The organism is Actinomycetota bacterium (assembly GCA_035765775.1).
GTDB lineage: Bacteria > Actinomycetota > CADDZG01 > JAHWKV01 > JAOPZY01 > DASTWV01.
The window spans coordinates 395711-508730 of sequence record DASTWV010000059.1 but is presented as its reverse complement, the minus strand read 5'-3'; the positions used below and the strand labels follow the sequence as shown (position 1 = coordinate 508730).

Sequence of the window (113020 nt, the reverse complement as noted above, 5' to 3'; positions counted from 1 at the left end):
GTCCACCACGCAAACACCGTGGGCCCGGTGACCGAGAGCCCTTCGGATCAGCGGCGGCAGCAGGGCGCGTTCGGTGGCTCCGTCGCCCAGGATGACTGCCGATGCGAAAAGGAGTTCCCCAAAAGGACGCTCGATCAGCCGACGGATCCTCTCCATCTCCTCCAGGTGCATGGAGGGTCTTCGGGCGCGATCAGGTGACTGCTCGTCCGTTGGGCGAAGGTCGACCAGCGTAGTCTCAGAACCTGACCTTTGAACAACCCTGACCGACCGTGGCTCGACAACCGAGACCAGGTGGGTGGAGTGCGTGGTGACGATGACCTGACCACGAATTTCGCCGAGTAGGGTTGGCAACTCGAATTGCGCCTGGGGGTGCAGGTGAGCCTCGGGTTCCTCGATGAGACTTACGGGGTGCGGCCGGAGTGCCGGGCCGTCGCGCCCAAGGCGCCGGTCATAGAGAACGCTCTGCACCTGGAGTGACGCCATGCTTCGGGCACCGGCCCCGTGAAGCCTCATGGGGAGGCCCCCCTCACCGGCATCCAGTTCGATGGATACCGACCGGGCCAGCTCCTCAAGGCGAACGGGAAGGGGGCGCAGGTTTGCCACCCCCATCGTGTCGATTGCCGCCGCCAACGCCAAAAGGGCCCCCCTTACGGCCCCCAGGGACTCGCTCGAATCAACGATCTGTTGCCCCAAGCCGGCCAAGCTGTCCTCCAACTCCTGGCGCCTCTCGCCAGCAATTTCCAGATCGTCCAGAATTCGACGGATGGGGGACCCTCGCCGGGTCAACTCCTCGACAAGATCCCGCCGGGTCTCGACAAGGTCAGCCGCGACAAGATTCCGCTGGTCAGACCCCAAGGAAGTCGGCTGACTAGGCTGGACCCATCCCCGGGAGGTCGGGTCCCACATCAGAACCGAGGTCTCACCCCGAACGCCAAACCCCTCACTTGAAGCTTTGATGCTGGTTCTCCAGGCAAACCGCTCCTGCACGGGGCTTTCCGCTATTGGCTGAACCGAACCCAGCCGGCGGGCGACGCGATCGTCAAAGGCATCTTCTGCCCCTTGAGCGGCGGTCGGAGCCAGCACGATATCCACGGCGGCGGCAACGGGGCCGAGCACCGTCAGATCGTCACGATCCGGAGTAGCCGCCCCCAGTCCTACCGCGAGTGCCCGCAGAACACGCGACTTACCGGAATTGTTGCGCCCAACCAGGACTGTCAAGTCCCTCTCGAAGTCGACCGTGCAATCCGTCAACCCTCGGAAATTGCGGATGCGGACACTCTCAACGTAGAGGCCCGCGAATCCTTGAGGATCCCCTAGACCGGTTTCCAGCACCACATCGCCTTCGGCAGTCATCGTCGAGCCCCCAGGCCGGCATGATTGAAGGCGAACCGCCCCTGCGCGGCGCGGCGATGCGGGGCGCCTCGAATGGCTTTGACTTGAACGTGAAGAAAGGACACGTGGACCGCCCTCCACTCCGCAGACTCGATAGCTACTACATCATCTCCTGGACATGCGCGAAGCGCTCGCTCCGGCTGGGGGCGTCCGAAACTCCGACAAGTGAGAGTTCAACTCCAGCCAAATCGAGAATGGGCCGACCACGGACCCTTCCACCAGAGGCTTGCAGCCCGGATGAGGGTAGCGTCCTTTCAAGGGATGCTCGTGGAGCCGCACCCCTAGAGCGAAAAGATCCCTCGGCGGGGCCCATTAAGTGAGGTCAACTCCCGCATAAAGGTAGGGCCGGGTCGAGCGGCACAGAATCCGACAAATGTTGCGAGCTGTTCCGGGCTGGTTCGCAGCCGCTCGTTCCCGAAGACCATGCGCACCTACCTAAACGCCCCGCTGGTCGAGTTAGAAGCCGCGTGTTGCTGCACAGGCACGATGGCTGCGGGGCCCGTCGAGCTGCCGTTGACTTGGGATATCCCGTTCTGCACGACCGCCTCACGGATCAGCATGGGGCGCCGGTGGTGGAGTCGGCCAACTCTTCCCTGAGGGCTCGTTCACCAGTCTCGGTCGGGGCTTCCTGAGGGTGCTCGGCCTGGTGAAGGCCACCGTCCTCCTCGGGTTCACCCTGGCCGCCCATAACCTGGACCCGCTCCGCTCGTTCAAGGCCAAGCGCTGCCTGGACGACGACGGCGCCGTCATCGATAAGTCAAAGTGGCCCCCCACCCGCCGCCGCAGCGGCACCCGGGCCGAGAACATCGAGGGCTCGTCTAAGGCCCCGCCGCCGACGTGGTGCAGGCTTCGAACTGACAGCACACAAAAGCCGACCCTACCTAAGATCGGTTTTGTCGTGCCCGAGACCAGCGAAGGGTAGGGTCACGCCTGCGAAGGAGGGGAGCAGCCCGCCGCGGAAGCAAACAGGCGTTCGACCCGGAAGCCGGCTCCCAAGGACGGGCGCGGCCCGGCGCAGAAGAAAAACGGGGCGCCCAGAAAACCCGAACACCCCTTAGTGGGCGAGAGAGGAGTTGAACCTCCACGGGCTTGCACCCACTGGCACCTGAAGCCAGCGCGTCTACCATTCCGCCACTCGCCCAGTGGCCTGCGCAAGGGAGCAAGTGTAGCCAAGACGGCCCCGGCCCGCGCCCAGCAATCATCCACGGCCGGTCCCGGCCCGCTGAGCGCATATTAGTGCATGGATGAGCAGGATTATCATGTTCAGCCATGCACAAATGCCCTCCGGCGGGCTGCGGCCGCCCCAGGCGGGGATGGGCCGACCCGATCGATATAATCAATCGCGGGTCGAGACCCTCTCTGTGTCGGCTCTGGAGGACCTCTGGGGCTCTTCGACGAATTCGAGCGACGGCTGGAGCGAGTCGTCGACGGCTTTTTCTCCAAAGCGTTTCGCTCCCCGATCCAGCCGGCCGAAATCGGCAGGCGTCTGCTGCGCGAGATGGAGGGCGCCAAGACCGTGAGCGTGGGGGCCGTGTACGTGCCGAACAGCTACCGGATCCATCTGAGCCAGACCGATCAGGAGCGTTTCGGCGGGCTCATCCCCACGCTGCGCCATGAGTTCGCCGCCCTCCTGCGCAAGAACGCCGCCGAACGCCACTGGCAGTTCCCCGGCCCCCTGGTGGTGGACTTCCTGGGCGACCCGGCCGTTGAGTCGGGCCGCTTCGAGGTCTTCGCCGCACACGACGCCGACGCCGTGGCGCCCGCCGACCTGGGTCCCCGGGAAGTGGTGCGGCTGCTCGGTGACCAGCCCGGATCCCCGGCGGGGAAGGCGACGAAGGCGACGAAGGAGTGGGTACTGTCCTCGGGGCGCCTCGTCATCGGGCGCCTGCCCTCCTGCGACCTCAGCCTCAACGACCAGAACGCCTCCCGCCAGCACGCCGAGTTCGTCGAGCGTGAGGACGGGTGGTGGATCGTGGACCTCGACTCGACCAATGGGACCTTCGTCAACGGTAGCCTGGTGAAGGAGCGCCGCCTGAACTACGGTGACCGCATCCAGATCGGCTCCAGCAGGCTGGAGTTCGCCCAGGCGGAACCGGCACCCGAGGGGTCGAGAGCACCGGGCGACCGGCCCGGTGTAGCCTCGCCGACCGAGTCGGTGTCAAAACCTCCGAACGCCGACTAGACCAACAGACGGGAGGCGGGCGTGCCGCAGCTTGCCCTCACGATCCTCAAATACCTGTTCCTCGCCCTCATCTTCCTGTTCCTCGCGCGGGCGGTGCGGGCGATGTACCTCGAGGTCATGGGCCCCCGGTCGCCCCGGTCGGCATCTGCCCCGGCGCCCGCCACCAGCCGTTCCGGCAAGCCGCCCGACAAGGTGGCACTGATCGCCGCGGCGGGGGCCAAGCCGACGATCTACCCCCTGGGGGACGAGCTGATCGTGGGCCGCAGTGACAAATGCCACATCCCCTTGGGGGATACCTATGTCAGCCAGGTGCACGCCCGGGTGTTCCGGCGCAACGGCCAGTTCTTCATCGAGGACATGGGATCGACCAATGGCACGTACTTGAACAGTCGCAAGGTGACGGCCCCCACCTCGGTCAACCGGGGCGACCGGGTCCGCATCGGGCGCACCGAGCTGGAGTTCCGCCGGTGACCGCCGCACCGGGCGGCCCCGCGCCGGGCGGCCCCGGGGCTCCGGCAGCCCCCGGCCCCGCCGCGCCGGGCGGCCCCGACGGTGGCCCCCGCTACGCCGCCGCCACCGACCGCGGCCTGGTGCGGGCCAACAACGAGGACGCCTACCTGCTGGCGCCGCCGCTGTATGCCGTGGCCGACGGCATGGGGGGCCACCGGGCGGGCGAGGTGGCCTCGGCCGAGGCCCTCCAGACCCTGTCCAAGCAGGCCGGCCACGACAGCGACTCGCTGGTCGCCGCGGTGGACGCCGCCAACGCCGCGGTCTACGCACGGGCCTCGACCAGCCCCGACCTGGCCGGCATGGGCACAACCATCACGGCGATGCTCACCACCCACGACGGGGTGCAGATCGTCCACGTGGGCGACTCCCGGGCCTACCGGCTGCGGGACGGGCGCCTCCGCCGTCTCACCCAGGACCACACCGTGGTGGACCGCCTCGCCCGGGAGGGCAAGATCACCCAGGACGAGATCGAGCACCACCCGCAGCGCTCGGTCCTGGAGCGTGCGCTGGGGGTCAGCCCCGAGGTGGATGTCGACGTCCAGCTCATCGATGTCCACCCGGGCGACCGCCTCCTGCTCTGCACCGACGGCCTCACCGCCATGCTGCACGACGACGACATCCGGCGGGTCCTCCACGCCGAGCGCGACCCGCAGGCAGCCACCCAGCGCCTGATCCGGGAGGCTCTCAACGCCGGCGGGAAGGACAACGTGACCGCGATCGTCGTGGACTTCCCGCGCGCCGGGGGGCCGGATCCCGACGCCACCGCAGAGCAGCCCGTCGTCCCCCTCGAGCCGGCACCCACGCTGCCCCCGACGCCCCGGCGACTCGCCCGTCCGACCCAGGCGCTCAGCCAGCCAATGCCAGGTACCAGCGCCGAACCGGCCGCCTCCCACCGGTGGTCCAAGGCCGCCGCCGTCCCGCCGGCGGCGCTCTCCACCCGGCCCTCCGATACCGGGCGGGGTGCCGCCAGCTGGTCACCCACCTCCACCAACCAGCCACCTCCCTACCTCCCACCCACCTCCCGGCGCCCGGCGGGCGTGCGCCTGCTGATCGGGGCGGCGGTGGTCATCCCGCTGCTGGTCATCGCCCTGATCGCCGGGTGGGTGGCGGTCAACCACTCCTGGTACGTCGGCCGCAACGGCGCCACGGTGGGGGTGTTCAAGGGCGTGCCGGGGTCCTTCGCCGGCATCCGGATCAGCTCGCTGCAGGCCTCCACCACCGTGACCGTGGCCTCGCTGCCCACCGACTACCAGCAGCGGGTCAACCAGGGGATGTCGGCGTCGGGCAAGGCCGACGCCCAGCGCATCGTCGACAACCTACGCAAGCTGCAGGCCCCCCCGACGGGCACCCCGGCCGCCGTCACCGGGACCGTCACCGGCACCGCCGCACCCCCCACCGGGACCCTCACGCCGGCCGTCCCCAGCCCCTCCCCGAAGGCCAGCCCGTGATCCTGCGCTCGGTGCGGCGCAACACGGAGGCATCGCTGCTGGTCCTCGCCAGCGTCGTGGCCGTCGGCGGCTACTGGCTGACGTCGCTGGCCAAGTCGTCCGGGGTGCCGCACCGCCTGGCTTTGTACGCCGGGACCTACATCGGCGTCTACCTGGTCTGCCACCTGGCGGTACGCCGCTTCACCCCGGCAGCCGACCCCCTCTTCCTCCCGATCGCCGCCCTCCTCAACGCCGTCGGCCTGGTGCTGATCGCCCGGCTGGACGTCGCTCGCCACCAGGACCTCGCCGGGGCGCAGCTGCGTTGGCTGGTGATCTCGGGGGCGGCGTTCGTGGCCACCCTGGTGTTCGTCAAGGACGTCCGGGCCCTGGCCCGCTACCGGTACTCGTGGGCGGCGGCCGCCATCGTGCTGATCCTGCTGCCCATCACCCCCCACCTGGGCGAGACCATCAACGGCGCCCGGCTCTGGGTGCGGGTGGGCTCACTGACCTTCCAGCCGGGCGAGTTCGGCAAGATCTGCCTGGTGCTGTTCTTCGCCGGCTACCTGGCCGAGCGCCGGGAGCTGCTCGCCGTGGCGGTCCGGCGGATCGGGCCGCTGGGCGTGCCCGAGCTCCGCCACTTCGGCCCGGTGATGGTGGCCTGGGCGGTCTCGGTGGTCGTGCTGGTGCAGGAGCGTGAGCTGGGGGCCTCCCTGCTGTTCTTCGCCATCTTCGTGGTGATGCTGTGGGTGGCCACCGCCCGGCCGATCTACCCGCTCAGCGGCCTGGTGCTCTTCTTCGCCGGGTCGCTGGTCTCCTACCACCTCTTCGGCTACGTGCGGGCCCGCATCGAGGTCTGGCTGCACCCCTTCGCCACCATCCACACCTCGGGCTACCAGGTCGTCCAGTCGCTCTTCGCCCTGGCCACCGGCGGCGTCTGGGGCACCGGGCTCGGCCTCGGCCGCCCGGACCTCATCCCAGAGGTGGCCACCGACTTCATCTTCTCGGCGGTGGGGGAGGAGCTGGGCCTGGTGGGCACCACGGCCCTGCTGTGCGCCTACGCCATCTTCGGCGCCCGCGCCTTCGGGCTGGCCACCCGCTGCCGGGACGACTTCTCCAAGCTCCTGGTCACCGGGCTCGCCACGGTGTTCACGCTGCAGACGATCCTCATCGTGGGGGGCGTCACCCGCCTGATCCCGCTGACCGGCGTCACGCTGCCGTTCATGAGCTACGGCGGCTCCAGCCTTCTGGCCAACTTCATCGTGGTTGCCCTGCTGCTGCGGGTGTCGCACGACGTGGTCGCCGATGAGGCCACCAGCCCGGCGGGCTGGACGCCGGGGGGATACGGCGAGCCGCTGGTTGAGGTGGGGCCCGCCGGAGGGGGCAGGTGAACCGCCAGATCCGCATCATCGCCCTGATCTTCCTCGCGCTGTTCGGGGCGGTGTTCATCAACCTCAACTGGGTGCAGCTGGTCAATGCCGGCAAGCTCGCCAACAACCGGGCCAACATCCGGGTGACCCTGCGGGCCTACGCCACCGAGCGTGGCCCCATCCTCACCGCCGACAACGCCGAGGTGGCCGTCAGCAGCCCCACGCCCAACGACCAGTACAAGTGGCTGCGCACCTACCCCCTCGGCCCGAGCTACGCGCAGGTCACCGGGTACTTCTCCCTGGTGTACGGCAACAGCGAGCTGGAATCGACCGAGAACGACAAGCTCACCGGGTCCGGGGGGAAGCTGACCATGCAGTCGCTCAGCGACCAGCTCCTCGGCAACAAGACGGTGGGGGACACGGTGGTCCTGAACATCAACAACAAGCTGCAGCAGGTGGCCACCCAGGCCCTCGGGGCCAAGAAGGGGGCGGTGGTGGCCCTGGATCCCAACACCGGGGCGATCCTGGCCATGGTGTCGTCGCCCTCGTATGACCCCACGCTCCTCTCCAGCCACGACACCACCAGCATCGAGAACACCTGGAAGGTGCTGCAGGGCAATGCGGACAAGCCCATGTTGAACCGGGCGACGAACCAGGCCTACCCGCCCGGCTCCACCTTCAAGGTCATCACCGCGGTGGCGGCTCTGCAGAACGGCCTCGGGACCAACACCACCTACGCCCCGGTCAACCAATTCCTGCCCGCCCAGACCTCCAACCCGATCAAGAACTTCGGCGGCGAGACGTGCGGGGGCGACATGACGGCGGCCTTCACCGTGTCGTGCAACGCCTACTTCGCCAAGCTCGGTGACGCCCTGCCGGCCGGGGCGCTGGCCAGCACCGCCAAGGCATTCGGCTTCGACTCCAACCCGCCGCTGGAGATCCCGGCGGACGCCAGCCGCATCGCCTCCGACGCCGACCTCTCGTCGCCCGCCTTCACCGCCCAGTCGGCGATCGGCCAGTACAACGACGCCGCCACGCCGCTCCAGATGGCATTGGTGGCCGCCGCGGTGGCCAACAAGGGCACGATCATGACCCCCCGGCTGGTCAAGGAGGTCCTCGACCACCAGGGCAACGTGATCGACCAGCCCAAGCCCGCACCCTGGAAGACCAACGTGATGTCGCAGCAGACCGCCGCCACCATGACGCAGATGATGGAGAACGTGGTCAACAGCCCGCAGGGCACCGGCACGGCGGCCAAGATCCCCAACGTGACGGTGGCCGGCAAGACCGGCACTGCCCAGAACGCCACCGGCGCCGCCCCGCACGCCTGGTTCATCGCCTTCGCCCCGGCCGAGGCCCCCCAGATCGCGGTGGCGGTCCTGGTGGAGAACGGCGGCAACCTCGGCAGCGACGCCACCGGCGGCCTGGTCTCGGCGCCGATCGCCAAGACCATCATCCAGACCGACCAGCAGATCGCGGGGTGGTAGGGCCTATGCCGGACAGTGAGGCCGCCAGCCGGCTCGGCCGCTACCGCCTGGGTGAGGTCATCGGTGCCGGCGGGATGGGCATGGTCATGAGCGCCACCGACGAGGTCCTGGGCCGCTCGGTCGCGGTCAAGCTGCTCCGGGACGACCTGACCAGTGACGAGCGGGCGCTGCGCCGCTTCCGCCAGGAGGCCCGGATCGCCGCCTCGCTCTCCCACCCGGGCATCGCCGCGGTCTACGACTTCGTCGAGGAGTCGGCGGGCGGCAAAACCCGCCACGCCATCGTGATGGAGCTGCTGGACGGCCACGACCTGCACACGATTCTGGAGCGCGACGGGGCTCTCGACCCGGCTGCGGCCGCCGGCATCCTGGCCGAGGCGGCCGAGGCCCTGGCCTACGCCCACGAGCGGGGGGCTGTGCACCGGGACGTGAAGCCCGCCAACATCTTCCTCACCCGGGGCGGGGTGGTGAAGGTCACCGACTTCGGGGTTGCCGACGCCGGGGGGGCGGGCCAGCTCACCACGACCGGGGCGCTGGTGGGAACCCCCGACTTCCTCTCGCCCGAGCAGGTCCGCGGCCACCGGGCCACCGCGGCGAGCGACGTCTACTCGCTAGGCTGCGTGGCCTACGAGCTGGTGACCGGCCAAGCCCCGTTCCACGGGGACAACCCGATCGCGGTGGCCACCGCCCGCCTGGACAACGACGCCCCGAGCGTCCGGGCGGTGAACCCGCAGGTGAGCCCCGAGCTGGACGCCGTCATCCGCCGCGCCCTCGCCCAGCAGCCCGAGGACCGCTTCCCCACGGCCGGGGCAATGGCGACGAGCCTCAGGGCGGCGGTGGGGCCCCCGCCCAGCACCGGCTCGGCCGCCCGCGGAGCGATCTCCGGAGTGGTGCCCGTTGCCGTGCCCGGGCACGGCCCCGCGGCTGCCGAGTTGCCCGGCATGCCGCCCCCGGACCCGTCCTCGGCGGTCACGTCCGTCGGGGTGCCCGTGGTGACCCCCGGGGCCGGCCCGGCCGACCCCCACGATCCCGCCTCCGGTGGCGCCACCGTCCGCATCGCCCGGGAGCGGATCGGCGCACCCCCCACCGTGGTCGATCTCCCCGGGCGAGCCACGCCCCAGTGGGGCACGCCGGGGGCGGCCGCCCCGCCCGCCGGGCCGGCCGCCCCGGGCCGGGAGCGCCGCCCCCGCCGGTGGGCGTGGCTCTGGCTGCCCGTCATGGTGATCCTGATCGGGGGGATCACCTACGACATCGCCAAGACGTACCAGCAGGCCACCGCCCGGGTCACCCTGCCCTCCTACACCTCCACCTCCTACACCGCGGCCAGCGCCGCCGCCCGCCACCTGGGGCTCAAGGTCAACGAGTCGGTGACCGATTCTGCGGTCCCCGCGGGCACCGTCGTCGGCTCCCAGCCGGCGCCCGGCGCCCGGCTCCGCAAAGGCGCAACGGTTACCCTCACGGTTTCGCGGGGAAACCTCTTCCACCTCCAGGACGTCACACAAGAGAATGAGAACGACGCCATCAACGCGCTGAAGGTCCAGCACTTGAACGCTGTGGTCAGCCCGAACACGGTGCCCGGGTCGGTCGACAACCAGGTCGCCTCCCAGGACCCGCCTCCCGGCACGCTCATGAAGGCGGGGGACACCGTGACGCTGACCCTGACCGCCGTGCCCGCCCCACCGCCCGACAACGGCAACGGGAATGGGAATGGCGACAACGGCGACCAGTCAGGAGGCTTTCTCTCGCCCCTGCTGAACCAGCTCTTCGGCGGCTCGACGCCCAGCCCGGCCCCGACGCCGCCGGGCAAGCACCACGGGGGGAACGGATGAGCGAGCCGGGGCGCCTGTTCGGGGGGCGCTACGAGGTGACCGGCCCCCTGGCCTCCGGAGGCATGGCCGAGGTCTTCATCGCGCACGACCAGCTCCTCGGCCGGACGGTGGCTCTCAAGATCCTGCACCCCGAGTACGCCCGGGACCGGGCCTTCATCGAGCGCTTCCGCCGGGAGGCGCAGTCCGCCGCCAGCCTCAACGACCCCCGGGTGGTGTCGATCTACGACTGGGGCTCGGACGGCGGGACCTACTTCCTGGTCATGGAGTACGTCAACGGCAAGTCCCTGAAGGAGCTGATCGCCAGCGAGGGACCGTTCACCCCCGAGCGGGCGGAGGAGATCGCCGCCGAGGTGTGCTCCGCCCTCCACTACGCCCACACCCACGGCCTGGTCCACCGGGACGTCAAGCCCGCCAACATCATGGTCACCCCCGAGGGCAAGACCAAGGTGATGGACTTCGGCATCGCCCGGGCGGTCACCGATGCCGGGGCCACCGTCACCCAGACCGGGACGGTGCTGGGGACCGCCAACTACCTCTCGCCCGAGCAGGCCCAGGCGCTCCCGGTGGACGCCCGCAGCGACGTCTACTCCCTGGGGGTCGTCCTGTACGAGATGCTGACCGGCGAGGTCCCGTTCAAAGCCGACACCGCCGTGGCCATCGCCTACAAGCACGTGCGGGAGACGCCGAAGGCACCCAGCGAGCTGAACCCCGACGTGTCCCGGGAGCTGGACGCCGTGGTGCTGAAGGCGCTGGCCAAGAACCCGGAGAACCGCTACCGCTCCGCCGACGAGATGCGCCAGGACCTGCAACGGCTCATGGCGGGCAAGGCGCCGCAGGCGACGCCCCTGCTCCCGGCCGACGAGACGGTGGCCATCGCGCCCGTGCGCGCCACCCGGGAGGTCAGCGAGACCACCGCCATCCCGGCGCTGCCCCTGGAGCCCCCCCCGGAGGGACGGCGGAGCACGGCCTACATCCTGATCCTGGTGCTGATCGCCGCCCTGGTGGTGCTCGGGGGGGCGCTGGCCTACGGGGTGCTGAGCAACAACACGGCCCAGGTGGGGGTGCCCGACGTGACCAAGCAACCCCTCGACCAGGCGAAGCTGACCTTGACCAACAATGGGTTGAGCGCGGTGACCTCCAGCTCCGTGCCCGACCCCACCATCGCGGCGGGCTCCGTGGTGTCCCAGAACCCTCCTGGCGGCACCAAGGCGAAGAAGGGATCGAAGGTGTTCCTGACCGTGTCCAGCGGGCCGTCGTCCGTGCAGGTGCCCGACGTGTCGACCAGCTCGCTGGCCACCGCCATCCAGGAGATCAAGAACCACAACCTCACCGTGGGCACGACCACCACGGAGACCTCGCCGACCGTCCCGGCGGGCGAGGTCACGCGCACCGACCCGTCCGCGGGCACGGCGGTCTCGCCCGGCAGGGCGATCAACATCTACATCAGTGGGGGCAAGGGCGGCAACAACCTGCCTTCCGTCTACGGCGAGGACGCCGCCACCGCGACCAAGGACCTGCAGGCCGCCCAGTTCAACGTCATCCAACAGGCCAGCTGTGACCACACCCAGCCGGCCAACACGGTGATCGGCCAGAACCCGAGCGGGAACCAGCAGGAACAGGTCGGCAGCACGGTGACCATCCAGATCAACTCGGCAAAGCCGATCCCCAACGTGGTGGGCCAGTCCCAGGGGGCGGCTTTCGCCACCCTGCAGCAGGCGAACTTCTCGCCCGCCCTCGCCAACCAGGCCGGACTGCTGGGGTCGAACACGGTGGTCTCGCAGGTCCCTGCAGCGAACGCCTTGGGCTGCGCCGGCGACACCGTGACCCTGACACTCAACAACGGGTTCACGGGCGGGACACCGACCCCCACGCCCAGCGGCACCCCGACCGCCAGCCCGACGCCGAGCCCGACCCCGACGCCGTAGGCCGGGTCTTACGGGTCTGGGACCTGCCGCCTACCCGCGCAGGAATTGCTCAATCATCCCGATGCCGTCCGGGGTAAGGGCCGACTCCGGGTGGAACTGCACCCCCTCCACGCCCAGCTCCCGGTGGCGCACCCCCATGATCACGCCGTCGGTGGTCTCGGCGGTGATGGCCAGCTCCGCGGGCAGCGACGAGCGCTCGATCACCAGCGAGTGGTACCGGGTGGCCACCAGGGGGTTGGGAAGCCCGACGAACAGGCCCGCCCCGTCGTGGAACACCTCCGAGGTCTTCCCGTGCATCACCCGGCCCGCCCGCACCACGACGCCCCCGTAGGCGGTCCCGATGGCCTGATGGCCCAGGCACACGCCCAGGACGGGGATCCGCCCGGCGAAGTGGCGCACGGCGGCCACCGAGCACCCGGCATCCTCGGGCCGGCCCGGGCCGGGGGAGATCACCAGGGCGTCGGGGCCGGTGGCGTCCAGGTCCTCCAGCGTGGCGTTGGCGCGCACCACCACCGGCTCGGCCCCGGCGTCGCCCAGGTACTGGGCGATGTTGTAGGTGAACGAGTCGAAGTTGTCGAGCAGCAGCACCCGGGCACCCATCGGTGCGCCTCAGTATGACGTCGGCAGGATGCTCGGGATCACGTACTCGAACAGGATGAAGAGCACGATGAGCGCCACGATGATCCCGACGGCCCAGGCGGCGACTTTCAGGGGCCCGGTCACGTCACGCTCGCCGGCTCGCCCTGCAGGCTGGCGATCACGATCAGGCGGTGCGACGCCGAGAACGGCGGGGTGCACGTGGTGAGGGTGAGCTGGTTGGTCGGGGTGTCGTCCACCACGGCCACATCGGTGGGCAGCACCGCCTCCTCCTTGGTCACCAAGTAGGTGTACTTCTTGCCGTCGGGCGTCGTGAGGTAGATGGGGTCACCGGCCGACAGCCTGTCCACGTTGCGGAACGGGTGCAGGTACGTCGTGCGGTGGCCGGAGATCACCACGTTGCCCGGCTGGCCCGGCAGGGGGGTGCCCGGGTAGTGCCCGGGCCCCAGCTTCAGATCGGCCACCGACACGCCCTGGACGACGATGATGCTGAGGCCGATCTTGGGGATCTCCAGGAGGGCGACGGCCTGGCTGGCCGGGATCGGGCCCTGCTTGAGCTCGGCGGGCGGCGCGGTGGTCGCGGTGGACGTGGCCGCTGCGGCCGAGGGGCTGGGCGCCGTGGAGACCGTCGGGGTGGGCGTGGCGGGTGCGTGCTGGGCCTGGGCCACCTTGGCCAAGAAGTCGTGCTTGAGCTGGGCCTGATGGTGGGCGGTGATGAACCCGGTGCCGTAGAGCTCGTAGATGATGAAGAGGATGATCAGGCTGCCTGCGGCAATCAACCCACGACCGAACCACCGCAAGACCATACGTCCACAGTAACAGCCGCTTTTTGTCCTTCAGCGGTTTTCAGGCGGCCCAAGCTGCGGCTCAAGCTGCGGCTCAAGTCGTGGGCGACACCCGGCCGATAGAATGCGCAACATGCCCGTCTCGAAGTCCAAGCGGCGCAAGTACCAGCCGCCACCCAAGAAGAACCCGCCGCCGTCGCCCCCGTGGGTGGGAGCCGTGTTCTTCACGTTGCTCGGCCTGGGCTTCGCCGTGATCCTCTCCCGCTACGTGCTGTCGGGGGCGTTCCACTTCCTGGACAAGGACTACCTGATCTGGGTTGGCCTCGGCCTCATCGCCGGCGCCTTCACGGTCGCCACCCAGTGGCGGTAGCTCGCCGTTAGTCGGTGGGCCGCTCGGCTGCGGGGCGGCGCACCAGCAGCATCGCCTCGCCGCAGTGCTTGGGCGCCCGGTCCTTGGCCACCTTCAGCACCGCCAACTCCAACCCGCACATCTCGCACACGTATGCGAGGCGCAGGTTGGGATGGACATCGGTGGGCAGCGGGTCGGGCGGCGGTGGGTTGCCCACCTGGCGGAAGTACGAGACGCCGATCGAGGCAACGACGCTGGCCAGCACCAGCCCGATGACCACCCGGGGGATCGCCGAGCCCACCGACCCCGAGATCAGCCAGATGATCGTGACGACGACCGCGGCGATGAGAACGAACAGCAGCAACTTCACCACCCGGCGGGCGACGTCGGCAACCTGCAGCGGCGGTGGCGCCTCGGTGCCGCCCCCCGGCACGGGATCGAGCGGTCTCTGGCTCATGCCCAAGGATCAGCCGTCGAGCCGCTCGATGATGGTGGCATTGGCCATGCCGCCGCCCTCGCACATCGTCTGCAACCCGTAGCGTCCGCCCCGGCGCTCCAGCTCGTGCAGCAGCGTGGTCAGCAGCCGGGCGCCCGAGGCTCCCAGCGGGTGACCGAGCGAGATGGCCCCCCCGTTGGGGTTCACGTGCTCCTCGAACCATTCGTCATCCACGCCGAGGGCCTTCTTCCATCCCAGCACCACCGATGCGAAGGCCTCGTTGATCTCGACGACGTCGATGTCGCTGAGGGCCAGCCCCGCCCGCTCCAGGACCCGCTTCGTGGCCGGGATGGGGCCGGTCAGCATGCGGATCGGGTCGCTCCCGGCGACGGCGAAGGACACGAACCGGGCGCGGGGCCTGAGCCCCAGCGCGGCGGCTTTCTCCGGGGTGGCAATGAGCACCGCGGACGCCCCATCGCTGATCTGCGAGGAGTTCCCGGCGGTGACCACCCAGCGGATCTCGGGGAACTGCTTGGCGGTGTCATCGGAGAAGAAGGGTGTGGGCAGCGACGCGATCTTGGCCGGGTCGGCGGTGTACCGGATGCCCTCGTCGGTCTCGAAGACCTCACTGCCGTTCGCTCCGTCCACCTTGAGCGGGAAGATCTCAGGGCGGAACCGGCCCTCAAGCGTGGCGGCTGCCGCCTTGGCGTGGGACCGCATCCCGTAGGTGTCGAGGTCCTCACGGGAGAGTTCGAAGTCGGCAGCCAGGAGCTCCGCCGAGACCCCTTGGGGCACCAGGCCGCCCTCGTAGCGCCCCAGCAGGGCGGGCGTGAAGGGGACGCCCATGGCCATCGAGGTGCCGAGCGGGACCCGGGTCATGTGCTCGACGCCGCACGCCACCGCCAGGTCGTAGGCGCCGGCGAGCACGCCCTGGGCGGCGAAGTGGGCGGCCTGCTGCGACGAGCCGCACTGCCGGTCCACCGTGGTGGCGGGGACCGACTCGGGCAGGCCGGCGGCCAGCCAGCCGTCCCGGGCGATGTTCAGGGCCTGCTCGCCCACCTGGGAGACGCACCCGCAGATGACATCGTCCACCATGGCCGGGTCGATGCCGGTCCGGTTCACCAGCTCGTTGAGGGTGGCGGCCAGCAGGTCGGTGGGGTGCCAACCGGTGAGTTTCCCGCCGCGACGCCCAATGGCGGTGCGGACGGCGCCGACGATGACGGCTTCTGGCATGGCGACTGGCCTCCTCTTGAGCGCATTCCCGGGTACGATCCACCATACCGCCCAATGTTGAAGCGCCCAATGAAAGCGCGGGGTAAGCCGAAAGGAGACCGGGGTATGGCTGTCAAGTACCTGTCCGAGCAATGGGCGCAGGAGGTCACGGGCCTTCTCCAGTCCACCGAGGCCGTGACCAACACCATCAAGGGCCAGAGCTTTGCCATCCAGCAGGTGATCACCGATGTCCCCGAACGCGGTGAGGTCAAGTTCTTCGCCAAGGCCACCGACGGGGTACCCGAGGTCGGGATCGGCGAGGCCGAGAACCCCGACGCCACCATCACCGCCACCTACCCGATCTCGGTGTCGATGGACAAGATGGAGCTGAACCCGCAGGTCGCCTTCATGCAGGGCAAGATCAAGATCCAGGGCAATCTCATGAAGCTGATGGGCCTGCAGGGATTCGTGTCCAGTCTCGGCCCCGCCGTGGCCGGCCTCGAGCGCGAATACTGAGCGCTTCTCTCTAACCCACGCACTCTAAGGAAGAGGTCCGGGAGCGGGTCTGGGCCGCACTCCAGGACGCGCGCGCGGCCCGGTTCCCCGGGGTCCGCGGACGGATCCCCAACTTCATCGGCGCCGAGGCTGCCGCGCGGGCCCTGGCCGCCGCGCCGGAATGGGCCGCGGCCGGGGTGCTCAAGGCCAACCCGGACTCGCCGCAGCACCCGGTGCGCATCCAGGCGCTGACCGAGGGCAAGCTCCTCTACATGGCCGTGCCCCGGTTGGCCTCCGGCCGCCCCTTCCTGGCCCTCGACCCGGACCGGCTGGGGCTGGCTGGCCGGGCCGCCATCCGGGCGGCAGCCTCGATCAAGGGCTCCTCGGCGGCAGGTGCGCCGGTCGGCCTGGGCGAGATGTCCCGGATCGACCTCGTGGTCTGCGGTTCGGTGGCGGTCAATCCGGCAGGGGTGCGCATCGGCAAGGGCGGCGGCTACTCCGACCTGGAGTTTGCGCTCGCGCGGGAGGCGGGGCTGGTGGGCGAATGGACAACCATCGCCACCACCGTCCACCCCGTCCAGGTGCTGGACGAGGAGCTGCCGGAGACCGGCCATGACTTCCGGGTGCACCTCATCGTCACCCCCGACGGTGTCCACCGCACCCCGCTCCGGGGCCTCCGGGGCCCTCCCGGCATCCTGTGGGACCACCTGGACGAGGCCAAGGTCGCGGCCATCCCGGTGCTCGCCGCCCTCGCCGCCCGGGCTCACGAGGTGTCGAAAGCCGTCCCAGGCCCCTCCGGGCAGGTCCCAAGGGGCAACGTTTCCTGACGATTTCTGAACACTCTCGGTGAGCGCTGGTCACGCAGAAGAGCGGAAAGGAGCGAAGACTGGCTAGATGCGCCCTCTCCTGCCGTCTTGTGCAGTATCGGGTCCTGGGAGCCGACCCAGCCCGGTCCCGATTGTCGATTTGTGCTCGCCACCCCCGACCCGTTAAATATTGGGGTGCGCTGAGGCTGATGATTTCTGCGTAGCGCGCGTGTGCGGCTCCACGACGAGGTGCACTGGGTGACGGTAAACGATGACTGAGCGGACCCTGGTCGAGGCGGCGCAAGCCGGCCGGTCCGAGGCCACGGTGGAGCTCATAGAGCGCTACTACTCGCGCGTCTACTCGTTTGTCGCCACGCTGCACTGCGGCGATGCCGAGGACCTGACCCAGGAGGTCTTCGCCCGGGCGCTCGGTGCCCTGCCCAGGTTCAACGGCGAGTACCAGTTCGGCGCCTGGCTGATCCAGATCGCCCGCAACGTGTGCATCGACGAGGCTCGCCGCCAGTCCCACCGCCCGCAGCCCACCGATCCGGTCGACCTTGTCGAGCTGGAACCCGCCAACGACCAGCCGGACGACGTCTGGGAGTCCGTGAGCTCGCAGCTGGCTGTCGCCACCGTGCACCGGGGGCTCGCCCGTCTCCCGCAGCGGCAGCGCACGGTACTGGTGCTGCGGGAGCTGGAGGGCATGTCCTACGCCGACATCGCCATCGCCCTGCGGATCAGCACCCGGGCGGTCGAGATCTCCCTGTCCCGGGCCCGCAAGCGCATGCGCCTGGAGCTCAAGCGCCTGGAGCACGCCGAGGGCGAGATGGCCGCCTGCCGCCGCACCGCCACGCTGCTCGCCTCCGACCCGAACGCCCTCGGCCGGGAGGAAGTGGCCGAGCACCTGCGGGAATGCAGCATCTGCCAGTCGCTCGCCCGCCGCCGGCGCCCCGGCCAGGCCTTCCACGCCGCTTGGGTCAGCATGCTCGGTGCCTCCGGGATGGGCATCGAGTTCCTCCGCCGGCAGCTGGAGGCAGGACAGCGTGTGGTGTCCGGTTTCGTGAACACGCCTGGCGCCGGCTCGCTCTCGCCCTTCGCACGCCTGGCCGAGGTGGGTGCCACGATGGTGGCGGCCACGGCGGTCGCCGCGGGCACGCTGGGCGCCGCGGCGCCGGCCCCCGCACGGGCCGTCCCTGCGGCTGCTCCCATCGTCGCCCCGCCCCTGGCCCAGCCGGTGCAGCCCCCGGCCTCCGCGCTGCCGGCGGTGCCGGCGGTGCCGCCGTCCAGGCCGGCTGCGGCCCCGGTCACGCCGGCCACCACGGGCTCCAGTGTCGGGCAGACCCTTTCCTGCGTCAGCACCGGGCTTTCCAAGGTCGGTTCCTCGCTTCCGGCTGTGCCCGCCGCCTTGGCCGCCCCCGGGGCAGGTCAGGTGCTCTCCGAGTTGCTGAGCCCGGTCAACGCCCTGTCGCCCGTGCTCGCCTGCGACCCGGCCCTCGCCGGGGTGGGCCAGGCGGTCACCGGCGTCACCGGAGGGGTCCAGGACCTCGTCAACGGGGTGGAGGGCACGGGGCAGGGTTCGCCCGCCCCTCCCGCCGGCGGCGGCCTGCTGAGCCAGCTTCTCGGAAGCTCGTCCGCCGGGCACTAGTACCACCCGGGCACCGCTCCGCAGACTGCGTCGCGGGCCGGGCATCCCGCCGCCTGGCCCGCCGCCGGGAATGGGTCACATTGCCCCTTTTGCGGGCAAATCGACCGCGATGCCCCCCGCCGCCCATATCATTCGGGGGACATTTGTCCCGCTACCCGGGACGAAAGTCCCCCACCTCAGCGGACGCGGACCGCCGCCCTTCCGGTTGCCGTGCGGCGCCCCCCTCCGGCCGGCATGCCGGCCGGGCGCCGCCCCGGCGGGAAGTAGGATCAGCCGATGCGGCGCGTTCCTGACCGGTGGGGCCTGCTGGCCGTGCTGCTGCTCCTGCTCGGGAGCGCCTGCACCTCGGGCAAGCCCTCCGGCACGCCCGGCACGCCCGGTTCCTCGGCCGCCGTCCCGCAGAGCTTCACGGTCGACGTCGATGCGCAGTCGCCCCAGATCCCCCTGGTGGCCGACGCCTACTTCCCGAGCTCCCTCGAGGTGCACCCGGGAGACATGGTCAGTTTCGTCGAGCGGTATTCCGGCGAGCCGCACACCGTCACGCTCGGGAGCCTCGTCAACCAGTCGATCGGCCAGGTGAGCGGCACCAGCCTGGTGGGCCTGCCGCCCTTCTTCCCAGCGGCGGGCGACCCGGTCCCCTCGGCCGCCCAGCCCTGTTTCCTGGACACCGGCGTGCCCCCGGTCACCCGGGCGTGTCAATCGGGGCCCCAGCCCAGCTTCACCGGGTTCCAGTCGTTCTACAACAGCGGCTGGCTGGCGCAGGGGGCGACGTTCTCGGTGACGGTGTCGGCCAACGCCGCCAGCGGGACCTACCACTTCGTCGACCTCGCCCACCCCACCACCATGAGCGGGCAGCTCCAGGTGGTGCCCCTGTCCCAGCACATCCCGAGCCCGTCCCAGGTGAGCCAGGCGGGCGCAGCTCAGCTGGCCCAGGCGGTCCAGGCGCAGGCGCCCGCCGCCCAGGAGGCCGCCACCGTCACCACCACGCTGGTGGCCGGCATCACCGAATCCAGGGTGACGAACACCTTCGTCGCCGCGCTCGGCCCGGCGAGCGTGACCGCCAGCGTGCGCCAGGTCCTCTCCTGGACGCTGTACGGGGAGCACGCCCTGGCCCTCAACCCGCCCGCCGGGGCCGTCGGCCTTCTGATGGAGGGCGGCAACGGCACCATCCACCTCAATCCCCAGGTGACCACCCGGGTGGGCGGGGTCGCACCCCCGCCCGGGCTCGGCGCCAAGCCGATCACCATGAGCGGCGGGTCGTACTCCGGCAACGCCTTCCACAACTCGGGGCTGCTGGAGTCCACGCCACCCAATTTCATCACCTATACGCTGGCCTTCAGCGCGGCGGGGACGTACAGCCTGCGCTGCCTCATACACCCCTCGATGCAGGAGACGATCACTGTTGGCTGACTTGCCCTATGGTTCCTGGCCCTCGCCGATCACCGCCGAGATGGTGGCCACCGGGGGCGTCCGCCTCGACAAAGTCTCCTGGTCGGGCAACGACCTGTACTGGCTGGAGGGCCGCTCCTGGGAGGGGGGCCGCTACGTCATCGTGCGCCGGGACGCTGCCGGGACCGTCGCCGATGTCTTCCCAGCCGGCTTCAATGCCCGCACGCTGGCCCACGAGTACGGCGGGGGCAGCTACTGGGTGCACGGCGAGTCGGTGTTCTTCGCCAACTTCGAGGACCAGCGGCTCTACCGGGTGGAGCCGGGGCTGGCGCCCACCCCCATCACCGCGGCACCCGAGCTCCTCCGGGGTGACCGCTACGCCGACGGTGTGGTGACGCCCGATGGCCGCTGGATCGTGTGCGTCCGGGAGCGCCACGGGGCGGGCGCCGAGGCGGTCAACGAGCTGGTGATCCTGCCCACCGACGGCTCCGCCGCCCCCCGGGCGGTGGCGGGTGGCCACGATTTCTTCGCCTTCCCCCGCCTCAGCCCGGACGGCAGGTGGCTGGCGTGGACGTGCTGGGACCACCCGAACATGCCCTGGGACGGCACGGTGCTGATGGTCGCCTCGCTGGCCGGGGACGGGACCGTGGGCGAGGCCCGCCCCGTGGCCGGCGGACCCGAGGAGTCGATCTTCCAGCCCCAGTTCAGCCCGGCGGGCATCCTGTATTTCATCTCCGACCGGACCGGGTGGTGGAACCTGTACGCCGACGCCGTGCCCGGCCAGGAGGCGCGTCCCGTGGCGCCGATCGAGGCCGAGCTGGGCGTGCCGCAGTGGGTGTTCGGCCTGTCCACCTATGCGTTCCTGGCGAGCGGCGCCCTGCTCTGCCTGGTCGGGGGTTCGGGCGGGACCCGCCTGTGCCGGGTGGCTGAGACCGCGGAGCCGGAGGCGGAGCGCCGGACGACCACCTACGAGGACCTCGGCCTCCCGTTCCGGTCCTTCAGCCCGGCGCAGCTGGTGGGCGGCGGCGGTGGCCTGGCCTTTCTCGGCGGGAGCCCCGAGCGGGGCGTCGCCGTCGTGGCCTACGAGCCGGTGTCGGGGGCGACGGAGATCGTGCGGGAGAGCCTCTCGGTGGAGGTGGACCCGAGCTACATCTCGGTGGCCGAACCCATCGCCTTCCCCTCGACCTACCCGTCCGAGGGGGCCGTCGGCCATGCGCTCTACTACCCGCCGGTGAACCCGCACGTCTCTGCGCCTGCCGAGGAGCGACCCCCGCTGGTGGTGATGAGCCACGGCGGGCCGACCTCGGCCACCTCGTCCCAACTCCGCCTGGAGACCCAGTACTTCACGTCCCGGGGATTCGCCGTGGTGGACGTGAACTACGGGGGGAGCACCGGCTACGGCCGGGCCTACCGGGACCGGCTCAAGGGGCGCTGGGGCGTGCTGGACGTGGACGACTGCATCGGGGCGGCGCAGTACCTGGTGGAGCGGGGCGACGTCGACGGGAAGCGCCTCGCCATCCGGGGGGGCAGCGCCGGCGGGTACACGACCCTGTGCGCCCTCACCTTCCGCGACGTCTTCTCGGCGGGGGCGAGCTACTACGGCGTGGCCGACGCCGAGACCCTGGCCCAGGACACGCACAAGTTCGAGTCCCGCTACCTGGACTCGCTGATCGGCCCCTACCCGGAGGCGGCCGAGCTCTACCGGGAGCGCTCGCCGATCCATTTCACCGACCGGCTCTCGTGCCCGCTCATCATCCTGCAGGGTCTGGAGGACAAGGTCGTCCCGCCCGCCCAGGCGCAGGAGATGGTGGCCGCCCTCCAGGCGAAGGGCCTGCCGTTCGCCTACCTGCCCTTCGAGGGCGAGCAGCACGGCTTCCGCCGGGCGGAGACCATCCAGCGGGCGCTGGAGGCGGAGGCCTACTTCTACGCCAAGGTATTCGGCTTCTCGCTGGCCGACGACGTTGACCCGGTGGCGATCGAGAACCTGCCCGAGTAGGCGTTCTGACCACGGGCATGGAGTTCCGGGGACTATTTTCCGCCAAAAAGACGGCAAAAAGTCCCCAGAACCGGAGCTGAAACGTTCCAATCCCCCACCGCTCCCACCGCCCCAACTTCCGGCAGCGCGTGGATGTCGACCGCCAAGCGCCCGACCGTAGCCCGGGCAATCCTCCAGCCCAGAGCGCGTTGTGCCGATATTCCTGGGTAGGAGACCCTTGGGATGGACGCGTTTGGCATCGTGAGCATTGCGGGACTGGCAGCGGTCTCCCTGGTTGCCGCTGGGGCGGTTTCGGACTTCCGTCGCCACGTCGCCCGCCCGAAGGAACCCCCCCACCACCACCGCCTGCGCCGCCGCCGTTAGGAGTTAGGGCCCCGGGGGCACCGTGCCTCCTCAGAGCTTCTTGTAGAGGATCGCCCGCTTCACTTCCTGGATCGCCTCGGTCACCTTGATGTGGCGGGGGCAGGCGTCGGTGCAGTTGAACGTCGTCCGGCACCGGAACGCCCCCCGCCGGGCGCTCAGGATGTCCAGGCGCTCGGCGGCGGCGCCGTCCCGGGAGTCGAAGATGAACCGGTGGGCATTCACGATCGCCGCCGGGCCGACGTAGGTCTTGTCGCCCCAGAAAATCGGGCACGACGTGGTGCACGCCGCGCACAGGATGCACTTGGTGGTGTCGTCGAAACGGGCCCGCTCAGCCGGCGACTGCAGGCGCTCCCGGTCCCCGTCGCCCTCGTCGGCAGGGATCAGCCAGGGCATGACCGCCCGGTAGCCGGCGAAGAAGGGCTCCATGTCCACGATGAGGTCCTTCTCCACCGGCAGCCCCCGGATCGGCTCCACCGAGATCGGCTGGGCCAGGTCCCGGCACAGCACCTGGCAGGCCAGGCGGTTGTGGCCGTTGATGAGCATGGCGTCCGAGCCGCACACCCCGTGCCCGCACGAGCGGCGCAGCGCCAGGGTGCCGTCCACGTACCACTTGACGTAGTGCAGCGCGTCGAGGACCCGTGCCCTGTCTTCGACCTCAGCCCGGTAGTCGGCCCAGTGCGGCCGCTTATCGACCGACGGGTCGAAGCGGGCGATCCGCAGGTCGACCAGCACTGATCTCTCGCTCCGCTCCGCCCCCGCCGCCTAGCTCATGGCCTCGAAGCTGTCCAGCATGCCCCACCAGGCGTCGAGGGCCAGGGCGGCCGCCTCCCGGGCCTGCTCACTCTCCACCAGGCCGCTGCGCAGGCTGGCGGCGTGCTCGTGGTCCAGGGTGGAGTGGACGTCGAAGAACTCAAGCGCGGCCGGGTCGGTGATGCCGTAAAAGCGCCGCAGGCCTTCGCCCTTCGAAGCCGCCACCGCCGGGAACTGCGCTTCGTAGGCGTACAGGGCGGCGAGGGCCTCCTCGGCCCCCCGGTCGCACAGCGATTCGTAGGTGTAGACGAGGTTGGCGGTGCGGGGCATGAGCTCAGCGCCCTCCACGTCCTCCCGGCGAAGGCCGAGGGACTCGGCGAAGCGCAGCCACAGCTCGGGGTGGGGGTGCGCGCCCCCGGCCTCGTCCTGCAGGTTGTCGGCGAGGGATGCCTTCACCGGCCCGTCGGGGAAGTGGGCCATGGCCTTCTGGAGGAACGACGGCAGTGCCGACTCGTAGGCGTAGTACTGGACCGCATAACTGCGGAGCACGTCCAGGCTCACCTTGCCCTTCTGCCACCGCTGGTAGAAGGGGTGCGTCAGCAGGTGCTGCTCGTCGATCATCCGGTCGATGCCCACTCCGGCTCCTTTCTGTTCGCCGTCCTTCCTGCCCTTCCTATACAGCTCAGTACTTCCGTTCCATCGGCTGGTAGTGCGTGACGGTCACCGGCTTGTACTGCAGCCCGATGCTACCGTCTGGCCCCCGCACGGCCAGGGAGTGCCGCATCCAGGCGGCGTCGTCCCGGCGGGGGAAGTCCTCCCGGAAGTGCCCGCCCCGGCTCTCGGTGCGGGCGCGGGCGGCCACGACGGTCACCTCGGCGAGGTCGAGGAGGAAGCCGAACTCGACCGCCTCCAGGAGGTCGGTGTTGTACACCGACCCGTGATCGTCGATGCCCGCCTTGGCGTAGCGGGCCTTGAGCTCCTGGATGATGCCCTCCGCCTCGGCCAGCGAGGCCTCCGACCGCACCACCCCGCAGCACCGCGTCATCTCCTCCTGCAGGCGCTCCCGCAGGGGGGCGATGCGCTCGGCCCCTTCGCCCGGGGTCCGCTCCGTCAGGGCCTGGATGAGGGCCGTGGCCCGGGCAGCCGGGTCGGGTGGGAGGTCGGGGAGGGGCCGGGTGGCGGCGTGCTCCGCCATCTGGATGCCTCCCCGCCGGCCGAACACGATGATGTCCAGCAGCGAGTTCGTGCCCAGCCGGTTGGCCCCGTGGACCGAGACGCAGGCGCACTCGCCGGCGGCGTACAGGCCGGGGACCGGGAGGCCGTCCCCGCCGAGTGCCTGGGCGTGGACGTCGGTGGGGATGCCGCCCATGGCGTAATGGGCGGTGGGCTGGATCGGCACCAATTCCGTGGTGGGCTCGACGCCCAGGTAGCGCCGGGCGAACTCGGTGATGTCGGGCAGCTTGGCCTCGATCACCTCGGGGGCCAGGTGGCGGATGTCGAGGTGGACGTAGTCCTTGCCGTCCACGCCCCGCCCCTCGGCGATCTCCTGCACGATCGCCCGGGAGACCATGTCCCGGGGGGCGAGATCCTTGATGGTCGGGGCGTAGCGCTCCATGAAGCGCTCGCCCTGGCCGTTGCGCAGGATCGCCCCCTCGCCCCGGGCGGCCTCGGACAGGAGGATCCCCATCCCGTAGATGCCGGTGGGGTGGAACTGGAAGAACTCCATGTCCTCCAACGGGATGCCCCGCCGGAGGCACACAGCCGGCCCGTCGCCGGTCAGGGTGTGGGCGTTGGAGGTGATCTTGAAGACCTTGCCGAAGCCCCCGGTGGCGAACAGGACCGACGCTGCCCGCACGATGTGCAGCCGGCCGGTCTTCAGCTCGTAGGCGATCACCCCCCCGCAGGCGCCCGCCTCGGTGACGATGAGGTCGAGCACGAAGAACTCGTTGAAGAACCGCACCTGGTTGCGGGAGCACTGCTGGAAGAGGGTCTGCAGGATCATGTGGCCGGTGCGGTCCGCCGCGTAGCACGCCCGCCGGACCGGGGCCTCGCCGTGGTTGCGGGTGTGGCCCCCGAACCGGCGCTGGTCGATGCGCCCCTCGGCTGTGCGGTTGAACGGCAGGCCCATGCGCTCCAGATCGATGACCGCGTCAATCGCCTCCCGGCACATGATTTCGGCGGCGTCCTGGTCCACCAGGTAGTCGCCGCCCTTGATGGTGTCGAAGGTGTGCCATTCGGCCGAGTCCTCCTCGACGTTGCCGAGGGCGGCGCACATCCCGCCCTGGGCGGCGCCGGTGTGCGAGCGGGTGGGATACAGCTTGCTGACCACGGCGGTCGAGGCCCGCTTCGAGGCCTCGAGGGCCGCCCGGAGGCCGGCGCCGCCCGCTCCCACGATCACGCAGTCGAAATGGTGCTCCTCGACAGCGGAGCCGCGGGCGGAGCGCCTGGCTGACGACACCGGGGCGCTACTTCCCGGCCATCGTGGCGGCGTTGAAGGTCACGATGGTCAGCGTCCCGACCGAGAGGAACACGAAGGTGGCGGTGTACAGCACCGCCTTTAGGAGGACCCGCCACCCGTCCCGGTGGACGTAGTCGTGGATGACGGTGCGGGCCCCGTTGGCGCCGTGCAGCAAAGCGAGGGCGAGCAGCAGCCAGTCGTAGCTGCGCCAGAAGATGCCGTGCCAACGGGCGGCGACGAAGTCGAAGTCCACCCGCTGGATCCCCCCGCCGAAGACGTGCATGATCGCCAGGTGGCCCAGCACCAGGAACACCAGCAGCACGCCGGAGATGCGCATGAAGAACCAGGACCACACCTCCCAGCTGGACGGGGAGATGCCCGAGGGGAAGTGGCGCTCGTAGACGTCCTGGACGGTGGCCATCGCTACACGTAGGGCTTCAGCATGATGATCGCCGAGGGGATGAACAGGGCCGCCGAGACGAGGTTGGTAGCCAGGGCAAGCTGGCGCTCGTGAGCAGCGCCCCGGTCCCAGAAGTCGATGAGGATCACCCGCAGCCCGTTGAGCGAGTGGTAGATCACCGCGCCCACCAGGATCACTTCGAGCGGTTGGAACCAGACCTTCTTGTAGATGTTGATGATGGAGTCGTAGTGGTGCTTGCCGAAGCCGATGAGGGCGGTGTCGAGGATGTGCAGGAAGAGGAAGCCCAGGACGAACAGCCCGCTGCCCCGGTGCAGGATCCAGGACCACATGCCCTCGCCGCCCTGGTAGCGGCGGCGCCGGTAGGGCTTGGTGTCCCTACGCCGTTCCCGGGTCCCGCCTGCGGTCGGGGTCATCAGGGGGAATATAACGCCGTGCCCCATCCCAATGAGGATCTCCTGCGGTCGCTGTACGAGCGGCTCCACCGCGGCGACGTGACCGGCTTCCTCTCCGGGTGCGCCGACGACGTGGTCTTTTCCGTTCCCGGCCACGCCGCGGTGAGCGGGACCTTCACGAAGGCGACGTTCGCCGGCATGGCCCGGGCCGCCGCCGTGGCCGAGCCGGGGAGCTTCCGGGAGGACATCGTCGATGTCATCGCCAACGACGAGCACGGCATCGTGCTGCTGAACCACCGCCTCCGCCGGGCGGGGGTGGCGTTCGCGTACCGCACCGCCCACGTCATGACCTTCTCCGGCGGGCTCATCAGCTCGTGGTGGGAGCACCCGGGGAGCGTGGCGGAACTGGAGGCTGCCTGGGGGCCGGCGCCTCGCGAGCCCTGAGGGGCCTTCCGCACGGCAACGGCCCGAGCTCTCGCCGTTCCCAGCACCCGCCGAAATTCGGGCGCCGTCAGCTCACGCGTATCGTCTCCCTGAGAAAAGGTCGTGACCACGCCCCCGCTTGGCAAGTAGCGCAGGCACTAGCTCGTGCGCCAGGTGACAACGATGCCCGGCCTTCGCATTGGAGCAGTCAAGTCGAGACGTATTGCCTCTCTGTCGATGCCGCGGGCCGTGATCTCATCGATCAGGTCAGCAGCTTTCCGCATAGCTCCCGCAGTGGTTTCGGCTTCGAGCACCACCCGCTCCCAGGGTCGCTTCGCGCTGTGCACTGTCTCCTCCTATCCCCAGACAATGCCCGAAGCGTACGTAGGAGGTGTGACAAAAAAGGCTGCGCAAGACCAAGCTACGTGCCGAGCAACCCCAGGACTTCTGTCACCCTGCCGTGGATCGCGGCGGCGAAGGCGTTGAAACTCATCGTGGGCTCCGGGTATTCGACAGACGCCGTCGCTGGATCCGAGAAGAGCAGACAGACCGCATTCATATCGCCTTCGAGTCTTAGTCGTGCGAAAGCGATCTGGTAGCGATCCAGGTAGTTTGTGTCCTGAAAGATCGGGTCGGTCGGCAAGATCGGGGCACCTCTACCGCTGGGGCACCGGCGACTGTCCTGGTGGTCTTCCAGCAACATCAGGTAGCCAAACCAGGGACGGATATCGCCAAGCAAGTTCTCGCGGGCCGCCCGCCAGATATCTAGGCTCTGACCGACCATTTCCTCAATACGGTTGTTCTGGTTGTTGCCAAACGAACCAACATGCGATTTGAGTTCGATGATCGCGACGACCCGGTGCTTGTAGGTGATGACCACGTCCCAGTTCTTGGCAATCCTGTAGTAGCCGGGCAGGACGCTGCTTGCAACCGGCGTGTCCATTCCCGCATCGGCGAAGACCTGCCGGATGAGGGCGGCGAGCGCGTTGAGATGCTGGCCGCCGGTGACGGCGCCCCGCGTTCCGGCATCGGTGACGCCTCTGGCTCTCTGCTCTGTCGCCTGGCGATTTCGGGTCGCCCAGAAGAACTCGATCGCCTCAGCGAAACGTGGCTCGTAGTCGGGAAGCGCAGCCGTCATAGCACCTCCGAGAGCGTCGAAACCGAGACGCCGTAAAGCTTGAGCGCGATTCCGGTCGCTCGCTCAACGTCGCGATCTTCGAATGCGTCGGCGAGAGCTTTTCGATCCACCTCCCCGATGCCATCGAACGGCGGAACGCAGATCCGGCGCAAGTATTGCGCCTGGAATCGCTGAGTGCCTCCGCGCATCTTGACCGCATAGGTCTTGATGAATAGATCTGCGATCTGCGATAACAGTAGGCCCCCCAAGACCTCCAGCGGCCACACGTCGGAGACGACGTAATAGAGATTGTGGTGCGGGTAGTAGCCGCCTCCCTCGTACACCGGTCTGCTAGTCATCTTCATATCTGGGAAGAGCAGCTTTGGACGAACGGTTATCGAATGGTCGACCCGGTCGATGGTCTGATACCAGGTGCTGAAGTGGCGCTTCCTTCCCCTGAGGGCTTCGGCCTTCGCCTCGAAGTACGACTTCAGCCGGGGATAAGCGCCGAGGTCCACCAAGCCGCCTAGAGGGTGAGTGCGGGTCGGAGGGTCATCGCTTACCCATGGATCGACCAGGTAGTGACCCGACCATTCGAACCGGTCCTGCTGCGTATCTCGCACCATGGAGAGTGGAAGTAGTCGTTCGGCTTCGACCAGCTCGGGATCCTTCGTAACGAAAAGACTGTCGGCCCCGGTGGCCACGCCGATCCGCACGCGGGTCCGCCTGTCCGAACCTTCGAGGGGAGGAAAACGCTGGGCAAGATCGGTGACCAGAGCCAGGCGCTCTGGACGGCCGCCGGGCCACCCTTCAGTCCCGGTGAACCAGTGCGGGAGTTGGGCGACTTCAAAGGCGTCTGTCCGCTTCGGCTTCGAGCGGGCTCCCTTAACCCACCGGACAAGTGCACCAGCGTCCTCAGCGCCGAACGTTGCCGTCGTGTCGGCAATGATCGACGAGCCCTGGGGAAGACGTCGGATCATAGTGACGGCTGGGTATGCGCTCACTTCTTCCTCGAAGGCGTCCACGTTGTGCATCACGATGGTCGTATCAACCGAGAAGTGGTCCCCGATCATCGCTCGCAGCTTCCCGCCGTAGTGGTTGTGCATCCAGCGGTCGGCGCAGATGAACCCGAGCGTGCCGCCCTCTTTGAGGGCCCGCAGACCAGTCTCGAAGAACGCAATGAACAGGTCCGCACGACCCCCCATCGCCGGACACGCCTGCCTGTAGGCCTGAAGGCGGGAGGGTGCCATCTCCTCGGATCGGACATAGGGCGGATTGCCGAGCACAAAGTCAGCCGTTCCCCCTAGGTCCTTGCCCAGGATGAAATCACCTTCCTGAACCCATCTATTGGTGAGAGAGGCTGCCTGTGCAGCGCTCCAGTCATCACCGATTAATACCTTGGCCATTCCAGCTCGCGCCTGCTCGACGTGCCCAGGCATCAGGTCGGTGGCGTGGATGGCACCCGCCGCTTCCTTGATCGAACGACCGTGAAGGCGGCACGATTCGCTGAGTCGGCGGACCATCGGGAGGAGGAATGCGCCAGTTCCGCATGCTGGTTCAACAGCTCGAAGTAGAGCGAGGTCCGCATCGGCTGTGTAGCCAGCTAGGTCGAGGATGAGCTCAACGACCCATGGCCGTGTAAAGACCTCGCCGTGGCTGATCGTTACGTCGGCCTTCGGCTCGTGGTCCCCGGCCACAAAGTCTGACCAAGCTTCCGGAAGCAGCGACGGCTGGTAGAGGAGGTCCGCCATGGGGCCGAGCGTACCAATCGCCTGCGACAACGAGACGGATTTGAAGCGCGATGGGCTCCGCATTGTCGAGCTTCCTTGATGGATCTGACCACACTCTTGCGCTTTGTTTCGGTCTGCCCTATCTCCCAGATGGCGATCTTGCGCAAAAATCTCCTCTCTGTGAAGCCAGCGCGGGTCAATCCGGCACCTCTGCCCGGGAGGCTGCCCTGGGGACAGGCGCCTACGGAGCCCTGAAGGGCTTTCCCCCGCGGCAAACGGCCGGCGAGCGCACGGGGTCCGGCCGGTGAGTCACAAAGACAGTGCGCGCAGCGCTGACACCCGTGCCAAGTTGGTGTAATCCCGGTCGTGGTGGGCGACGGTGAGGTCGTGGCGGAGCGCGCAGGCGGCGATGAGGCAATCCACTCCCGAACGGACGGTCACGCCCGCCCGGCGCGCGGTCCGGAATAGGTCGGCCGCCTCGAGATAGAGGTCGCCGGGCATCGGGGACCCGACCGTGGGTAGTGCCAGCATCGCCTCCCGGGCGATGCGGTACGCCGGTTGGTCGAGGAAGCCCTGGAGCACTTCCTGTACGACGGGCAGGCAGGTGACGACCTCGTCGATCCCACCGATGTCATCCAGCGAAAGGGTCGGTGGCCTGCGGAAGACCTCCACCCACACGGAGGTATCAACGAGGAGCATGCGGAGTCGCCGCCGTGTCGGCCCGCATCTCCTCCAGCGACCCGGCCCATGCGCCGGTGCCGGCGAGACGCAGGATCTGGCGTGCGTGAGCCCGCCGGACGAAGTCTTGGAGCGCGACCGCCACCGCGCCCGAGTAGGTGCGCTCGCCGCTGATCCGCACAGCTTCCTCGAGGAGCGCCTCATCAAGCACAAGATTTGTACGTTTCATACACACAGTATGTCACGGTGGCTCGATCCCCCCGGACCGCGGATCAGTAAGCTTTCCGCCCATGCCGGTCCTGACCGAGGAAGCCCGAACGGCGCTGACCGCCGGCCATCTCGCCCACCTGACCACCCTCGGCCCGGATGGCGCGCCCCACGTCACCATCGTGTGGGTGGGCCTCGACGGCGACGAGATCGTCTCGGCCCACCTCGGCCGCTACCAGAAGATCCGCAACGTCGAGCGGGACCCCCGGGTGGTGATCTCGATGCTCACCGGGGGCCGCAACCCCATGGGCCTCGACTTCCACCTCGTGGTCTACGGCCGCGCCCGGGTCACCGAGGGCGGCGCCCCGGAGCTGCTGCAGCGGCTGGCCCGCACCTACCTCGGCCCCGACGTGGTGTTCCCGCCGATGCCCGACCCGCCTCCGGGCTTCATCCTGCGCACGGCCCCCAGGCGCCTGGGCGGCATCGGGCCGTGGGCGCCACCCAGGGGTTGACCCCACCTCCCGGGACCCCCATACTTAGCGACCGTAAGTTAACGTCGTTAAGTTGGCGCCCGAAGTCGGGAAGGGAGACCCCTATGGCCGTTCGATCGTCCGACCGCAGCGCTGACGCCGACGCAGCCGCCTCCCCGCAGGCGCCCGGCCCGAAGGGGGCCCCGGTGCTGGGCTCTGCACTCGCCCTCAAGGCCGACATCCTGGGCTTCACCCTCCGGGTCATGGAGACCTATGGCGACGTCGTTCGGGTCACCGTCGGCCCGCCCCCGGTCCGCCAGGTGGCGCACTTCGTGTTCCATCCCGACGGGGCGCAGCATGTGCTGGCCGGCTCGGCGGACAAGTACTACAAGGGGACGCCGGTCTACCGGGAGATCGAGGACCTGCTGGGCAGCGGCCTGCTGACCAGCGAGGGCGAGGTCTGGAAGCGCCAGAAACGCATGGTCCAGCCGCTGTTCACCCGCACGCGGGTGGCGGGCTACGTCCCGATGATGGTGGGGCACGCCCGCCGACTGGTGGCCGACTGGACCGAGGCCGCCCGTGCGGGCCGCCCGGTGGACCTGCACGAGGACATGACCGCGGTCACGCTCCGGGTGGTGGGCACCGCGGTGTTCGGCGCCGAGGTCGACCACATGATCCCCGTCCTGCGGGACACCGTGCCCTACCTGAGCAACCGTGCGCTGCAGCGGGGGCTGTCACCCGTGAAGCTCCCCGCCACCTGGCCCACGCCCGGCAACCGGAAGGCCGCCCGGGACAAGGCCGCCATCTACGGGATGGTGGACGACCTCATCGCCTCCCGGCGGCGCCAGCGCACCGAGGGCGAGGATCTTGTCAACCTCCTCCTGGACGCCCAGGACCCCGAGGGCGGGCAGCGCCTCCGCGACGACGAGGTGCGCGACCAGGCGCTGATCTTCCTGCTGGCGGGCCACGAGACCACGGCGACCGCCCTCACCTTTGCCCTCCACCTCCTCGGGCACCACCCGGCGGCGCAGGAACGGGTGGCCGCCGAGGCGGCGGCGGTGCTCGCGGGCGGCGAGCTGGGCCTCGAGCAGGTCCAGGCGCTGAGCTACACCACCATGGTGGTGAAGGAGGCCATGCGCCTCTACCCCTCGGCCTCGGCCACCGGGCGCACGAGCTATGTCGACGACGTCATCGGCGGGTACCGGATCCCGGCGGGCGCCACCGTCATCGTCTCGCCCTGGGCCACCCACCGCCATCCCGGGTTCTGGGACGCCCCGGACACCTTCGATCCCGAGCGCTTCACTACCGAGGCCGAGAAGGCCCGCCACCGCTACGCCTACTTCCCCTTCGGGGGCGGCCCGCGGGCGTGCATCGGCCAGTACTTCTCGATGCTGGAGGCCGCCGTCGTCACCGCCTCGGTGGTGCAGGCGTTCGCCATCACCACCTCTTCGGATCCGGTGAAGCTGTTTACCGGCATCACGCTGCGCCCTGGGGAGGCGATGCCGGCCACGCTGGCGCTGCGGTGAGCACTGCTGCCCAGCCCGGCACGGCCGCCCGGCGCCGCCCGGGGGCACCGCGCCGCCGCCGGGCACCCAAAGGTCAGGGCGACCGGCTGCGAGAGGAGATCGTCGACGCCGCAGAAGCGCTCCTGCTCTCCACGGGCAACCAGGACGCCGTCTCCATCCGGGCGGTGGCCGACGCGGTGGGCGTCAGCCCGCCCGCCCTCTACCTGCACTTCGCCGACAAGACCGAGCTGATCCTGGCGGTCTGCCAGCGTCACCTCGCCCACCTGGACCGGGTGCTGGACGAGGCGGCTGCCGGCATCGACGACCCGCTCGAGTCCCTGCGCCGGCGGGGCCGGGCCTACGTCGGATTCGGGGTGGACAATCCCGAGATCTACCGGATCCTCTTCATGATGCGGCCGACGTCGTCCCCGCCCGACTGGCTCCACGCCCGCATGCTGGAGTCCCCGTCGTTCGTGCACTGGATAGGCATCGTCCAGGCCGCCCTCGCCCGCGGGGCGGTCCGGCCGGCCCCCACCCACGTGGTGGCCCTGGGTCTGTGGTCGGCGGTGCACGGCCTCACCTCGCTGTGCATCGCCAAGCCCGACCTGTTCGAAGCCGACCGGGACACCCTGGTCGGGTACCTCCTCGATGTGCTGATCACCGGGATCGCCACCCCCTAGGCGCCCATCGCCTCTCCCCGGCGAAGCCGGTAGGCTGGCGCACCGTGCTCCTCGACGGCAAGAAGCTCCTCCTCACCGGCGTGCTCTCGCCGCAGAGCATCGCCTTCGCCGTCGCCCGGGTATGCCAGGAGCAGGGGGCCGAGATCATCATCACCGGCTTCGGCAAAGGGATGCAGCTCACCGAGATGACCGCCCGCCGGCTCCCGTCGCCGCCGCCGGTGCTGGAGATGGACGCCAACGACGAGGCCCACATCGCCGCCGTGGCGGTGGAGGTGGCCTCTCGCTTCGGCCATCTGGACGGGTTCCTGCACGCCATCGCCTACGCCCCGCCCGACGCCCTGGGCGGCAACTTCCTCAACACCCCGTGGGAGAGCGTGGCCACTGCCGTGCAGACCAGCGCCTACTCGCTCAAGGCCATGGCGGTGGCGCTGCGCTCGTGCATGGCGGGCGGCGCCGCGGTCGTGGGCCTCGACTTCGATGCCACGGTGGCCTGGCCGATCTACGACTGGATGGGGGTGGCGAAGGCCAGCCTCGAGTCGGTGACCCGCTACCTGGCCCGGGACCTGGGCGGCGACGGGATCCGGGTCAACCTGGTCTCCGCCGGGCCGTTGCGCACGATGGCCGCCAAGGGGATCCCCGGTTTCGACATCCTCGCCTCGGCCTGGGGGCGGCGGGCGCCGCTGGGCTGGGACCTCAAGGACCCGCTCCCCACCGCCCGCACCGTGGCGTTCCTGCTGTCGGATTGGTCATCAGCCATCAGCGGCGAGATCGTCCACGTCGACGGGGGCTACCACGCTCTGGGAGCCGACATCCGCGAATAGTCCGGCCCCGAACCGTTCCGCCAGCGCCGCCTGCCCTTCGGGGGTGACACGGACCGCCCGGGTCCCCTCCGATCGCCGGATCCATCCCTGGTCCACGAAGTGCGCCAGCAGGTCCCGGCCGAAGGGGCCGGACAGATGGTGACGCTGCTCGGTCCAGTCGACGCAGTAGCGCACCGCCCGGCCCCCCGCCATGCCCAACTCTTCCGCCACCGCCATTCCCGACGGCGTCAATCGGTACTCGATCTCGGTCCCGTAGGCGCTGGGGCGGTCGCCCGCGCCCGGGTGGAATCGCCCGTCCCCGCCGCTCAACCAGCCGTGGGAGATCCACGCGCCCATCAGCCCGACGCCGAGGCGCCCGGCGAGGTGGTCGTAGCACGTCCGCGCTGCCCGGACCGCGGCGGCCCGGGTGCTCTGGCGGAGCGACCGGACCGGCTCCGGGGGCGCGACGGCTGCCAGGGCCTCGATGATCCGGCCCACCGCAGGTCCGGCGAGCCGGTAGAACCGGTGCCGCCCATAGGCCTCGACCGTGAGGAAACCGCCGGCGACCAGCTTGGCCAGGTGGCTGCTGGCCGTCGCCGGGCGCACCCCCGCCTCGGTGGCAAGGCGGCTGGCCGGCAGCGCCCGCCCGTCCCCCAGTGCCAGCAGCATCCGGCACCGGCTCCGGTCGGCCAGCAGTTCGCCCACGGCGGCGAGGTCGACATCTCCGTCCATGCCTCCCACCGTAGCCCGCCGACGCTTCGATGCCGGTCGAATTGTCAGGAGGGAAGGCTGGAGGTATCCGTACCGACCGGGCCTTCGCCCACCTTCCGACGCCGCTGTACCCGGAGGCTGAGCAAGAAAACATGTGGAGCCGGCCGCCATATTGGCGGCGCATTCCACAAGTTTCCGGCCGGGCGGCATGTTTGCGGGCGGCCCCCCGACGCGGCCCCCCGCCCGGCCCACCGCGCTCCGGAGGCCGGGGCTTCTCTACCGGCCGGTAGACTCTCCCCGTGAGCCCCCCCTCAGGGTCGGACCGGCGAGTGACGGACGCGGGCATCGAGATCGCCGCCACCTACGGCCCGGACTCGCTGCCGGGGTGGGACCCGGACACCGACCTGGGCGCTCCCGGCACCTTCCCCTTCACCCGGGGCGTGCACCCGGCCATGTACCGGGACCGGCTCTGGACGATGCGCCAGTACTCCGGCTTCGGGACCGCCGAGCAGACCAACGAGCGCTTCAAGTTCCTCCTCGAGCAGGGCCAGACCGGGCTCTCGGTGGCCTTCGACCTCCCGACCCAGATGGGCTACGACTCCGACCACCCCCGGGCGACCGGCGAGGTGGGCGGCACCGGCGTAGCCATCTCGACGCTCGCCGACATGGAGATCCTGCTGCGGGACATCCCACTCGACTTCGTCTCCACCTCGATGACCATCAACGCCACCGCCCCCATCCTGCTGGTGGCCTACGAGCTGGTGGCCGGGCGGGCGGGGGTGGCGCCCGACCGGATCCGGGGCACGGTGCAGAACGACATCCTGAAGGAGTACGCCGCCCGGGGGTGCTACATCTTCCCGCCCCGGCCGAGCATGCGGCTGGTCACCGACCTGTTCGCCTACTGCCAGGAACGCATCCCGCGCTGGAACGTCATCTCGATCTCGGGCTACCACATGCGGGAGGCGGGCTGCACCGCGGTGCAGGAGGTCGCCTTCACCCTGGCCAACGCCGTCGCCTACCTCAAGGCGGCGGTCGAGGCCGGGCTGGCCCCACCCGACCTGGCCCGGCGGATCTCGTTCTTCTTCGCCTGCCACATGAACTTCTTCGAGGAGGTGGCCAAGTTCCGGGCTGCCCGGCGGATGTGGGCGCGCATCATGCGCCAGGCCTTCGGGGCGCACGAGGAGGACGCCTGGCTGCGCTTCCACACCCAGACCGGCGGCGCCACCCTGACCGCCCAGCAGCCCGAGAACAACATCGTGCGCACGGCGTACGAGGCGCTCGCCGCCGTCCTGGGCGGCACCCAGTCGCTGCACACCAACTCCTACGACGAGGCCCTGTCGCTGCCCAGCGAGGCGGCCGCCCGCCTGGCGCTGCGCACCCAGCAGGTGCTGGGATTCGAGACCGGGGTGGTCGATACGGTCGATCCCCTGGGCGGGTCGTGGTTTGTGGAGCGCCTGACCAATGAGATAGAAAAGCAGGCCGAGGCGCTTCTGGCCCGTATCGAGGACATGGGCGGGGCGGTGGCCGCGGTGGAGACCGGGTGGGTCAAGGCCCAGATCGAGGAGTCGGCGTACCGGATGCAGCTCGCCATCGAGGAACAGCGCAAGGTGGTGGTGGGCGTCAACCGCTTCGTCGAGTCCGACCCGGCCCCGCCGGTCGCCCACCCCGACCGGGAGGCGGTCCAGACCCAGCTCGCCCGCCTGGCCCGGGTAAAGGCCAGCCGGGACCCCGCGGCGGTGCGCAGCGCGCTGGAGGATGTCCGGGCAGTCGCCCGGGGCACCGCCAACCTGCTCCACCCCATCCGGGAGGCGCTGTCGGCCTCGGCTACGCTCGGGGAGATCTGTGACGTACTGCGAGATGTCTTTGGCGAGTACCGACCGACGGAGGTGTTCTAGATGCGCATCGCGATTGTTGGTGCCACGGGGGGACTGGGCTATGGGCTGGCGATGCGGCTGGCGCACGCCGGCGAGGACGTCGTTATCGGCAGCCGGCAGGCGGACCGGGCCATCGCCGCTGCCGACCGGATACGCCAGGCGCTGGCGCCCAAGGAGGTCTCGGTGTCGGGTGGGGCCAACGCCGACATCGTCAAGGACGTCCCCGTCGTCATGGTCACCGTGCCGTTCCCCGGCCAGGCCGACGCCTACAAGGCCATGAAGGCCAGCGTCGGCGCCGGCACCACGGTGATCGACTGCACCGTCCCCCTCGCCAGCGAGGTGGGCGGGCGCCCCACCCGCATGCTCGGCGTGTGGGAGGGATCGGCCGCCCAGCAGGCCCGCTCGATCCTCGGCCGCGAGGTCGCCCTGGCCTCCGGGTTCCACACGGTCATGGCGGGCACGCTGGAGGCCGTCGAGTCGCCGCTCGGCCAAGACGTGCTGGTGTGCGGCGACCCCGAGGCCCGCAAGGTGGCCGAGGAGGTGGTGGGCAAGATCCCCGGCTCCCGTTTCATCGACTGCGGGGCGCTGGAGACCGCCCGCATCCTCGAGTCGCTCACCGCACTCCTCATCGGCATCAACGGGCGCTACAAGCTGCACCCGGGGGCCGGCATCAAGGTCACCAACCTACCGGCCTAACCCCGGCCCGGCTGCTGGAGATCGACCACCGCCACCTCCTGCTCCACGGGAGCGGGCGGCTCCGGGATGCCGATCTTGGCCAGCAGGGCGGCGACGGCCGGCCGGATTGTGGCATCCCGGTAGTGCTCCCACTCTGCCCGGCTGCGCCAGACCCCGAGATGGCGGAGTCCGCCGGCGGTCCGGCTCACCAGCAGCAGGAGCTGGCCCTCCGGGGGCTCCCCGACACTGGCCTTCACCTGCTCGTACATGGACTCGGTGCCCGGCACCTCGAAGGAAAACGCGTACATCGCCCCCTCCTCGCTAGACTGGATACAACAGCATGTATTCAATATAAGGAGTTGTAACAAACAATGCAAGAGGGCGAGCGGCGGCGCTACGATTCCGGGCGCCGGCAGGCGAATGCGGCCGAGCAGCGGCGCCGCATCCTCGAGACCGCACGCCGCCGGTTCCTGGCGGACGGGTATGCCGCGACGACCGTGGCGGCGATCGCCGGCGAGGCCGGCGTCTCGGTCGAGACCGTCTACAAGAACTTCCTCCGCAAGCCCGGGCTGCTCAAGGCGGTGTTCGACCGCTCGGTGGCGGGTGACGACGAGCCCGTCCCCATGGCGGAGCGGGATTTTGCGCAGCGCATGCGGGCGGATCCCGATCCCCGGTCCAAACTCGAGGTGTTCGCCGGTCACATGGCCGAGTCGATGCCCCGGGCGGCTCCCATCTACCTCCTAGCCCGGGCGGCGGCGGCATCGGAGCCGGACATTGCCGCGCTCCTGGCGAGCTGGCGCACCGACCAGTTGCATGGCCTCACCGGGCTGGCCCGCCACCTCGACGAGGGAGGACATCTGCGGCGGGGGCTCACGGTCGAGCGGGCGCGGGACCTGCTCTGGACGATCAACTCCACCGAGGTCTACGAGCTGCTGGTCATCGAGCGGAACTGGAGCGCCGATGAGTACCGGGACTACCTGGCCCGCGCGATGATCGGGGGGCTGCTCGGCTGAGCTACTCCGGCGGCGAGGCCGCCCCTGAACCCCCCTCTGAAGCCCCCTCCGGGACGGGGCCGATCTCGGCCATCGGGGCGCCCAGCGAGATCGACTGCCCCACCACCACCGTCAGCGATTTCACCACACCGTCCCGGTGGGCCACGATCACGTTCTCCATCTTCATCGCCTCCAGGACCACCAGCGGGTCGCCCGCCGAGACCGCCTGGCCTTCCTCGACCATCACCCGCAGGATCAGGCCCTGCATGGGAGCGTTGATGGTCTCGCCCACCCCGCCGTGGCCGCCCTTGGTGCCCGGGCCGGGCAGGTGCGGCTTGTCCCGGTGGGCGCCCGGGCGCTCCCACAGACGGACCTCGAAGCGCTTCCCGGACAGTTCGACGGTCACGTCCCGGGCCCGGGCGTCGCCCGGCTGCCCGGCGGGCCCGGCCGGCAGGCCCGAGAGGTCCAGGGTCTCCACGAACGAGGTCGAGAACGCTGCCCGCTCGAACCAGTCGGCCCGGGCGGCCAGGCGGTGGAAGGGCAGGGTGGAGGCGACCCCCTCCAGGCGGTACTCGTCCACCGCCCGGCGCATCCGCTCGATCGCCTCCCGCCGGGTGGCCCCGTAACAGATCAGCTTGGCCACCAGCGAGTCGTAGGACTCCGGGATGCGGGTCCCGGCCGTTGCTCCGGCGTCCACCCGGACGCCCGGCCCCCCGGGCTCCCGGTACTCGGTGATCAGCCCGGGCGATGGCATGAAGTTGCGGGCCGGGTCCTCGACGTTGATCCGGCACTCGATGGCGTGGCCCCGCATCGTGATGTCGTCCTGGCCGAAGGACAGGGGGCGGCCCTCGGCCACCCAGATCATCTCCTTCACCAGGTCGACGCCGGTCACGATCTCGGTCACCGGGTGCTCGACCTGCAGGCGGGTGTTCAATTCCAGGAAATAGAACCGGGGTCCCGAGGCCGTCTGCTCCAGCAGGAACTCGGCGGTGCCCGCCGAGTAGTAGCCGGCGGTATGGCACAGCTGGACCGCGGCGGCGCCCATCGCCTGCCGGGTGGCGGGTTCGACCACCGGTGACGGGCACTCCTCCACCAGCTTCTGGTGCCGGCGCTGCAAGGAGCACTCCCGCTCGCCGAGGTGCACGATCGTGCCGTGGGCGTCGCCCAGCACCTGGATCTCGATGTGGCGGGGCTGGTCCAGGTAGCGCTCCAGGTACACGTCCCGGTTGCCGAACGCCAGGCCCGCCTCCCGGGCGGCGCTGTGGAAAGCCTGCTCGGCGTCGGCCGGGGCGCGCACCACGCGGAACCCCCGCCCCCCGCCGCCGTGGATCGCCTTGACCGCCACCGGCCAGCCGTGTTCGGCGCCGAAGGCGACGATGTCCTCGGGCCCGGCGGCGGGGTCCATCGTGCCCGGCACGGTGGGGACGCCGGCGGCCTGCGCCACCCGCCGGGCGGCGACCTTGTCGCCCATCGCCGCCACTGCGGCGGGGGGCGGGCCGACCCAGATGAACCCGGCATCGATCACGGCCTGGGCGAAGGTGGGGTTCTCCGCCAGGAACCCGTACCCCGGGTGGATGGCGTCGGCCCCCGCCCGGGCGGCGGCGTCCAGGATGTGCTCGATGTTGAGGTAGCTGTCCGCCGGGGGAGTGTCGCCCACGAAATAGGACTCGTCGGCGAAGCCGAGGTGGAAGGCGTCCCGGTCGATCTCGGAGTAGATGGCCGCCGAGGCGATGCCCAGCTCCCGGCATGCCCGGAAGATCCGCACCGCGATCTCCCCGCGGTTGGCCACCAGCAGCCTCCCGATGGGCGTGATGGCGGCGCTGTCGGCGGGGGGCACGGTCCGGCTGCGCGCTACGGCAAGCGGGTGTTGCTGTCGACGTTGGCTGCGGCCAGCTGGTCGTCGGTGAGCCCCTCCGCCCCGCCGAGGTCCGAGCCGGAAAAGTCGGTCATGGTGAGGTCGGCGTCGGCGAGGGTGGCCCCGTTCAGGTCGGCACGGGACAGGTTGGCGTCGCGCAGGTTGGCGCCGGTGAGGTCCACGCCGGTCAGGTCGGCCCCGCTGAGGTCGGCCTCGCTCAGATCGGCGCCCGACAGGTTCGCGCCCGACAGGTCCACCCGGGAGAGCACCGCCCCGGAGAGGTCGGCCCCCGACAGGTTGGCCCCCGACAGGTCGAGGTCGTTCAACGACTGGCCGCTGAGATTGGACCCGCTCAGATCGGTCTCCCGAAGGACCCGCCCCCGCAGGTTCTCGCCCCGGAGGTCCTGGCCGCTGAGGTCGCCCACCGCTGTTCTCCTCTCCTCCGAATGTGCCAATGCTTTCCCGAGGTTGGCACCCGACGAGTTCGGGGGGATCCTACTGGACGCCTCCAGCTCCCGAGAGTGCCCGCGGCCGGCCGATGGGACCGGCGGCTGCCGGGATGACGGTAGGATCGGGCCTCGTGGAGCGTGTCGGGATCGTGGCGGTCGGCCACGTGGGGTTCTCCCCGCTCAGCCCGGGCATCTCCTACAAGGAGCTGACCTTCGAGGCCGCCACGCTGGCCTACCAGGCCGCCGGGCTCGACCCCCGGACCGGCGTCGATTCCTTCGTCTGCGCCTCGGAGGATTTCCTCGAGGGCACCGCCATCTTCGATTGCTACGTGCCCGACCAGATCGGCGGCGCCCTCCGCCCCGTGCACACGGTGGCCGCCGACGGCCTGGTCGCCCTGGCCACCGGCGTCATGCTCATCCGGTCGGGCGCCGCCCGGGTGGTGGCAGTCGAAGCCCACGCCAAGGCCTCCGACATCCGGTCGTTGGCCGACATCATCGCCTTCGCCCTGGACCCCATCTACGAGCGCCCTCTCGGTCTCCATCCCTGGTTCGTCGCCGGCCTGGAGATGCGCCGGTTCCTGGCCGACTCCGGGGCGACCCCCGAGGCCTGTGCCGAGGTGGCGGCCACCAACCGGACCCGCGCCCTGGACAATCCGCGGGCGGCCTACGGCCGGAAGCTGACACCCGGCGAGGTGGCGTCATCGCCGATGGTGGCCGATCCGGTGCGGGAGCTGGACGTCGCCGCCCCCGCCGACGGGGCAGTGGTCGCCGTCCTGGCGGCTGAGGAGCCCGCCCGCCGCCTCACCGCCCGGCCGGTCTGGGTGGCCGGGATCGGCTGGGCCACGGGCTCCCCGTCGCTGTCGCAGCGCACGTGGGGCGGCGGCGGTGACCACCGCGAGGCCGGTTGCGTGCGCCGCGCCGCCGAGCGGGCATACCGCCAGGCCGGCTCCAGCCCGGCCGATGTCGATGTGGCCGAGATCGACGACACCTTCAGCTACAAACAACTGCAGCACGCCCGGGCCCTGGACCTGCCTGCCACGACCCCCATCAACCCCTCAGGCGGCACCCTCGGCCGGGGCAATGCCTTCGAGGCCAACGGGCTTGCCCGGGTGGCCGAGATCGTCGCCCAGCTCCGGGGCGAGGCGGGCGGCTGCCAGGTGCCCGGCGCCCGGGTGGGCCTGGTGCAGTCCTGGCGGGGGGTGCCGACCGACAGCGGGGCCGCCGCGCTCCTCCGGGTGGACTAGCGGCATGGGGGAGCGGGTCGGCATCATCGGTGCGGGCATGACGTGCTTCGTCCGCCGGGCGTTGGAGACCGGCAAGGAGCTGGCCTGGAAGGCCGCCTCCGCCGCCCTGGACGACGCCGGGCTCACCCTGGCCGACATCGACGCCGTGTGCATCGGGGGCGGCCTGGACGCCTTCGACGGCGTGCACATGAAGGGCGAGTACGTGGCCGACGGGGCCGGGGGCTGGAACAAGCCGGTGATCCGGTGCTGCGTGGGCGGGGGCACGGGCGTGATGTGCGCCATCCAGGGCTGGTACCACGTGGCCAGCGGCATGTTCGACCGGGTGCTGGTGGTGGCCGAAGAGAAGATGTCGCCCACCATCCCCAACGCCCAGGGCGTGTTCCTCACCATGTTCGACAACCTCGTCGAGCGCCCGCTGGGGCCCAACCTGCTGTGGATCTTCGCCCTCGAGATGCAGGCCTACATGGAGCGCTGGGGGCTGGAGAAGGCCGACATCGCCCGGGTGGCGGTGAAGAACAAGCGCAACGCCGCCGACCACCCGGCCGCCCAGCTGGGCCAGAAGTCCATCACCATCGAGGACGTCCTGGGCTCCGAGGTCCTGGCCTGGCCGGTGCAGCGCCTGGACGTGTCGCCGGTGACCGACGGGGCGGTGGCCGTGGTCATGGCGGCCGAGGGTGAGGCCCGCCGGCTGTGCGACCGCCCGGTCTGGGTGGAGGGCACCGGGTGGCAGCTGGACTCCGCCTACTGGACGCAGCGGGACCTCTCCTACCCGGGCTACGTGGAGCGGGCCGCCCGCATGGCCTACGGGATGGCCGGAATCACCGAGCCCCGCCGCCAGATCCATCTGGTGGAGCCCCACGACCCCTTCGACTACAAGGAGCTGCACCACCTGGAGGGCCTGCTGCTCTTCGAGCCCGGGCAGGCCCCCGAGGCCGCCCGGGACGGGGTGCTGGACCGAGACGGCGACCTCCCCTCCTGCCCCTCCGGGGGCCTCATGGGGGTGGGCAACCCCATCGCGGCCGCCGGGCTGATGAAGGTGGCCGAGCTGTACTGGCAGCTGCGGGGCGAGGCGGGCGCCCGCCAGGTCCCGGGCACGCCGGAGCGCGGCCTGGCCCAGGGGTGGGGCGATCTCATGCAGGTCGCCTCCGTGATCGTGCTGGGGGTCTGATGCGCCCCCCGGTCCCGCTCACCGCCCTGTCGGCCGCCCAGCTGGCCGGCGGTGTTGTCGCCGTCGAGCACCACATCCGGGCGGAGTACGCCTGGGATGCCGGGATGGCCATCGGCGAGTTCCTCCACGGCCTGCGCCAGGGCCGCATCATGGGCACCGCCTGCCGGGGGTGCGGCCGGGTGCTCCTGCCCCCCCGCATGTTCTGCGAAGAGTGCTTCCGGCCGGTGGATGCCTTCGTCGAGCTCCCCGCCACCGGGACGGTCCGCTCGTTCTCGGTGTGCTCCGTTGCCTGGGACCTCCGGCCGCTTACCGAGCCCGAGCTGCCGGCGGTCATCGAGCTGGCCCCCGGGGCGGCGCTCCTGCACCGGCTGGGAGGCATCGCCGCCGGGGAGGCCCGGCTCGGGATGCCGGTCGCCGCTGTATGGCGCCCCCGGGCGGAGCGGCAGGGCTCGGTGCTCGACATCGTCCACTGGGCTCCCCTCGGCACGGTTCCTGCAGCCGGTGCCCGATGACGCTCGTCCCCGGGCACCTGCCCATCGCCCACCGCTACACCGCCGGGCTTGCCGGGGAGCGCTTCTTCCGGGCATTGTGGGAGCGGGGGATCTTCTTGGCGACCCACTGCCCGGCGTGCGGCATCGTGGCCTGCCCGCCGGCGGCCTTCTGCCCCCGCTGCTTTGCGGCAACTGACGAGGAGGTGGAGGTGGGACCTGGGGGCCGGCTGGAGTCGTTCACCCTGGTGCGCCGCGCTCTCGACGGATCTGAGCTCGGGGCACCCGAGGCGGTGGGCCTCGTCCGCCTCGATGGCGCCGACACGGTCCTCGTCCACCGGCTGGCCCCCGCCGGCCACCCCTGGGCCATCGGGTCGGCGGTCGAGGCGGTGCTGGCTGACCCGGCCGACCGCAAGGGCGGGATCACCGACGTCGCCTACTTCCGGCCGGCGGGTGCGCCGTGATGCGGATCCGGACGATCGTCATCGTCGTGGTCCTGCTCCTCGTGGTGGGCGAGGGGGCATCCCGGGTGCTCATCCAGAGCGACCTGACCGCCCGGGTGAAGGCGGCCGACCCGACGGCCATCGGCGTCCAGACCAGCGTCAGCTTCCCGCTGCTCCCCCGCCTGGTGCTCGGGCAGACGATCGACTCGGTGAAGGTGACGGCCCGCACCGTGGCGCTCGGCGTCATCACCGCCGACTCGGTGACCGTCACCGCCAACAGCGTCCACCTGCGCCTCGGCTCGCTGGTAGGAAGCCGCGTGCATGTCTCCCGGGTCGAGCACCTGACGATCGTGGCGACCATCACCGACGTCGAGGCCTCGAGCGTGCTCCGGCCCGGCCTTTCGTTCACGTTCGGGGTGGGCACCGTCACACTGCACAACCCGGTGACATCGGTGACCGGGCGCTTCGCCCTCCAGTCCCCGGGCACCCTGTCGTTCATGGTGGTGGGGAGCGGGGTGCCGGGCCTCAGCGCCTCGCTCACCTTCTCGAAGGCCCCCTTTGCCACCTGCACGCCGGCCATCACGCTGACCCCCGGCCACCTCACGCTGTCCTGCACGCTGGCCAACCCACCACCCGGCGTGCTGTCGCTGGCTGGCCAGGCCCCCAGGGCCCCCTGATCCGTGGACTTCGACCTGCCCGAGGAGGCGGCCGAGCTGCGGGGACTGGTGCGCACCTTTGCCGCCGAGGTGGTCGCGCCGGCGGCGGCCGGCTACGACGCACGGGGCGAGTTCCCGCTCGAGATCGTGCGCCAGATGGGCTCGCTCGGCCTCTTCGGGCTCGTGCTGCCCGAGGCCTACGGCGGGGCGGGGGCCGAGTTCATCACCCTGTGTGTTGCCATCGAGGAGCTGGCCCGGGTGGACTCCTCGGTGGCGATCACGCTGTCGGCCGGGGTCGGTCTCGGTGCCATGCCGTTCGCCCTGTTCGGCAATGAGGAGCAGCGCCAGCGCTGGCTGCCCCCGATGGCCGCCGGCGAGGTCCTGGGCGCCTTCGGGCTCACGGAGGCGTCGGGGGGCTCGGACGTCGGGGCCTTGCGCACCACCGCCCGCCGGGAGGGCGAGGAGTGGGTGATCGACGGCTCGAAAGCCTTCATCACCAACGCCGGGACGCCCCTGTCCCGGGTGGTGACCGTCGCCGCCGCCACCGGGCGCACCGAGCGGGGCAAGGAGATCAGCACCCTCTGCGTCGAGCACGGCACGCCCGGCTTCACGGTCGGGCGGGAGTACCGCAAGCTGGGCTGGCGGGCGTCCGACACCCGTGAGCTGGCCTTCGACGGGTGCCGGGTCCCCCTGGGGAACCTCGTCGGCCCGAAGGGGGCCGGGTACCGCCAGTTCCTGCAGATCCTCGACAGTGGCCGGGTGGCGATCGCCTCCCTCGCCGTCGGCCTGGCCCAGGGCTGCCTGGACGAGAGTGTGCGCTACGCCCGGCAGCGCACCGCCTTCGGGCAGGAGATCGGGGCCTACCAGGCGGTGCAGTTCAAGCTGGCCGACATGGCGACCCGCATCGCCGCGGCCCGGGACCAGGTCTACAAGGCCGCCTGGCTGCGCTCGCAGGGCCGCCGCTTCAAGCTCGAGGCGTCGATGGCGAAGCTGTTCGCCTCCGAGGTGGCCATGGACTCTGCCCGGGAGGCGGTGCAGATCCACGGCGGCTACGGCTTCATCGAGGAGTTCCCGGTGGCCCGCCACTTCCGGGACGCCAAGATCCTGGAGATCGGCGAGGGCACCTCGGAGGTGCAGCGGATGCTGATCGCCCGGGAGCTGGGCCTGCCCCACGCCCTCCCGGAGTCGTAGGGACGGGCGCGGGGCAGGCTCGGACCTACGCCTCCTTGGCGTAGTCCTTCAAGCTCTCGAACTCCACTGCGACGTACAGGTCGTCGCCCTCCACCCAGGCGTCATGGCCCGGGGCAATGGTGTAGGAATCGCCGGCGTTCAGGCGGAAGGTCGTGCCGTCGCCCATCACCCCGGCCAGGGTTCCCGCCACCACGTAGCCGACGTGCGCCGCCTGGCACAACTCGGTCTTGGCGAGCGGCTTGACGCACTCCGACCACTTCCAGCCCGGCTCCAGCGTCACCCGGCCGACCGAGGCGCCGGCGAGCTGCACCACGTCCACGTGGCCGCGATCGAAGCTGCGCCGCACCCCGGACTCGATCTGCTTGCTCTCCACTCCCGCCATTGCCCCCACCTCCTGAACCATCAGCACCCCGTCGGTGCCTTCCGCTGGTGATGGTACGAACCCGGCCACCCCGCAAACATCGGGGCGTGCCCCTATTTCTGCCCGGACCCCGGGAGCGGCACGGCCGTGGGCGGCACGGCCGGGGGCGGCCGCCGGAGGGCATGGGCCACCAACTGGGGGCGGGTCTTCAAGGTGAGCTTGCCCAGCATGGAGCCGACATGGTGCTCGACGGTGCGGGGGCTGATGAAGAGCCGCTCGGCGATCTCGGCGTTGGAGAGCCCGAGGCCCACCAGTTCCAGGACCTCCGCCTCCCGGCTCGTGAGCCCTCCCCCCGACCGGGGGCCGGGGGCGGTCCCCGCCCCCAGGTCGCGCAGGAGCCGGGCCGCCTGGTCGGCGAGCCGGGCCGCGCCGAGGCGCTCGAACGCCGCCAGCGCCAGCCGGGCCTCCGCCCGTGCCATCTCCGGTTGGGAGGCCTCCGCAGCACGAGCAAGCCCGAGGCGCGCCTGTGCCGCCTCCCACGGCAGCTCGAGCGAGAGGAAGGCGGCGACTGCCCGGTCGAACCCATCGGCGGCGGAGGGTTCGCCGGCGGCCAGGGCGACTTTGGCCCGGGCCATGGTGGCCTCGGCGCCCATCAACTGTTGACCCGAGGTCTTCTCCAGGTGGGCCATCTGGTCGGCGGCGTTCGCGGCCTCCCCGATGTCCCCCTGCTGCAGGAACGCATCGGTCAGCAGGGTCAGCAGGGGGAAGGCCAGAAGGGTGTTGCGCCCGACCTGGGCCAGGCGGCGCCGGAGCACCGAGACCGCGGTGACGGGGTCCCCGAGGGCGAGGCTGAGCCGGGCGATGGCCCGCACCGCGAGGGGGTGCTCCTCGTAGCCGTTCAGGAGCTCCTCCGCCTCGGGGATCCGGCCCTGCCGGACCCGCAGCTCCGCCAGGCGGGCCAGTGCCAGGACGCGCATGGCACGGTGGCCGGTGTCGAAGGTCCGCACGGCCAGCTCCAACTCCACCTCGGCTTCGCCCCACCGCCCGCTGGCGGTGAGGATGGAGCCGAAGGTGACGTGGCAGAAGGGGAACATCGGCTGGCATGCCCGCCGGCGGGCGAACTCCATGACCACCGAACACCATTGCTCGGCTCGCTCGAAGTCCCCCGCCCGCTCGCAGGCCAACAGGGTGTTGCAGTAGACGTCCGAGACCGCCCACAGGCTGCTTAGCTCACCGCCGGTGGCCGCCGCCATCGCCTCGTCCAGCCGGGCCATCCCGTCAGCGATCCGGCCTTCGCCCACCAGGCCGAGGCCCAGTGCGCTGAGCCCGACGATCTCGAGGTCGCCGTCTTCCAGGCTCCGGCCCAGAGCCATCGCCTGGGCCGCCAGGTCCTGGACGGCGGCGGGATCCATCGACATCGCCGCCTTCATGACGAGCAGCCACCCCTGCTCGGCGCACGGCGCCAGGTCGGCGAGGAGCGTGTCCGCCCGCTGGATCCAGCCCCCGGCGGCGGCGAGGTTGCCGTGGACGGTGAAGTACTCCCCGCCGAGCCAGGTGGCCACCCGTCCGGCCGGAGCTCGCATGCCGAGCGCCTTGTATCCGGCGTAGGCCCGCTCCCGCAGCTCGATCCCGGCGTGCAGGTTGTTGAGCCACCAGAGGGCCTGACCCAGCCCGTCGAGGGCCTCGGGGGTCTGTTCCTCGCCGAGGGCGGTCTCGAAGCCGGCCTTGGCGGCCTTCCACTCCCCGCGATCAAGCGCGGCATTGGCGTCGGCCACCACCCCCCGCAGGGCCATGGCCAAATATTAAGACGCGATGGACGGCGGGCGCTCGGCCGGCCGCCGCCGTCGCCGGCCCGACCGGGAAGGGCAGCGACGAGCCCGGTTAGGCCTGGTCCCCCCGGCCCGAGCGGCCCACGTACTGCCGCCCCTGGAATGCCACCTTGGCGCTGGCCGCCCACGATCCCTGGCCCAGCGCCGTGCGGGCATCCAAGAGCCCTCCCCGCCGGGCAGCCAGGCGGCCCGCCACGGTCCAGGCATCCATCGTCGCCCCGGCGACCTGGCTCCTGGCCGGGCGCTGCCGGGCGAGGTACTCCTCGATGGCCTCCAGGATCGCCAGCTGCTCGTCGGGCGACGGTATGGGCCGGATGCGGAAGACCTCGAAGCCGGGGAAGCCGGCGACCGGATCGTCCACAGCCCTACAGCGGGATGTTGCCGTGCTTGCGGGGCGGCAGGGTCTCCCGTTTGGTGAGCAGCATCTCCAGGGCGGCGATCAGCCGGGGCCGGGTCTCCTCGGGCTCGATGACGTCGTCCACGAAGCCCCGCTCGGCGGCGATGAACGGGTTGGAGAAACGCTCGGTGTATTCGTCGATCAATTCGTTGCGCCGGGTGGTGGGGTCGTCGGCCCGCTCCAGCTCCCGGCGGAAGATGATGTTGACCGCGCCCTCCGGCCCCATGACCGCGATCTCGGCAGTGGGCCAGGCGTAGGAGATGTCGGCGCGGATGTGCTTGGAGTTCATGACCAGGTAGGCGCCGCCGTACGCCTTCCGGACGATCACCGTCAGCCGGGGCACCGTGGCCTCGGTGAAGGCGTAGAGCAGCTTGGCGCCGTGGCGGATGATCCCGCCGTACTCCTGGTTGGTGCCGGGCAGGAAGCCGGGCACGTCCACGAAGGTGACCAGCGGGATGTTGAAGGCGTCGCAGAAGCGCACGAAGCGGGCGCCCTTCTCCGAGGACGAGATGTCGAGGGTCCCGGCCAGGATCTTGGGCTGGTTGCCTACGATGCCCACCACGTGGCCGTTCAGCCGGGCGAAGCCGGTGAGGATGTTGCCCGCCCAGTGCTCGTGGACCTGGAAGAACTCACCGTCATCCACCACGAGGCTGACCAGCTCGGCCATGTCGTAGGCCTTGTTGGGGGCGTCGGGAAGCAGCTCCCGCAGCCGGGCCTCCCGGCGGTCCGGGTCGTCGCTCGGGCCGTAGTAGGGCGGGTCCTCCAGGTTGTTGGAGGGCAGGAAGGACAGCAGCGCCCGCACCAGGTTCAGCGTGTGCTCCTCGTCGGTGCCGACGAAGTGGCACACCCCGGACTTGGAGGCGTGGGTCATGGCGCCGCCCAGCTCCTCCTGGGTCACGGTCTCGCCGGTCACCGCCCGGATGACGTCGGGGCCGGTGATGAACATGTGCGACGTCCCCTCGCACATGAACACGAAGTCGGTGATGGCGGGCGAGTAGACCGCCCCGCCGGCGCATGGCCCGAGGATCACCGAGATCTGCGGGATCACGCCCGACGCCCGCACATTGCGGTCGAAGATGTAGGCGTATCCGGCCAGCGACGGCGCCCCCTCCTGGATCCGGGCGCCCCCACCGTCGTTGAGCCCGATCACCGGCGCCCCGGTCTCCAGGGCCAGGTCCAGGATCTTGCAGATCTTCTCTGAGTGCACCTCGCCCAACGAGCCGCCGAACACGGTGAAGTCCTGGGCGTAGGCAAAGACCTTGCGGCCGTCGATGGTGCCCCAGCCGGTGACGACGCCGTCGCCGTAGGGCCGCCGGCGCTCGATGCCGAAGCCGTGGGCGCGGTGCCGGGCCAGCATGTCGGTCTCGTGGAACGACCCCGGGTCCAGCAGTTTCTCGAGCCGCTCCCGGGCGGTCATCTTGCCCCGCTCCCGCTGGCGGCCGATGGCCTCCTCGCCGCCGCCCAGCATCGCCTCCGCCTTGCGGCCGCGGACGTCGTCGATGCGTAGGTCGACGCGTGATGCCGTGCGGGCGGGTTTCGAGCCGGATCGGGGAGTCGGTGCGGCGGGGTCGGCCATGGGCGCCATCCTAGTGCTCGCGCGCGGAGCCGAATGCGGAGCGACAGACGCAGAACTGCCGGTCAGCGGGGAACCCGCAGCCGGGGCAAGGGCTCGCCCCGGGTCGAGAGTTCCCGGGTGAGCGAGTCCCGCAGCACCCCCGCCCAGGGGAGCTGCGACAGCGGGAAGATCGAGAAGAAGGGGGGCCGGCTGGCCGGGTCCCGGCCGAAGAAGCCCACCACCCGCCGGGCGGTGAACCGGCCGTCGGGGCCCACCCAGCCCCGGGCCATCAGGGCATCCAGGCGAACGCCGCCCAGGCCCTCGGAATGGAAGGTCAGCGCCGCCGGGCCCACCCCGGGGGCGCGGCCCAGCTCCAGGTCGCCGTCGGCCCGCAGGCGCACCGCAACCCGGGCCATCACCGGGTAGCCGGCTGCACCCGGCATCGCCAGGGTGGCGGTGGGCGAGGCCAGCGCCCAGCGGTGCAGCGCCGCCCGGTGGGCCGCGCTGAGCGGCGGGTGGTCGGGCCGCGTCCCGGGGTCGGCCACGGTCTCATGGTCCGCCCCGCGGGCGATCTCGGTCGGCGCGATCTCGACCCAGAGGCGGGGCAGGTAGAAGTCGAGCATCGGCAGGCAGACCGGGTTCAGCGCCATCCGGGCGGAGACGAACCGCGCCCGCATCTCCCGGATGTACCGGTCGGTGTTGGCCTGGAGGTCGCCGTCCAGCACGACCGCATCGCCGTGCAGCACCAGCGGCTCGGTTGCGGGGGCGCAGAAGAGCGCCGAGACCCTGGGATGCAGCCGGGCGTAGTGCGCCTTGTTGGGGTACGCCAGGCCCACCGAGATCCCCAGCACGCCCCGCCCCGGGTCCCAGAACGGCGTCACCGGCCAGCACAGCGGGTCGCCGCCCGGGGTCAGGTAGGCGTACTCGGTGATGGTGGCGCTGCGCAGGCGCCGGGAGATGGGATCGGGGACTCCCACGGGAGGAACCTCCGGGCTATTCGCCGAGTTCCTGCGGGTACTCGACGTTGGCTTCCTTGAGGTCCTTCACGGTGTCGATGCCGCGCCAGTAGCCCTCGATCTTGTAGCCCCCCAGCCGGCCGGAGAGCGCCAGCTCGGGGAAGGTGGTGTCCTCGTGGTCGCCCTTGTCGGGCAGGAGGTCGATGACCTCGGGCTCCATGCAGTAGATCCCGCCGTTGATCCAGTAGGGCAGGTGCGGGCTCTGGACGAAGCCGAGCACGAAGTCGCCGTCGAGCGTCGCCAGGCCCCAGTTGGAGCGGTAGGGGGCGAGGGCGATGGTGGCGAGGGCCGAGATCCGCTGGTGGTGGCTGGACAGGTCGAGGACCGGGAACTTGGCCAGCACGTCGCCGTTGAGGGCGAACCAGCCCTCGTCCCGGTAGGGGAGCCTTTTGGCGGCCAGCTTCATGCCGCCGCCCCGGCCGAGGGGGGTGTCCTCGACCGCGTAGGTCACGTGGACGCCCAGGCGGGAGCCGTCGCCGATGCGGTCCTGGATGACTTCGTGGCGGTAGCCCACCGACATGACGACGTTCTCGACGCCGGCGGAGGCCAGCCAGACGATCTGGTGCTCGCACACCGGGACCCCGGCCACCTCGACCATGGCCTTGGGGCGGTCGTCGGTATACGGCCGGAGCCGGGTTGCCTGGCCGCCCGCCAGGATCACTGCTTGTCGCATGGGACGCCAGATTACGGTACGGCGGGCGCTACCGTGCGCCCGCGTGCCGGGCCGGGGCGGACCCAGACTGAAGCGGGCCAATCTGGGCATACCATGGGCAGCCATGCGAGCCACCTCAGATCCCTCCCCGATCGCAGAGGAACGCCTCCGGCGGGTGCAACTCATTGCCGATGCGGCCCTGGCCCAGCTGAGCGTCGAGGGGCTGCTCGACGAGCTCCTTGTCCGGATCCGTGAGGTGCTGGAAGTGGACACCGCAGCCGTGCTGCTCATCGACGAGGCGACCAACGAGTTGGTGGCCACGGCGGCCAAGGGCCTCGAGGAGGAGGTCGAGCAGGGGGTGCACCTGCCGGTGGGCGGCGGTTTCGCCGGCAAGGTCGCGGCCTCGGGAAAACCGGTGTTCCTCAACGAGGTGAACGAGGGCAAAGTCCTCAACCCCCTGCTCCTGCGCCGCGGGATCCGCTCGATGCTGGGCGTGCCGCTCTTTGCTGAGGGCCGCACCATCGGGGTGCTGCACGTGGGCAGCCTGCACCCGCGGGCCTTCAATGAGGCAGACCAGGAACTGCTGGAGCTCGCCGCCGGGCGGGTGGGGCTGGCCGTGCAGGCGCGGCGCCAACAGGAGCAGAGCGTGATCGCCCAGACCCTCCAACGCAGCCTGCAGCCCGATCGCCTGCCGGATCTCCCGGGTATTGAGATTGCCGGCCTCTACCGTCCCGCTGACGGCGGCATGGTCGGTGGCGACTGGTACGACACCTTCGTGCTCCCCGCCGAGCGCCTGTGGATCGTGGTCGGGGACATCGCCGGGCGGGGCCTCGCGGCGGCGATCACCATGGCCCGGCTCCGGAACGTGATCCGGGCCCTGGTTTTCGTCGCCCCTGACCCCGCCGAGACGATGAACCACGCCAACCAGGTCCTGCTCCAGTTCGACCCGGGTGTGATGGCCACGCTGGTGGTGGGGGTGCTCACACCCGACGGCATCTTCCGCTTCGCCAGCGCCGGGCACCCGCCGCCCGTGGTCGTCGATGCCCAGGGCCAGGCGAGGCTGGCAGAGCACACACCCGAGCCACTCCTCGGCGCGCTCCCGTACCAGCGCTACAGCGCCCACTCGCTGCAGCTCGATCCCGGCGGCACGCTGATCCTCTACACCGATGGGCTCATCGAGCGCCGGGGGGTGTCCCTGGACGTGGGGCTCGAGGGCCTGCGCCGAGCGGCCGAGACGCCGTGGACCAACCTTGAGGGTCTGCGCCAGCAGGTGTTCGGGGTCGAGGTCCCGGCGACCGGCCTGGGCGACGACCTCGCCATCCTCACCGTCCGCTTCGGCATCAAAACTCGCGGCGAGGCGTTGCACGTCACCATCGATGCCGACCCGGCGGAGCTGGCCGGCCTGCGGCGCACCCTCCGGCGGTGGCTGTCGACGGCCGGCATGGGCGCCCAGCAGGGCCACGACGTGCTGGTGGCGGTGGGCGAGGCGGTTGCCAATGCCATCGAGCATGCCTACGGGCCGGGTCAGGGTACGGTGGAGATCTTGGGCGTCGCTCGCCCGCAGGAGGTTGAGATCACGGTCACCGACACCGGGCACTGGCGGGGGCCGAGGGGCAGCCACCGCGGCCTCGGCCGGTCCCTGATGGCCGCCCTGATGGACGAGGCCCAGATCGAGACCACCGAGGGCGGCACCACCGTCCGGCTCCGCACCCGGGTGCGGGGGTAGCCGTGAGCGACCAGTCGAGCCAGCGCCTCACCCGCGACCACGGGGGCTGGGTGGTTGCCCGCTGGTCGGGCGAGATCGACATGGTGAACGCCGACGACGTGGGCCGGGAGGCCCTGGGCGGGGTGGCGAACAGCGACGAGGGCCTGGTAGTGGACCTGAGCCAGGTGACCTATCTGGACAGCGCCGGCATCCGGACGGTGGTGCGCCTGTCCCGCCTCCTGCGCCAGCGCCAGCAGCTCTTCTCCCTGGTGGTACCGGAACGGTCAGTGCTGCGCAGTTCGCTGGTGGTGGGCGGCATCCCCGGGATGATCTCGACCTTCCGCACTCTGAGCGAGGCCCGGGCCGCCCGCGCCGGGGCCTGAAGCCGCCGCACGCAACAGTGCCGAACCACCCTGCCGGGCTACTGGTACTCCACCAGCTCCACCAGGACGCCGTGGTTGGTGACCGGGTGTACGAAGGCGATCCGGGTGCCCCGGCCCCCCTCCCGGGGGGCCTTGTCGATCAGGCGCTGGCCCCGGTCGACAGCGGCCGCCAGTTCGGCGGACAGGTCGTCCACCTCGTAGGCGATGTGGTGCAGCCCTTCGCCCCGGCGCTCCAGGAACTTGGCCACCGTCGACGATCCCGAAAGCGGGGCGATCAGCTGCACGTAGCTGTCCCCGAGGGCGAACATCGCCTCCTCGACGCCCTGGTCGGCCACCACCTCCCGGTGGGCCAGGGTGAGGCCCCACGCCGACTCGTACAGGTGGATGGCGGCGTCCAAGTCGGCGACGGCAAAGGCTACGTGGTCGATGCGGCGCAGCATTACTCGTGCGTCCCGACGTGCTCCCGCAGCCACCCGGTGAGCGGCGCCGCCGCCCGCAGGAATCCCGCCACCCGCGCCGCCGGTTCAGGCGTGCCCAGCCAGGCCCCCACCGGCCACTCCTGCCAGGCGGCGATGCCCTTCATCCGCAGGAACTCGATGCGGGGATGGTCTTTGGCGTAGCCCTTGGGGGCCGACTTCAGCGCCTCGTGGGCCGTGATGTCCAGGCCCCCCGAGCGCAGGCCGGCCACCACCGACACCAGCGCCTCCCCGGAGGCCGGAGCATCCACGGCCGCCCGGTAGCGCTCCAGCATCTCCGGGCCGACCTCCCAGATCCCCGACCCGCAGCCGAACGTGCGGGAGTTGAGCGACACGTAGCCCGGCCCCACCATGGCGGCGATGAACGTCTTGTAGGGCGACTTGTCCTTGCTGAAGCGGATATCCCGGTACGGGCGCATGATGCGGCCATCGCCCCAGCCGGGGTGCAGGTCGGCCAGCAGCGCTTGCATCGGGGCGAGGACCGCTTCCTCGTAGGTGGCCTTGTGGGCCTGCCAGTAGCTCTTCGAGTTGTCCGCCTCCAAGCCCTCGAAGAACTCCAGAGCCTCCTCCGGCCAGCCTGCGAACATGGCGCCCCCTTACGAGACCGTGAGTAGCATGACTTTCTCTAAGGTGAGCAAGTCTAGACACGACCGGAGGTGCCACTGTGACCGAGTCCGTCATCGTCGCCGGGGCCCGCACCCCCATCGGCAAGTTCCTGGGGGCGTTCTCCGGCCTCAGCGCCGCCGACCTCGGTGGGGCGGCCATCGCCGAGGCCCTGCGCCGCTCGACCGTGGCGCCCGAGCAGGTCGATTACGTGATCATGGGCCATGTCCTGCAGGGCGGCGCCGGGCAGATCACCGCCCGCCAGGCGGCAGTCAAGGGCGGCATCGGCATGGGCGTGCCCGCCGTCACCATCAACAAGGTGTGCCTTTCGGGCCTCAATGCCATCGCCCTGGCCGACCAGCTGATCCGGGCCGGGGAGGTCGAGATGGTGGTGGCCGGCGGGATGGAGTCGATGACCAACGCCCCCTACGCCATGCCCAAGGCCCGCCAGGGTGCCCGCATGGGCAATGCCGAGCTGGTGGACCTGATGATCCACGACGGGCTGTGGTGCGCCTTCGACCACTGTCACATGGGCGAGTCCACCGACCAGGTCAACGCCGCCCTGGGCATCACCCGGGCGGAGCAGGACGAGTGGGCCGCCCAGTCCCAGGAGCGGGCGGTGGACGCGGTCAAGGGCGGCCGGCTCGGCGAGGAGATCGTCGCGGTGGAAGCCCCCGGGCGGCGGGGTGCCGGCGGCCGGGTGGAAACCGACGAGGGCGTGCGCCCGGGCACGACGCCCGAGACGCTGGCCCGCCTCGGCCCGGCCTTCGTGCCGGAGGGCACCATCACCGCCGGGAACGCCTCGCAGATCTCCGACGGGGCGGCCGCCGTGGTGGTGACCAGCCGGGCCCGGGCCGAAGCCGAGGGGCTTCCGATCCTGGCGACGATCCTCGCCCACGGCATGGCCGCCGGCCCTGACCCCTCACTGGTCTCCCAGCCCTCACACGCCATCCAGGCGGCGGCCGCCAAGCTCGGCCGGGAGCCCGGGGGCTTCGACCTCTACGAGATCAACGAAGCCTTCGCCGCCGTGGCGCTGTGGTCATCGAAAGAGCTGGGCGTCGGCCCCGAGCGGGTCAACGTCAACGGCGGGGCCATCGCGCTCGGGCACCCGATCGGCGCCTCCGGGGCCCGCCTGGTGTTGACGCTGGCCTACGAGCTGAGCCGCCGGGGTGGCGGCATCGGCGCCGCCGCGCTGTGCGGGGGCGGCGGCCAGGGCGACGCCCTCCTGATCCGGGCCGGCTCATGACCCCCGAGGCCACCGGAAGCTGGCCCGAGCTCACGCCCTGGGAGGACACCCGGGACACCTTGCACCTGTGGTTCCAGATCGTGGGCAAGGTGCGCCTGCAGCTGGAGCCGATGGTCAACCATTGGTGGCAGGTGCCGCTGTACGTCTCGGCCCGCGGCCTCGGGACCTCCCTCATGCACGGGGGTAGTGGTGGTCCCGTGGGCAACGTTGGGGGCAGGGGGCTGGAGATCGAGTTCGACTTCCTCGACCATGTCCTGCACATCCGCACCACCCTCGGCGCCACCCGCACGCTGGCCCTCGAACCGCGCAGCGTCGCCAGCTTCTACAGCGAGACCATGGCCGCCCTGGACGACCTCGGCGTCCCGGTGCGGATCGTCCCGATCCCCAACGAGGTGGAGCGGGCCATCCCCTTCGCCGAGGACAGCGAGCACCACGCCTACGATCCGGGCGCGGCCCAGCGTTTCTGGCTGGCGCTGGTGGCCACCCACCGGGTCATGGAGCGCTTCCGGGGGCGCTTCATCGGCAAGGTGAGCCCGATCCACTTCTTCTGGGGCGGCCCGGATCTGGCGGTCACCCGCTTCTCCGGGCGCCCGGCCCCCAGGCACCCGGGCGGGGTGCCGCACTGCCCCGACCGGGTGCAGGTGCAGGCCTACAGCCACGAGGTGTCCAGCTGCGGGTACTGGCCCGGCGGCGGGGGCGAGGGTTCGTTCTACGCCTACGCCTACCCCGAGCCCCCCGGCTTCGCCGGCTGGCCGGTCGAGCCGGCCGGGGCCGCGTACGTCCCCGCCGCCGGCGAGTTCCTCCTGCCCTACACCGCCGTGCGCACCGCCGGGGACCCCGACGCGGCGCTCCTCGCTTTCTTCCAGAGCACCTACGAGGCGGCTGCGGTGCGGGGCAACTGGGACCGGGCCGCCCTCGAGGCCGACCTCAGCGCCGACCCGGCTTAAGATTCCGCACGTGGCCGACACGACCAGCGCGGGCGCCTACCGCCTCACCGAGGAGCAGCAGGCCTTCAAAGCCATGGTCCGGGCATTCGCCGAGGACGCCATCGCCCCCCGGGCGGCGGCGATCGACGAGGCCGACGAGTACCCGGCTGACGTCCACCGGGCCCTGGTGACGCAGGGACTCATGGGGGTGGGCTTCCCCGAGGAGTTCGGCGGGGCGGGCGGGGGGCCCTTCGATGTCTGCCTGATGGTCGAGGAGATCGCCCGGGTGTCGGGCGGGGCCAGCGTCATCCCGCTGGTGAACCGGCTCGGGGCCGTCCCCATCCTGCTGGCGGGCAGCGAGGCGCAGCAGCGGGCGGCAGTCCGGGGGATCGCGTCCGGTGCGCACCAGTACTCCTACTGCCTGACCGAGGCCGGGTCGGGCTCGGACGCCGCCGCCATGTCCTCCCGGGCGGTGCGCCAGCCCGACGGCACCTGGCTCCTCACCGGCCGCAAGGGCTTCATCACCAACGCCGGAGTCTCGGACCGCTACGTGTACTTCGCGGTCACCAACCCCGGCGGGCCGAAGGGGCACAACATCACGGCGTTCCTGGTCCACGGCGACGCCGACGGCTTCTCCCTCGGCCGCTCGGAGAAGAAGATGGGGATCCATGGGTCGCCCACCCGGGAGGTGATCTGCGACCAGGTCGCCCTCCCGGCCGACGCCGTCGTCGGGACGGTGGACGAGGGGTTCACCATCGCCCTCCGGACCCTCGACTACTCCCGGCCCACGGCCGCCGCCCAGGCGGTCGGGATCGCCCAGGGTGCCCTCGACCAGGCGACCACCTACGTCGCCCAGCGGGAACAGTTCGGCAAGGCGATCGCCGAGTTCCAGGGGGTGCGCTTCATGCTGGCCGACATGGCCATCGCCACCGAGGCCGCCCGCCTGCTCACCTACCGGGCGGCGGCGATGGTGGAGGACCGGGACCCGGCCACCGGACCGGCGGCCGCCATGGCCAAGACCTTCGCCTCCGACACGGCCATGAGCGTCACCACCGACGCAGTCCAGCTGCTGGGCGGCTACGGTTACACGAAGGACTTCCCAGTGGAGCGGATGATGAGAGACGCCAAGATCACGCAGATCTACGAGGGCACCAACCAGATCCAGCGCGTCGTCATCGCCCGCTCGCTCCTGCACGGCTGAGCGCCGGGTGCCTCCAGAAGCGCAGGCCGGGCTCCGGCTGATCTACGAGATCGAGCCGCCCCGGGAGCCGTCGCTCGACAAGTTCTGCCGCCAACTCGAGCTTTACGGGGGTGTGGTGGACGCCGTGCTGATCCCGGACAACCACTTGGGGCGCCCGGCCCTCTCCTCGGTGGCCCTTGCCATCGAGGCGCACCGCCACGGCGTGCACCCGATCGTCGCCCTCAACGCCCGGGACCGGAACCTGCTCCGCCTGCGCAGCGATCTGCTGACCCTGCACGCCTTCGGGATCGACGATGTCCTCTTCCTCTTTGGCGACCACATCGCCGAAGGCCGCACCGGGCTCACCGTCCGCCGCATGCTGGCGGACGAGGCGCCGGCGGGGATGCGCCGGGGCGCCGTGGTGCCGATGGACCGGGCGCTGGGCTGGCGGTCCGCAGCCGACTACCTGTTCGCCCAGCTGGGTACCGAGGGCCTTGCCTCCGCCCACCGGATCCGCGCCGAAGGATGGACGAAGCCGATCTACGCCGGAACCGCCGCCCTGGCCAGCCGGGTCCTGGCGGAGCGGCTGGTGGGCGCCATCCCCGGCTTCGTGCTCCCCGAGGGCTACCTCGCCGCCTTCGACGCCGACGAGGAGGCCGGCTTCGCCGCCGCCATCGGGTGGCTGGACGACCTGCAGGCGGCGGGGATCACCGGCGCCCACCTCGTGGTGCCCGCCCGGCGGGCCCGCTTTGCCGAACTCCTCGGGGCCTGGCGCTCCGGGAACCGTGATTGAATGCCGGGCATGGGGCTCATCGAGGGCGGGAACGCCACCATCTACGTCTCCGACATGGACGCCGCCCTCGCCTTCTACACCGAGGTGCTCGGCCTGGCGCTGAGCTCCCGGTCCGGCGAGGACTGGGCGACGGTGGATGCCGGCGGCGGCCTGAGCCTCGGCCTGCACCGGGCCTCGCACCCCGGGGCACCGGCGCCCGGCCAGCGGGGAGCGATCTCGGTCGGCTTCGCCGTCACCCGACCCATCGCCGAGGTGATGGCCGCCCTGGCCGAGCGGGGCGTCACCTTCCGGGGGCCGGTGGCCGACCACGGCTTCGTGAAGCTGGCGTTCTTCACCGATCCGGACGGCAACGCCCTGTACCTGGCCGAGACGCCCTCCCGTTAGGCGGCGGCCTCCCGCCCGGGAGTCACCGGTAAGGGGGTAGACCCCTGGCCTCCTGGAAACGACCAGCCCGCCGCAGCACGCTCGGGGTTGCTGTCTACGAACCTCGGCCTCAGGCCAGTTCCGGGTCGGAGCCCTCCTCCTCCAGCTCCAGGACCACCAGTTCCTCGTCCAGGTCGACGACCAGTGCCGGGATCGGTGCCTCGATCGGTGCCGGGGCACCGGTGCCCAGGCGGTGCGGCAGGTACCGGTACACGATGACGGAGGCCACGATCGCCAGGCCCGCCGCCATGGTCACCGCCAGGTGGAAGCCCGAGACGAAGGCGGTCTCCGCCCCGTCGGTCAGCCGGGTGGCGGCGGCGTGCGGGAGCACCGAGGCCGCCTGCAGCGCCCCGGCCAGGCCGGAGCGGGCCAGAGCCTGGCCGCCCGCCGGCAGGGACCCGAGGAAGGGGTGCAGGGAGGAGCCGTAGCGGGATGCCGCCAGGCTGCCCAGCACCGCCACGCCCAGGGCGGCGCCCAGCTCCCGGGTGGCGTCGTTCATCGCCGAGCCGGCGCCCGCCCGCCGGGGCGGCACCGCCGACATGATCGACGCCGTCATCGGCGCCATCGAGAGGGCGATCCCGCCGATCACCGGCACGAAGACCACCAGGAGGTACGGGTAGTTGGCCTGCACGCCCACACCCCGCAGCGCCAGCAGGCCCACCGCCAGCAGTCCCATGCCCGCCGCCACCGTCCGGTGGGCGCCGAAGCGGGCCGCCAGGCGGGGGGTCTGCGGCGAGACCAGGAGCATGATGGCCGCGATGGGCAGCATGCGGACCGCCGCCGAGAGCGCCGAGTAGCCCAGCACCAGCTGGAAGTACAGCGTCACCAGGAAGATGACCCCGAACATGCCCAGGAAGACCAGGACCATGCCGCCGGTGCCGGTGGCGAAGGCCGGGTTGCGGAAGAACCGCATGTCCAGCATCGGCTCGGCGATGCGCAGCTCCGCCACCACAAAGGCGGTGAGCGCCACGGCGGCCACGGCGAAGGCGGCGAGGGTCGCCGGGCTGCGCCACCCGAGCTGGGGGGCCTGGATCAGGGCATAGACCAGCGATGCGATCCCCAGCGTGGACAGGACGGCACCCACCGGGTCGAGCCGGGCCTGGTCCGGATCCCGGGAGGAGGGCACCAGGAAGTGCCCGGCCACCAGGGCCACGACGATCACCGGGACGTTGATCAGGAACACCGATCCCCACCAGAAGTGGCCCAGCAGCAGCCCGCTGGCCACCGGCCCGAGGGCGCCCGCCGCCCCGGTGATGCTGGCCCAGATGGCGATCGCCTTCGGGCGCTCGGCGGGCGGGAAGACGTTGATGATGATGGACAGCGTCGAGGGCATGATGCACGCCGCGCCGGCCCCCATCAGCCCCCGGCAGGCGATGAGCTGCCACATGGCGTGGGACCCGGAGGCCATCGCCGCACCGGCGAGGAACAGCACGAAGCCAAACTGGAGAGCGCCCTTGCGGCCGAAGCGGTCGCCCAGGGCCCCGGTGGAGAACAGCAGGCCGGCGAAGACCAGCGAGTAGAGGGCCACCACCCACTGCAGCTGCGAGGTGGAGGCGTGCAGGTCCCGGGACAGCGTCGGCAGCGTCACGTTGAGGCTGGAGTTGCCGACGAAGACGATGAAGAGGCTGAGGCACAGCACGGCGAGGGTCCACCACCGGCGGCGGTGGATGAGGTCGGCATCGGGCGGCGAAACAATGGCGCGCATGGCAAGACTCCCGTGAACGAAGAGGCGGCGGGCCGGCCGGCCCCGCCAGAACTGGAATTGGCGTTCCGCTTGATGTAGAATACGGAATCATGGTTCCGGTTGTCAACCAGAAACCTGCAGAACCTTCGCCGGGCACCGGTTCTCCCAAGCCGCAGCGGGCGGATGCCCGGCGGAACCGGGAGCGCGTGCTGGAGGCCGCCGAGGCCCTGTTCGCCGAGGACGGGCTCAAAGTGCAGATCGAGCAGGTGGCCCAGCGGGCCGGGGTGGGCGTCGGCACCGTGTGCCGGAACTTCCCCACTAAACAGAGCCTGGTCGACGCGGTCATGGGGGTGATGTGCGAAAGCCTGCTGACCGAAGCCCGGGCCGCGCTGGACGACCCTGACCCCGCCGCCGGGCTGCGCCGGTTCTTCTCAGCGAAGTCGGATTACCAGTCCCGCCACCTGGCCCTGGCGGGCGCCCTGGCGGGCGATGTCCCGTCGCCGGCGGCGGCGGTGAAGGATTCCCTGCGGGGCGTGCTGGCCCAGCTCATCGAGCGGGCGCAGGCCAACGGGGCCATCCGTGCCGACATCGGGCCGGGCGACCTGGCCGTGCTCCTCTCGGGTGTCTCCCAGGCGGCGGCCGCGGCCGGCGTCAGCGGAGCCGACGGGCGGAGCGCCGGGCAGGTCGGGCCGGCCCTGTACCAGCGCTTCCTCACGATCGTGCTGGACGGTCTGCGCCCGGCGGCCCCCTCCGAGCTCCCCGGGGAGCCACTGAACGTCGAGCAGGCGCACAAATCTCACTGAGGCCCTTCCCCGAGCATCCGAAGTGGGGCACAAAACCAGCGGCAGGCACGGCTAATGTCCCCCGCCTCGGCTAGGGCGGCGCTTTCTTCTGCGGGTGCGGGGTCTCGCCCCGGGCCAGCTGGTCCACGAACTGTGCCACGCGCTTCGCCCGGGTTTCGGGCCGCTTGGCGTCCTGGATGCGGTACAGGATGGCGTAGCGGTTCGTGCGGGTGAGGGCCTCGAACATCGCGTGCGCCGCCGGGTTGGCGGTGAGGGCCTCGGCAAGGTCGGCCGGGACCGTGCTGGTCACCGAGGAGTGGTAGGCAGCCTCCCACCGGCCGTCGGCCTTCGCCCGGTCGATTTCCGCCTGGCCGGCGGGCCGCATCCGTCCCTCGGCGATGAGGCGCCCGACCAGGCCCACATTGCGCTCCGACCATTTGCTCTTCGCGCGCCGGGGGGTCCAGCGCTGGCGGTAGGTGCGCTCGTCCCGCTTGTCCACCTGGCCGTCGATCCAGCCCTCGCACAGGGCCTCGTCGAGGGCCTCGTCGTAGGTGAGGCTGGTGGGGTCGGTCACGTTCTTCTTGGCCAGCACCAGCCACACGCCGGTCACCCCGTCCTCCCGCCCGTGCTCCGCCAACCAGGCCCGCCAGGCGGCGGCGTCGGCCACGATGAGCTCGGGGAGGTCGGCAGCCACCGGCGTGAGTGTTGCACGGAGACGAACGGAAGACCTGGCACGAGTTCTCCGAAGCCCTGGACGGCCACCGCTACCGGGTAGGGGGCTCACACGCTTTAAGCTTGGGAGATGACTCGGGTGCTGACGCGCCCTCCGAAGGGTGGGGGGCGCCCAATGCGGGAGTCGCCGCCGCCCGATCTCGGAGATGCCGGTGGGGGCGGCGGTGGCGACTGGGCGCTGCTCACCGTCGCCAAGAACATGATCCTGGCCTACCTGATCCAGGGGCGCCTGGTCCAGCAGGGCATCGACGTGTTGCTGGACTCCACCAACCTCTCCCCGGCGGCCTGGCTGCATCCCTTTGGCGACCCCTCGTCGCCGGTCAGGATCTTCGTCCACCGGCTGGACATGGCGATGGCCAGCCTGATCCTGCACGAGGTGGACGTCGATGCCGCCCCCGTGGGTGGCCCCGCGGTCATCGGCCCGGCCCCCGGGGGCGCGGCCCGCGGAGCGGTCCAGGTCCGCCGCCGGTCGATCTGGCGCCTGGACCAGGTGTGGCTCCGGGTGGCCATCGGCGTGCTGATGGCGCTGGCCGCCCTAGCCGTCAGCGGGGTGGTGGCCATCGGCCCCTGCGTCTCGCACTGGTTCTGCGTCTGAGCTCGGACCCGGACCCGGCCGACGTCCCGACCATCGCCTGGCGGGGCGACCATCTGGAGGTCATCGACCAGACGCTCCTCCCCGGGCGGCTGGAGGTCCGGTCCCTGAAGACGGTGGCCGACGTCGTTGACGCACTCCAGCGCCTCGTCGTCCGGGGTGCGCCCGCCATCGGGGTGTGCGGCGCTTTCGGCATCGTGCTGGGGCTGGACGAGCGGCACCCCGCGGCGCCTGCCGAGGTCCACGAGTGCCTCCGCTGGTCGGCCGGCGCAGTGGGGGGCGCCCGTCCCACGGCGGTCAACCTGGCCTGGGCGGCGAACCGGGTGGCCGCGGTGGCGGCCGTCGGGGCCACCTATGAGGAGGCCCGGTCCCTGGCGCTCGAGGAGGCCCAGCGCATCCAGGAGGCGGACCGCCGCTCCGCCCGGCTGATCGGGGAGATCGCCCGGCTGGAGCTGACCGATCAGTCCCGGCTCATGACCTACTGCAATGCCGGCCGGCTGGCCTCGGCGGGCATCGGCACCGCTCTGGCGGTGGCCTACGCCAAGGCCGATGCGGGCGAGCCGGTCGAGGTCCTGGCGTGCGAGACCCGGCCCCTGCTGCAGGGCGCCCGGCTCACCGCCTGGGAGCTGTCCCAGGCCGGCGTTCCGGTGACGCTGATCCCCGACGGAGCCGCGGGTGCCGCCCTGGCGGCCGGGCGGGCAGACGCGGTGGTGGTCGGGTGCGACCGGGTGGCCGCCAACGGCGACACCGCCAACAAGATCGGTACCTTCAGCCTCGCCGTGCTCGCCCACGCCGCCGGCATCCCGTTCTACGTCGCCGGGCCGATGACCACCTTCGACCTGGACACTCCCACAGGCGCCGGCATCGTCATCGAGGAGCGGTCCGCCGACGAGGTGCGCAGCTTCGGCGGGCGAGCGACGGCGCCCGACGTGGCGGTGTGGAACCCCGCCTTCGACGTCACCCCGGCCCGGCTCATCACCGCCTTCCTCACCGACGCCGGCGTGCTGCGGCCCCCGTTCGGGCCGGCGATCGCCGAGGGGGTGGCCGAGGCCGTGCGCCAGGGCCTGCGCCCGGCATGACCAACTTCCAGGACGAGGCGGGAGCCGATCTGGTCGCCACCGCCCGGCGTCTCGGCCCGGACGGCCTGGCGACCGGCACGGCCGGCAACCTCAGCGTGCGGGTGGCGCCTGACCGGATCCTCGTGACCCCGAGCGGCGTGGCCTACGGGACCCTGCAGACCGGCCACCTCTGCCTGGTGAGCGAGGCGGGCGAGGTCATCGAGGCCGGGCCGCACGCCCCGTCCACCGAGCTCCCGATGCACCTCGCCGCCTACCGGGCGACGGGGGCCGGGGCGGTGGTGCACACCCATTCCCCGTACGCCACGACGCTGGGCACGCTGGTGGACGAGATCCCCGGCGTGCACTACCTCGTGGCGCTGCTGGGCGGTCCGGTGCGGGTGGCGGCCTACGCCACCCCGGGCAGCGCCGAGCTGGCGGCGGGCATGGCCGCCGGGCTGGAGGGTCGCTCGGCGCTGCTGCTGGGCAACCACGGGGCCGTGACGGTGGGCGCCACCCTGCACGAGGCGTACGAGCGGGCCGTGCTGCTGGAGTGGCTGTGCGCCCTGTACTACCGGGCCCGCCTGGCGGGCGAGCCGAGGATCCTCGACGCCGGGGAGCTGGCCCGGGTGGCGGCCCTGTTGGAGCACTACCTGGAGGGCTGAGGACGCCAGATCCAACCCTCCAGTACCGCCTCGGGCGGGACCGGCGGCAGATCGATCCCTGCCGCAGCCCCAAGCGCCATCGCCCGGGCCGAAAAGGCGGCATCGAAAGCGTCCTCGCTACCCGCCACCTGCTCTTGGTGGCGAGGGTCCAGAGGCCATCCGAGCGCACCCGTGTGCACCCGCCGGGCCGCCTCCTGCGACTTGGCCACCGGCCCGGTCAGCACCCGGGGATAGATCTCGACCACCCGGGGCCAGGTGGAGGTGGCGACGGGTTCGAATGGCCAGACGGCGAACCCGGCCCTGCGCAATGATGCCAGCAGGGGCATGCCCCGGATGGAGCCGGTCCCCACACTGCCCGACCCGCCCACCTGGAAGGGCGACTTGGGGCGCACGCCGGCGTTTCGAGATCGGTCACGCGGAAATGGGCGCGCCCCCCGAGATCGGGCCGCTGCCAGCGCGCCCGTCGCCCCCAGAACGGGAGCGGGCATTCGGCGAGCCACTCCTCCCCCCGCGCCTCGGCCATCGCCCAGAGCTCCGGCCCGGACCCAACCTCCCGGGCGGCGAGGAACCAGGCGGGGAAGGAGAAGGCGAAGTCGAGGCCGACCATCAGCATCGGGTCCCGCTCCGCAAGGGCCTGCAACCAGTGCCGCAAGCCCGGTGCCGTCCACCCTCCGGAGAGGGCCACCAGCCGGCCGTCCCGAACTACGGCGCACCAGGTGTGCGCCTCTGCCCCCCGGCGCCGGCCGGACCAGTCCACCGCCACCACCACGGGTGTGTCCACGATCGAGCCTACGCCGGGCCCCGGCGAGGGGTGTCTATGGCCGTTGGTGGAGCGTTCTCTCGCTTAATAGATAACCGCAGAAAAACTCCGCGCCCGCCCGCCGTCTACCGCTGGTGCCTACAGCCGGCTCCCGACGCCCGGCGGCCCCAGGCCCTTGTGCTTCCAGGCGAACTTCCCCAGCGACGCCAGGTGCCACCGCCACTGCGGCGAGAACGCCTGCACGCTGTCCCGGCGCTCGAAGTGGACCACCTCGGCCCCCGGGACGCACCACACCTCCCACCCGCCGAGATGCATGCGCAGCGAGATGTCGACGTCGTCGAAGTAGAGGCGGAACCGCTCGTCCATCAGGCCCACCTCCTGGAGCGCCGAGCGCCGGACCAGCGTCGCCGGGCACGGCACCCAGTCCACTTCCCGGGGCTCCTTGTAGTCCCAGTCGGCGTACACGCTGCGGGCCACCGAGGGGGGCTGCTCGTCCTCGGGCAGCGCCACCTTCAGGGCGATGAGGGCCTGGATGGTGTACCAGCGCCGGGCCGAGGGACGGACCTCGCCCTCGGGCGACAGCAACTTCGGCGCCGCCATGCCCGCCCGGGGGTGCTCCTCGAGGAAGTCGGCCAGGGCATCCACCGCGCCCGGGCGGAACTCGAGGTCGGGGTTGCACAGCAGGACGAAGGGGGCCGAGGTCGCCCGGATGCCGGTGTTCAGGTTGGCGGGCAGGCCGCGCCGCCACCCGTTCGTGAGGACGGTGACCTCCGGCCACCGTGCCCGGGTCTCCTGGGCGACGCCGTCGGTGGAGGCGTTGTCCACCACCACGATCTGGAGCGGGTGGCGGGGTGGGTCCTGCTCCAGGGACTCGAGGGCGTGGCGCAGGACGTGGTTCTCGTCGGTGGAGACGAACACCAGGGCGACCGCGGGCGCGCTCATGCCACCGCCTGCTGGTAGGCCTCGACCTGCAGCCGGCCCGAGCGCTCCCAGGAGAACTCGGCCAGGCGCTCCCGGCCGGCGGCGGACAGCGAGGCGGCGAGGGCAGGGTCGGACAGCACCCGGTCGAGTGCCGATGTCCAACCCTCGGTGTCGTCCGGCGAGAGCAGGATGCCGGCGCCGCCCACCACCTCCGGGATTGCGGTGGCCCGGGAGGCCACCACTGGGCAGCCGGCGGTCATCGCCTCCAGCACCGGCACCCCGAAGCCCTCGAAGCGCGAGGGCCAGGCCAGCGCGGTGGCGGCCTCGTACAGGGCGGCCAGTTCCGCCCGGCTGACCAGGCCGAGGCGCCGGACAGCCGCGCCGATGCCCAGGCCGGCGGCGGTCTGGTCAATCTCCTCGTCCCGGGGGCCGGGCGGGCCGGTGAACACCAGGTCGGCGCGGTCTGCCAGCGGGGCGAAGGCCTCCACCAGGAAGCGGTGGTTCTTGTGCGGGTAGGAGCGCCCGGGAAAGAAGAACAGCGGACGCTCGAGCTGATAGCGCTGGCGCACCACCTCGGCACCCGCCGAGGTGGCCAGCAGGCCCTCGCTCCCAAAGGGCACCACCCGGATCCGGTCGGGATCGGCATCGAACGCGGCCAGCACGTCCTCCCGGACGAAGTGCGAGGGCACGGTCACCACCTCGGAGTGCCGGACGACGAAGGGCACATTGACCCGCAACCAGGCCAGCTTCGCTGCCGGGAAGTACTCGGGGTAGTGCCGGTACTGGATGTCGTGGACGGTGACGACGGTGGGCAGCGTCTTCACGAACGGTGCCGTGCCGACCCCGTGGTGGATGACGTCGAGGTGGCGCCGCCGGGCGGTCACCGCCAGCCACGAGTGCTCGGCGGCGATCCGCAGTGCCCGGTAGTTGGAGCGCCAGGGGACCTCGACGATCTCCGCCAGGGCCTCCAGGTCGGGGTGCGCCGCCCGGAACCCCTGCATGGCGGCCACCACGAGCTCCTGGCCCTCACCGGCCACCGCCCGAACCAGATTGGTCAGGAGGGCCTCCGAGCCGCCCACCTCACCGGGCTCGACGAAGAGCAGATTCACTCCGATGCGCATGGCCCGGCAGCTTATTGGGAGGAGAGTCGTTCCGTCCGGCTCCGCCTACGCCTACGCTGTCTTCCCTGGCGCTCCGGCTCCGCCTACGCTGTCTTCCCGTGAGAGTCGCCCTCGACGCCGCCCCGCTGCTCAACGCCCGCACCGGGGTCGGCCACTACACCGGCGCCCTCCTCGAGCATCTGGAGGCCGCCGACCCCTCGCTCGAGGTGACGCTGTTCGCCGTCGGGCGCCAGCGGGACGCCCTGGAGGCCCGCCATGTCCGCCGGCTCCGGGTGCCCGCCCGCCTCGCCGCCTCGGGCTGGGACCGGGTCCCTTGGGTGCCCGGCGAGGCGCTCACCGGCCGGGTCGATGTGGTGCACGGCACCAACTTCTGGGTGCCCCCCCTGCGGCGGCGCAACGGGGTCGTGACCATCCACGACCTCACCTTCTTGCTGTATCCCGAGTTCTGCACCCCGCCGGTGCGCCGCTACCGGTGGATCCTTCCCAAGGTGCTGGCCCGCTGCCGGGTGGTGATCACGCCCTCGGCGACGGTGGCGGACCAGGTGGCTGCGGAGCTGGGCGTGGAGCGGGTCCGCATCGTGGTGACGCCCGAGGGGGTGCGCCCGGGTGCCCGGGTCCTCGGTTCCCCGGGGGGAACCACCAGCAGCTACGTCTTGTTCATCGGCACCCAGGAGCCCCGCAAGAACCTTGACCGCCTGATCCGGGCCTTCGCCCAGTTGCGCGACCTCGACGTCCGCCTGATCCTCGCCGGACCGGCCGGGTGGGGCGGGGGCGACCCGCTCGTCCTGGCGGACAGCCTCGGGATCGCCGGCCGGGTCCAGACGGTCGGCTACCTGCCGGACCGGGAGCTGGCGCTCCTGCTGGCCGGTGCTCGGGCCTTCGTCTTCCCGTCGCTCTACGAGGGCTTCGGCCTCCCGCCGCTGGAGGCCATGGCGGCCGGGGTGCCGGTGGTCGCTGCGGCGGCCGGATCGCTGCCCGAGGTCCTGGGAGATGCCCCGGTGTGGTGCGACCCCCTGGACGTCTCCTCAATCGCCGACGCCGTCCGCCGGGTGGTCAGCGACGAGACCGTCCGGGCGCAGGCGGTGGAGCGCGGGCGGGCGCAGGCGGCCCGCTACACCTGGGAGGCCACCGCTGCCCGGACCATCGACGCCTACCGGATGGTCGCCGGGCTTAACGGTGTCTGAGCAATGCCGCATGGACTCTCGGGGGTTGCGGCATACTCTTGGCCCGAGGCGCCGGGTGCTGCTCGCATGGGGGTCCGCCGAAACAGGGATCGAGCCCGCGCGGCGCGCCGCCACCCCGGCACCACCGGGCATGCGACGGCGGAGCACGCAGGTCACCGTTCACCCCCGCCCGCGGGGGCACGCCCCGGGCGGTGCCGCGGGAGCGCAGACGGCATGGACGGAGCCGACAGGGGATCGCCGATATGAGTGACGGGGACTCGACACAAACGAGCCAGTTGCACCCGGTGATGCGGCCCGCCCGCGGTTCCGGGCCGCCCCGCCGGCCCCCGCCCCGCCGGCCCCCGCCCCGCCGCCGGACTGGGCACGGCTACCACATGACCCGACGGGGCCGGTGGGTGAAGCGGCTCCTCGCTACTGCGCTGCTGATCTGCGGCGTCCTGATGGTTTCGGCTGTCGCATTCCTGCTCTACGCCAAACACAAGATCGACGAGAAAGCCGTGGCGTGCACCACCTGTGTCTCGGTCCAGCCGGCCGCCGACGGGGCGCCGGCCGCCTTCAACATCCTGGTCCTCGGCTCCGACACCCGATCGGTGCTCAGCCCGACCGACCAGAAGCTCTTCGACCCCACCGGCATCGACAAGAACAGCGGCCAGCGGGCCGACACCATCGCTGTGGTCCACGTGGACCCCGCCTCGGGCAAGGCGATCGTCCTCTCGCTGCCCCGGGACCTCCGGGTGCAGACCCTGGACGGGCGGGGCTACCAGAAGATCAACGCCTTTTACAACAGCGGGGTCTCGGCGATGGTGAGCGCGGTGGAGAAGTTCACCGGCCTGGACATCAACCACTACGCCGAGGTCAACTTCGACAGCTTCCGGACCATTACCGACACCCTCGGCGGGGTGAGCGTCCACTTCTCGCGCAAGATCGTGGACCACAATTCGGGCCTCAACCAGCCCGCCGGCTGCAACCTGCTCACCGGCGACCAGGCCCTCGCCTTCGTCCGGGACCGGGACACCGACAGCGACTTCGGGCGCATCCAGCGCCAGCAGCTGTTCGTGAAGCTGATGCTGAACAAGGTGCTCACCCCCGGGACGCTGCTCAACCCGGTGAAGGTGGCCCAGCTGATGAACCTGGGCCTGGGCACCGTCACCCACGACCCGGGCCTCAGCCTGTCGACGATGGCATCGCTGGCCCTGCACTTCCACAGCTTCAGCTCGCAGGACCTCGACTTCCGGGTGGTGCCGTCGTACCCGGAGAGGATCGCCGGGGCCGACTACGTGGTGGCCAACCAGACCCAGGCCTCGGCCCTGTTCAGCGCCATCAACCACGGCACCACGCTTCCCGCTTACGGGATCCAGGGCGGCGCGGCATCGGCCACCAGCGCCGCCCCGACACCGTCAAGCATCCCGGTAACCGTCCTGAACGGGACGGGGGTCGCCGGCCTCGCCGCCCGGGAGGGCAGCGCCCTGACCGCCAGCGGGTACCCGGTCCTCACCACCCACAATGCCGACGCCCCGAGCTACGCCTCGACGGTCGTCTACTACACGGCGGGCAACCAGGCTGCGGCCCAGTTCCTGGCCTCGTCGCAGATCCCCAACGCCCAGGTCCTGGCGGCGCCCAGTGCGATCTCCAGCCTGCTGGCCACCCTGCCCGGCCGCCCGGACGCGGTGGTGGTCATGGGCCAGAACAACGCGACCTCCCTGCCGGCTCCGGCGGCATCGGCCAGCGCCTCGGGGGCTGCCTCGCCGGGCCCCTCGCCTTCGCCCACGCCGTACCTGCCCGCCGGGGCGGCGCAGCCGCTCATGGGGTCGGTCCCCGATTTCTCAGCCTGTTAGGTCTCGATCAGGAAATTTTTAATCGGCGAAAACCCGAAAAGCTGCCGATTGATATCCCAGGGGTGCTCCCGGGGGGGAGTAGGCTCTCACCCCGGTCGGGGAAAAGTGCCGGAGGTCTGAGGCCGCCGGCGGCTGGGAGAGAACGCATGGGGGGGCAACAGTGGATCTCGCCAGGGACGTAAGCCCGCCGTCAACCATCCGGATCCGGGGGTCCCGAGCCCAGCTCGAAGCGGTCAAGCTCGCCGGCGAGCAAGCTGATGTCGAGCTCGCCCAGGAGCAGGAGGCCTCGATTGCCCACCTGTCCATGGCCCTCGACGAGATCACCCGGCGCGAGGCGATTGCCGAGGTCGAGGGCCGGCTGACCTTTGTGGAGCGCCAGGTCGAGCGCCTCGCCGCCCGCCGGGAGGAGGCCGACCACCTCATCGACTCCGAGCTGGCGGTCATGCGGGCCCGGCTCGAGGACACCCTGAAGGCGTTCGCCGTGGCCACGCAGGCCTACCGGGAGGCTGCCGCCACCGCTGAGCGCCGGTTGCGCTCGGTGGCCAGCGAGGCCGAGCGCTACACCCGGGCCAGCGTCGAGGGGCTCCGGCTGGAGATCACCGAGCGGCTGGACGAGACCACGTACCGGGCCGAGCGCCTGGAGGCCCGGATGGCGGGCGAGAAGCAGGCATTTGAGCAGGAGGCCGCGGTGCGCGCCGACGCCCTGTCCACTGCCCTCGCCCAGGGCCGGGCCAGCATCGAGGCCCGCATCGACACGCTGGTCAGCGGGGCGCTGGCCGAGTTCGAGGGCCGGGCCGCTGGGCTGCAGCGCCAATTAGCTCAGGACTACCCCGATCGGGCGGCCCTCATCGGGGAGTTCCAGAGCCGGGTGGACGAGTGGCTCGACGAGCCGCTGGACCGCATGGAGCGCCTGAACGCCGAGGCCGCCTCGGTGCACGCCCAGGCCACCGCCGAGGTGACCCAGCTGCGGGCTGAAGTGGTCGACTCGCTGCAGGAATCGGAGGAGAAGGCCCTGGGGGCCGCCGTCCACCTGGAGTCGATGATCCACAGCGTCCGGCGCCGCCTGGCGAGCGACGAGGCGGAGTGGACCGCCATCGTCCGGGAGGCGGGTGACGCCGTGGGAGCCCTGAAGGGCCGGGTGGAGACCCTGCTGACCAGGGTCTGCGGCATCGAGGCCAACGGGGCCACCGAGGCCGGTACCGTAGGTGGCCGGCTGGAGGGCACCGAGCAGCGCCTCGAGGAGCACGAGGACACCGGCCGCACCCTGGTGGCGGCGGTCTCCGAGCTGAGCCTGCGCTTCGACGGCCTCGAGGCCCGCAGCCGGGGCATGGAGGACCTGCGGGCACTGGTGGAGCGGCAGTCGGGGGCCATCGAGTTCCTCTGCCGGCGCGTGGGCGAGCTGACTCAACACAATGGGGCCGGCGGGGGAGCACTCCCTTCAGTCTGAGGACCCGACCCCGCCGTACAATCGCTCCTCATGGACACCGCCTCTGCCGTCACGGCCCCGGCCGTTGCCCCGGCCCCGGACCAGCCAGCCCGCAAGGCCCCCGCCCGGCGGACCGACCCCCCTGAGCGCCGCTTCCCGATCATCTACCGGCGCCTCAGCAAGGAGTACCCGGACGCCAAGTGCGCCCTCACCTTCTCCAACGCCTACGAGATGCTCTTCGCCACGATCCTCTCGGCGCAGTGCACCGACGCCATGGTCAACAAGGTGACGGCGAAGCTGTTCACCAAGTACCGCACGCTGGAGGACTACGCCTCCGCCGACCCCGCCGAGCTGGAGCGGGACATCCACGCCACCGGCTTCTTCCGCATGAAGGCCAAAGCCATCCAGGGCTCGGCCCGCCGGCTGTTGGACGCCTACGGCGGCGAGGTCCCGAGGACGATGCAGGAGATGCTCACCCTCCCGGGAGCGGCCCGCAAGACCGCCAACGTGGTGCTGGGCAACGCCTACGGCGTCGTCGAGGGGATCGCTGTGGACACCCACGTCGGTCGCCTGTCCCGCCTCCTCGGGCTCACCAGTGAGCATGACCCCGTCAAGGTGGAGAAGGACCTCATGGCCCTGGTGCCACGCAAGAACTGGATGCAGCTCACCTACCTGCTGATCGAGCACGGCCGCAAGGTGTGCAAGGCGCCGGTGCCCCACTGTGAGGACTGCGTGCTCAGCGACCTGTGCCCGTCCTCCCGGGTCTGAGGCCCGCCATCCCCATGCCCGGCACCCTCTACGTCGGCACCTCGGGCTACGCCTACAAGGAGTGGAAAGGGCCCTTCTACCCGGAGGACCTCGCCCAGTCCAAGTTTCTGACCTACTACGCCGCCCAGCTGCCCTCGGTGGAGATCAACTACACGTTCCGTCACCTGCCCTCCGACGCCGTCCTGGAGACCTGGCGCACCCAGACGCCCGACGGGTTCCGCCTGACCCTCAAGGCCTCCCAGCGCATCACCCACTTCAAGCGCCTGGTGGGGGCCGAGGCGGACGTCGAGGAGTTCCTCCGCCGGGCGGTCTCGCTCGGGGACCGCCTCGGGGTGGTGCTGTTCCAGCTGCCCCCCAACTTCAAGTACCAGCGGGCGGTCCTGGAGCCGTTCCTGGCCTCGCTGCCGCCGGTGGTGCGGGTGGCTATGGAGTTCCGCCACGAGTCGTGGGCCGAGCCCGAGGCCGTGGACCTGATGCGAGCCCACAACGTGGCGGTGTGCGGCGCCGACACCGCCGAGCACCCGCTCGCTGCTGTCCCGGTCACGGCGCCGCACGTCTACCTGCGGCTGCGCAAGGAGGACTACGCCCCCGAGGAGCTGACCGCATGGGGCGGCCGCGTGCGGGAAACCCTGGCCGGAGGCTCCGACGTCTACTGCTACTTCAAGCACGAAGGTGGGGGCATCGGCCCCGCCTACGCCGGGGCCCTGCGTACCGCCGCCGGCGCCTGACCCTCCAGCGGCGGGCTGGAGGTGGGCAGCGGGCCCGGGTGGCCCCCCTGCGCCCGGGCGGCCCGGTCGATCACGCGGGCCACGGTGAAGAACGGGGCCAGGCCCTTGGCCTGTTGCGCAAACGCGATGCCGTCGATGTGGCGGTGGCTCCGAAGGGGTACACGTACATGTCGGTGGGGCCGATGACCGGGGTGGCCTCGGTCAGCCAGCGCTGGGTGTCGCGGGTCGCGCCCGCAAGGGTCTCCTTCGTCAGGTCGATGTGGCCGCAGCTGTGGCTGGCGAACGTCCAGCCGGTCGCCCGCAGCCGGTTGGCAACGGCGGTGGCGCGGGCCACGCTGGCCGCGTCGTCCGGCCCGGCCGGGTCGTTCACCCGCTCGCCGAACACCCCCTCGTAGCCGGTGAGGGCCAGCACCCCCTTGGCGCCGTCGGGCGAGAAGAGGGGATGCGAGGCCACGAATTCGTCCACGATCGGGATGAGGTCATCGTCGGTGACCCGCGTGCCCCGGTCGTCCCGCACCTCGACCTTCACGTCCCCGGCGGGGTCGAGGACCAGGCGCCAGCCCAGGCCCCTCGGCCTCGAGTAGTCGTAGTAGTTGACGTCGTCTTCCGAGAGCACCAGCGGCTTGCGCCCGGGTGGGACCTCCACCGTCCCGGTGACCGCCCGGTGGATGTCCACGAGGGTCCAGCCGCTGGCATAGAGCTGGTCCAGGATGGCCCGGAACTCACCCAAGGTGACGAAGTAGTTCCGGAAGCCCTGGCCGAGACTGTCGGAGGTGAACGCCAGCTCCGGCCGGATGACCAGCGTGTGGAAGAACATGTGCTCGACCGGCCCGGTCCACCCGACCAGGGGCTGGGAGGGGCTGGGGGAGGGCGGGGAGGGCGGCGCCGGGCTGCTGGTCCGGGTGGGTGCCGGCCTCCGGTCGTGGGCATGGGACGGGGCAACGCACGAGGGCATCGCCACGGCGAGCAAGAGCACCGCGACGAGCTGGATTGAACGGCTCGTCGGCGTACGCCGCCCAGTTGCGCACTCTGGAAGACCGGCGCAAGCGGCCGCGGGCAGGCGTACGGCGGAGGACTGGCCCAGCTTCCCGGAAACCCGGTCGGTTAGCTCCCGCTCGGCTTGGGCCGGGCCGGGCCGGGCTTCACGTTGGTGAACTGGAGCGTGTTGGTCGCCGTGTTCACGAAGTCGCTCGGCCCGTAGATGTCGGCCGACAGGTTGCTGCCCAGGCACATGTAGCCCTCGTACACGCTGCCCGCCTCCTGGTTGATGCGCACCGGCTGCCCGGCGTTGTTCTGGACCACACCCCTCCCGGCCGGGGTGACGCAGGCACCCGGAGTGATGAGCATGCCCTTGGAGGCGATGTCGCCGATGACCACCGACGGCCCCCCGCCCGTCCCGTACTGGGTCAGCTGCACGGGGCCGTTGCCGGTCAGGATGAGCCAGCCCGAGGGGGTGACCTGGCCGCTGAGGTTCGCCGCCCACTGGGCGTCGTCGGACTGCGACATGTGGTCGCTGCCGGTGCCCTCCCAGACCCCGACCCGCCAGTCGCCGAACTTGAAGTCCAGGAAGTTGCCGGTGTTGTTGCCCTCAGCCCGGCTCGCCGGCTCGACCGGCACCGGCGAGTTCGCCGGTCCGGGGACCGACGTGACCCCGGGGCCGGCGGCCGCCTCGGTCTGCAGGAAGCTGGCGCCCCCGTGGTCGATTTCGAACTGGCCACCGGCCCGCCCGAAGTTGCCCATCTGCCCGCCGTCCATCAACTCCACGCCGAGGGCGGAGAGGTTGAGGCTGGGGTCGTAGAGCAGGTCGCCCGTGGTGCCGTCGGTGAAGGTGATGGGCATGTCGGTGTTCGACCCGCTCTGGGTGGTGGGCGGGTTGAAGGGCGTCAGTACGTTCGGTGCGGTGTTGGTCTGGGTCACGGCGTGCTTGTTGCCGCCCTTGGCGATCCCGAAGATCAGAGCGGCCAACGCTCCGGCAATGAGGACGAAGGCCAGGACGGCCACGCCGAGCCGGGTGGCATCGGACCAGTTCTCGGTCATCCCGGGCCCGGTGGGCTCCGACCCCCAGAGCTTGCCGAGGGGGTTGCCTCCGGCAGCACCCGAACCGCCCCCGAAGGGGCTGAACTTCACCCCGGTGCCGGACGACGGTGGGGGCGACGCCGATGGGCTGCTCGGGGTGGGCCGGGACGGGCCACCGCCCCCGCTTGCGCCGCCCCCGCCCGCGGGACGGAAACCGCCGCCGAGGCTCGGCCTCTTGGACTTCTTCTCCTGTGACGGGCCCTGGCTTCCGTGTAGCGACATGGCAGTAGTTTCCCCCCTACCGAGCTCTTCGTGGGTGCTGGGATCCTCCCCGGGCGGCGCGCGCCGCGGCGCGTCCGCCACAGGCCGAGGCGGCTGCCACGGTACCCGTTCGCTGCCGCCCGATGCAACCTCACCTATCCTCGGTCCAGAGAGGGCACAGACGAGGGGAGCCAGGCAGATGGGTCATGGCCACGGCCACCACCACGACCATGCGGTGACCGACCGGGTGACGTGGGACTCGGCCGACGGCCTGCGGGCGGTCAAGATTGCCAGCGCCGGGCTGGCGCTGACCGCCACCGTGGAGTTCGCCATCGCCGGGATCGGCCATTCGGTGGCGCTGCTGGCCGACGGGCTGCACAACCTGGGCGACGTCCTTACGACGGTGGCGCTCTGGCTGGCCTTCCTCGCCTCCCGGCGGGCGGCCGACTCCCGCTACACCTTCGGCTACGAGCGCTTCGAGGACCTGGCGGGCGCCGGCGTGGTGCTCATCATCGCGGTGAGCGCCCTGGTAGCCGGGTACCAGTCCTACCACGCCATGTTCCACGCCCGGCACATCGCCGCTTTGGGTGCTTCGGTGGCTGCTGCCGCCGTCGGCATCATCGGTAACGAGGCCGTCGCCGAGTACAAGCTGCGCGTGGGAAGGCGCATCCACTCGGTGGCCTTGGAGGCCGATGGGATCCACTCCCGGGTGGACGGCTTCGTCTCCGGGGCGGCGCTGGTCGGGCTGCTGGGGGTGGCGATGGGCTACCCGAAGGCCGACCCGATCGCCGCCGCCGGCATCACCGTGGTGATCGCCTGGGTCACGGTCGGCGCCGCCCGCTCGGCCATCGGCCGGGTGGTGGATGCCGTCGATCCGGCGCTGCAGGGCCAGATCCTCGCCGCTGCCCAGGCGGTGGAAGGGGTGCACGACGTGCACGACGTTGCCGCCCGGTGGGCCGGGCGGTCATTGATGGTGCAGCTGCACATCGGCGTGGACGGCGACGCCCCGCTGCGCTCGGCCCACGACGTGGGCGAGCAGGTGCGCCACGCCATCGCCCACGAGGTGCCCGGTATCGCCCGGGTCGTGGTGCACTTCGACCCGTGGCCGCCGGCCCCCGGAGGCGACCACGGGGCGACCGCACACCACTTCGCCCCTGCGCAACGATCAGATGACGCGGGCGGAGGGGCGGACCCCCCGGACCACCGCCATGCACATTCCCCCCACGTGCACGACGAGGACCGCGGGATCAAGGGGGCCCACCACCACCACCACGACTAGCGCCTACTGGACGACCACCGTCCCCGCCATGCCCGGGTGGATCAGGCAGGCGTACGGGTAGGTGCCCGCCTTGGAGAACTTCAACGTGTAGGCGGTCAGCTTGGGCGGGAAGGAGATGATGCTCCCGCTGCTCTTGAACGTCGACCCGTCGAAGGTCCCGCCGTTGATCATCTCCCCGATGCCGGGTGCGGCGTTCGGGTCCGGCCCCCCGGGCGGGCCGGTCTGTCCCGGGCCTCCCTGCGGGAGCGCGGCCTGGGGGTTGATGTGCTGGGTGTCGCCCACCCGGATCCCGTAGGCGGACGGCGGTGCGGCGAACGAGACGGTGTGCGGCCCGAAGATGTACCAGGTGATGCTGCCGCCCACGGTCGTGGTCACGGTCTTCGGCCCGAACTCGGTGATGAGGTCGTTGGAGGCCTGCGTCCCCCCGCCGGCCACGACCTTGTCCGGCCCGGTGGGGACGAACGGTGCGATGGACCCCTTGGCCAGGCCGGTCTCGGCCGGCGCCAGGGCGGCGATCTCCTGCTGGAGCTGTGACTGGCCGGCCGCCTCCTGCGTGGCCGCCGGGGGCACGGTGTCCGAGGGCCCCGCCACGATGATCGTGCCCTGCATCGACTCCCGGTGCAGCAGGCAGAGGTAGTGGTACGAGCCCGGCTTGATGCTGGACGACAGCGTGAGGGTGAACGGCTTGCCGGCCGCAAGCCAGCCGCTGTTGTAGTAGGCCTCCGTGCCGGCGAACGGCGACAGGGTCTGCTGCGCCGCCGTGCAGGCGGTGGCCGTCGGCACGCTGCCGGTGGTGATGGCGCACGGGAGCCCCGCCGACGGGATGGCATCGCCCGGTCCCTGGGGCAGCAACTGGGGCAGCGCGGCGTCGGTGGCCATCGAGGTGGCCGAATTCTGGTTCTGGTTGTAGGCATTCACCGCGGCGTCGGCCAGGGTGCCGAAGGTCACCGTGTGGGGCTCACCCGAGTCCACCAGGTTGAAGGTGAGCGTCGCGCCCGGGCGCACGGTGGCCGTGGCCGGGAAGTAGCTGAGGAACGCCTCGTTGGCCGCCGGGTTCCGGTTGTCCACCGAGATCGCCAAGCCCTGGGGCGAGGAGCTCCCCGACGCCCCCGGTGATGCCGTACCGCTGGTGGTGCTCTTGCTGCAGGCGGACGCCGCCAGAACCAGCGCCGCGCAGACCACGATGGATCGAACCCCTGCGCTCCGCCGAGGCTCCGCTATCTTTCTTGCGCTCCGCCGAGGCTCCGCTGTCTCTCTCACGCAACCGCCCCCCTTCTTCTCAGTCCGGTTCCTTCGCGTCCGACCTTACGGTGGCGTCGGGTGGCGTCACAATCGTGCCCACCCCCCTGCGCGAGCGGGGGGAGACCCCCGCCCGCGGGTGGTGGCTACCATGGGCGCATGGCGGATCAGGCGTTTGCGGCGGCGGGGGTCGTCGACCGCACGGGGCGCAGCGTGCTGGAGTTCACCGGCGACCAGGCCCTCTGGTTCTGCGACCAGCTGCTCTCCAACCAGCTCGTCGGCCTGCCCGAGGGCACGGGCCTCGAGGCCCTGCTGCTCACGCCGCACGGCAAGGTGACCGCCCTGCTGCGCCTGCTGCACTCCGGCGACCGGCTGCTGGCCGACGGCGAACCCGGGCTGGGCGAGGGCCTGCGCCAGTTCTTCGAGGGTCGGAGGTTCGCCACCCGGGTCGAGATCCGCGACATCACGGCCACCACCGGCGTGCTCTCTGTGGTGGGGCCGCAGGCCGGAGCAATCTGTGCGGCCGTCTTCCCCGTATTGCTGGATGGGCAGCCTGGAGGTGAGGAGCACGACAGTGTCGCCGTCGGACCGGTTGTCGTCGCGCGCACGCTGCGCCCGGCCCCCGGCCTCGACGTTCTCGGTCCCCGGGAGGAGTTGGCCGCCATCCTGGCGTCGCTTCTCGGCGCCGGAGCGTCGCCCGCCACGCTGGAGGACTACGACGCCCTCCGGGTGGAATGCGGCGTCGCCCGCGACCAGGTGGACATCGACGAGGGCCTCCTCCCGCAGGAGGCCGCACTGGAGCGGGCGGTCCACTTCGCCAAGGGCTGCTACCTCGGCCAGGAGGCGGTGGCCATGACCCAGCGGGGCCGGATAAAGCGCCGGCTGCGCCACCTGGCCTTCGACGGGCCGGCCCGTCGCGGGGTGGTCACAGCCGGCGATGAGGAAGCCGGCCGGGTCAGCAGTGTCACGCCACCAGGGCAGGATCCCGGATTCGGGATCGCGTTGGTGCGCACCAGCGTTGGCATAGGGGACCGCGTCGCTGTAACGGATGAGGCGGGCAGGAGGACTGTTGGGGTAGTGGGCGAGCTGGCGGGAAGCGTGTCCGGCCCTGCGCTACCAAGCGCGCGGGAGCTCCGGGAGAGTCTGGGGAGGTAGGCGAGAGCCGCAGGCCATGAAGCAGCCCACGGCGCCCGCCGGGAGGGTGCCCATCCTGCCCCCTCGCCGGGCGCCCAAACTGCGTCCCCTGCGGTCCGAGCGTTGGGTCCGCTTCGGCCTCGGGGCCGGTGGCATGGCCCTCGCCCTGGCCCTGACCTACGTCGTCCGGCGACTGCTGGGCGCCGTCCCCTACCCGCCCGCCATCATCCAGGACGTCCTGCGGACCCTGGCGCCCGGCAAGCTGGACCAAGTGGCCATCCGGGGCCTGCAGCACTGGGCGCAACGCCTGCTGTACCTCGGGATCCACCTCGCCCTGCTGGCGGTTGCCGGCTACCTGGCCACCCTGTTCGCCCCCGTCACCAGCCCGCCCCGGCGGGCGCGGTGGGGGATCGCCCTGGGCGGCGCCCTCTTCGCCGCCGCCTCGATCCTGGCCCTGGCGGGCGACGAAGGGTCGTCCTGGTACGCCTTCGTGGTCTACCTCTTCGCCGCCTACCTGTACGCCCGGCTGGCGTGTGGCACCGGATTCCTTACCGTGCTGGATCCGGAGATCAAGGGCGAGGAGTCGCCCCTCGACGCCATCCGCCGGTCCCGACGCAGCTTCCTCGGCCGGGGGGCGGTGGCGGCGGGCGTGGTGCTCCTGGGCGGCGGCGCCCTGGTGAAGGCGCTGTTCAAGCGCACCGCCAAGGTGACCATCGTGCCGGCCGCCCAGCCCTTCGTGAACCCGGGACCGGACCCCAACTTCCCCGCCGTCGCCGGCCTCACCCCCGAGATCACGGCGAACGGCGACTTCTACAACGTCGACATCGACTTCATCAAGCCCTCGCTGGACGCCAACACCTGGACGCTCACCGTGGGCGGGGCGGTGAACGGCCCCTTCGTGCTCACCTTCCACCAGCTCCAGACCGAGTTCGAGGTGGTGGAGGTGGCGCACACCCTGTCGTGCATCTCCAACGAGGTGGGCGGCGACCTGGTGGGCACCGCCATCTGGCGGGGCGTGCGCTTCAGCGATGTCCTCAACCGGGCGGGCCTGAAGCCAGGTGTGGTGGAGATCGTGTCCAAGGCCGCCGATGGCTTCAGCGACTCCGTCCCTCTGTCCCGCGCCATGCAGCCCGACTCGCTGGTGGTCTTCGGCATGAACGGCGAGCAGCTCCCCATCGAGCACGGCTTCCCGGTGCGCATCATCATCCCGGGCCTCTACGGCATGAAGCAGCCCAAGTGGGTGCAGTCGGTCGAGGCGGTGACCAAGCACTACAACGGCTACTGGGAGGTGCGGGGCTGGGACGAGCAGGCGGTCATGGTGACGCAGTCCCGGATCGACGTCCCCCAGGGCGGGTCGAGGGTGGGGCAGGCCTCCTCTCTGGCGGGCATCGCCTGGGCCGGGGACAAGGGGATCTCCAAGGTGGAGGTGTCCTACGACAGCGGCGCCACCTGGCACGCCGCCCTGCTGAAGCGGGAGCTGTCGCCGGTGACCTGGCGGATGTGGGCGATCGGCATCACCGCCCCCCGGGGGCCGGCGAGGGTCATGGTGCGGGCGACCGACGGCACCGGTGCGGTGCAGACCGCCGACATCGCCGAGCCGGACCCGGGCCCGGCCACGGGATGGGACTTTGTGACCTTCCAGGTCACGTAGCTCGGCTGGCGGGCCGGCTGCACGACCCAGGTTTCTACGTTGGAACTCCTTCCTCCCGGCAGGGGTACAGGGAGCCCATGTGGACCAGTGCGAGCAGGCCGGGCGGCACTGACCCAGCCCCGGTTCCGAGGCGCATGCTCGATGGGTGAAATCGCCGGTCCCAGGCAGGAGAAAGTCCCCAACGAGGGAAACGACTGGGAACAGCCCGACCGAGGACGGCGGCGCGCAGATCCGCCCGGTCTACTACCTGCCCGATCGCGATCGCGAGCTGGTTGTGTTCTACACCGCCGCCGAGTCGATGCTCGGCCGGCTGCCCGGAGGAACTCCGGTGGCGGTGGTGGAGGTCGATAAGAGCCGGCCGCTCTGCGGCGCCCGCGGGAGCGACGAGCTCACCGGTCGCCGGACCCCGGAGACCTAGGCAACGTGGTGGGCGGGCATGGAGAGCGGGAGCCAGCGGGCTGGGCCCGGCGATGGCGGGCTGTGGCGCCCCGCCTGACGGCTGGGGCCGCCCTCGTCGGGCTGGTCGCCGGTGCCCTGGCCTGGCCGGCCCGCCCGGCGGCGAGCCGGATCATCTGGGCGCTTTCCACCGTGGTGGTCCTGGCGCCGGTGACGGTGTCGCTGCTGCGCAAGCTGGCCCGCCGCCAGCTTGGCGTCGACCTCATCGCCATTGCGGCGATGGTCGGGGGCCTGGCGGTCCATGAGGAGTTGGCTGCCGCCGTCGTGGCGCTCATGCTCTCGGGCGGGCTGGCGCTGGAGGAGGCGGCTTCCCGGCGCGCCCGGCGGGAGCTCTCGGCACTGCTGCAGCGGGCCCCGACGACGGTCCAGCGCCATGAAGGTGCCGAACTCGCGGTCCGGCCCCTGAACGAGGTGGTCCCGGGCGATCGCCTCCTGGTGCGATCCGGCGAGGTGGTCCCGGTGGACGGGCAGGTGGATGCCGAGCTCGCCATCGTCGACGAGTCCGCCCTGACCGGTGAGGCCCGACCGGTGGAGTACCGCAGGGGTGCCGACGTCCGGAGCGGGACGGCCAACGCCGGGTCGCCGTTTGACCTGGTGGCCACCGCGACCTCCGAGCAGAGCACCTACGCCGGGATTGTGCGCCTGGTTCAGCAGGCGGAGTCGGCCAAGGCCCCTTTCGTCCGGCTCGCCGACCGCTACGCCGTCGTGTTCGTGCCGCTGGCGCTGGCCGCGGCCGGGGCGGCCTGGATTATCACGGGCGAGGCGCTGCGCGCCCTTGCTGTGCTGGTCGTAGCGACCCCGTGCCCGTTGATCCTTGCCGCGCCGATCGCCTTCGAGGCGGGCATGTCCCGGGCGGCTCGACGGGGGATCATCATCAAGGACGGGGTCGCGCTCGAGGGCCTCGATGGGGTCCGCCAACTCCTGATCGACAAGACCGGCACCATCACCGCCGGCAAGCCGGTGGTCACTGCCGTCCAGGCGGTGGGAGACGTGCCGGAGGGGGAGCTGGTGGCGCTCGCGGCCTCCCTCGAGCAGGCATCGGCCCACGTGTTTGCCGAAGCCATCGTTGCCGCCGCCCGCGCTGCCGGGGCGACGCTAGCTGAGCCCACCGGCGTCCGCGAGATCCCAGGCCAGGGCATCGTGGGCACCGTTGGCGATCGCTCGGTACGGGTCGGCTCGCCGGCGGTCGTCTTCCCCGGCGGCGTCCCGGCCGGCCTGGAGGCGCTTCACGCCTCGGTGACGGCCGAAGGCCTCTCCGAGGTCTGCGTGGCGGCAGCTGGCTCGTCTGCGCTGCTGGTCCTGGAGGACCCGCTCCGGGCCGACGCCGCGGCGACCATCCGCGCTCTCCGTCACGCCGGCATCAGGTCGGTGACCATCCTTACCGGCGACAGCCCGGGGGTATCGGAGCGCATCGGGGCGGCGGTGGGTGCCGACTCGGTGCGGGCGGGATGTTCGCCCGAGGGCAAGCTGGAGGCGGTTGGGGCGGCTCGCCGGGGTGGCCCGGTGCTTATGGTCGGCGACGGGCTGAACGACGCCGCCGCTCTGGCCGCCGCCGACGTCGGCATCGCGATGGGCGCTCGGGGGGCGGCGGCTCACTCCGAAGCGGCCGACGTGGTGATCATGGTCGACCGGCTGGGCCGTGTGGTCGAGGCCCTGCTGATCGCCCGCCGCTCGTGCCGCATTGCCCGCCAGAGCGTGCTGGCCGGGATGGCGCTGTCGCTGGTCGCCATGGGCTTCGCCGGCGCTGGGTACCTGGCGCCGGTGGTGGGTGCGTTCCTGCAGGAAGGCATCGACGTGGCGGTGATCGCCAATGCCCTGCGGGCGCTCAGTGCCGGTCGCCACGGCAAAGCCGATCCGGAGGCCCTCGCCGTGCGCGACCGGCGCCGCAAAGGCGCTCGCGTTCTGGCGCCTCGACCTGCCAGCTCCGCAGTCCCAGAGCGGTCGATCTAAATAGAGCGGGCGCGGCGTGGGCGCGCACCTTCTTCCCGGGTTCCGGAATGCTACCGGCTGGGGGAGCGCCGGCGGGAGCGTTCCCAGCGCTGGATCAGCTTCCCAAGGTTGATCTGAACCAGGGCCGCGACGCCCAGCAGGAGGACGACCTGGGCAGCGATACCCCACCCGCCGGTGAGCAAGCCGGCCGTCACGTCGCCGAGGGCCGTGCCGCGCAGGGCGGAGGCGCCGCCCACGTAGAGCGAGTAGCTGACCAGGCGCCCGGCAAAGAACACACCCAACGCCGGCCCGAGCCGCACATCCAGCAGGCCCGCCGCTTCGAAGAGCTGGGCCGACGGGATCGGCGACAGGGCGAACAGAACCAGGCCGACCACCGAGCGGCGCCGGCTGGCGGTCAGGTAGCTGCTTGCCGCCTGCAGGTTCTTCAGCCGTTTGCCGCCGAGGCGCGGGCGGAGCCGGCGGGTGGCCAGGGCCAGCACCAGCCGCCCGGAGGCGGCAGCACCAGCTCCGAGGACTACGAGCGCGACCCCGTTGAGGTGGCTGGTCAGCCGGTAGGTGGCAAGGACCGACCAGGTGGGCGGCCCGAAGGCGGGCAGCAGGTTGATGCCGAAGACCACCGCGACCATCACCAAGTACGCCATGCATGGCTCCCCCGGCTCAGCTTAGGTCGCGCCGACCCGGTGCAGCCTCCGGCGCTGGCGCCGGCCGCTCACGGCCAAGAGTGCGACGGCCACCCCCACGCCGGCGAACAGTGCCTGCAGCGGCTGGAAGCCTATCCAGGCCATCTCGGCCCCTTCGAAGGCGACGATGCCGATCCCGGCGGCAAGGGAAAGCATCTCGGCGAACCGGCCCCCGTGCCCCTGCCAGAGCGCCGTGAAGGTGAAGCCACCGCCGACCAGGACCGCCAGGCCGGTGCCCAGTTCGAGCCCTACCAGCGTGACCCCCATCCGGCCGCTGGGGTGTGGCCGGCTCGCGCTCATCGGAAGGGGGCCGCGGCGGGAAAGCCGGGGGCAGTCCGGGCGCCGGTGGTGCCGGGCTCGACCGTGCCCGGGGCGGGGTACGGTGTTCGTTCCATGCGACGAGCATCCGCTGCGGCGCTGCCCGCCGGTAGGGCCGGATGGCCCGGAGGCTCAGGGCCTGCCGGCTCGCTGGAGGCCCAGGATCTTGAGCACGTGCTCCAGGCCGGACTCGGGGGTGCCAGTCGTGTCGACGTCGATGGCCGCCGGCCACGGATCGGTGCCCGCCGCGATCTGCCTGGCAACCTGGGGCGTTGCCTCCGAAAGGTCCCGCCCGCTCGCGGACCGCTGATCCAGCCGGCGGGCCACCAGCTCGGAGGGGGCTACGCACCGTAGCTCCACCAGATCACTGGAGGTCTCCGCAGCGATCCTGCCGGCAGCGTCGCGATGCGCCTGCCGGCGCCAGCTGGCGTCGAGGATGACGGGCTCACCCATCGCCAGCGCAGCGCGGGAGCGGTGCAGCAGCTCGGCGTACACCGCCTCGATCGCCGCTGGCTGGTAGCGCCCTTCGCCGTAGCCGGCCGGCACGGGTGGCCCGATGACCTCCTGGCGGAGCGCATCGCTTCGCAGGACGGTCCACCCCAGGCGTTGGCCGAGTGCCGCCGACAGTACCGACTTGCCGACGCCCGGCGCCCCGCCCACGAGCACCATGCGCACCTGGGCGGCCTGGAGGTGCTCTGTGGCCTGATCCAGCAGCCGGCTCGCTTCTTCCGCCCCTCCGAGTCCCTGGCCCGCCCGGATGGCGGCGACTTTGGCCCGGACCTGCGCCCGGTAGGCGATGTACAGGTGTTGGAGGGTGGGCGGCGGCGTATCCGCTGCGGCCCGCTGGTAGGCGGAGAGGAAGGCCTCGGCCAGCTGCGGCGATCCCAGTCGCTCGAGGTCCATGGCCAAGAAGGCAACATCTTCCATCACGTCGGCGTAGCGCAGGCGGTCATCGAACTCCAAGCAGTCGATGATCCTCGGTCCGTCGTCGAGGCAGAAGATGTCGTCGGCGAGTAGGTCGCCGTGGCCGTCGCGCACCTTCCCGGAGGCGGCGCGGGCCGCAAACAGCGCGTGGCGCCCGGCGATGTACCGGGCAGCCAGCACGTCCAGGCGACCCACGGCTCGGCGATCCAAGACCTCGGGGGCGAGCGCGAGCATCTCGTCCGTGTTTGCCCGCCACCGGCCCAGCACTGCTCCTGCCTCGCCGCTGCGCGAGATCTCCTCCGACGTGGCGGCCTGACTGTGGAAGCGGGCGAGGGCGGCGGCGATCTGATTGAGATCGCCACGGACATCCTCGCCGTTGGTCACCCGGCTGGACAGGCGCCGATCGCCCGGTAGCCGGCGCATCACGACCAGGTGCTCACAGGTAGCGCCGTCGGGCCCGAGCACTGTGGCAAGCCCAAGGTAGACGTCGGGGGCTAGCCGGCGGTTGAGCTCGACTTCCCGCTCGCAGGCCCGCCGCCGCGCCTCCTCGGAAGAGAAGTCGACGAAGCCGGTGACGATCGGCTTCTTGAGCTTGTAGACGCGGTCGTCGACGAAGAACAACCGGGAGATGTGCGTCTCGACGACGTCCAGCGGGGCGCTGATGGCTACCTCTCCACCTGGGGACCAGACGCCAGTGCGGTTGTTGCTCAGTTCGTCGGCGGCTGCCCCTCGACGCCGTCGGCCGGCCAGCTCACCGTGCGGCTGATGAGTTCCTGGGCGTCGGGCTTGATGGGGCTCAAGGGCGCAGGCCCCGCGGGCGCGGGCTCGTTCTCCGGAAGGCCACGGCCACCCCGGCCCCGGCGCATGGGGTCGTGGCACACGTCCTCCCACCGCTCCCGGGCCGCCTCCACCTGGGCGGGCTTCCACCCCTTGGCGGCGAGATCGGCAAGGAGCTTCTGGAGGTCCGCACCGGCGTCCGTCGGTCCCATAGGCCTTCTCCTTACCGTTCCAGCCTACCAATCGGGCGACTGGCCGAGCGGGGTGCGGGCAAGGCCAGGAGCAGCGCCCCCCAGGCCAGCGTGAACCCGTTCGTCACCACGTCCACCAGGACCGCCGGCCGGTGGGCGGCGGCCAGGTGGGAGCCGATGAGCGGCAGCGGGATCAGGAACGCCACCACCACCGCCAGGGCCGCCACCGCTTCAGCTGGCGTCGTCGCCCACGCCGCCAGCACCCCGAAGGCGATGACCAACCACACGCCGTGGTGCTCCCAGGAGATCGGCGAGATCAGCAGGATCGTGAGCCCCACCAAGGCGACCGCCGCCAGTTCCTGGCCTGCCCGGTGGGCGGCCGTCGCCCGCCAGAGCCCGTAGCCCGCCACGGCCAGGGCCACCGCCAGCCAGAGGGCGATCGGCAGGTGCAGCCGGTCGAAGGCACCGAGCAGGGACTGGTTGGTGTAGAAGCTCGGGTCGCCCGGCCGCTTGGAGTCCCAGATCAGGTGGAACCAATATTCCCGGGAGGGGCCAGGCAGCACCGCGGCCGCCAGGAGCTCGCACACCACCGCGGTGACCGCTGCGCGCAGCGCCGCCGCCCACTGGCGGGTGGCGGCGAAGTAGACGATGAACAGGCCCGGGGTGAGCTTGACCGCGGCGGCGATCCCCACCAGGACGCCCCGCCGCCGGCCGGTCCGGGTGCAGTCGTACAGGCACGCAAGCACCAGGGGCAGGTTGACCTGCCCGAAGGCGATCGTCTGGGCCACCGGGATGGTGAACACGATGACCGCAGCCACCGCCCCGATGGCCAGGCCCCGCAGGCGGGGGAGGCGCTCGGCGGCCGGCCGGAAGGCGATCCACGCCACGCCGAAGAGCACCGCCAACGACAGGGCGGTCCAGACGTCGAGCGCAGGGTCCGGGCGGAGCAGCGCCAGGGGCACGGCCACCAGGGCCCCGAACGGCGGGTACGTGAAGGGCAACGGCACCCGCAGGTCCTGGCCGAATGAGGGGGCGTAGGGGTCCCGGTGGTGCAGGACCACCCGGCCCGCCTCCCGGTAGACCGCCATGTCCACCGGGTAGTGGGCGAGGTGGATGCGGGTGAGCGCCAGCGCCAGCGCGGCGACGGCGAAGACGCCCACCCCCGCAACCAGCTCCCAGGCGGGCACCGGCGGCCGGGCCGCGGTGCGCTTGACCGGCACTTCGAGCACGCCCACCCCCGAATGCTACGGCCGGGGCGGTCTGCCCGGCCGGTAGAGTGGGGTCGAGAGGCGAGCGGCAGGCTCGCCGGGAGGCGGAGCGGACAACGGTGAGCGAACCCCTCGACGTGGCGATTCTGGGCGGCGGCAACGCCGGCTATGCCTGCGCCCTACGGGCCGCCCAGCTCGGCCTGAGCGTGGCGATGGTCGAGCGGGACAAGGTGGGTGGCACCTGCCTGCACCGGGGCTGCATCCCGACAAAGGCCCTGCTGCACTCCGCCGAGCTGGTGGACAACATCCGCCGGGCAGGCGACTTCGGCGTCCTGGTGGCCGAGCCGGCGGTGGACTGGGGCAAGGTGCTGGGCTACCAGTCGGCCGTCGTGACCAAGCTCTACAAGGGCCTGCAGTCGGTGATCAAGGCCCGCAAGGTGACCACCGTCGCCGGATCCGGCGTCCTGGTGGCCCCGGACACCATCGAGGTCGACGGGACCGGCGGCAAGCAGGCCCTCCATGCCCGGGCCATCGTGCTGGCGAGCGGCTCCTATGCCCGCTCGCTGCCCTCCATTCCTCTCGACGGCGGCGCCTTCATCAGCTCCGACCACGCCCTGAAGCTCGAGGACATCCCGGCATCGGTGATCGTCATCGGGGCGGGGGCCGTCGGCCTGGAGTTCGCCAGCCTGTACCGCTCCTTCGGGGCGACCGTCACCATCCTCGAGGCCCTGCCCCGGCTGGCCCCGGGGGAGGACGAGGAGGTCTCGACCGAGCTCACCCGCCAGTTCCGCAAGCGGGGCATCACCTCCATCACCGGGGTCAAAGTGACCGGGGCCACCAGCTCCAGCGCCGGCGCCACGGTCACCTACGCCGCAGCCGACGGCCAGGAGAAGTCCGTCACCGCCGAGCGGTGCCTGGTGGCGGTCGGCCGGGGGCCGGTGTCCGAGGGCCTGGGCTACGAGGACCAGGGCGTGCGCCTGGAGCGGGGCTACGTGGTGGTGGACGACTGGTGCCGGACCGGCGTCGACGGCGTCTGGGCCATCGGGGACCTCATCACCCAGCCGTCCCTCGGCCTCCCCATCCCCCATCTCCAGCTGGCCCACGTGGCCTTCGCCGAAGGTATCCACGTCGCCGAGCAGATCGCCGGCCAGGCCGACCCCGCCCTCGTCGACTACCTGGGGGTGCCCCGGTGCACCTACTCGTCGCCCGAGATGGCCTCGGTGGGCTACACCGAGGCCCAGGCCAAGGCGGCCGGCTTCGACGTGGAAGTGGCCCGCTACGCCTGGGCGGCGTCGGGGAAGGCCTCGATCCTGGGTGAACCCGCCGGGTTCGTGAAGTCGGTGGCCGAGAAGGGGGGCCGGGTTCTGGGCGTCCACATGATCGGCCCCCGGGTCACCGAGCTGATCGCCGAAGCCCAGCTCATCGTGAACTGGGAGGCCTACCCGGCCGAGGTCGCCGCCCTGGTGCACCCGCACCCGACGCTCTCCGAGGCGGTGGGGGAGACGATGCTCCACCTGGCGGGCAAGCAGCTCCACGGCGCCTGAGGCCCGCTTAGCTCGGTGCCGCCAGGCTCCGCTGCGCCCCGCCGGCCCGCCCGGCCGGGCATGGGTCCGAAACCTGATCCGCCCCCACCGCGCCGCTTCGGCGCTACATTGACGGGAGGGGGCATCGGCCAGCCTTCGTAGGAGGATTTGTGTACGACGTCTTCCGGGACCAGCTTCCCGACCCGTATCCCGATGAGACCGCTGAGTGGCTGAATGCCCTCAACGACGTCCTGGAGCACCAGGGCCGTGCTCGCGCCCGGTACCTGCTCCACCGCATCTTCTACCTCGCCCAGCAGCGCCAGATCGGCATCCCGTCGATGGTGCAGACCGACTACATCAACACCATCTCGCCCGAGCAGGAGCCCTACTTCCCCGGCGACGAGCGCCTGGAGCAGTCGATCCGGCGCATCATCCGCTGGAACGCCGCGGTCATGGTGCTGCGGGCCAACAAGCTGCACATCGGCATCGGCGGCCACCTCGCCACCTACGCCTCTGCCGCCGGGCTCTACGAGGTGGGCTTCAACCACTTCTTCCGGGGCAAGGACCATCCGGGCGGCGGCGACCAGATCTTCTTCCAGGGCCACGCCGCCCCCGGGATCTACGCCCGGGCGTACCTGGAGGGCCGGATCTCCGAGGAGCAGCTCGAGCACTTCCGCCGGGAGGCCATGCAGCCCGGGCTCTCGTCCTACCCGCACCCCCGCCTCATGCCCTCGTTCTGGGAGTTCCCGACGGTGTCGATGGGCCTCACCGGGATCAACGCCATCTACCAGGCCCGCTTCAACCGCTACCTGCTGCACCGGGGCATCAAGGACACTTCCGGCCAGCGGGTGTGGGCGTTCCTGGGCGACGGCGAGATGGACGAGCCCGAGAGCGCCGGCCCGCTGCACCTGGCGGGCCAGGAGGGCCTGGACAACCTCATCTTCGTCGTCAACTGCAACCTGCAGCGCCTCGACGGCCCGGTGCGGGGCAACGGGAAGATCATCCAGGAGCTGGAGTCGCTGTTCCGGGGCGCCGGCTGGCAGGTGATCAAGGTGATCTGGGGGCGGGAGTGGGACGACCTGCTCGCCCGGGACGCCGAGGGTGTGCTGGTCAACAAGATGAACACCACGCTCGACGGCGAGTTCCAGAGCTACTCGGTGGAGGCGGGATCGTCCTACATCCGGGAGCGGTTCTTCGGCCCCGACCCCCGGCTGCGCCGGATGGTGGAGCACCTCTCGGACGACGACCTCTGGCGCCTGCGCCGGGGCGGCCACGACTACCGCAAGGTGTACGCCGCCTACAAGGTGGCCACCGAGGTGCGCGATGCGCCGACGGTCATCCTGGCCAAGACCGTGAAGGGGTGGGCCCTCGGCCCCGAGTTCGAGGCCCGCAACGCCACGCACCAGATCAAGAAGATGACCGAGGAGGAGCTGCGCAGCTTCGCCGAGCGCCTCCAGGTCGAGATCCCGCCCAGCAAGATCGCCGGCGGCGAGGTCCCGTTCTTCCACCCGGGCGTGGACTCCGACGAGGTGGTCTACCTCCGGGACCGGCGCAAGGCCCTGGGCGGCTTCGTGCCCGAGCGCCGCGTCCGCAAGGTGAGCGTCACTGTCCCCGACGGCAAGGTCTTCGAGGCCTTCGACACGGGCACCGTGGACCGGAGCCAGGAGGTCTCCACCACCATGGCATTCGTCCGGCTGCTCCGGGATCTGATGCGGGACAAGGAGTTCGGCCGCCACGTGGTGCCGATCATCCCGGACGAGGCCCGCACCTTCGGCATGGAGTCCCTCTTCAAGGACTTCAAGATCTATGCCTCCCAGGGCCAGCGCTACGAGCCGGTGGACGCCAACATGCTCCTCTCCTACACCGAGGCCCGCACCGGGCAGATCCTGGAGGAGGGCATCACCGAGGCGGGATCCATGGCGTCCACCACGGCGGCGGGCACCGCCTACGCCACCCACGGCATGCCAATGGTGCCCTTCTTCCTCTTCTACTCGATGTTTGGCTTCCAGCGCATCGGCGACCTCATCTGGGCCTTCGGCGACGCCCGGGGCCGGGGGTTCCTCCTGGGCTGCACGGCGGGGCGGACGACGCTCAACGGGGAGGGCCTGCAACACGAGGACGGCCAGTCGCACCTCCTCGCCGCCTCGGTGCCCAACTGCCGCGCCTACGACCCGGCGTTCGCCTACGAGACCGCGGTCATCGTGCGGGATGGGCTGCGCCGGATGCTCGGCTCGGGCCAGCCGGTGGAGGACGTCTTCTTCTACCTGACGCTCTACAACGAGAACTACGTGATGCCGCCCAAGCCGGCGGGCAGCGACGAGGGCATCCTGGCCGGGATCCACCTGGTGGCACCCGCCGCAGGCGGGCGCACGCACCGGGCCCAGCTCCTGGGCTCCGGGTCGATCCTGGCCACCCAGGTGCTGCGGGCGCAGCAGATGCTGGCCGCCGACCACGACGTCGCCGCCGACGTCTGGAGCGTCACCAGCTACAAGTTGCTCCGGGAGGAGGCTCTCGAAGCGGAGCGCTGGAACCGGCTCCACCCGGGCGAGGCCCGCCGGGTCCCCTTCGTCACCCAGGCACTCGAGGGGACGGAGGGGCCGGTCATCGCCGCCAGTGACTGGGTCAAGGCAGTGCCCGACATGATCGCCCGCTTCATCCCTGGCCGCTACGAGGTCCTGGGCACGGACGGCTTCGGGCGCAGCGACACCCGGGAGAACCTCCGCCGCCACTTCGAGATCGATGCCGAACACATCGTCGTCGCCACCCTCTCGGCCCTGGCGGAGGCCGGCGACGTGAAGCCCGAGACGGTGGCCGAGGCTATCGAGCGCTACGGCATCGACACCGAGCGCCCGAACCCGCGCACCCTGTAGGGGCGGGCCGACGTTGTAGCCTCGGGCGGTCCGAAGCCTGAGGAACGGAGGGGTCGATCGACACGCTGCGCAGCCATCCCGAGGCCACCGCGCCCCGGGAGGGCCTCGCCGGGCGCATCGGCCTGCGGGCATGGGCCGCGGCCCACCCCTTCGACACCGCCTTCCTCCTCACGGCGGCGGCCTCCTGGCTCCTGTACGCCTGGGTGGGCCACGGTGGGTTCCCGCTGGCCAGCCGGATCGGCCACCGGGAGCACTACTACACGGTGGCGGCCATCTCGTTGCTCCACGGCCACCTCGACGTGCCCTACAGCAGCCTCACCTTCGAGTGCTTCATGCGGGGGCACAAGTGCTACGGGTATTTCGGTATCACGCCCACCCTGCTGCGCCTGCCGGTGGTGGCCCTGCTGGGGTCCCACGCCAAAGGGCTGCGTTGGGAATCCCTGTACTTCAACCTCGGCTTCCTGGTGCTGGCAGCCGGCGGCTGGTGGATCTCCCGCCAGCTGGTGGCGCTGTGGGCCCCCGGACTCAGCCGGCGGGCGAACTGGGTCGTCGGCATCACGGCCTCGGCCCCCGCCCTGGGGGCCTCCCCGCTGCTCTGGTTGGTTGCCCGGCCGCTGGTCTACGAGGAGGCCATCCTTTGGGGGGCGGCGTTCGCCTCGGTGGCCATGGGGGCGGCGATCGCCCTGCGCTCCCGGCCCCGGGCGGCAACGATCGTGGTCCTCGTGGCGGCCGACATCCTGGCCACGAACGCCCGCCCCACCTCAGGTGCATCCGCCCTCTTCGCCACGGTGGTGGTGGGTGCCTGGCTCTTCCTGCGTTCCCGGCGGGCCTGGGGCGTGCTCGTCCTCGCGGGTGCCCTGGTGGCACTGGTCACCCCATCGGTGGTGGATGTCGCCAAATTCGGTCACACGTCGCCGCCCTACGCCCACCAGCTGCTGCTGGGAGGCAACCCGAAACGCATCGCCACCTTCGAGCACTTCGCCGGCTTGAACCCGGCCCTTCTGCCCACCAAGGTGGTGTCGGACCTGCAGCCCAACGCCCTCCGGCTGTACTCCAGCTCGCCCTACGTCGGGCTGGCCCAGGACCATCCCCTCCGGCTCTGGCCCGCCCGGCGCGGCGAAACGGTCTGGGAGCCCACCACCAGCGTCGAGGACGCCCTGCCACTGTGCTTCCTCCTGCTGGTGATCGCTCTCGTGATGATCGCCCGGAGGGCGCGTACCTGGCGGCGGGCGCGGGGGCCCGACCCGGCTCTCGAGGCCGCCGCTGTGCTGCTCGTGGGGGCGCTCGGCGCTCTGGCCCTGTTCATGATGTTCCCGGGCGAGACCTTCCGGTACTTCGCCGACTGGCTGCCCGTGTTCTTCGTCACCGACGCCGTCGCCCTCGCCGCCCTCGCCCGGTGGCTCGCCGGCCAGCGGGGGCGGGGGCGGGCCCGGGCGGTGATCGGGCTGTGCGTGGTCCTGTTTGCCGCGCAGATGTTCGTCGAGGGATCCCTGGCCATCCAGGACGCCCTGACCAGCGGCTTCGCCAAGAGCGCCCACTGCTCCGGCCCGCTCAACCCCTACGGTCCGGTGGGCACCGTCTTCTGCCCGGACTCGGTGTTCAAGGGGTCGTAGCCCGGCGGGCACTGCCGGTGTCTGGGACACTGGTCGGGCCGACGGAGCCAGAGGAGCGACGATGGACGGGCAGCCCGACGACTTCGAAATGGTGGCGGCATCCTTGCGGGCCGATGACGCCGACACCCACACCTACGTCGAGGCCCTGGCCACCAAGCTCGAGGGCGCTCTGCCGGGCCATGTGCAGGTGGAGCGCCACGCCCGCAAGCTGCTCTCGCACGACAAGGTGGTCCGCCGCATCGCCATCGCCCTGGGGGACTGCCGTTACACCCTCGACTCCGACGGGTCCGGGACCGTGGACTGCACCCGGGCCAAGGCGGTCCGGGGGATCGTGCTGAAGAATGACCGCCTGGCGCTGGCTGACTGGGTCACCGCCCTCGCCCAGGACATGGCGGCGCAGGCCGCCACCAGCGAGGAGGCCCGGATCGCCCTGCAGCGCCTCCTGACCTGATCCCGCTCCGCCCACCCATCCCAAGGAGCCGCCCATGAGTTTCTTCCACCGCCGGGGGTCCAGTGGCGCCGACGACGGCCCGAACGCCGCCGACTCCCGCCCGGCGCCCCCGTCCCTCCCGCCCGTCGATCCCGCCGTGGCCGCCGCCGAGGTGCAGGCGGCCATCGCCGCCCTCGAGCAGGGCGGCATCCCGCCCAAAGCCCAGGCCCGCCTCGCCGAGCTGCGCCAGGGGAACCAGACCCTCTTCACCTCCGACCTGTCGGTGGCCGAGTTCGCCCTCCTGGCTCGGGTGGGCCTCCGCCCGGTCTCGCAGGTGATGGGCAGCTCCGTGTACCACGTGGGCTGGCAGGGCATGCCCGGCTCGTACTTCGGCGTCGGCCGGGGCGCCTACGAGCTGACGATGCTCTCCGACGCCTGGAATCAGGCCCGCGGGCTGGCTCTCTCCCGCCTCCAGCAGGAGGCGCTGCACGCCGGGGCCGACGCCGTCGTCGGCGTGCGCATCACCTGGGGCGCCCACGACTTCGCCCCCAACTCGGTGGAGATGGTGGCGGTGGGCACGGCGGTGCGCACCGGATCGGCTGAGCCCAGCCCGTCACCGGTGCTGACCGACCTCTCCGGCCAGGAGGTCTACAACCTCCTCAGCGCCGGCTTCCGCCCGGTCGGGGTGGTGGGCGCCACCACGGTGTTCTACGTCGTCCCGCAGTGGGCCACGCAGAACCTGACCTCGGGCTGGGGGAGCTGGTCGGCCAACGCCGAGCTCCCGGACTTCACCCAGGCCCTCTACACCGCCCGGGAAGTGGCCTTCGGGCACCTCGGCGAGCAGGCCCGTCGACTCGGGGCGCACGGGGTGGTCGGGGTGTCGATCCGCCAGGACGTCCACACCCGGGAGATCGACCAGAACGGCAGCAAGCGCATCGACCTCATCGTCCAACTGCACGTGCTGGGCACCGCCATCATCGAGACCTCCGGCGCCGCCGGGGCACTGCCCGTCAAGACGAACCTCGACCTCTCCGTCTAGTTCCCATCAAAGGAGCCACGCATGAGCACCTACGACCCGCAGTCCCTGGAAGGGGTCCCCGCCGAGGCCCGCACCCGCATCCAGCAGATCCGGGGGGGCCTGTTCACCAGCGACCTCACGGTCAACGAGTTCCTGCTCGTGCGCCAGGCGGGCTTCGATCCGCTCGGCCTGGTCGTGGGTAGCTCGATCTACCACATCGGCATCCAGGTCGCCGGCTACAAGACCAGCCAGGAGCTGACCGTGCTCTCCCAGGCGATGTACGGCGCCCGGGAGCTGGCGATGACCCGGATGGAAGAGGAGGCCGACCAGCTGGGGGCCGACGGCATCGTCGGGGTGCGCCTCGACATCGGGCGCTACGAGTGGGGCGAGCACATGGCCGAGTTCATCGCCATCGGCACCGCTGTGAAGCACCGGGAGGGCGTGCTGCACCGGGCCCCGAACGGGCGCCCGTTCACCAGCGACCTGTCCGGCCAGGACTTCTGGACGCTGCTGAACACCGGGTACCGGCCGGTGGGCATGGTGATGGGGTCGTGCGTCTACCACGTGGCGCACCAGTCGATGATGCAGACGATGAAGCAGACCGGGCGCAACGTGGAGATGCCCAACTTCACCCAGGCCCTCTACGAGGCCCGGGAGTTGGCGATGGAGCGCATGCAGGCCGAGGCCCAGTCCATCCAGGCCCAGGGGATCGTCGGGGTGCAGCTGCAGGAGAAGAGCCACGGATGGGGCAGCCACGTGATCGAGTTCTTCGCCGTCGGCACCGGGGTCATCCCCTCCGAAGGCGGCCACACCATCCCGCCGCCCACCCCGATGCTGAGCCTGAACGACCCGCCCGGCCGGCTGTAGCTACCGCTCCAGCTGGCGCACCTCCGGGCTCTCCAGCATCGCCAGGATCGTCTCGGCCAGCGCCCGAGCCGACCGGGCGCTCAACTCCACGGCCACCCGGCGGGCGCCGCCCTCTGGGGCGGTGAGGTCGATGTTGAGGGTGTGCTCGTGCGGGGCATGGACCGGATGGTCGAAGTAGACGACGGCCTGCGAGAGGGGCGACCAGCCCTCGGTGCCCTTGGCGCTGCCCGAGACGGCCAGTGTGTCGGTGAGGTAGGTGCACATGTCAGGCTCCCTCGCTGCGCGTCAGGTAGCGCTCGAAGAACCCGAACACCTTCGCCCACCCGTCGGTGGCCGCCGCCTGGCGGTACATCGGCCGGTCCACGGCGAAGAACCCGTGCCCGGCGTTCGGGTAGGTGTGGAACTCGAACGTCTTGCCCTCCCGCTCCAGCACCGCGGCGATGGCGGCGGTCTCCTCGGGCGACGGCATCGTGTCCTCCTCGCCGAAGAGGCCGAGCAGGGGGCAGGACAGCCCCGGCGCCCGGTCGATGCAGGGCGTCATCTTGAGCGGGAGGGTGGGCGGAGGTGGTTTGAGCACGCAGGCCCCGTAGCAGTCCACGGCGGCGTCCACCGGCAGGGTGCAGGCGGTGAGGAAGGTCTGCCGCCCGCCCGAACAGAACCCGATCACCCCTACCTTGCCGCTGGCATAGGGGAGGGCCCGGAGGTGGGCCAGCGCCCCGCCGACGTCGCCCAGCAGGCGCTCGTCGGGTACCCCGCCGGCGGCCCGACCGGCGGCCGCCGCGTCCTCCGGGCTCATCCCGGCCCCCTCCCGGTGGTAGAGGTGCGGGCAGACCGCGGCGTACCCGTGGGCGGCGAACTTGCGGGTCATCTCCCTGCTGGCCTGGTCCCAGCCCGGGGCGTGGTGGATGACGATGACCCCGGGCACCGGCCCGGGCCCCAGCGGCCGGGCCAGGTAGGCGTCGATGAGATCGCCCCCGGTGCCGGTGATGCGCACGGTCTCGGCGATCATGCCTTCGTACATCGCGACCACCCTCCTTACGATCGGCCCCCCCAGCCCGGGGGCGAACGCTATCAAACCGGACCGCCCTACCCGCTCCGGGTCGGCACTCCCACCGAATCGCCCCGACCGGCTCGACGACATCACCGACCACCCGGAGCCGGCCGGCGAGGGCCCCGCATGCGAACCCGGTGGGCGGTCGGTCTGGAAGCGGCCCCGCTCGACCCTTAGACGTCTAAGCAAGCAACAAAAGCCGTGCTGCGAGCGGCTTTTGTCCCCCACCTCCGCCTGGCCGATTCTCGGGGCAAGAAAAATCCAAGAAAATGCGGGCGGGCCCTTGACATTGGTGCCTGGCCGGGGATACCATGGTGAAGTTCCGCAGAAATCCGAGGGGCGACCCAAGGGTTACTGCGGAACACTTCTATTTCCAGGTGAATAGGTCGGAGCGATTAGGGGCGCCTCTCGAGGTGGCCCCTCTTGTTTTGCCCGGGAGCCGTCCTCCCCGGCGAGTTACAAAATTGGCTTAGGCAACGTTCTGGTGAGTAAGATGGCGATCCGACGGGCCGCTCGGACCCAATCGTTGAAACTGACAGCCCGGTAATTTATGTTCTTGATCGATGGATCTCTTTCTCCGGGAGGAGCCGCAGCTACGCCTGTGTTCGCACGCGGGCTGCACCAGCCCCGCCTGCGCCACCCTGGCGTTCGACTACAAGACCCGCCAGGTCTGGCTCCACGACCTCCCCGACCCTCCGGACCCGGCCAGCTACGACCTGTGCTCGCCGCACGTCTCCCGGTTCCGCCCGCCCCGGGGGTGGGTGGTGGAAGACCGCCGGGCCTCCACCCAGGAAGCCGTCGGAGAGGACATCTTCCGGGCCGACGCCGTCTAGCCCCCGGTACGCCCGCATGACGCTCGAGCGGGGCCTCATCAAGCAGGTCCGCGCCCTCGACGAGTACGACCTCCGCCGCCTCATGATCTTCGTGCGCGGGCTGCTCGTGCAGCGGGGCGACCTCCCGCTCGGCCCCGAGGAGGTCATCGGGCGAGGGCCGGGCCGGGTGGGATTCCGCAGCCAGACCGTGAAGTGCGGCAAGGCGGGCTGCACCCGCTGCCCGCACGGCCCCTACTGGTACGCCTACTGGCGCGAGGATGGCCGGGTCCGGACCCGCTACATCGGCAAGGAACTGCCAGACAGCAAGGGTCAGTGAGGGTAGAGGTTTAAGCCCAAGCCCAAGTTCAGCGACTGACCGCGGCGCGCGCCGAATTGTCCGCCCTAGGCAGCTTCTCGCCACCCCGAGGCAATCTGTGAGTGCTCAGTCCCGTATATAGCACCCCCTAGCACTCACAGACTGTCCGCGCGGCCGTCGGCCCTCGGCCGGCCTAGCGGCTCACCGCCCAGCGGGTGCCCTCGGGCGTATCCGTCACCTCCACCCCCAGGCTGGCCAGCTCCTGGCGCAGGCGGTCCGCCCGGGCGAAGTCCCTGCCTGCCCGGGCCTGCTCCCGCTCGGCGATGCGCTCGGCCGCCCCGGGCGGCAGGTCGCCCCCCGGCACCGCATCCCGGTCCAGATCGAGTCCCAGCACCGCATCCCAGCCCGCCGCCAGCCGGGCCCGCTCGGCCGGAACCACCGGGGCGCCCGCCAGCCCGGCCAGCGCGGTCAGCGCCCTCGGGGTGTTGAGGTCGTCGGCGATGGCGGCCCGGAAATGGGTGTCGAGGTCCCGCCCGGCAGGGGACAGACCAGCGCCCGCCGACTCCGCCCCGCCCGCCGCCCGCCACTCGGCCACCTGGCGCCGGTAGCGCTGCAGCCCCCGGTCGGCCCCCTCCAGCGCCTCCCACGTGAAGTTGGCCGGCTCCCGGTAGCGCGACTGCAGGCACAGGTAGCGGAACGCCAGCGGGTCCGCCCCCCGGGCGACCACGTCGCCCAGGCCCACCACGTTGCCGGCCGACTTCGCCATCTTCCGGCCGTCCGCCAGCAGGTGGGCGGCGTGTGACCAGCCCCCCACCACCCGGTGGCCCACCGCTCCTTCGGACTGGGCGATCTCGCACTCGTGGTGGGGGAAGACCAGATCGGCCCCGCCGGTGTGCAGGTCGAAGCAGTCGCCCAGCAGGTGCAGGCTCATCGCTGAGCACTCGATGTGCCAGCCGGGGAACCCCGGCCCCCACGGGCTGGGCCAGTGCACGGTGCGCCGGGGCCCGGCCGCCCGCCAGAGCGTGAAGTCGTAGTGGTGGTGTTTCCGGGCATCGACGCCCTCGGTGCGGTGCCCGGCGTGGAGCCGGTCCACCGTGTTGTGCGAGAGCGCCCCGTAGCCCGGGAATGAGGCAACGTCGTAGTACACCATCCCGCCGGCTTCGTAGGCATGGCCCCGCCGGACCAGGTCGGCGGTCAGCGCCACCATGGCCTCGACGTGCTCCGTTGCCCGGGGATAGGCGTCGGCCGGCAGCAGGTGCAGCGCTTCGGCGTCCGCCCGGAAGGCGGCCGTGTACTTGGCGGCGATCTCGGCGGGCGCCAGGCCCTCGTCCTCGGCGGCGAGGAGCATCTTGTCGGCACCCGGCCCCTCCTGGGAGTCATCGGCCATGTGCCCGACGTCGGTGATGTTCATCACCTGGCGGACGGCCAGCCCCTCCAGAGCCAGGGCCCGACGGACCAGGTCGGCGGCCAGGAACGTGCGCAGGTTGCCGAGGTGGACGGGGCGGTAGACGGTCGGCCCGCAGGTGTACATCGTGACCCGGCCGGGCTCGAGGGGGACGAGGTCCCGCACCGCGCGCGCCAGGGTGTCGTAGAAGCGCACCGGGACAGACTACCCGGACCCGAAATTACGGGGCCGGACCCGAAGTTACGGGGCCCGACGGGGACAGCAGGTCTACGGGGTGAGCCGGTCTACCGGGTCAGCAGGTCAGCTGGCCCGCCGACGCAGGAGTGCCCGGCGCTCCAGCTCGGTCATGCCGCCCCAGATCCCGTAGGCCTCCCGGGCGTCGAGGGCGTACTCCAGGCACTCCGCCCGCACGGGGCAGCGGTTGCACACCGCCTTGGCGGCGTCCTCCCGGTCCCGCTTCTCCTTCACGGTCTCGGCGTGCTCCGGCCCGAAGAACAGCGTGGGGTCCATGCCCTTGCACTCGGCGAGATCCTGCCAGCGCGCCTCCAGCTCCAGAGACGCCAGCTTGGAGGCGAGCGCCTTGGTGGTCTTCGTAGTCTTCCTGGAGGGATGCTCTTCGGTGGTCACTTCATCTCCTGCGGTGGTGTCGGGTGGGACTGCTGATACTCCATATTCGACGCAGCGGCCCCGCTGGTGGTTCCCGCTTTGTCACGATCTGTTGCCGACGCTCCGGCTACGCCGACGCCGCCTGCACAACACTCCGGGCAGATACTCCTGAAAATTATCTCCGCAGTCAAAATTTTGAAGCCCTTTGCCTTCCCCGGCGGCAGGTGCGGGCTGGGCAACTCGCTCTCGTCGAGGTCCACCACCCGGTGGCAGCTCTCGCATACGAGGTGGTGGTGGGTGCCCCGGGCCACCAGATCGTAGCGGACCTTCCCGGATACCGGAAGATCACGAAGCTGACCAAGCCTTCTCAGTTCGCCAAGCGTATTGTAAACCGTGGCCAGCGAAACACTTGGCATTTCCCGGCGGACCTCGTCGTACACCTCCTCGGCGCTCATATGGTCGGTGCTGGCATGCAGCGCCGCTAGGACGGCCAGGCGCTGCGGCGTCACCCGGAGCCCCTGGGCCCGCAGGACCTGGGGCAGGTCGTCCCGGAGGTCGTGGGTGCCGACGACGTTCATCCAGAATCCCTTCTTCTTTAGAACAATTATCCGGCGCCCACAATCTCCCTGTCAACACCCCCACATCAGCGGGTAGAGTGCCCACATGAGCCCAACCAGCGACCTCTCCGGGATTTTCAAGGCCTATGACGTACGCGGGGTGTACCCCGACGACCTGAACGAGGACATTGCCCGCCGGGTGGGCGCCGGGTTCGCCGAGTTCTCCGGCGCGCCTTCGATCGTCGTCGGGCGGGACATGCGCCTGTCGTCCCCCGCTCTCGCCGCCGCCTTCATCGAGGGTGCCCGGGGCCGCGGCGTGGACGTCGTCGACATCGGCGAGGTGTCCTCCGACGCCCTCTACTACGCCTCGGGCGTGCTCGATGCCCCCGGGGCGATGTTCACCGCCTCGCACAACCCCGCCCGCTACAACGGCATCAAGATGTGCAAGGCAGGTGCCGCACCGGTGGGCCAGGACACCGGGCTGGCCGAGGTACGGGAGGGGGCCGAGGCCGATCTGCCCGCCGGCAACGGCGCCGGCGCGCTCACAACGAAGGACGTGGTCGAGGACTTCGCCCGCCACGTGACCTCATTCGTGGACGCCGGCCGGCTGCGCCCGCTCACCGTGGCGGTGGACGCCGGCAACGGCATGGCGGGCAAGATGATCCCGCCCCTGTTCGCCCACCTGCCCGTCCGGCTGGTCCCGCTGTACTTCGAGTTGGACGGCTCGTTCCCCAACCATCCCGCCGACCCCATTCAAGCCGCCAACCTCAAGGACCTGCAGGCAGCGGTGCTCCGGGAGGGGGCCGATCTCGGCCTCGCCTTCGACGGGGACGCCGACCGGGTCTTCCTGGTCGATGAAAAGGCGGAGCTGGTGTCCGGCAGCCTGACCACCGCCCTGGTGGCCACCCGGGTGCTCGCCCGTAACCCGGGGGCGTCCATCGTGCACAACCTGATCTGCTCCCGGATCGTCCCGGAGACCATCGCGGCCCACGGCGGCACCCCGATCCGCTCCCGGGTCGGGCACTCGTTCATCAAGCAGGTGATGGCCGAGTCGGGCGCCGCCTTCGGCGGGGAGCACTCCGGCCACTACTACTTCCGGGACAACTTCCGGGCCGACTCCGGCATGATCTGCTCGATGTTCGTCCTCGAGGCGCTCTCAGCCGGGGACCAGCCGCTGTCCGAGGTGCTGGCCCCCTACCGCAAGTACTGGGACTCGGGCGAGCGCAACACCGAGGTGGCCGATCCGGTGGCCAAGATGAAGGAGCTGGAGCAGGCGCATGCCGATGGCACCGTGGACTGGATGGACGGCCTCACGGTCAACTATCACGACTGGTGGTTCAACGCCCGGCCCTCGAACACCGAGCCGCTGCTGCGCCTGAACGTGGAGGCGTCCAGCGCCGAGGACGGCGAGGCCCGCACCGCCGAGCTGCTCGCCCGCATCTCGGCGTAGCTCGGCGTAGCGCTCTGGCGGCGTCGGCCCGTGCAGGAAACCCCCGACGATCTCGCGGCGCTCCAGGCCCTGCTCGACGCCAGCTGGGCCGCCGGTGGGCCGCACCTGCGGAGCATCATCACCGCCGATCGGCGGGTGGGGGCCGAGGCGCTCTGCCGGCGGCTGACCGGCATGTGCCTGCTGGTACTGGCGACGGTCACCGCCGACGGCCGCCCGCTCGCCGGCCCGGTGGACGGCATCTTCTACCGGGGGTCGTGGTACTTCAGCTCCTCGCCCGACTCCGTGCGTCTGCGCCACATCGCCCGCCGCCCGCAGGTGAGCGCCACCCACCTGCCCGAGGAGAGCTTCTCGGTCACCGTGCACGGCCGGGCGGTACCCATCGACTTCCGGGACCCCGGCCAGTCCGGGTTCCGGGCCTGCCTGCTCGGTATCTACGGGCCCCGGTACGGCACCGGCTGGGAGGACTGGGCGGCCGTCAATGCCGCCTACTGGCGCATCGACGCCGCCAAGATGTTCACCTTCGCCATGACCGAGCCGGCCACGCTCCCTGACGTATCCTGACCGGCGCACACCGAACCCCGACCGGATCCGATTGGAGCCCTGACGATGGTTGACCAGGAACTGTTGAAGATTCTGATCTGCCCGAACTGCCACGGCCAGATCGAGTACCGGGAGGCCGACTCCGTCATCGCGTGCGTCGGGGAGTGCCGGTACGAGTACCCGGTGGTCGACGGCATCCCGCACATGCTGGTCGACGAAGCCCGCAAGCCTTGACGGCCGCCCGCCTCGACGCCCCGGAGGCGTACACCGAAGCCGACCCGACCGACTTCCTCGCCACGGTCGAGGGCCTGCCCGGCCAGCTCGCCGAGGCCATCGCCATCGCCTCGGCAGCCGGGCCCCTGCCGGGCGCCGACGGGGTGTCCTCGATCGCCGTCCTCGGGATGGGGGGCTCGGGCATCTCCGGTGAACTCTGCCGCACCCTGCTCGCCGCCCGGGCCCGGGTCCCGGTGGCCACCATCCGGGACTACGCCCTGCCGGCATGGGTGGGACCCGGCACCCTGGTCTTCGCGGTCTCCTACTCGGGCGACACCGAGGAGACCCTCGCCGGCTTCGACACCGCCCAGGCCCGGGGGGCCCGCATCGTGGCGATCACCTCGGGCGGGACGCTGGCCGCCCGGGCCCGGGCGGGGGGCCACACCGTGGTCTCGGTGCCCGGAGGCCTGATGCCCCGGGCGGCCCTGGGCTACGTCGGGATGCCCGCACTGGTGGTGGCCGACCGCATGGGCCTCGCCCCCGGGCTGGCCGGGGACCTCGCCGAGGCGGTTGCGGTGGTCGGGCAGCGGATGGCCGAGTGCCGGCGGACGGTGCCGGCCGGGGGCAACCTCGCCAAGCAGCTGGCCAGCCGCCTGGCCGGGGTCCTGCCCCTGATCTGGGGGACCGAGGGGATCGCCGGGGCTGCCGCCTACCGCTGGCGCTGCCAGATCAACGAGAACGCCAAGGGGTTCGCCGCTTGGGCCGTCTTCCCGGAGCTGAACCACAATGAGGTCGTCGGCCTCTACGGCCGGGCGGAGGGCCGCGAGCCCATCGGCGTCGTGGTGCTGCGCCATGACGGGGAGCCACCCCGGACCGCCCGCCGGATCGAGGCGACCACCGAGCTGGTCGGCCCGTCGGTCGCCTTCATCGAGGAGGTGCATGCCCGGGGCTCGTCCGAGGCCGCCCGCCTGCTGGACCTGGTGTGCGTGGGCGACCTCGTCTCCACCTACCTGGGGATCCTCCAGGGCATCGACCCCGCCCCCATCGAGGCCATCGTCCGGCTCAAGGCGGCCCTCGGGGCCTGACGGCGGCTGCTGGGGCATGGCGGTGGGAACCCGGATCGCGCTGATCGCCGGCTCGGGCCTGGCACCGGTCATGGCCCGCCTCGGCGGCACCGCCCGCCCCTGGATGCCGCCGGAGGACCGGCCCCCGGCGCCCGGCCACCGGATGGAGGTGACCGAAGGGCTGCTCGGCGGGGTGCCCGCCCTCGGCTTCGGCGGGCGGCTGCACTACTACCAGGGCTACTCGATGGCCGAGGTGGTCCAGCCTGTCCGGGACGCCCACGCCTGGGGGGCCGAGGTCCTGCTGCTGACCAACGCCGCCGGCTCGCTCCGGACCGAGATCGCCGGCGGGGCGGTGACCCTCATCCGGGACCACATCAACCTGATGCCCGACTCGCCGCTGCGCGGGGGCGCCGAGTTCCTCGACCTGTCCGCCGCCTACGATGCCCAGCTCCGCCGCTCCGCCCAGCAGGTGGCCCGAGAGCTTCGGGCGACCGCCGTGCCCGAGGTGGTCTACGCCGCAGTGGCCGGGCCGGCCTTCGAGACCCCCGCCGAGGTACGGATGCTGCGCATGCTCGGGGCGGACACGGTCGGCATGTCCACCGTGCCCGAGGTGCTCATGGCCCGCCGGCTGGGCATGCGGGTGCTGGCGGTCAGCGTGGTCACCAACCGGGCGGGCGAGGGAGCGACCGCCGGGTCCGTGCTGGAGGCGGCCGGGGCGTGCTCGACGCTGGTGGGCGACCTCCTGGAGGGCGTGGCGGCGACGCTGGCGTAGTGGCTCAGGCCACCAGCCACAGCGGGAAACGGTAGGCGATCCGGTTCAGCATCCGGGCGCCCTTCACGGCGTCCTCCGGGGAGGCCCACTCGAAGCCGAAGGCGTTGGCGAGGCGGTTGATCAGGCAGAACACGAAGGCGATGTCGAGCGCGGCGGCGAGGTCCTCGTCCGACACGCCCCGCTGCCGGGCCGCCTCCGCGGCCGCGGGCGCAACGCTCCCGGGATCCCGGACGGCGGTGGCCAGGAAGGCCATCGTGGCGGCGACGCGATCGCTGAACCCGGCGTGCTCCCAGTCCTCCAGCTGGCCGATGGTGACCGGCTGGCCGGACCGCAGACCGGCGATCTCGCCGTGGACGGTGGCGCAGAACGGGCACCGGTTCAGGTGCGACACGAAGGCGGCGAGCAGCTCCCGCTCGGCGGGCGACCAGGGCGAGGGGCCGCGCATCACCGACCGCACGAAGGGCAGCCACTGCCGGCCGAATACCTCGGGCCGGTACAGCGAGATCTTGACCACCGGGTCCATCTCCGCCTTGCCGAGGCGCCGGGAGGCGGCGAACAGCACCCGGGCCCGCCGGGACTGGCCGTGCTCCAGGACGGCGAGTCGGAGCGTCACCCCGGTGATGGGCGCAGGGCACCGAGCCCGCCGGCGCGCACCCGGTCGGCCGCCCCGAGCGCCGCCGACAGCGTCGCCTCGAAGATCTCGTCCTCCGAGCATCCGGCCGCGAGCAGGTCGGAGGTGTGCCGCGCGGTCAGCGTGCTGCCGCCTCCGGCAACCGATGCTACGTAGCCATCGAGGCGGGGGTCGGCGGGCATCCGGTCGGCGATCGCCTGCCGGACGCCCGGCTCGAGCACTCCTGGGGCGCCCAGGATGGCGGCGCGTAGCGCCGAGACCGCGTCGTCCAGGCGGCCGGCGCCCACAGGGTCAGTACCAGTCAGTACCGGTCAGTACCGGTAGTGGTCCGGCTTGTAGGGCCCGTCCACCGGGATGCCGAGGTACGCCGCCTGCGCCTCGGTCAGCGTGGTGAGCTTGACCCCCAAGGCGTCGAGGTGCAGCCGCGCCACCTTCTCGTCGAGGTGCTTGGGCAGCGTGTAGACGCCGATCGGGTACCTCTCGGGCGAGCCGTAGAGCTCGATCTGGGCGATCACCTGGTTGGTGAAGGAGTTCGACATCACGAAGCTGGGGTGCCCAGTGGCGTTGCCCAGGTTCAGCAGCCGGCCCTCGGACAGGATGATCACCGCGTGGCCATCGGGGAAGGTCCAGGTGTCCACCTGGGGCTTGATGTTCTCCCGCACCACGCCGGGCACCCGGCGCAGACCCGCCATGTCGATCTCGGTGTCGAAGTGGCCGATGTTGCCCACGATGGCGTTGTGCTTCATCGCCGTCATGTGGGCGGCGGTGATGATGTCCCGGTTGCCAGTGCAGGTGACGAAGATGTCGGCCTCGCCCACGACATCCTCCAGCGTGGCCACCTGGTAGCCGTCCATGGCGGCCTGCAGGGCACAGATCGGATCGATCTCGGTGACAATCACCCGGGCACCCTGGCCCCGGAGGCTCTCCGAGCACCCTTTACCGACGTCGCCGTACCCGCACACCACCGCGGTCTTCCCGCCGATGAGCACGTCGGTGCCCCGGTTGATCCCGTCGATCAGCGAGTGCCGGCAGCCGTACTTGTTGTCGAACTTCGACTTGGTCACCGAGTCGTTGACGTTGATTGCCGGGAAGAGCAGTGCCCCCCGCTCGGCCATCTCGTAGAGCCGGTGGACGCCGGTGGTGGTCTCCTCGGTCACCCCCCGGATCGCCTCGGCCATGGCGGTCCACTTGCCGGGCTCGTGGCCCAGGCGGGCGGCCAGCACGTCGAGGATGACGACCCACTCCTCGTTGTCGTCGGCTGCCGGCTCGGGGACGGCCCCGGCCTTCTCGAACTCGACGCCTTTGTGGATGAGCAGGGTGGCGTCGCCCCCGTCGTCCAGGATCATGTTGGGGCCAGGTTCCCCGGGCCAGGTGAGCGCCTGCTCGGTGCACCACCAGTACTCCTCCAGGGTCTCGCCCTTCCAGGCGAAGACCGGGACGCCGGCGGGGTGCTCCACGTCGCCCTCCGGGCCGACGGCCACCGCCGCGGCGGCGTGGTCCTGGGTAGAGAAGATGTTGCACGAAGCCCAGCGCACCTGGGCGCCCAGGGCCACGAGGGTCTCGATGAGCACGGCGGTCTGCACGGTCATGTGGAGGCTGCCCGTGATCCGGGCGCCCGCCAGCGGCTGGGTGGCGGCGAATTCCCGGCGCACCGCCATCAGTCCCGGCATCTCGTGCTCGGCGAGGCGTATCTCCTTGCGGCCGAGATCGTTCAGGGACAGGTCGGCAACTTTGAAGTCGGGCATAGGGCGCTCACCCTTTCGTTGGGCCCACGACGGGCGGGCGGACGAACGAAGTCAGCATACCGGCGGGCCTGATCCGGGCTGGCCCGTACCGGAAGGTTGTAGGAGGTCCCGGGAGCCCCGAAGGTCTTGAAGCCCATAAACTCTGTGGCCCCCTCGCCATATACTGGACCCGAAAGGGTCGTCCGGGCTGTGGTTGCGGGGCGGGCGGTGTCCCAACACCGCCGGTCCTCAGTCCAGGCCAGCCGCAGGCGAAAGGACCCACGTAAGGCGTCTCCTCGCTGAGGGGGGTGCTGAGCATGGTGCGGTTTAGGTGTAAGTCCTGCCGGGCGCCCGGGATGGACCCGGGGCCGGCCAGCAGGCGAATGTGGGGCCAAAGACCAGGTCAGCCGGGCGACCCCTTCATCTGGCGCTCCGCCTGTGGCTGCGCTGTTCATCTGGCGCTCCGCCTGTGGCTGCGCTGTTCATCCGGCGCTCCGCCTGGGGCTCTGCTGTCCGCCCCACCGTTGCCGTAATCTCCTGCTCGGGTCGGGCGACAGTTCAGCGGAAGGAGGGTGGCGCCACTTATGGAGATCACAGTCCACAGCCAGCACGGGCATCTGCCTGAGTCTCTGCAGGCCTTGGCCGCCTCCAAGATGGAGGTGTTGACCAAATACCTGTCCACCATCGCCAAGATCGACCTCGAGGTGGACAAGGACGGGCACAGTTCCTACCTCATCCGGGTGGCGGTGGCGACCACCGGTCCGGTGTTCCGCTCCCGGGTGGTGGCCGAGGACCCGATGTCGGGGATCGACGTCGCCGTGGAGCGCCTCTCCCGGCGTCTCAAGGAGTTCAAGCGGATGCGCTCAGGCCGCCCGCTGCACGCCAAGCCGGCCGGGAGAGCCCTCCCGGTGGCCCAGGTGCCAACAGGTGAGGAGGGAATTCTCGACTCGGGCCCCGAGTCAGGCTAATGTGCACATAAGAACGGGCCGATAGACAGCGTAGCCTCGGCGGAGCGTCGGGGTATGCCGTAGCCTCGGCGGAGCGTCGGGACACGCGTGGCCTGAGGCGGAGCGGCCCCTACAAGGACTTGTGGTGAGCGAAGAGCCGGAAGAAGTCGAGGACGTCGCCGCGCTGGGGGCCGATCCCTTGAGCGAGCCCATCCGCGTGATCATCGTCGATGACCACGCCCTCTTCCGCCGTGGCCTGCAGATGGTCCTCGAGGTAGAGAAGGACATCGAGGTGGTCGGCGAGGCCGGCGACGGCACCGACGCCGTGGCCAAGGCCGAGGAGACCGTCCCCGACGTCGTCCTGATGGACGTCCGCATGCCCAAGCGCTCCGGGCTGGAGGCCACCCGGGCCATCAAGGAGACGTTGCCCAACACCAAGATCCTGATGCTCACCATCTCCGATGAGGAAGCGGACCTCTACGAGGCGATCAAGGCCGGGGCGTCGGGCTACCTGCTCAAGGAGATCTCCATCGAGGAGGTGGCCAATGCGGTGCGGGCGGTCAACGCCGGCCAGTCGCTGATCTCACCCTCGATGGCCTCCAAGCTGCTGAACGAGTTCGCCTCGATGGTGAAGCGCTCCGACGAGCGCTCCGGGGTGCCCGCCCCCCGCCTCACCGAGCGTGAGCTGCAGGTCCTCAAGCTGGTGGCCCGGGGCCACAACAACCGGGACATCGCCAAGGAGCTCTACATCTCCGAGAACACCGTGAAGAACCATGTCCGCAACATCCTGGAGAAGCTGCACCTCCACTCCCGCATGGAGGCGGTCGTCTACGCCGTGCGGGAGCGCCTTCTCGATATCAAGTAGGGCCGCCCGGGCGCCGATACCTGAAGGGTAGGCGACCGGATTGACCGCCTGGATCGCGCGGGGGCCAGCCTGGTTGCGGTCATACTTGACCCCGCGACAATGACCATAACCCGGAGAATGAGTATCCGACGATGAGCGTACTCGACCCCCTCCTGCACGCCGGAGAAGCCCGGCGTTTCAAGAAAATCGTTGCACTGGCAACCAAGGTCAATGACTGGGAAGCCGAGATCGAGGCCCTCTCCGACGAGGAGCTGCGCGGCAAAACCGCGGAGTTCCGCCAGCGCCTGGAGGACGACGAGGAGCTGACCCTCGACGACATCCTGCCCGAGGCGTTCGCCTGCGTGCGGGAGGCGGCCAAGCGCACGATCGGCCAGCGCCACTTCGACGTTCAGGTGATCGGCGGGACCGTGCTGCACAAGGGCGCCATCGCCGAGATGAAGACCGGCGAAGGCAAGACCCTGGTGGCCACCATGCCCGCTTACCTCAATGCCCTCCCGGGCAAAGGGGTGCATGTCGCCACGGTGAACCCCTACCTGGCCAAGCGCGACGCCGAGTGGATGGGCCAGATCTACCGCTTCCTCGGGATGACCTGCGGCCTGATCCAGCCCGACATGTCGATGGCCGAGCGCCGGGCCAACTACGCGTGCGACATCACCTACGGCACCAACAACGAGTTCGGCTTCGACTACCTGCGGGACAACATGGCGATGCGCCTCCAGGACCTGACCCAGCGCAGCCACTTCTTCGGCATCGTGGACGAGGTGGACTCGATCCTCATCGATGAGGCCCGCACCCCGCTGATCATCTCCGGCGCCGCCGACGAGGCCGCCCGCTGGTACCGCACCTTCGCCCGCCACGTGAAGCGGTTGCGCGACGACGAGCACTACGAGGTGGACGAGGCCAAGAAGACCATCGCGGTCAGCGAGGAGGGCATCGCCCGGGTCGAAGAGCTGCTGGGCATCGAGAACCTCTACGACCAGGTCCACACCCCGCTGGTGCATTACCTGGAGACCGCCCTCAAGGCCAAGGAGCTCTACAAGCGGGACCGGGACTACATCGTGCAGAACGGCGAGGTCCTGATCGTGGACGAGTTCACCGGCCGGACGCTGCCCGGGCGGCGCTGGTCCGACGGCCTGCACCAGGCGGTCGAGGCCAAGGAGGGCGTGCCCATCCAGCAGGAGAACCAGACGCTGGCCACCATCACCATCCAGAACTACTTCCGGATGTACGAGAAGCTCGCCGGCATGACCGGTACGGCCAAGACCCAGGCCACCGAGTTCGCCAACGTCTACAACCTCGAGGTCTACGAGATCCCGACCAACCGTCCCATCCAACGCCTGGACGAGCCCGACGCCATCTACAAGACCGAGGACGCCAAGTGGAAGGCGGTGACCGAGGACGTCGTGCAACGCCACAACGACGGCCAGCCGGTCCTGGTGGGCACGGTGTCGATCGAGAAGTCCGAGCGCCTGGCGGGCTACCTGACCCGCCGGGGCGTCCCGCACCACATCCTGAACGCCAAGCACCACGAGCGGGAAGCCTTCATCGTGGCGCAGGCCGGGCGGACCGGGGCGGTCACGCTGGCCACCAACATGGCGGGCCGAGGCGTAGACATCCTGCTGGGGGGCAACGCCGAGTACCTGGCCCGGGCCGAGATGGCCGCCCGGGGCTGGGACAACGACGCCTACCTGCTCCAGCAGCTCGAGCCGGAGGACCGGGAAGCCTACGAGGCCGAGTACGAGCCGCTCCTCAAGGAGATGAAGGACCAGTGCGCCGCCGAGCACGACGAGGTGGTCGAGATCGGGGGCCTGTACATCTGCGGCACCGAGCGCCACGAGTCCCGCCGGATCGACAACCAGCTCCGGGGCCGTGCCGGCCGCCAGGGCGACCCGGGCGAGACCCGCTTCTACCTGTCGCTGGACGACGACCTCATGCGCTTCTTCGCCACCGGGATGATCTCCACGGTGATGGAGCGCCTCAACCTGCCCGAGGAGATGCCCATCGAATCGAAGATGGTCTCCAAGGCGATCGAGCGGGCGCAGAGCCAGGTCGAGTCCCAGAACTACGAGATCCGCAAGAACGTCCTGAAGTACGACGAGGTGATGAACAAGCAGCGCGAGGTGGTCTACGAGCAGCGCCGCCAGCTGCTCGAGGGCGCCGATCTCTCCGAGAAGGCGCAGGAGTTCGTCGCCGGCACCATCGAGAACACCATCGCCATCTATGCCAACCCCGAGTCGCACAGCGAGGACTGGGACTGGGAGGGCCTGGAGGCCGCCATGCCCCAGCTCTTCCCCACCAAGCTGGTCGGCACCTTCGACCATGAGGGCGTTGCGTACCCGGAACTGGTGGACGCCTACCTGGAGGAGGGCATGGCGCACTACCAGCAACGCGAGGAGGAGATCGGCGAGGAGAAGATGCGCGAGCTCGAGCGGCTCGTCTTCGTGTCGATCCTCGACAACAAGTGGCGTGAGCACCTCTACGAGATGGACTACCTCCGGGAGGGCATCGGACTGCGCGGCTACGGCCAGCGAGACCCGGAGATCGAGTACAAGCGTGAGGGCTTCGACATGTTCCAGACGATGATGGCCTCGATCAAGGAGGAGTTCGTCCGGTACATGTTCCACGTGCAGGTGATCGAGGAGCAGCCCCCAGCCGAGGCACCGCCGCCCCCCCAGCAGCAAGCACGGGGGCCGAAGCAGCAGCCGAAGGGCGGGGGCCGGCCGATGTCGGTGGCCGAGGTGGCCGCCGCCCGGGCCGCCCAACAGGCGGCCAACGGAGCCACCGGGGCCACGGGAGCCAACGGAGCCACGCCGGCAGCCACTGCCAACGGCAACGGGAGCGCTCCGAGCGCCCCGGTCCCGGCGACGGTCGGGGCCGAGGCCGGGACCGAGGTCAGCGCCGGGGCCTCATCGGCGCTAGCCGAAGCTGCAGCAGGCGAGGCTAGGGCCCCGGCTGGGGCCTCACCCGAGGGCGGCGGCGACGCGTATCCCGGTACCCCGCGCAACGCCGCGTGCCCGTGCGGGTCGGGCCGCAAGTACAAGAAGTGCCACGGGGCAGCCGCCTGAGCGGCGCCGAGACTCACGACTCCTGAAGGTCCGCAAAAACCGTCGTCCCGCGCTGCGTCCACGCGCACCCGACAGCCCGGGGCCACAGCCGTGCTGTAACGCGATCGCCCCCGAATCTCAACCTCGCCGAAACCCTTCCGACACCGCCCGGAAACGTGCACCGACCATGCTGCGCCCGTTGTGGGTTGAGTGCATCGAGCAGGTATCGAGCGGAAGGAAGGGCGGATGCTCAAAGAGCGGGAACTGGCACCCCGGGGGCCGGCCGCCGGGCGGCGGGGCAGGGGTTGGATCGAGCACTGGGACCCCGAGGACGAGACCTTCTGGCAGGCCGAGGGCAAGCGGATCGCCCGCAAGAACCTCGCGCTGTCGATCTTCACCGACCACCTCGGCTTCTGCATCTTCGTCGTGTGGACCAGCGTGGTCATCAACCTGGCCAACATGGGCATCGTCCTCACGCTCTCCCAGCAGTTCCTGCTGACGCTGATCCCCAACCTCGTCGGCTCGGCCCTGCGGATCCCCTACACCTTCGCCCTGCCCAGGTTCGGTGGGCGGAGGTGGACCACCTTCAGCGCCGGCGTGCTCCTCCTGCCCGCGCTCCTGCTCGCCGTGGTGGTGCCGGGCGGGTGGCTGGCCCACCAGGCGCCCGGCGCCCAGTTCTGGGTCCTCTTCGCCTGCGCGGCGACCGCCGGGCTGGGCGGCGGCATCTTCGCCTCCTCGATGGCCAACATCTCGTTCTTCTATCCCGAGCAGGAGAAAGGTTTCGCCCTCGGGCTCAACGCCGCCGGCGGGAACCTGGGCGTGGCGGTATCCCAGCTCTTCGTGCCCCTCGTCATCATCATCGGGGTCTCCTCCCAGCTGGTCGCCCTGCCGAAGCACCCCGTGCACATGGCCTACGCCGGCTGGGTCTTCGTCCCGCTGATCGCTCTGGCGGCGGCGGGGGCGTGGTGGCTGATGGACAGCCTGCGGGAGGCCCGCTCGGACGGGCGGGCCTACGCGATGGCGGTGCGCAATCCGGCCACCTGGCTGCTGTCCTTCCTCTACGTCGGCACCTTCGGCTCGTTCATCGGCTTCTCGTTCGCCCTTCCCCTGGTGATCAAGAACACCTTCCCCGAGTTTCTCGGCCACCACCCCTTCATCGCCACCTACCTCGGGGGGCTCGGGTTCATGGGCGCGTTGATCGGTTCCCTCGCCCGGCCGCTGGGGGGTGGGCTGTCCGACCGGGTGGGCGGCGCC

General features: G+C 70.9%; 113 protein-coding genes, 1 tRNA gene and 1 pseudogene (2 of these 115 cut by a window edge). 67 read left to right on the top strand and 48 right to left on the bottom strand.

Annotation, left to right across the window (positions count from 1 at the left end; translation table 11 throughout):
- A protein-coding gene (locus VFW71_16185) for an AAA family ATPase (protein HEU5004301.1) crosses the window boundary here: on the bottom strand, positions 1-1353 show its 5' portion. 462 nt of this gene lie to the left of the window's left edge; 1353 of the gene's 1815 nt are visible here — the first part of the coding sequence; its start codon is at positions 1351-1353; its stop codon lies beyond the left edge, outside the window.
- Between the two features lie 685 nt (positions 1354-2038).
- Between VFW71_16185 and VFW71_16180 the strand changes: the two genes are divergently transcribed.
- Entirely contained in the window at positions 2039-2314 is a 276-nt protein-coding gene (locus VFW71_16180) for a hypothetical protein (GenBank protein HEU5004300.1), read from the top strand.
- A gap of 136 nt (positions 2315-2450) precedes the next feature.
- Here the strand turns inward: VFW71_16180 and VFW71_16175 are convergent.
- Positions 2451-2533, bottom strand: a tRNA-Leu gene (locus tag VFW71_16175).
- A 198-nt stretch (positions 2534-2731) separates the two neighbouring features.
- Here VFW71_16175 and VFW71_16170 point away from each other — a divergent pair.
- From VFW71_16170 to pknB, 7 genes are read left to right on the top strand one after another with little or no spacing between them, the layout of a single operon-like run.
- Positions 2732-3574, top strand: coding sequence for a DUF3662 and FHA domain-containing protein (locus VFW71_16170; GenBank protein HEU5004299.1), 843 nt, complete (start codon positions 2732-2734; stop codon positions 3572-3574).
- Between the two features lie 21 nt (positions 3575-3595).
- Positions 3596-4045: an FHA domain-containing protein gene (locus VFW71_16165; GenBank protein HEU5004298.1), complete on the top strand. Its 450-nt coding sequence runs from the start codon at positions 3596-3598 to the stop codon at positions 4043-4045.
- Positions 4042-5532: a Stp1/IreP family PP2C-type Ser/Thr phosphatase gene (locus VFW71_16160; protein ID HEU5004297.1), complete on the top strand. Its 1491-nt coding sequence runs from the start codon at positions 4042-4044 to the stop codon at positions 5530-5532. Before VFW71_16165 ends, VFW71_16160 begins: the two co-directional genes overlap by 4 nt.
- 11 nt (positions 5533-5543) lie before the next feature.
- Positions 5544-6899 carry an FtsW/RodA/SpoVE family cell cycle protein gene (locus tag VFW71_16155; GenBank protein HEU5004296.1) on the top strand — a complete coding sequence of 452 codons (1356 nt, stop codon included), beginning with the start codon at positions 5544-5546 and terminating at the stop codon, positions 6897-6899.
- Positions 6896-8365 (top strand): penicillin-binding protein 2, encoded by a 1470-nt coding sequence (locus VFW71_16150; protein HEU5004295.1) that lies wholly within the window; start codon positions 6896-6898, stop codon positions 8363-8365. Before VFW71_16155 ends, VFW71_16150 begins: the two co-directional genes overlap by 4 nt.
- Positions 8366-8370: 5 nt before the next feature.
- A complete protein-coding gene (locus VFW71_16145; GenBank protein HEU5004294.1) occupies positions 8371-10191 on the top strand; it encodes a protein kinase in 1821 nt (606 codons plus the stop codon).
- Positions 10188-12116, top strand: a complete 1929-nt coding sequence (pknB, locus tag VFW71_16140; GenBank protein HEU5004293.1) for a Stk1 family PASTA domain-containing Ser/Thr kinase — start codon at positions 10188-10190, stop codon at positions 12114-12116. The genes VFW71_16145 and pknB overlap by 4 nt, the downstream gene beginning before the upstream one ends.
- A gap of 30 nt (positions 12117-12146) precedes the next feature.
- Here pknB and VFW71_16135 read toward each other — a convergent pair whose 3' ends face one another.
- The gene (locus VFW71_16135; GenBank protein HEU5004292.1) at positions 12147-12716 is read right to left on the bottom strand and encodes an aminodeoxychorismate/anthranilate synthase component II; all 570 of its coding nucleotides are present in this window, start codon (positions 12714-12716) and stop codon (positions 12147-12149) included.
- 119 nt (positions 12717-12835) lie between these two features.
- A complete protein-coding gene (locus VFW71_16130) occupies positions 12836-13519 on the bottom strand; it encodes a class E sortase (protein ID HEU5004291.1) in 684 nt (227 codons plus the stop codon).
- 112 nt (positions 13520-13631) lie between these two features.
- Here VFW71_16130 and VFW71_16125 point away from each other — a divergent pair, with 112 nt between their 5' ends.
- Complete coding sequence (locus tag VFW71_16125; GenBank protein ID HEU5004290.1) at positions 13632-13868, top strand: cell division protein CrgA; 237 nt, start codon at positions 13632-13634, stop codon at positions 13866-13868.
- A 7-nt stretch (positions 13869-13875) separates the two neighbouring features.
- Here VFW71_16125 and VFW71_16120 read toward each other — a convergent pair whose 3' ends face one another.
- Together VFW71_16120 and VFW71_16115 are read right to left on the bottom strand one after the other, a co-directional pair.
- Positions 13876-14304 carry a hypothetical protein gene (locus VFW71_16120; GenBank protein HEU5004289.1) on the bottom strand — a complete coding sequence of 143 codons (429 nt, stop codon included), beginning with the start codon at positions 14302-14304 and terminating at the stop codon, positions 13876-13878.
- 9 nt (positions 14305-14313) lie between these two features.
- On the bottom strand, positions 14314-15516 hold the full coding sequence (locus tag VFW71_16115; protein ID HEU5004288.1) for a thiolase family protein: 1203 nt from the start codon (positions 15514-15516) through the stop codon (positions 14314-14316).
- 105 nt (positions 15517-15621) lie between these two features.
- On the opposite strand from VFW71_16115, the gene VFW71_16110 reads away from it, so the two are divergent.
- The 6 genes and pseudogenes from VFW71_16110 (at position 15622) to VFW71_16085 (ending at position 22189) form a co-directional block, all read left to right on the top strand.
- Positions 15622-16011: an SCP2 sterol-binding domain-containing protein gene (locus VFW71_16110; protein ID HEU5004287.1), complete on the top strand. Its 390-nt coding sequence runs from the start codon at positions 15622-15624 to the stop codon at positions 16009-16011.
- 23 nt (positions 16012-16034) lie between these two features.
- Positions 16035-16817: pseudogene (locus VFW71_16105) on the top strand (5-formyltetrahydrofolate cyclo-ligase).
- A 250-nt stretch (positions 16818-17067) separates the two neighbouring features.
- A complete protein-coding gene (locus VFW71_16100) occupies positions 17068-18441 on the top strand; it encodes an RNA polymerase sigma factor (GenBank protein HEU5004286.1) in 1374 nt (457 codons plus the stop codon).
- A gap of 276 nt (positions 18442-18717) precedes the next feature.
- Positions 18718-19851, top strand: a complete 1134-nt coding sequence (locus VFW71_16095; GenBank protein ID HEU5004285.1) for a hypothetical protein — start codon at positions 18718-18720, stop codon at positions 19849-19851.
- Entirely contained in the window at positions 19844-21826 is a 1983-nt protein-coding gene (locus tag VFW71_16090; protein ID HEU5004284.1) for a prolyl oligopeptidase family serine peptidase, read from the top strand. The genes VFW71_16095 and VFW71_16090 overlap by 8 nt, the downstream gene beginning before the upstream one ends.
- Positions 21827-22048: 222 nt before the next feature.
- A complete protein-coding gene (locus tag VFW71_16085) occupies positions 22049-22189 on the top strand; it encodes a hypothetical protein (protein HEU5004283.1) in 141 nt (46 codons plus the stop codon).
- Between the two features lie 30 nt (positions 22190-22219).
- Here the strand turns inward: VFW71_16085 and VFW71_16080 are convergent, their stop codons facing one another.
- The 5 genes from VFW71_16080 to sdhC are packed head-to-tail and all read right to left on the bottom strand — an operon-like array spanning position 22220 to position 26231.
- Complete coding sequence (locus VFW71_16080) at positions 22220-22921, bottom strand: succinate dehydrogenase iron-sulfur subunit (protein HEU5004282.1); 702 nt, start codon at positions 22919-22921, stop codon at positions 22220-22222.
- Between the two features lie 30 nt (positions 22922-22951).
- Positions 22952-23575: an iron-containing redox enzyme family protein gene (locus VFW71_16075; protein ID HEU5004281.1), complete on the bottom strand. Its 624-nt coding sequence runs from the start codon at positions 23573-23575 to the stop codon at positions 22952-22954.
- 46 nt (positions 23576-23621) lie between these two features.
- Positions 23622-25397 (bottom strand): succinate dehydrogenase flavoprotein subunit, encoded by a 1776-nt coding sequence (sdhA, locus tag VFW71_16070; GenBank protein HEU5004280.1) that lies wholly within the window; start codon positions 25395-25397, stop codon positions 23622-23624.
- 7 nt (positions 25398-25404) lie between these two features.
- Positions 25405-25818: a succinate dehydrogenase gene (locus VFW71_16065; GenBank protein ID HEU5004279.1), complete on the bottom strand. Its 414-nt coding sequence runs from the start codon at positions 25816-25818 to the stop codon at positions 25405-25407.
- Between the two features lie 2 nt (positions 25819-25820).
- Complete coding sequence (sdhC, locus tag VFW71_16060) at positions 25821-26231, bottom strand: succinate dehydrogenase, cytochrome b556 subunit (GenBank protein ID HEU5004278.1); 411 nt, start codon at positions 26229-26231, stop codon at positions 25821-25823.
- Between the two features lie 18 nt (positions 26232-26249).
- Here sdhC and VFW71_16055 point away from each other — a divergent pair, with 18 nt between their 5' ends.
- Complete coding sequence (locus tag VFW71_16055) at positions 26250-26654, top strand: nuclear transport factor 2 family protein (protein HEU5004277.1); 405 nt, start codon at positions 26250-26252, stop codon at positions 26652-26654.
- A 400-nt stretch (positions 26655-27054) separates the two neighbouring features.
- Here VFW71_16055 and VFW71_16050 read toward each other — a convergent pair whose 3' ends face one another.
- The 4 genes from VFW71_16050 to VFW71_16035 form a co-directional block, all read right to left on the bottom strand.
- Positions 27055-27771 (bottom strand): PaeR7I family type II restriction endonuclease, encoded by a 717-nt coding sequence (locus VFW71_16050; GenBank protein ID HEU5004276.1) that lies wholly within the window; start codon positions 27769-27771, stop codon positions 27055-27057.
- Positions 27768-29501, bottom strand: coding sequence for an N-6 DNA methylase (locus VFW71_16045; GenBank protein ID HEU5004275.1), 1734 nt, complete (start codon positions 29499-29501; stop codon positions 27768-27770). Before VFW71_16045 ends, VFW71_16050 begins: the two co-directional genes overlap by 4 nt.
- A gap of 288 nt (positions 29502-29789) precedes the next feature.
- Positions 29790-30179 carry a PIN domain-containing protein gene (locus tag VFW71_16040; GenBank protein ID HEU5004274.1) on the bottom strand — a complete coding sequence of 130 codons (390 nt, stop codon included), beginning with the start codon at positions 30177-30179 and terminating at the stop codon, positions 29790-29792.
- A complete protein-coding gene (locus tag VFW71_16035) occupies positions 30166-30387 on the bottom strand; it encodes a type II toxin-antitoxin system VapB family antitoxin (GenBank protein HEU5004273.1) in 222 nt (73 codons plus the stop codon). The genes VFW71_16040 and VFW71_16035 overlap by 14 nt, the downstream gene beginning before the upstream one ends.
- A gap of 61 nt (positions 30388-30448) precedes the next feature.
- On the opposite strand from VFW71_16035, the gene VFW71_16030 reads away from it, so the two are divergent.
- From VFW71_16030 to fabI, 4 genes are all read left to right on the top strand, one after another.
- Entirely contained in the window at positions 30449-30877 is a 429-nt protein-coding gene (locus tag VFW71_16030; GenBank protein ID HEU5004272.1) for a TIGR03618 family F420-dependent PPOX class oxidoreductase, read from the top strand.
- 83 nt (positions 30878-30960) lie between these two features.
- Positions 30961-32361 (top strand): cytochrome P450, encoded by a 1401-nt coding sequence (locus VFW71_16025; GenBank protein HEU5004271.1) that lies wholly within the window; start codon positions 30961-30963, stop codon positions 32359-32361.
- Positions 32358-33020 carry a TetR/AcrR family transcriptional regulator gene (locus VFW71_16020; GenBank protein HEU5004270.1) on the top strand — a complete coding sequence of 221 codons (663 nt, stop codon included), beginning with the start codon at positions 32358-32360 and terminating at the stop codon, positions 33018-33020. Before VFW71_16025 ends, VFW71_16020 begins: the two co-directional genes overlap by 4 nt.
- Before the next feature lie 44 nt (positions 33021-33064).
- On the top strand, positions 33065-33841 hold the full coding sequence (gene fabI, locus VFW71_16015) for an enoyl-ACP reductase FabI (protein HEU5004269.1): 777 nt from the start codon (positions 33065-33067) through the stop codon (positions 33839-33841).
- Here fabI and VFW71_16010 read toward each other — a convergent pair.
- A complete protein-coding gene (locus VFW71_16010) occupies positions 33770-34552 on the bottom strand; it encodes a helix-turn-helix transcriptional regulator (GenBank protein ID HEU5004268.1) in 783 nt (260 codons plus the stop codon). The two genes, fabI and VFW71_16010, sit on opposite strands and share 72 nt — an antisense overlap.
- Positions 34553-34860: 308 nt before the next feature.
- On the opposite strand from VFW71_16010, the gene VFW71_16005 reads away from it, so the two are divergent.
- Positions 34861-36426, top strand: coding sequence for a methylmalonyl-CoA mutase family protein (locus tag VFW71_16005; GenBank protein ID HEU5004267.1), 1566 nt, complete (start codon positions 34861-34863; stop codon positions 36424-36426).
- Positions 36427-37101, top strand: coding sequence for an NADPH-dependent F420 reductase (gene npdG / locus VFW71_16000; protein ID HEU5004266.1), 675 nt, complete (start codon positions 36427-36429; stop codon positions 37099-37101). It abuts the gene before it with no gap.
- Here npdG and VFW71_15995 read toward each other — a convergent pair.
- Entirely contained in the window at positions 37098-37388 is a 291-nt protein-coding gene (locus tag VFW71_15995; protein ID HEU5004265.1) for a hypothetical protein, read from the bottom strand. The two genes, npdG and VFW71_15995, sit on opposite strands and share 4 nt — an antisense overlap.
- A 63-nt stretch (positions 37389-37451) precedes the next feature.
- Between VFW71_15995 and VFW71_15990 the strand changes: the two genes are divergently transcribed.
- Entirely contained in the window at positions 37452-38093 is a 642-nt protein-coding gene (locus VFW71_15990; GenBank protein ID HEU5004264.1) for a helix-turn-helix domain-containing protein, read from the top strand.
- Between the two features lies 1 nt (position 38094).
- Here the strand turns inward: VFW71_15990 and VFW71_15985 are convergent, their stop codons facing one another.
- Both VFW71_15985 and VFW71_15980 read right to left on the bottom strand, forming a co-directional pair.
- Positions 38095-39876 (bottom strand): acetyl-CoA carboxylase biotin carboxylase subunit, encoded by a 1782-nt coding sequence (locus tag VFW71_15985; protein ID HEU5004263.1) that lies wholly within the window; start codon positions 39874-39876, stop codon positions 38095-38097.
- A 47-nt stretch (positions 39877-39923) separates the two neighbouring features.
- Entirely contained in the window at positions 39924-40352 is a 429-nt protein-coding gene (locus VFW71_15980) for a pentapeptide repeat-containing protein (protein ID HEU5004262.1), read from the bottom strand.
- Positions 40353-40507: 155 nt separating this feature from the next.
- On the opposite strand from VFW71_15980, the gene VFW71_15975 reads away from it, so the two are divergent.
- The 6 genes from VFW71_15975 to VFW71_15950 are packed head-to-tail and all read left to right on the top strand — an operon-like array spanning position 40508 to position 45566.
- Positions 40508-41620, top strand: coding sequence for a hypothetical protein (locus VFW71_15975; protein ID HEU5004261.1), 1113 nt, complete (start codon positions 40508-40510; stop codon positions 41618-41620).
- A gap of 4 nt (positions 41621-41624) precedes the next feature.
- The gene (locus tag VFW71_15970) at positions 41625-42788 is read left to right on the top strand and encodes a thiolase domain-containing protein (protein ID HEU5004260.1); all 1164 of its coding nucleotides are present in this window, start codon (positions 41625-41627) and stop codon (positions 42786-42788) included.
- Positions 42788-43300 carry a Zn-ribbon domain-containing OB-fold protein gene (locus tag VFW71_15965; GenBank protein ID HEU5004259.1) on the top strand — a complete coding sequence of 171 codons (513 nt, stop codon included), beginning with the start codon at positions 42788-42790 and terminating at the stop codon, positions 43298-43300. The genes VFW71_15970 and VFW71_15965 overlap by 1 nt, the downstream gene beginning before the upstream one ends.
- Positions 43297-43740: a Zn-ribbon domain-containing OB-fold protein gene (locus VFW71_15960; protein HEU5004258.1), complete on the top strand. Its 444-nt coding sequence runs from the start codon at positions 43297-43299 to the stop codon at positions 43738-43740. The genes VFW71_15965 and VFW71_15960 overlap by 4 nt, the downstream gene beginning before the upstream one ends.
- A complete protein-coding gene (locus tag VFW71_15955) occupies positions 43740-44396 on the top strand; it encodes a hypothetical protein (protein HEU5004257.1) in 657 nt (218 codons plus the stop codon). Before VFW71_15960 ends, VFW71_15955 begins: the two co-directional genes overlap by 1 nt.
- 3 nt (positions 44397-44399) lie before the next feature.
- A complete protein-coding gene (locus tag VFW71_15950) occupies positions 44400-45566 on the top strand; it encodes an acyl-CoA dehydrogenase family protein (GenBank protein ID HEU5004256.1) in 1167 nt (388 codons plus the stop codon).
- A 25-nt stretch (positions 45567-45591) separates the two neighbouring features.
- Here the strand turns inward: VFW71_15950 and VFW71_15945 are convergent, their stop codons facing one another.
- The 6 genes from VFW71_15945 to VFW71_15920 form a co-directional block, all read right to left on the bottom strand.
- Positions 45592-45948 carry a cupin domain-containing protein gene (locus tag VFW71_15945; protein ID HEU5004255.1) on the bottom strand — a complete coding sequence of 119 codons (357 nt, stop codon included), beginning with the start codon at positions 45946-45948 and terminating at the stop codon, positions 45592-45594.
- Between the two features lie 92 nt (positions 45949-46040).
- Complete coding sequence (locus VFW71_15940) at positions 46041-47720, bottom strand: LuxR C-terminal-related transcriptional regulator (GenBank protein HEU5004254.1); 1680 nt, start codon at positions 47718-47720, stop codon at positions 46041-46043.
- Positions 47721-47808: 88 nt separating this feature from the next.
- On the bottom strand, positions 47809-48117 hold the full coding sequence (locus VFW71_15935) for a hypothetical protein (GenBank protein HEU5004253.1): 309 nt from the start codon (positions 48115-48117) through the stop codon (positions 47809-47811).
- 4 nt (positions 48118-48121) lie between these two features.
- Complete coding sequence (locus VFW71_15930) at positions 48122-49621, bottom strand: carboxyl transferase domain-containing protein (GenBank protein HEU5004252.1); 1500 nt, start codon at positions 49619-49621, stop codon at positions 48122-48124.
- A gap of 170 nt (positions 49622-49791) precedes the next feature.
- The gene (locus tag VFW71_15925) at positions 49792-50685 is read right to left on the bottom strand and encodes a hypothetical protein (protein HEU5004251.1); all 894 of its coding nucleotides are present in this window, start codon (positions 50683-50685) and stop codon (positions 49792-49794) included.
- 16 nt (positions 50686-50701) lie between these two features.
- The gene (locus tag VFW71_15920; protein HEU5004250.1) at positions 50702-51397 is read right to left on the bottom strand and encodes a nucleotidyltransferase family protein; all 696 of its coding nucleotides are present in this window, start codon (positions 51395-51397) and stop codon (positions 50702-50704) included.
- A gap of 103 nt (positions 51398-51500) precedes the next feature.
- Here VFW71_15920 and VFW71_15915 point away from each other — a divergent pair, with 103 nt between their 5' ends.
- Entirely contained in the window at positions 51501-53102 is a 1602-nt protein-coding gene (locus VFW71_15915) for a SpoIIE family protein phosphatase (GenBank protein ID HEU5004249.1), read from the top strand.
- Positions 53103-53104: 2 nt separating this feature from the next.
- Complete coding sequence (locus tag VFW71_15910) at positions 53105-53464, top strand: STAS domain-containing protein (protein HEU5004248.1); 360 nt, start codon at positions 53105-53107, stop codon at positions 53462-53464.
- Between the two features lie 38 nt (positions 53465-53502).
- Here VFW71_15910 and mce read toward each other — a convergent pair whose 3' ends face one another.
- Together mce and VFW71_15900 are read right to left on the bottom strand one after the other, a co-directional pair.
- Positions 53503-53904, bottom strand: a complete 402-nt coding sequence (gene mce / locus VFW71_15905) for a methylmalonyl-CoA epimerase (GenBank protein HEU5004247.1) — start codon at positions 53902-53904, stop codon at positions 53503-53505.
- Positions 53904-54527, bottom strand: coding sequence for a DUF2461 domain-containing protein (locus VFW71_15900; GenBank protein HEU5004246.1), 624 nt, complete (start codon positions 54525-54527; stop codon positions 53904-53906). The genes mce and VFW71_15900 overlap by 1 nt, the downstream gene beginning before the upstream one ends.
- A gap of 77 nt (positions 54528-54604) precedes the next feature.
- Between VFW71_15900 and VFW71_15895 the strand changes: the two genes are divergently transcribed.
- The 5 genes from VFW71_15895 to VFW71_15875 are packed head-to-tail and all read left to right on the top strand — an operon-like array spanning position 54605 to position 59072.
- Positions 54605-55789: an acetyl-CoA C-acetyltransferase gene (locus tag VFW71_15895; protein HEU5004245.1), complete on the top strand. Its 1185-nt coding sequence runs from the start codon at positions 54605-54607 to the stop codon at positions 55787-55789.
- On the top strand, positions 55786-56736 hold the full coding sequence (locus VFW71_15890; protein HEU5004244.1) for a DUF5996 family protein: 951 nt from the start codon (positions 55786-55788) through the stop codon (positions 56734-56736). The genes VFW71_15895 and VFW71_15890 overlap by 4 nt, the downstream gene beginning before the upstream one ends.
- A gap of 10 nt (positions 56737-56746) precedes the next feature.
- The gene (locus tag VFW71_15885) at positions 56747-57916 is read left to right on the top strand and encodes an acyl-CoA dehydrogenase family protein (GenBank protein HEU5004243.1); all 1170 of its coding nucleotides are present in this window, start codon (positions 56747-56749) and stop codon (positions 57914-57916) included.
- Positions 57917-57923: 7 nt separating this feature from the next.
- A complete protein-coding gene (locus VFW71_15880) occupies positions 57924-58688 on the top strand; it encodes a hypothetical protein (GenBank protein ID HEU5004242.1) in 765 nt (254 codons plus the stop codon).
- A 9-nt stretch (positions 58689-58697) separates the two neighbouring features.
- Positions 58698-59072, top strand: a complete 375-nt coding sequence (locus VFW71_15875) for a VOC family protein (protein HEU5004241.1) — start codon at positions 58698-58700, stop codon at positions 59070-59072.
- A gap of 109 nt (positions 59073-59181) precedes the next feature.
- Here the strand turns inward: VFW71_15875 and VFW71_15870 are convergent, their stop codons facing one another.
- Positions 59182-60816, bottom strand: a complete 1635-nt coding sequence (locus tag VFW71_15870) for an MFS transporter (GenBank protein HEU5004240.1) — start codon at positions 60814-60816, stop codon at positions 59182-59184.
- Positions 60817-60905: 89 nt separating this feature from the next.
- Here VFW71_15870 and VFW71_15865 point away from each other — a divergent pair, with 89 nt between their 5' ends.
- The gene (locus VFW71_15865) at positions 60906-61598 is read left to right on the top strand and encodes a TetR/AcrR family transcriptional regulator (GenBank protein ID HEU5004239.1); all 693 of its coding nucleotides are present in this window, start codon (positions 60906-60908) and stop codon (positions 61596-61598) included.
- A gap of 70 nt (positions 61599-61668) precedes the next feature.
- Here VFW71_15865 and VFW71_15860 read toward each other — a convergent pair whose 3' ends face one another.
- Positions 61669-62271, bottom strand: a complete 603-nt coding sequence (locus VFW71_15860) for a YdeI/OmpD-associated family protein (GenBank protein HEU5004238.1) — start codon at positions 62269-62271, stop codon at positions 61669-61671.
- Positions 62272-62424: 153 nt separating this feature from the next.
- On the opposite strand from VFW71_15860, the gene VFW71_15855 reads away from it, so the two are divergent.
- Genes VFW71_15855 through VFW71_15845 form a run of 3 tightly spaced genes read left to right on the top strand, consistent with a single transcriptional unit; the run spans position 62425 to position 64621 of the window.
- A complete protein-coding gene (locus tag VFW71_15855) occupies positions 62425-62904 on the top strand; it encodes a hypothetical protein (protein ID HEU5004237.1) in 480 nt (159 codons plus the stop codon).
- Positions 62802-63980 (top strand): S-methyl-5-thioribose-1-phosphate isomerase, encoded by a 1179-nt coding sequence (gene mtnA, locus VFW71_15850; GenBank protein HEU5004236.1) that lies wholly within the window; start codon positions 62802-62804, stop codon positions 63978-63980. Before VFW71_15855 ends, mtnA begins: the two co-directional genes overlap by 103 nt.
- A complete protein-coding gene (locus tag VFW71_15845) occupies positions 63977-64621 on the top strand; it encodes a class II aldolase/adducin family protein (GenBank protein HEU5004235.1) in 645 nt (214 codons plus the stop codon). Before mtnA ends, VFW71_15845 begins: the two co-directional genes overlap by 4 nt.
- Here the strand turns inward: VFW71_15845 and VFW71_15840 are convergent.
- From VFW71_15840 to VFW71_15830, 3 genes are all read right to left on the bottom strand, one after another.
- Positions 64606-65013, bottom strand: a complete 408-nt coding sequence (locus tag VFW71_15840; GenBank protein ID HEU5004234.1) for a hypothetical protein — start codon at positions 65011-65013, stop codon at positions 64606-64608. The two genes, VFW71_15845 and VFW71_15840, sit on opposite strands and share 16 nt — an antisense overlap.
- 506 nt (positions 65014-65519) lie before the next feature.
- Complete coding sequence (locus VFW71_15835; GenBank protein HEU5004233.1) at positions 65520-66323, bottom strand: glycosyltransferase family 2 protein; 804 nt, start codon at positions 66321-66323, stop codon at positions 65520-65522.
- Entirely contained in the window at positions 66320-67423 is a 1104-nt protein-coding gene (locus tag VFW71_15830) for a glycosyltransferase family 1 protein (protein HEU5004232.1), read from the bottom strand. The genes VFW71_15835 and VFW71_15830 overlap by 4 nt, the downstream gene beginning before the upstream one ends.
- 98 nt (positions 67424-67521) lie before the next feature.
- On the opposite strand from VFW71_15830, the gene VFW71_15825 reads away from it, so the two are divergent.
- From VFW71_15825 to VFW71_15805, 5 genes are all read left to right on the top strand, one after another.
- Complete coding sequence (locus VFW71_15825) at positions 67522-68607, top strand: glycosyltransferase family 1 protein (protein HEU5004231.1); 1086 nt, start codon at positions 67522-67524, stop codon at positions 68605-68607.
- 242 nt (positions 68608-68849) lie between these two features.
- Entirely contained in the window at positions 68850-70442 is a 1593-nt protein-coding gene (locus tag VFW71_15820; protein HEU5004230.1) for an LCP family protein, read from the top strand.
- A gap of 160 nt (positions 70443-70602) precedes the next feature.
- Positions 70603-71889, top strand: a complete 1287-nt coding sequence (locus VFW71_15815; GenBank protein ID HEU5004229.1) for a hypothetical protein — start codon at positions 70603-70605, stop codon at positions 71887-71889.
- Between the two features lie 30 nt (positions 71890-71919).
- Positions 71920-72636, top strand: a complete 717-nt coding sequence (nth, locus tag VFW71_15810) for an endonuclease III (GenBank protein HEU5004228.1) — start codon at positions 71920-71922, stop codon at positions 72634-72636.
- A 14-nt stretch (positions 72637-72650) separates the two neighbouring features.
- Complete coding sequence (locus VFW71_15805) at positions 72651-73364, top strand: DUF72 domain-containing protein (GenBank protein ID HEU5004227.1); 714 nt, start codon at positions 72651-72653, stop codon at positions 73362-73364.
- Between the two features lie 70 nt (positions 73365-73434).
- On the opposite strand, the gene VFW71_15800 is transcribed toward VFW71_15805, so the two are convergent.
- Together VFW71_15800 and VFW71_15795 are read right to left on the bottom strand one after the other, a co-directional pair.
- On the bottom strand, positions 73435-74340 hold the full coding sequence (locus VFW71_15800; GenBank protein HEU5004226.1) for a hypothetical protein: 906 nt from the start codon (positions 74338-74340) through the stop codon (positions 73435-73437).
- Between the two features lie 128 nt (positions 74341-74468).
- Positions 74469-75662: a hypothetical protein gene (locus tag VFW71_15795; protein HEU5004225.1), complete on the bottom strand. Its 1194-nt coding sequence runs from the start codon at positions 75660-75662 to the stop codon at positions 74469-74471.
- A gap of 178 nt (positions 75663-75840) precedes the next feature.
- Between VFW71_15795 and VFW71_15790 the strand changes: the two genes are divergently transcribed.
- Complete coding sequence (locus VFW71_15790) at positions 75841-76920, top strand: cation diffusion facilitator family transporter (protein HEU5004224.1); 1080 nt, start codon at positions 75841-75843, stop codon at positions 76918-76920.
- Positions 76921-76923: 3 nt separating this feature from the next.
- Here VFW71_15790 and VFW71_15785 read toward each other — a convergent pair whose 3' ends face one another.
- On the bottom strand, positions 76924-78102 hold the full coding sequence (locus VFW71_15785) for a hypothetical protein (protein HEU5004223.1): 1179 nt from the start codon (positions 78100-78102) through the stop codon (positions 76924-76926).
- 216 nt (positions 78103-78318) lie between these two features.
- On the opposite strand from VFW71_15785, the gene VFW71_15780 reads away from it, so the two are divergent.
- The 4 genes from VFW71_15780 to VFW71_15765 all read left to right on the top strand — a co-directional run bounded on the left by VFW71_15780 (position 78319) and on the right by VFW71_15765 (position 83350).
- On the top strand, positions 78319-79314 hold the full coding sequence (locus VFW71_15780) for a hypothetical protein (GenBank protein ID HEU5004222.1): 996 nt from the start codon (positions 78319-78321) through the stop codon (positions 79312-79314).
- A gap of 16 nt (positions 79315-79330) precedes the next feature.
- On the top strand, positions 79331-80944 hold the full coding sequence (locus VFW71_15775; GenBank protein ID HEU5004221.1) for a molybdopterin-dependent oxidoreductase: 1614 nt from the start codon (positions 79331-79333) through the stop codon (positions 80942-80944).
- 145 nt (positions 80945-81089) lie between these two features.
- Positions 81090-81362, top strand: a complete 273-nt coding sequence (locus tag VFW71_15770) for a hypothetical protein (protein ID HEU5004220.1) — start codon at positions 81090-81092, stop codon at positions 81360-81362.
- Between the two features lie 62 nt (positions 81363-81424).
- Positions 81425-83350 carry a heavy metal translocating P-type ATPase gene (locus tag VFW71_15765; protein ID HEU5004219.1) on the top strand — a complete coding sequence of 642 codons (1926 nt, stop codon included), beginning with the start codon at positions 81425-81427 and terminating at the stop codon, positions 83348-83350.
- A gap of 50 nt (positions 83351-83400) precedes the next feature.
- On the opposite strand, the gene VFW71_15760 is transcribed toward VFW71_15765, so the two are convergent.
- The 5 genes from VFW71_15760 to VFW71_15740 all read right to left on the bottom strand — a co-directional run bounded on the left by VFW71_15760 (position 83401) and on the right by VFW71_15740 (position 87475).
- Positions 83401-83991 (bottom strand): hypothetical protein, encoded by a 591-nt coding sequence (locus tag VFW71_15760; GenBank protein HEU5004218.1) that lies wholly within the window; start codon positions 83989-83991, stop codon positions 83401-83403.
- Between the two features lie 21 nt (positions 83992-84012).
- The gene (locus VFW71_15755; GenBank protein ID HEU5004217.1) at positions 84013-84330 is read right to left on the bottom strand and encodes a hypothetical protein; all 318 of its coding nucleotides are present in this window, start codon (positions 84328-84330) and stop codon (positions 84013-84015) included.
- A gap of 150 nt (positions 84331-84480) precedes the next feature.
- The gene (locus VFW71_15750) at positions 84481-85893 is read right to left on the bottom strand and encodes an AAA family ATPase (GenBank protein HEU5004216.1); all 1413 of its coding nucleotides are present in this window, start codon (positions 85891-85893) and stop codon (positions 84481-84483) included.
- Between the two features lie 86 nt (positions 85894-85979).
- Entirely contained in the window at positions 85980-86261 is a 282-nt protein-coding gene (locus VFW71_15745) for a hypothetical protein (GenBank protein ID HEU5004215.1), read from the bottom strand.
- A gap of 11 nt (positions 86262-86272) precedes the next feature.
- The gene (locus VFW71_15740) at positions 86273-87475 is read right to left on the bottom strand and encodes a glycosyltransferase 87 family protein (protein HEU5004214.1); all 1203 of its coding nucleotides are present in this window, start codon (positions 87473-87475) and stop codon (positions 86273-86275) included.
- A gap of 92 nt (positions 87476-87567) precedes the next feature.
- Here VFW71_15740 and lpdA point away from each other — a divergent pair, with 92 nt between their 5' ends.
- From lpdA to VFW71_15710, 6 genes are all read left to right on the top strand, one after another.
- Entirely contained in the window at positions 87568-88992 is a 1425-nt protein-coding gene (gene lpdA, locus VFW71_15735; GenBank protein HEU5004213.1) for a dihydrolipoyl dehydrogenase, read from the top strand.
- A 149-nt stretch (positions 88993-89141) separates the two neighbouring features.
- Positions 89142-91841, top strand: coding sequence for a pyruvate dehydrogenase (acetyl-transferring), homodimeric type (gene aceE / locus VFW71_15730; GenBank protein HEU5004212.1), 2700 nt, complete (start codon positions 89142-89144; stop codon positions 91839-91841).
- Positions 91842-92044: 203 nt separating this feature from the next.
- Entirely contained in the window at positions 92045-93454 is a 1410-nt protein-coding gene (locus VFW71_15725) for a hypothetical protein (protein ID HEU5004211.1), read from the top strand.
- A 61-nt stretch (positions 93455-93515) separates the two neighbouring features.
- Positions 93516-93905, top strand: coding sequence for a hypothetical protein (locus tag VFW71_15720; protein HEU5004210.1), 390 nt, complete (start codon positions 93516-93518; stop codon positions 93903-93905).
- 34 nt (positions 93906-93939) lie between these two features.
- A complete protein-coding gene (locus tag VFW71_15715; GenBank protein HEU5004209.1) occupies positions 93940-94923 on the top strand; it encodes a heavy metal-binding domain-containing protein in 984 nt (327 codons plus the stop codon).
- 21 nt (positions 94924-94944) lie between these two features.
- Positions 94945-95769 carry a heavy metal-binding domain-containing protein gene (locus VFW71_15710; GenBank protein HEU5004208.1) on the top strand — a complete coding sequence of 275 codons (825 nt, stop codon included), beginning with the start codon at positions 94945-94947 and terminating at the stop codon, positions 95767-95769.
- On the opposite strand, the gene VFW71_15705 is transcribed toward VFW71_15710, so the two are convergent.
- Both VFW71_15705 and VFW71_15700 read right to left on the bottom strand, forming a co-directional pair.
- Positions 95770-96033 carry a DUF6295 family protein gene (locus tag VFW71_15705; protein ID HEU5004207.1) on the bottom strand — a complete coding sequence of 88 codons (264 nt, stop codon included), beginning with the start codon at positions 96031-96033 and terminating at the stop codon, positions 95770-95772.
- 1 nt (position 96034) lies between these two features.
- Positions 96035-96790, bottom strand: coding sequence for a dienelactone hydrolase family protein (locus tag VFW71_15700; GenBank protein HEU5004206.1), 756 nt, complete (start codon positions 96788-96790; stop codon positions 96035-96037).
- A gap of 593 nt (positions 96791-97383) precedes the next feature.
- Between VFW71_15700 and VFW71_15695 the strand changes: the two genes are divergently transcribed.
- Complete coding sequence (locus VFW71_15695) at positions 97384-97653, top strand: DUF3499 family protein (protein ID HEU5004205.1); 270 nt, start codon at positions 97384-97386, stop codon at positions 97651-97653.
- A gap of 16 nt (positions 97654-97669) precedes the next feature.
- The gene (locus VFW71_15690) at positions 97670-97969 is read left to right on the top strand and encodes a hypothetical protein (protein HEU5004204.1); all 300 of its coding nucleotides are present in this window, start codon (positions 97670-97672) and stop codon (positions 97967-97969) included.
- A 172-nt stretch (positions 97970-98141) separates the two neighbouring features.
- Here the strand turns inward: VFW71_15690 and cysS are convergent, their stop codons facing one another.
- The 3 genes from cysS to VFW71_15675 form a co-directional block, all read right to left on the bottom strand.
- On the bottom strand, positions 98142-99548 hold the full coding sequence (gene cysS / locus VFW71_15685) for a cysteine--tRNA ligase (GenBank protein HEU5004203.1): 1407 nt from the start codon (positions 99546-99548) through the stop codon (positions 98142-98144).
- Between the two features lie 105 nt (positions 99549-99653).
- On the bottom strand, positions 99654-99917 hold the full coding sequence (locus tag VFW71_15680; GenBank protein HEU5004202.1) for a WhiB family transcriptional regulator: 264 nt from the start codon (positions 99915-99917) through the stop codon (positions 99654-99656).
- A gap of 59 nt (positions 99918-99976) precedes the next feature.
- The gene (locus VFW71_15675; GenBank protein HEU5004201.1) at positions 99977-100537 is read right to left on the bottom strand and encodes a Fur family transcriptional regulator; all 561 of its coding nucleotides are present in this window, start codon (positions 100535-100537) and stop codon (positions 99977-99979) included.
- A gap of 85 nt (positions 100538-100622) precedes the next feature.
- Between VFW71_15675 and VFW71_15670 the strand changes: the two genes are divergently transcribed.
- Genes VFW71_15670 through VFW71_15650 form a run of 5 tightly spaced genes read left to right on the top strand, consistent with a single transcriptional unit; the run spans position 100623 to position 104555 of the window.
- Complete coding sequence (locus tag VFW71_15670) at positions 100623-101966, top strand: phosphomannomutase/phosphoglucomutase (protein ID HEU5004200.1); 1344 nt, start codon at positions 100623-100625, stop codon at positions 101964-101966.
- Positions 101967-101996: 30 nt separating this feature from the next.
- Positions 101997-102527, top strand: coding sequence for a pyridoxamine 5'-phosphate oxidase family protein (locus VFW71_15665; protein ID HEU5004199.1), 531 nt, complete (start codon positions 101997-101999; stop codon positions 102525-102527).
- A 45-nt stretch (positions 102528-102572) separates the two neighbouring features.
- The gene (locus tag VFW71_15660; GenBank protein ID HEU5004198.1) at positions 102573-102740 is read left to right on the top strand and encodes a Trm112 family protein; all 168 of its coding nucleotides are present in this window, start codon (positions 102573-102575) and stop codon (positions 102738-102740) included.
- The gene (locus tag VFW71_15655; protein ID HEU5004197.1) at positions 102737-103804 is read left to right on the top strand and encodes a bifunctional phosphoglucose/phosphomannose isomerase; all 1068 of its coding nucleotides are present in this window, start codon (positions 102737-102739) and stop codon (positions 103802-103804) included. Before VFW71_15660 ends, VFW71_15655 begins: the two co-directional genes overlap by 4 nt.
- Positions 103805-103820: 16 nt before the next feature.
- Entirely contained in the window at positions 103821-104555 is a 735-nt protein-coding gene (locus tag VFW71_15650) for a purine-nucleoside phosphorylase (GenBank protein ID HEU5004196.1), read from the top strand.
- Between the two features lie 4 nt (positions 104556-104559).
- Here VFW71_15650 and VFW71_15645 read toward each other — a convergent pair whose 3' ends face one another.
- The 3 genes from VFW71_15645 to ahcY are packed head-to-tail and all read right to left on the bottom strand — an operon-like array spanning position 104560 to position 106931.
- A complete protein-coding gene (locus VFW71_15645) occupies positions 104560-105168 on the bottom strand; it encodes a carboxymuconolactone decarboxylase family protein (GenBank protein ID HEU5004195.1) in 609 nt (202 codons plus the stop codon).
- Complete coding sequence (locus VFW71_15640) at positions 105165-105473, bottom strand: hypothetical protein (GenBank protein HEU5004194.1); 309 nt, start codon at positions 105471-105473, stop codon at positions 105165-105167. The genes VFW71_15645 and VFW71_15640 overlap by 4 nt, the downstream gene beginning before the upstream one ends.
- A gap of 24 nt (positions 105474-105497) precedes the next feature.
- Positions 105498-106931, bottom strand: coding sequence for an adenosylhomocysteinase (ahcY, locus tag VFW71_15635; protein HEU5004193.1), 1434 nt, complete (start codon positions 106929-106931; stop codon positions 105498-105500).
- A gap of 563 nt (positions 106932-107494) precedes the next feature.
- On the opposite strand from ahcY, the gene VFW71_15630 reads away from it, so the two are divergent.
- The 4 genes from VFW71_15630 to VFW71_15615 all read left to right on the top strand — a co-directional run.
- Positions 107495-107878, top strand: coding sequence for an HPF/RaiA family ribosome-associated protein (locus tag VFW71_15630; GenBank protein HEU5004192.1), 384 nt, complete (start codon positions 107495-107497; stop codon positions 107876-107878).
- A 124-nt stretch (positions 107879-108002) separates the two neighbouring features.
- A complete protein-coding gene (locus VFW71_15625; protein ID HEU5004191.1) occupies positions 108003-108722 on the top strand; it encodes a response regulator transcription factor in 720 nt (239 codons plus the stop codon).
- A gap of 131 nt (positions 108723-108853) precedes the next feature.
- Entirely contained in the window at positions 108854-111787 is a 2934-nt protein-coding gene (secA, locus tag VFW71_15620) for a preprotein translocase subunit SecA (GenBank protein HEU5004190.1), read from the top strand.
- Positions 111788-112012: 225 nt separating this feature from the next.
- On the top strand, positions 112013-113020 hold the 5' portion of the coding sequence (locus tag VFW71_15615; protein ID HEU5004189.1) for an MFS transporter. It continues 498 nt past the right edge of the window; 1008 of the gene's 1506 nt are visible here — the first part of the coding sequence; its start codon is at positions 112013-112015; its stop codon lies beyond the right edge, outside the window.

Excerpts from the sequence above, each read along its gene's own strand:
- VFW71_15745 (HEU5004215.1), bottom strand. The coding sequence starts at position 86,261 with ATGGGACCGACGGACGCCGGTGCGGACCTCCAGAAGCTCCTTGCCGAT.
- VFW71_15970 (HEU5004260.1), top strand. The coding sequence starts at position 41,625 with ATGGGGGAGCGGGTCGGCATCATCGGTGCGGGCATGACGTGCTTCGTC.
- VFW71_16025 (HEU5004271.1), top strand. The coding sequence starts at position 30,961 with ATGGCCGTTCGATCGTCCGACCGCAGCGCTGACGCCGACGCAGCCGCC.
- VFW71_15775 (HEU5004221.1), top strand. The coding sequence starts at position 79,331 with ATGAAGCAGCCCACGGCGCCCGCCGGGAGGGTGCCCATCCTGCCCCCT.
- VFW71_15900 (HEU5004246.1), bottom strand. The coding sequence starts at position 54,527 with ATGTTCGCAGGCTGGCCGGAGGAGGCTCTGGAGTTCTTCGAGGGCTTG.
- VFW71_15720 (HEU5004210.1), top strand. The coding sequence starts at position 93,516 with ATGGACGGGCAGCCCGACGACTTCGAAATGGTGGCGGCATCCTTGCGG.
- VFW71_16010 (HEU5004268.1), bottom strand. The coding sequence starts at position 34,552 with ATGGACGGAGATGTCGACCTCGCCGCCGTGGGCGAACTGCTGGCCGAC.
- VFW71_15915 (HEU5004249.1), top strand. The coding sequence starts at position 51,501 with ATGCGAGCCACCTCAGATCCCTCCCCGATCGCAGAGGAACGCCTCCGG.
- VFW71_16145 (HEU5004294.1), top strand. The coding sequence starts at position 8,371 with ATGCCGGACAGTGAGGCCGCCAGCCGGCTCGGCCGCTACCGCCTGGGT.
- VFW71_15710 (HEU5004208.1), top strand. The coding sequence starts at position 94,945 with ATGAGCACCTACGACCCGCAGTCCCTGGAAGGGGTCCCCGCCGAGGCC.
- VFW71_16135 (HEU5004292.1), bottom strand. The coding sequence starts at position 12,716 with ATGGGTGCCCGGGTGCTGCTGCTCGACAACTTCGACTCGTTCACCTAC.
- VFW71_15835 (HEU5004233.1), bottom strand. The coding sequence starts at position 66,323 with ATGAGCGCGCCCGCGGTCGCCCTGGTGTTCGTCTCCACCGACGAGAAC.
- nth (HEU5004228.1), top strand. The coding sequence starts at position 71,920 with ATGGACACCGCCTCTGCCGTCACGGCCCCGGCCGTTGCCCCGGCCCCG.
- VFW71_16035 (HEU5004273.1), bottom strand. The coding sequence starts at position 30,387 with ATGAAACGTACAAATCTTGTGCTTGATGAGGCGCTCCTCGAGGAAGCT.
- VFW71_15920 (HEU5004250.1), bottom strand. The coding sequence starts at position 51,397 with ATGCGACAAGCAGTGATCCTGGCGGGCGGCCAGGCAACCCGGCTCCGG.
- secA (HEU5004190.1), top strand. The coding sequence starts at position 108,854 with ATGAGCGTACTCGACCCCCTCCTGCACGCCGGAGAAGCCCGGCGTTTC.
- VFW71_15870 (HEU5004240.1), bottom strand. The coding sequence starts at position 60,816 with ATGCGCGCCATTGTTTCGCCGCCCGATGCCGACCTCATCCACCGCCGC.
- VFW71_15820 (HEU5004230.1), top strand. The coding sequence starts at position 68,850 with ATGAGTGACGGGGACTCGACACAAACGAGCCAGTTGCACCCGGTGATG.
- VFW71_15865 (HEU5004239.1), top strand. The coding sequence starts at position 60,906 with ATGGTTCCGGTTGTCAACCAGAAACCTGCAGAACCTTCGCCGGGCACC.
- VFW71_15690 (HEU5004204.1), top strand. The coding sequence starts at position 97,670 with ATGACGCTCGAGCGGGGCCTCATCAAGCAGGTCCGCGCCCTCGACGAG.
- VFW71_15940 (HEU5004254.1), bottom strand. The coding sequence starts at position 47,720 with ATGGCCCTGCGGGGGGTGGTGGCCGACGCCAATGCCGCGCTTGATCGC.
- VFW71_15845 (HEU5004235.1), top strand. The coding sequence starts at position 63,977 with ATGACCAACTTCCAGGACGAGGCGGGAGCCGATCTGGTCGCCACCGCC.
- VFW71_16115 (HEU5004288.1), bottom strand. The coding sequence starts at position 15,516 with ATGCCAGAAGCCGTCATCGTCGGCGCCGTCCGCACCGCCATTGGGCGT.
- VFW71_15675 (HEU5004201.1), bottom strand. The coding sequence starts at position 100,537 with ATGAACGTCGTCGGCACCCACGACCTCCGGGACGACCTGCCCCAGGTC.
- VFW71_15990 (HEU5004264.1), top strand. The coding sequence starts at position 37,452 with ATGCAAGAGGGCGAGCGGCGGCGCTACGATTCCGGGCGCCGGCAGGCG.
- VFW71_15995 (HEU5004265.1), bottom strand. The coding sequence starts at position 37,388 with ATGTACGCGTTTTCCTTCGAGGTGCCGGGCACCGAGTCCATGTACGAG.
- VFW71_15705 (HEU5004207.1), bottom strand. The coding sequence starts at position 96,033 with ATGTGCACCTACCTCACCGACACACTGGCCGTCTCGGGCAGCGCCAAG.
- VFW71_15630 (HEU5004192.1), top strand. The coding sequence starts at position 107,495 with ATGGAGATCACAGTCCACAGCCAGCACGGGCATCTGCCTGAGTCTCTG.
- VFW71_15660 (HEU5004198.1), top strand. The coding sequence starts at position 102,573 with ATGGTTGACCAGGAACTGTTGAAGATTCTGATCTGCCCGAACTGCCAC.
- VFW71_15930 (HEU5004252.1), bottom strand. The coding sequence starts at position 49,621 with ATGCTGGGCGGCGGCGAGGAGGCCATCGGCCGCCAGCGGGAGCGGGGC.
- VFW71_16040 (HEU5004274.1), bottom strand. The coding sequence starts at position 30,179 with ATGCTCCTCGTTGATACCTCCGTGTGGGTGGAGGTCTTCCGCAGGCCA.
- VFW71_15795 (HEU5004225.1), bottom strand. The coding sequence starts at position 75,662 with ATGTCGCTACACGGAAGCCAGGGCCCGTCACAGGAGAAGAAGTCCAAG.
- npdG (HEU5004266.1), top strand. The coding sequence starts at position 36,427 with ATGCGCATCGCGATTGTTGGTGCCACGGGGGGACTGGGCTATGGGCTG.
- VFW71_15945 (HEU5004255.1), bottom strand. The coding sequence starts at position 45,948 with ATGGCGGGAGTGGAGAGCAAGCAGATCGAGTCCGGGGTGCGGCGCAGC.
- VFW71_15965 (HEU5004259.1), top strand. The coding sequence starts at position 42,788 with ATGCGCCCCCCGGTCCCGCTCACCGCCCTGTCGGCCGCCCAGCTGGCC.
- VFW71_15875 (HEU5004241.1), top strand. The coding sequence starts at position 58,698 with ATGGGGCTCATCGAGGGCGGGAACGCCACCATCTACGTCTCCGACATG.
- VFW71_16030 (HEU5004272.1), top strand. The coding sequence starts at position 30,449 with ATGCCGGTCCTGACCGAGGAAGCCCGAACGGCGCTGACCGCCGGCCAT.
- VFW71_16110 (HEU5004287.1), top strand. The coding sequence starts at position 15,622 with ATGGCTGTCAAGTACCTGTCCGAGCAATGGGCGCAGGAGGTCACGGGC.
- VFW71_16100 (HEU5004286.1), top strand. The coding sequence starts at position 17,068 with ATGACTGAGCGGACCCTGGTCGAGGCGGCGCAAGCCGGCCGGTCCGAG.
- VFW71_16085 (HEU5004283.1), top strand. The coding sequence starts at position 22,049 with ATGGACGCGTTTGGCATCGTGAGCATTGCGGGACTGGCAGCGGTCTCC.
- VFW71_15955 (HEU5004257.1), top strand. The coding sequence starts at position 43,740 with ATGCGGATCCGGACGATCGTCATCGTCGTGGTCCTGCTCCTCGTGGTG.
- sdhC (HEU5004278.1), bottom strand. The coding sequence starts at position 26,231 with ATGACCCCGACCGCAGGCGGGACCCGGGAACGGCGTAGGGACACCAAG.
- VFW71_16095 (HEU5004285.1), top strand. The coding sequence starts at position 18,718 with ATGCGGCGCGTTCCTGACCGGTGGGGCCTGCTGGCCGTGCTGCTGCTC.
- VFW71_15700 (HEU5004206.1), bottom strand. The coding sequence starts at position 96,790 with ATGTACGAAGGCATGATCGCCGAGACCGTGCGCATCACCGGCACCGGG.
- VFW71_16065 (HEU5004279.1), bottom strand. The coding sequence starts at position 25,818 with ATGGCCACCGTCCAGGACGTCTACGAGCGCCACTTCCCCTCGGGCATC.
- VFW71_15855 (HEU5004237.1), top strand. The coding sequence starts at position 62,425 with ATGCGGGAGTCGCCGCCGCCCGATCTCGGAGATGCCGGTGGGGGCGGC.
- VFW71_16045 (HEU5004275.1), bottom strand. The coding sequence starts at position 29,501 with ATGGCGGACCTCCTCTACCAGCCGTCGCTGCTTCCGGAAGCTTGGTCA.
- VFW71_15650 (HEU5004196.1), top strand. The coding sequence starts at position 103,821 with ATGGCGGTGGGAACCCGGATCGCGCTGATCGCCGGCTCGGGCCTGGCA.
- VFW71_15790 (HEU5004224.1), top strand. The coding sequence starts at position 75,841 with ATGGGTCATGGCCACGGCCACCACCACGACCATGCGGTGACCGACCGG.
- VFW71_16120 (HEU5004289.1), bottom strand. The coding sequence starts at position 14,304 with ATGAGCCAGAGACCGCTCGATCCCGTGCCGGGGGGCGGCACCGAGGCG.
- pknB (HEU5004293.1), top strand. The coding sequence starts at position 10,188 with ATGAGCGAGCCGGGGCGCCTGTTCGGGGGGCGCTACGAGGTGACCGGC.
- VFW71_15755 (HEU5004217.1), bottom strand. The coding sequence starts at position 84,330 with ATGAGCGCGAGCCGGCCACACCCCAGCGGCCGGATGGGGGTCACGCTG.
- VFW71_16125 (HEU5004290.1), top strand. The coding sequence starts at position 13,632 with ATGCCCGTCTCGAAGTCCAAGCGGCGCAAGTACCAGCCGCCACCCAAG.
- VFW71_15830 (HEU5004232.1), bottom strand. The coding sequence starts at position 67,423 with ATGCGCATCGGAGTGAATCTGCTCTTCGTCGAGCCCGGTGAGGTGGGC.
- VFW71_15760 (HEU5004218.1), bottom strand. The coding sequence starts at position 83,991 with ATGGCGTACTTGGTGATGGTCGCGGTGGTCTTCGGCATCAACCTGCTG.
- VFW71_15890 (HEU5004244.1), top strand. The coding sequence starts at position 55,786 with ATGACCCCCGAGGCCACCGGAAGCTGGCCCGAGCTCACGCCCTGGGAG.
- VFW71_16050 (HEU5004276.1), bottom strand. The coding sequence starts at position 27,771 with ATGACGGCTGCGCTTCCCGACTACGAGCCACGTTTCGCTGAGGCGATC.
- VFW71_15715 (HEU5004209.1), top strand. The coding sequence starts at position 93,940 with ATGAGTTTCTTCCACCGCCGGGGGTCCAGTGGCGCCGACGACGGCCCG.
- ahcY (HEU5004193.1), bottom strand. The coding sequence starts at position 106,931 with ATGCCCGACTTCAAAGTTGCCGACCTGTCCCTGAACGATCTCGGCCGC.
- mce (HEU5004247.1), bottom strand. The coding sequence starts at position 53,904 with ATGCTGCGCCGCATCGACCACGTAGCCTTTGCCGTCGCCGACTTGGAC.
- VFW71_15780 (HEU5004222.1), top strand. The coding sequence starts at position 78,319 with ATGGCGGATCAGGCGTTTGCGGCGGCGGGGGTCGTCGACCGCACGGGG.
- VFW71_16130 (HEU5004291.1), bottom strand. The coding sequence starts at position 13,519 with ATGGTCTTGCGGTGGTTCGGTCGTGGGTTGATTGCCGCAGGCAGCCTG.
- VFW71_15670 (HEU5004200.1), top strand. The coding sequence starts at position 100,623 with ATGAGCCCAACCAGCGACCTCTCCGGGATTTTCAAGGCCTATGACGTA.
- VFW71_15805 (HEU5004227.1), top strand. The coding sequence starts at position 72,651 with ATGCCCGGCACCCTCTACGTCGGCACCTCGGGCTACGCCTACAAGGAG.
- VFW71_15695 (HEU5004205.1), top strand. The coding sequence starts at position 97,384 with ATGGATCTCTTTCTCCGGGAGGAGCCGCAGCTACGCCTGTGTTCGCAC.
- VFW71_15960 (HEU5004258.1), top strand. The coding sequence starts at position 43,297 with ATGACGCTCGTCCCCGGGCACCTGCCCATCGCCCACCGCTACACCGCC.